90 protein-coding genes are annotated in these 101,049 nt (G+C 41.9%); 49 read left to right on the forward strand and 41 right to left on the reverse strand.

Annotated elements, in window-relative coordinates; translation table 11 throughout:
- The first annotated feature begins 295 nt into the window (after positions 1 to 295).
- A complete protein-coding gene (locus AAEY94_RS16785) occupies positions 296 to 841 on the forward strand; it encodes a gamma carbonic anhydrase family protein (RefSeq protein ID WP_101087390.1) in 546 nt (181 codons plus the stop codon).
- Positions 842 to 1,112: 271 nt separating this feature from the next.
- Complete coding sequence (locus AAEY94_RS16790) at positions 1,113 to 2,333, forward strand: sensor domain-containing diguanylate cyclase (protein WP_350979301.1); 1,221 nt, start codon at positions 1,113 to 1,115, stop codon at positions 2,331 to 2,333.
- Here the strand turns inward: AAEY94_RS16790 and AAEY94_RS16795 are convergent.
- Genes AAEY94_RS16795 through AAEY94_RS16810 form a run of 4 tightly spaced genes read right to left on the reverse strand, consistent with a single transcriptional unit; the run spans position 2,330 to position 6,130 of the window.
- Positions 2,330 to 2,587 (reverse strand): DUF1488 family protein, encoded by a 258-nt coding sequence (locus AAEY94_RS16795; RefSeq protein ID WP_101087388.1) that lies wholly within the window; start codon positions 2,585 to 2,587, stop codon positions 2,330 to 2,332. The two genes, AAEY94_RS16790 and AAEY94_RS16795, sit on opposite strands and share 4 nt — an antisense overlap.
- Positions 2,587 to 3,420 (reverse strand): shikimate dehydrogenase, encoded by an 834-nt coding sequence (aroE, locus tag AAEY94_RS16800; RefSeq protein ID WP_101087387.1) that lies wholly within the window; start codon positions 3,418 to 3,420, stop codon positions 2,587 to 2,589. The genes AAEY94_RS16795 and aroE overlap by 1 nt, the downstream gene beginning before the upstream one ends.
- Before the next feature lie 56 nt (positions 3,421 to 3,476).
- Positions 3,477 to 4,736: an amidohydrolase family protein gene (locus AAEY94_RS16805; protein WP_101087386.1), complete on the reverse strand. Its 1,260-nt coding sequence runs from the start codon at positions 4,734 to 4,736 to the stop codon at positions 3,477 to 3,479.
- 11 nt (positions 4,737 to 4,747) lie between these two features.
- A complete protein-coding gene (locus AAEY94_RS16810; RefSeq protein WP_101087385.1) occupies positions 4,748 to 6,130 on the reverse strand; it encodes an amidohydrolase in 1,383 nt (460 codons plus the stop codon).
- A gap of 171 nt (positions 6,131 to 6,301) precedes the next feature.
- Between AAEY94_RS16810 and AAEY94_RS16815 the strand changes: the two genes are divergently transcribed.
- On the forward strand, positions 6,302 to 6,736 hold the full coding sequence (locus AAEY94_RS16815; protein WP_101087384.1) for a group II truncated hemoglobin: 435 nt from the start codon (positions 6,302 to 6,304) through the stop codon (positions 6,734 to 6,736).
- On the opposite strand, the gene hemF is transcribed toward AAEY94_RS16815, so the two are convergent.
- The 6 genes from hemF to AAEY94_RS16845 all read right to left on the reverse strand — a co-directional run bounded on the left by hemF (position 6,733) and on the right by AAEY94_RS16845 (position 11,567).
- A complete protein-coding gene (gene hemF / locus AAEY94_RS16820; protein ID WP_011635522.1) occupies positions 6,733 to 7,665 on the reverse strand; it encodes an oxygen-dependent coproporphyrinogen oxidase in 933 nt (310 codons plus the stop codon). The two genes, AAEY94_RS16815 and hemF, sit on opposite strands and share 4 nt — an antisense overlap.
- A 4-nt stretch (positions 7,666 to 7,669) precedes the next feature.
- A complete protein-coding gene (tsaC, locus tag AAEY94_RS16825; RefSeq protein ID WP_059746088.1) occupies positions 7,670 to 8,236 on the reverse strand; it encodes an L-threonylcarbamoyladenylate synthase type 1 TsaC in 567 nt (188 codons plus the stop codon).
- Between the two features lie 25 nt (positions 8,237 to 8,261).
- Positions 8,262 to 8,825 carry a DNA topoisomerase family protein gene (locus AAEY94_RS16830; protein ID WP_101087383.1) on the reverse strand — a complete coding sequence of 188 codons (564 nt, stop codon included), beginning with the start codon at positions 8,823 to 8,825 and terminating at the stop codon, positions 8,262 to 8,264.
- Positions 8,826 to 8,884: 59 nt separating this feature from the next.
- Positions 8,885 to 9,358 (reverse strand): DUF494 family protein, encoded by a 474-nt coding sequence (locus AAEY94_RS16835; protein WP_011635519.1) that lies wholly within the window; start codon positions 9,356 to 9,358, stop codon positions 8,885 to 8,887.
- A gap of 2 nt (positions 9,359 to 9,360) precedes the next feature.
- Positions 9,361 to 10,389 (reverse strand): DNA-processing protein DprA, encoded by a 1,029-nt coding sequence (gene dprA / locus AAEY94_RS16840; RefSeq protein ID WP_502959408.1) that lies wholly within the window; start codon positions 10,387 to 10,389, stop codon positions 9,361 to 9,363.
- Positions 10,390 to 10,460: 71 nt separating this feature from the next.
- Positions 10,461 to 11,567 carry a LysM peptidoglycan-binding domain-containing protein gene (locus AAEY94_RS16845; RefSeq protein ID WP_101087381.1) on the reverse strand — a complete coding sequence of 369 codons (1,107 nt, stop codon included), beginning with the start codon at positions 11,565 to 11,567 and terminating at the stop codon, positions 10,461 to 10,463.
- A 126-nt stretch (positions 11,568 to 11,693) separates the two neighbouring features.
- Between AAEY94_RS16845 and def the strand changes: the two genes are divergently transcribed.
- Genes def through AAEY94_RS16870 form a run of 5 tightly spaced genes read left to right on the forward strand, consistent with a single transcriptional unit; the run spans position 11,694 to position 17,331 of the window.
- Positions 11,694 to 12,206, forward strand: coding sequence for a peptide deformylase (gene def / locus AAEY94_RS16850; protein ID WP_101087380.1), 513 nt, complete (start codon positions 11,694 to 11,696; stop codon positions 12,204 to 12,206).
- 8 nt (positions 12,207 to 12,214) lie between these two features.
- Positions 12,215 to 13,171: a methionyl-tRNA formyltransferase gene (gene fmt / locus AAEY94_RS16855; RefSeq protein WP_101087379.1), complete on the forward strand. Its 957-nt coding sequence runs from the start codon at positions 12,215 to 12,217 to the stop codon at positions 13,169 to 13,171.
- A gap of 1 nt (position 13,172) precedes the next feature.
- On the forward strand, positions 13,173 to 14,456 hold the full coding sequence (gene rsmB / locus AAEY94_RS16860) for a 16S rRNA (cytosine(967)-C(5))-methyltransferase RsmB (RefSeq protein ID WP_101087378.1): 1,284 nt from the start codon (positions 13,173 to 13,175) through the stop codon (positions 14,454 to 14,456).
- 16 nt (positions 14,457 to 14,472) lie between these two features.
- Positions 14,473 to 15,882 carry a Trk system potassium transporter TrkA gene (gene trkA, locus AAEY94_RS16865; RefSeq protein ID WP_101087377.1) on the forward strand — a complete coding sequence of 470 codons (1,410 nt, stop codon included), beginning with the start codon at positions 14,473 to 14,475 and terminating at the stop codon, positions 15,880 to 15,882.
- A gap of 6 nt (positions 15,883 to 15,888) precedes the next feature.
- Positions 15,889 to 17,331, forward strand: coding sequence for a TrkH family potassium uptake protein (locus tag AAEY94_RS16870; protein WP_101087376.1), 1,443 nt, complete (start codon positions 15,889 to 15,891; stop codon positions 17,329 to 17,331).
- A gap of 68 nt (positions 17,332 to 17,399) precedes the next feature.
- Here the strand turns inward: AAEY94_RS16870 and hemG (AAEY94_RS16875) are convergent, their stop codons facing one another.
- Entirely contained in the window at positions 17,400 to 17,945 is a 546-nt protein-coding gene (gene hemG / locus AAEY94_RS16875; RefSeq protein ID WP_101087375.1) for a menaquinone-dependent protoporphyrinogen IX dehydrogenase, read from the reverse strand.
- A 198-nt stretch (positions 17,946 to 18,143) separates the two neighbouring features.
- Here hemG (AAEY94_RS16875) and AAEY94_RS16880 point away from each other — a divergent pair, with 198 nt between their 5' ends.
- Entirely contained in the window at positions 18,144 to 18,449 is a 306-nt protein-coding gene (locus AAEY94_RS16880; RefSeq protein WP_011635510.1) for an ArsR/SmtB family transcription factor, read from the forward strand.
- Positions 18,450 to 18,580: 131 nt separating this feature from the next.
- Here AAEY94_RS16880 and hemG (AAEY94_RS16885) read toward each other — a convergent pair whose 3' ends face one another.
- The 4 genes from hemG (AAEY94_RS16885) to pepQ all read right to left on the reverse strand — a co-directional run bounded on the left by hemG (AAEY94_RS16885) (position 18,581) and on the right by pepQ (position 22,568).
- Positions 18,581 to 19,111, reverse strand: coding sequence for a menaquinone-dependent protoporphyrinogen IX dehydrogenase (gene hemG, locus AAEY94_RS16885; protein WP_101087374.1), 531 nt, complete (start codon positions 19,109 to 19,111; stop codon positions 18,581 to 18,583).
- The gene (locus AAEY94_RS16890; RefSeq protein WP_059746096.1) at positions 19,111 to 20,568 is read right to left on the reverse strand and encodes a TrkH family potassium uptake protein; all 1,458 of its coding nucleotides are present in this window, start codon (positions 20,566 to 20,568) and stop codon (positions 19,111 to 19,113) included. Before AAEY94_RS16890 ends, hemG (AAEY94_RS16885) begins: the two co-directional genes overlap by 1 nt.
- Positions 20,569 to 20,641: 73 nt before the next feature.
- On the reverse strand, positions 20,642 to 21,256 hold the full coding sequence (locus AAEY94_RS16895) for a YigZ family protein (RefSeq protein ID WP_101087373.1): 615 nt from the start codon (positions 21,254 to 21,256) through the stop codon (positions 20,642 to 20,644).
- Positions 21,249 to 22,568: a Xaa-Pro dipeptidase gene (gene pepQ, locus AAEY94_RS16900; RefSeq protein WP_101087372.1), complete on the reverse strand. Its 1,320-nt coding sequence runs from the start codon at positions 22,566 to 22,568 to the stop codon at positions 21,249 to 21,251. The genes AAEY94_RS16895 and pepQ overlap by 8 nt, the downstream gene beginning before the upstream one ends.
- A gap of 235 nt (positions 22,569 to 22,803) precedes the next feature.
- Here pepQ and fadB point away from each other — a divergent pair, with 235 nt between their 5' ends.
- The 5 genes from fadB (at position 22,804) to AAEY94_RS16925 (ending at position 30,556) form a co-directional block, all read left to right on the forward strand.
- Positions 22,804 to 24,954 (forward strand): fatty acid oxidation complex subunit alpha FadB, encoded by a 2,151-nt coding sequence (gene fadB / locus AAEY94_RS16905; RefSeq protein WP_350979311.1) that lies wholly within the window; start codon positions 22,804 to 22,806, stop codon positions 24,952 to 24,954.
- 22 nt (positions 24,955 to 24,976) lie between these two features.
- Entirely contained in the window at positions 24,977 to 26,140 is a 1,164-nt protein-coding gene (gene fadA, locus AAEY94_RS16910) for an acetyl-CoA C-acyltransferase FadA (RefSeq protein ID WP_101087370.1), read from the forward strand.
- A gap of 247 nt (positions 26,141 to 26,387) precedes the next feature.
- The gene (gene tusA, locus AAEY94_RS16915) at positions 26,388 to 26,633 is read left to right on the forward strand and encodes a sulfurtransferase TusA (protein WP_011635503.1); all 246 of its coding nucleotides are present in this window, start codon (positions 26,388 to 26,390) and stop codon (positions 26,631 to 26,633) included.
- 3 nt (positions 26,634 to 26,636) lie between these two features.
- Positions 26,637 to 27,080, forward strand: a complete 444-nt coding sequence (locus AAEY94_RS16920) for an MOSC domain-containing protein (protein ID WP_059746101.1) — start codon at positions 26,637 to 26,639, stop codon at positions 27,078 to 27,080.
- 293 nt (positions 27,081 to 27,373) lie between these two features.
- A complete protein-coding gene (locus AAEY94_RS16925; RefSeq protein WP_101087369.1) occupies positions 27,374 to 30,556 on the forward strand; it encodes an amidohydrolase family protein in 3,183 nt (1,060 codons plus the stop codon).
- Positions 30,557 to 30,622: 66 nt separating this feature from the next.
- Here AAEY94_RS16925 and AAEY94_RS16930 read toward each other — a convergent pair whose 3' ends face one another.
- Entirely contained in the window at positions 30,623 to 31,186 is a 564-nt protein-coding gene (locus tag AAEY94_RS16930; protein ID WP_101087368.1) for a DNA-3-methyladenine glycosylase I, read from the reverse strand.
- Positions 31,187 to 31,298: 112 nt separating this feature from the next.
- Between AAEY94_RS16930 and glyQ the strand changes: the two genes are divergently transcribed.
- Both glyQ and glyS read left to right on the forward strand, forming a co-directional pair.
- Positions 31,299 to 32,204, forward strand: coding sequence for a glycine--tRNA ligase subunit alpha (gene glyQ, locus AAEY94_RS16935; RefSeq protein ID WP_011635499.1), 906 nt, complete (start codon positions 31,299 to 31,301; stop codon positions 32,202 to 32,204).
- Between the two features lie 9 nt (positions 32,205 to 32,213).
- Positions 32,214 to 34,298 (forward strand): glycine--tRNA ligase subunit beta, encoded by a 2,085-nt coding sequence (gene glyS / locus AAEY94_RS16940; protein ID WP_101087367.1) that lies wholly within the window; start codon positions 32,214 to 32,216, stop codon positions 34,296 to 34,298.
- A 151-nt stretch (positions 34,299 to 34,449) separates the two neighbouring features.
- On the opposite strand, the gene AAEY94_RS16945 is transcribed toward glyS, so the two are convergent.
- From AAEY94_RS16945 to dnaA, 5 genes are all read right to left on the reverse strand, one after another.
- Entirely contained in the window at positions 34,450 to 35,502 is a 1,053-nt protein-coding gene (locus AAEY94_RS16945; protein ID WP_101087366.1) for an HDOD domain-containing protein, read from the reverse strand.
- Positions 35,503 to 35,602: 100 nt separating this feature from the next.
- Positions 35,603 to 38,020, reverse strand: coding sequence for a DNA topoisomerase (ATP-hydrolyzing) subunit B (gene gyrB / locus AAEY94_RS16950; protein ID WP_101087365.1), 2,418 nt, complete (start codon positions 38,018 to 38,020; stop codon positions 35,603 to 35,605).
- Between the two features lie 15 nt (positions 38,021 to 38,035).
- Positions 38,036 to 39,118: a DNA replication/repair protein RecF gene (recF, locus tag AAEY94_RS16955; RefSeq protein ID WP_162021954.1), complete on the reverse strand. Its 1,083-nt coding sequence runs from the start codon at positions 39,116 to 39,118 to the stop codon at positions 38,036 to 38,038.
- Positions 39,119 to 39,206: 88 nt separating this feature from the next.
- Positions 39,207 to 40,307, reverse strand: coding sequence for a DNA polymerase III subunit beta (gene dnaN / locus AAEY94_RS16960; RefSeq protein WP_101087363.1), 1,101 nt, complete (start codon positions 40,305 to 40,307; stop codon positions 39,207 to 39,209).
- A 19-nt stretch (positions 40,308 to 40,326) separates the two neighbouring features.
- Complete coding sequence (gene dnaA, locus AAEY94_RS16965; protein ID WP_011635493.1) at positions 40,327 to 41,712, reverse strand: chromosomal replication initiator protein DnaA; 1,386 nt, start codon at positions 41,710 to 41,712, stop codon at positions 40,327 to 40,329.
- Positions 41,713 to 42,157: 445 nt separating this feature from the next.
- Here dnaA and rpmH point away from each other — a divergent pair, with 445 nt between their 5' ends.
- From rpmH to AAEY94_RS16995, 6 genes are all read left to right on the forward strand, one after another.
- The gene (rpmH, locus tag AAEY94_RS16970; protein WP_006083827.1) at positions 42,158 to 42,295 is read left to right on the forward strand and encodes a 50S ribosomal protein L34; all 138 of its coding nucleotides are present in this window, start codon (positions 42,158 to 42,160) and stop codon (positions 42,293 to 42,295) included.
- A gap of 12 nt (positions 42,296 to 42,307) precedes the next feature.
- The gene (rnpA, locus tag AAEY94_RS16975) at positions 42,308 to 42,664 is read left to right on the forward strand and encodes a ribonuclease P protein component (protein WP_011639470.1); all 357 of its coding nucleotides are present in this window, start codon (positions 42,308 to 42,310) and stop codon (positions 42,662 to 42,664) included.
- On the forward strand, positions 42,631 to 42,885 hold the full coding sequence (yidD, locus tag AAEY94_RS16980; RefSeq protein ID WP_011639469.1) for a membrane protein insertion efficiency factor YidD: 255 nt from the start codon (positions 42,631 to 42,633) through the stop codon (positions 42,883 to 42,885). Before rnpA ends, yidD begins: the two co-directional genes overlap by 34 nt.
- 3 nt (positions 42,886 to 42,888) lie before the next feature.
- A complete protein-coding gene (gene yidC / locus AAEY94_RS16985; protein ID WP_101087362.1) occupies positions 42,889 to 44,517 on the forward strand; it encodes a membrane protein insertase YidC in 1,629 nt (542 codons plus the stop codon).
- A gap of 81 nt (positions 44,518 to 44,598) precedes the next feature.
- Positions 44,599 to 45,960, forward strand: coding sequence for a tRNA uridine-5-carboxymethylaminomethyl(34) synthesis GTPase MnmE (mnmE, locus tag AAEY94_RS16990; protein ID WP_335692785.1), 1,362 nt, complete (start codon positions 44,599 to 44,601; stop codon positions 45,958 to 45,960).
- A gap of 25 nt (positions 45,961 to 45,985) precedes the next feature.
- Positions 45,986 to 46,600 (forward strand): 3'-5' exonuclease, encoded by a 615-nt coding sequence (locus AAEY94_RS16995; protein ID WP_101087360.1) that lies wholly within the window; start codon positions 45,986 to 45,988, stop codon positions 46,598 to 46,600.
- Here AAEY94_RS16995 and AAEY94_RS17000 read toward each other — a convergent pair whose 3' ends face one another.
- The gene (locus AAEY94_RS17000) at positions 46,601 to 47,467 is read right to left on the reverse strand and encodes a LysR substrate-binding domain-containing protein (protein WP_350979320.1); all 867 of its coding nucleotides are present in this window, start codon (positions 47,465 to 47,467) and stop codon (positions 46,601 to 46,603) included.
- A 141-nt stretch (positions 47,468 to 47,608) separates the two neighbouring features.
- Here AAEY94_RS17000 and AAEY94_RS17005 point away from each other — a divergent pair, with 141 nt between their 5' ends.
- Positions 47,609 to 48,739, forward strand: a complete 1,131-nt coding sequence (locus AAEY94_RS17005) for an S-(hydroxymethyl)glutathione dehydrogenase/class III alcohol dehydrogenase (protein ID WP_011639464.1) — start codon at positions 47,609 to 47,611, stop codon at positions 48,737 to 48,739.
- A gap of 73 nt (positions 48,740 to 48,812) precedes the next feature.
- The gene (gene fghA / locus AAEY94_RS17010; protein WP_162024242.1) at positions 48,813 to 49,661 is read left to right on the forward strand and encodes an S-formylglutathione hydrolase; all 849 of its coding nucleotides are present in this window, start codon (positions 48,813 to 48,815) and stop codon (positions 49,659 to 49,661) included.
- Positions 49,662 to 49,743: 82 nt separating this feature from the next.
- Here fghA and AAEY94_RS17015 read toward each other — a convergent pair whose 3' ends face one another.
- Positions 49,744 to 51,111, reverse strand: a complete 1,368-nt coding sequence (locus tag AAEY94_RS17015) for an alanine/glycine:cation symporter family protein (protein ID WP_101087357.1) — start codon at positions 51,109 to 51,111, stop codon at positions 49,744 to 49,746.
- Between the two features lie 115 nt (positions 51,112 to 51,226).
- On the opposite strand from AAEY94_RS17015, the gene mioC reads away from it, so the two are divergent.
- The 17 genes from mioC to glmS all read left to right on the forward strand — a co-directional run bounded on the left by mioC (position 51,227) and on the right by glmS (position 67,961).
- Positions 51,227 to 51,667: an FMN-binding protein MioC gene (gene mioC, locus AAEY94_RS17020; RefSeq protein WP_101087356.1), complete on the forward strand. Its 441-nt coding sequence runs from the start codon at positions 51,227 to 51,229 to the stop codon at positions 51,665 to 51,667.
- Positions 51,668 to 52,138: 471 nt separating this feature from the next.
- Positions 52,139 to 54,028 (forward strand): tRNA uridine-5-carboxymethylaminomethyl(34) synthesis enzyme MnmG, encoded by a 1,890-nt coding sequence (gene mnmG / locus AAEY94_RS17025; protein ID WP_350979323.1) that lies wholly within the window; start codon positions 52,139 to 52,141, stop codon positions 54,026 to 54,028.
- Positions 54,029 to 54,140: 112 nt separating this feature from the next.
- Positions 54,141 to 54,761 carry a 16S rRNA (guanine(527)-N(7))-methyltransferase RsmG gene (rsmG, locus tag AAEY94_RS17030; protein WP_101087354.1) on the forward strand — a complete coding sequence of 207 codons (621 nt, stop codon included), beginning with the start codon at positions 54,141 to 54,143 and terminating at the stop codon, positions 54,759 to 54,761.
- A gap of 62 nt (positions 54,762 to 54,823) precedes the next feature.
- Positions 54,824 to 55,612 (forward strand): ParA family protein, encoded by a 789-nt coding sequence (locus AAEY94_RS17035; protein ID WP_101087353.1) that lies wholly within the window; start codon positions 54,824 to 54,826, stop codon positions 55,610 to 55,612.
- A gap of 9 nt (positions 55,613 to 55,621) precedes the next feature.
- Positions 55,622 to 56,503 carry a ParB/RepB/Spo0J family partition protein gene (locus AAEY94_RS17040; RefSeq protein WP_101087352.1) on the forward strand — a complete coding sequence of 294 codons (882 nt, stop codon included), beginning with the start codon at positions 55,622 to 55,624 and terminating at the stop codon, positions 56,501 to 56,503.
- A 225-nt stretch (positions 56,504 to 56,728) separates the two neighbouring features.
- Positions 56,729 to 57,112: an ATP synthase subunit I gene (locus AAEY94_RS17045; protein WP_101087392.1), complete on the forward strand. Its 384-nt coding sequence runs from the start codon at positions 56,729 to 56,731 to the stop codon at positions 57,110 to 57,112.
- 12 nt (positions 57,113 to 57,124) lie between these two features.
- Entirely contained in the window at positions 57,125 to 57,919 is a 795-nt protein-coding gene (atpB, locus tag AAEY94_RS17050) for a F0F1 ATP synthase subunit A (protein WP_101087351.1), read from the forward strand.
- Positions 57,920 to 57,984: 65 nt separating this feature from the next.
- Positions 57,985 to 58,236, forward strand: coding sequence for a F0F1 ATP synthase subunit C (gene atpE, locus AAEY94_RS17055; RefSeq protein ID WP_011639455.1), 252 nt, complete (start codon positions 57,985 to 57,987; stop codon positions 58,234 to 58,236).
- A 37-nt stretch (positions 58,237 to 58,273) separates the two neighbouring features.
- Positions 58,274 to 58,744, forward strand: coding sequence for a F0F1 ATP synthase subunit B (gene atpF / locus AAEY94_RS17060; protein ID WP_101087350.1), 471 nt, complete (start codon positions 58,274 to 58,276; stop codon positions 58,742 to 58,744).
- 16 nt (positions 58,745 to 58,760) lie between these two features.
- The gene (gene atpH / locus AAEY94_RS17065; protein ID WP_101087349.1) at positions 58,761 to 59,294 is read left to right on the forward strand and encodes a F0F1 ATP synthase subunit delta; all 534 of its coding nucleotides are present in this window, start codon (positions 58,761 to 58,763) and stop codon (positions 59,292 to 59,294) included.
- A 14-nt stretch (positions 59,295 to 59,308) separates the two neighbouring features.
- A complete protein-coding gene (gene atpA / locus AAEY94_RS17070; RefSeq protein ID WP_101087348.1) occupies positions 59,309 to 60,850 on the forward strand; it encodes a F0F1 ATP synthase subunit alpha in 1,542 nt (513 codons plus the stop codon).
- 53 nt (positions 60,851 to 60,903) lie between these two features.
- Positions 60,904 to 61,764, forward strand: a complete 861-nt coding sequence (gene atpG / locus AAEY94_RS17075; protein WP_101087347.1) for a F0F1 ATP synthase subunit gamma — start codon at positions 60,904 to 60,906, stop codon at positions 61,762 to 61,764.
- A gap of 35 nt (positions 61,765 to 61,799) precedes the next feature.
- Positions 61,800 to 63,191 (forward strand): F0F1 ATP synthase subunit beta, encoded by a 1,392-nt coding sequence (gene atpD / locus AAEY94_RS17080; RefSeq protein WP_101087346.1) that lies wholly within the window; start codon positions 61,800 to 61,802, stop codon positions 63,189 to 63,191.
- Positions 63,192 to 63,227: 36 nt separating this feature from the next.
- The gene (locus AAEY94_RS17085; RefSeq protein WP_101087345.1) at positions 63,228 to 63,656 is read left to right on the forward strand and encodes a F0F1 ATP synthase subunit epsilon; all 429 of its coding nucleotides are present in this window, start codon (positions 63,228 to 63,230) and stop codon (positions 63,654 to 63,656) included.
- A gap of 148 nt (positions 63,657 to 63,804) precedes the next feature.
- Positions 63,805 to 65,169 (forward strand): bifunctional UDP-N-acetylglucosamine diphosphorylase/glucosamine-1-phosphate N-acetyltransferase GlmU, encoded by a 1,365-nt coding sequence (gene glmU / locus AAEY94_RS17090; RefSeq protein ID WP_101087344.1) that lies wholly within the window; start codon positions 63,805 to 63,807, stop codon positions 65,167 to 65,169.
- A 154-nt stretch (positions 65,170 to 65,323) separates the two neighbouring features.
- Positions 65,324 to 66,094: a DeoR/GlpR family DNA-binding transcription regulator gene (locus AAEY94_RS17095; RefSeq protein ID WP_101087343.1), complete on the forward strand. Its 771-nt coding sequence runs from the start codon at positions 65,324 to 65,326 to the stop codon at positions 66,092 to 66,094.
- Positions 66,095 to 66,131: 37 nt separating this feature from the next.
- A complete protein-coding gene (glmS, locus tag AAEY94_RS17100) occupies positions 66,132 to 67,961 on the forward strand; it encodes a glutamine--fructose-6-phosphate transaminase (isomerizing) (protein ID WP_101087342.1) in 1,830 nt (609 codons plus the stop codon).
- A 404-nt stretch (positions 67,962 to 68,365) separates the two neighbouring features.
- On the opposite strand, the gene AAEY94_RS17105 is transcribed toward glmS, so the two are convergent.
- Positions 68,366 to 68,863: a fasciclin domain-containing protein gene (locus AAEY94_RS17105; protein ID WP_101087341.1), complete on the reverse strand. Its 498-nt coding sequence runs from the start codon at positions 68,861 to 68,863 to the stop codon at positions 68,366 to 68,368.
- A gap of 209 nt (positions 68,864 to 69,072) precedes the next feature.
- Here AAEY94_RS17105 and AAEY94_RS17110 point away from each other — a divergent pair, with 209 nt between their 5' ends.
- Positions 69,073 to 69,318: a DUF805 domain-containing protein gene (locus tag AAEY94_RS17110; protein ID WP_242445163.1), complete on the forward strand. Its 246-nt coding sequence runs from the start codon at positions 69,073 to 69,075 to the stop codon at positions 69,316 to 69,318.
- A 165-nt stretch (positions 69,319 to 69,483) separates the two neighbouring features.
- Here AAEY94_RS17110 and AAEY94_RS17115 read toward each other — a convergent pair whose 3' ends face one another.
- On the reverse strand, positions 69,484 to 70,677 hold the full coding sequence (locus AAEY94_RS17115) for a class I SAM-dependent rRNA methyltransferase (RefSeq protein WP_101087339.1): 1,194 nt from the start codon (positions 70,675 to 70,677) through the stop codon (positions 69,484 to 69,486).
- A gap of 499 nt (positions 70,678 to 71,176) precedes the next feature.
- The gene (locus AAEY94_RS17120; protein WP_101087338.1) at positions 71,177 to 71,842 is read right to left on the reverse strand and encodes a class I SAM-dependent methyltransferase; all 666 of its coding nucleotides are present in this window, start codon (positions 71,840 to 71,842) and stop codon (positions 71,177 to 71,179) included.
- A 538-nt stretch (positions 71,843 to 72,380) separates the two neighbouring features.
- Between AAEY94_RS17120 and AAEY94_RS17125 the strand changes: the two genes are divergently transcribed.
- From AAEY94_RS17125 to AAEY94_RS17135, 3 genes are all read left to right on the forward strand, one after another.
- Entirely contained in the window at positions 72,381 to 73,556 is a 1,176-nt protein-coding gene (locus AAEY94_RS17125) for a porin (protein WP_101087337.1), read from the forward strand.
- A 114-nt stretch (positions 73,557 to 73,670) separates the two neighbouring features.
- Complete coding sequence (locus tag AAEY94_RS17130) at positions 73,671 to 74,201, forward strand: FMN-binding protein (protein WP_101087336.1); 531 nt, start codon at positions 73,671 to 73,673, stop codon at positions 74,199 to 74,201.
- An 11-nt stretch (positions 74,202 to 74,212) separates the two neighbouring features.
- Entirely contained in the window at positions 74,213 to 75,001 is a 789-nt protein-coding gene (locus AAEY94_RS17135) for a PepSY-associated TM helix domain-containing protein (protein ID WP_242445162.1), read from the forward strand.
- A gap of 18 nt (positions 75,002 to 75,019) precedes the next feature.
- On the opposite strand, the gene AAEY94_RS17140 is transcribed toward AAEY94_RS17135, so the two are convergent.
- The 8 genes from AAEY94_RS17140 to AAEY94_RS17175 form a co-directional block, all read right to left on the reverse strand.
- Positions 75,020 to 76,621 (reverse strand): methyl-accepting chemotaxis protein, encoded by a 1,602-nt coding sequence (locus AAEY94_RS17140; RefSeq protein WP_101087334.1) that lies wholly within the window; start codon positions 76,619 to 76,621, stop codon positions 75,020 to 75,022.
- Between the two features lie 214 nt (positions 76,622 to 76,835).
- Positions 76,836 to 78,287 (reverse strand): SLC5 family protein, encoded by a 1,452-nt coding sequence (locus AAEY94_RS17145; protein WP_101087333.1) that lies wholly within the window; start codon positions 78,285 to 78,287, stop codon positions 76,836 to 76,838.
- A 35-nt stretch (positions 78,288 to 78,322) separates the two neighbouring features.
- The gene (locus tag AAEY94_RS17150; RefSeq protein WP_101087332.1) at positions 78,323 to 79,087 is read right to left on the reverse strand and encodes a SapC family protein; all 765 of its coding nucleotides are present in this window, start codon (positions 79,085 to 79,087) and stop codon (positions 78,323 to 78,325) included.
- 9 nt (positions 79,088 to 79,096) lie between these two features.
- Positions 79,097 to 80,620 carry a tryptophan halogenase family protein gene (locus tag AAEY94_RS17155; protein ID WP_101087331.1) on the reverse strand — a complete coding sequence of 508 codons (1,524 nt, stop codon included), beginning with the start codon at positions 80,618 to 80,620 and terminating at the stop codon, positions 79,097 to 79,099.
- A gap of 130 nt (positions 80,621 to 80,750) precedes the next feature.
- Positions 80,751 to 83,516: a TonB-dependent receptor gene (locus tag AAEY94_RS17160; protein WP_101087330.1), complete on the reverse strand. Its 2,766-nt coding sequence runs from the start codon at positions 83,514 to 83,516 to the stop codon at positions 80,751 to 80,753.
- Positions 83,517 to 83,885: 369 nt separating this feature from the next.
- Positions 83,886 to 85,247: an alpha/beta hydrolase family protein gene (locus tag AAEY94_RS17165; RefSeq protein ID WP_502959409.1), complete on the reverse strand. Its 1,362-nt coding sequence runs from the start codon at positions 85,245 to 85,247 to the stop codon at positions 83,886 to 83,888.
- Between the two features lie 127 nt (positions 85,248 to 85,374).
- Complete coding sequence (gene galK, locus AAEY94_RS17170; protein ID WP_101087328.1) at positions 85,375 to 86,529, reverse strand: galactokinase; 1,155 nt, start codon at positions 86,527 to 86,529, stop codon at positions 85,375 to 85,377.
- Positions 86,522 to 87,574 (reverse strand): UDP-glucose--hexose-1-phosphate uridylyltransferase, encoded by a 1,053-nt coding sequence (locus AAEY94_RS17175; RefSeq protein WP_101087327.1) that lies wholly within the window; start codon positions 87,572 to 87,574, stop codon positions 86,522 to 86,524. Before AAEY94_RS17175 ends, galK begins: the two co-directional genes overlap by 8 nt.
- A 252-nt stretch (positions 87,575 to 87,826) precedes the next feature.
- Here AAEY94_RS17175 and glpD point away from each other — a divergent pair, with 252 nt between their 5' ends.
- Positions 87,827 to 89,350 (forward strand): glycerol-3-phosphate dehydrogenase, encoded by a 1,524-nt coding sequence (gene glpD, locus AAEY94_RS17180; RefSeq protein ID WP_101087326.1) that lies wholly within the window; start codon positions 87,827 to 87,829, stop codon positions 89,348 to 89,350.
- Positions 89,351 to 89,423: 73 nt separating this feature from the next.
- Here the strand turns inward: glpD and AAEY94_RS17185 are convergent, their stop codons facing one another.
- The 3 genes from AAEY94_RS17185 to AAEY94_RS17195 are packed head-to-tail and all read right to left on the reverse strand — an operon-like array spanning position 89,424 to position 92,074.
- Complete coding sequence (locus AAEY94_RS17185) at positions 89,424 to 90,350, reverse strand: SMP-30/gluconolactonase/LRE family protein (RefSeq protein ID WP_101087325.1); 927 nt, start codon at positions 90,348 to 90,350, stop codon at positions 89,424 to 89,426.
- A complete protein-coding gene (locus tag AAEY94_RS17190; protein WP_101087324.1) occupies positions 90,343 to 91,305 on the reverse strand; it encodes a 2-dehydro-3-deoxygalactonokinase in 963 nt (320 codons plus the stop codon). The genes AAEY94_RS17185 and AAEY94_RS17190 overlap by 8 nt, the downstream gene beginning before the upstream one ends.
- A gap of 1 nt (position 91,306) precedes the next feature.
- Positions 91,307 to 92,074 carry an SDR family NAD(P)-dependent oxidoreductase gene (locus tag AAEY94_RS17195; RefSeq protein ID WP_242445160.1) on the reverse strand — a complete coding sequence of 256 codons (768 nt, stop codon included), beginning with the start codon at positions 92,072 to 92,074 and terminating at the stop codon, positions 91,307 to 91,309.
- A gap of 195 nt (positions 92,075 to 92,269) precedes the next feature.
- Between AAEY94_RS17195 and AAEY94_RS17200 the strand changes: the two genes are divergently transcribed.
- A complete protein-coding gene (locus tag AAEY94_RS17200) occupies positions 92,270 to 92,968 on the forward strand; it encodes a FadR/GntR family transcriptional regulator (RefSeq protein ID WP_101087323.1) in 699 nt (232 codons plus the stop codon).
- A gap of 95 nt (positions 92,969 to 93,063) precedes the next feature.
- Here AAEY94_RS17200 and AAEY94_RS17205 read toward each other — a convergent pair whose 3' ends face one another.
- The gene (locus AAEY94_RS17205) at positions 93,064 to 95,196 is read right to left on the reverse strand and encodes an alpha-galactosidase (RefSeq protein WP_101087322.1); all 2,133 of its coding nucleotides are present in this window, start codon (positions 95,194 to 95,196) and stop codon (positions 93,064 to 93,066) included.
- A 277-nt stretch (positions 95,197 to 95,473) separates the two neighbouring features.
- On the opposite strand from AAEY94_RS17205, the gene AAEY94_RS17210 reads away from it, so the two are divergent.
- Positions 95,474 to 97,438 (forward strand): beta-galactosidase, encoded by a 1,965-nt coding sequence (locus AAEY94_RS17210; protein ID WP_101087321.1) that lies wholly within the window; start codon positions 95,474 to 95,476, stop codon positions 97,436 to 97,438.
- Between the two features lie 53 nt (positions 97,439 to 97,491).
- Here the strand turns inward: AAEY94_RS17210 and AAEY94_RS17215 are convergent, their stop codons facing one another.
- The 3 genes from AAEY94_RS17215 to AAEY94_RS17225 all read right to left on the reverse strand — a co-directional run bounded on the left by AAEY94_RS17215 (position 97,492) and on the right by AAEY94_RS17225 (position 99,271).
- A complete protein-coding gene (locus tag AAEY94_RS17215) occupies positions 97,492 to 97,713 on the reverse strand; it encodes a DUF2061 domain-containing protein (RefSeq protein WP_101087320.1) in 222 nt (73 codons plus the stop codon).
- A gap of 196 nt (positions 97,714 to 97,909) precedes the next feature.
- Positions 97,910 to 98,824: a 1,4-dihydroxy-2-naphthoyl-CoA synthase gene (locus AAEY94_RS17220; protein ID WP_101087319.1), complete on the reverse strand. Its 915-nt coding sequence runs from the start codon at positions 98,822 to 98,824 to the stop codon at positions 97,910 to 97,912.
- 99 nt (positions 98,825 to 98,923) lie between these two features.
- Positions 98,924 to 99,271, reverse strand: coding sequence for a hypothetical protein (locus AAEY94_RS17225; protein ID WP_101087318.1), 348 nt, complete (start codon positions 99,269 to 99,271; stop codon positions 98,924 to 98,926).
- A 76-nt stretch (positions 99,272 to 99,347) separates the two neighbouring features.
- Between AAEY94_RS17225 and ccoG the strand changes: the two genes are divergently transcribed.
- Positions 99,348 to 100,775, forward strand: a complete 1,428-nt coding sequence (ccoG, locus tag AAEY94_RS17230; protein ID WP_101087317.1) for a cytochrome c oxidase accessory protein CcoG — start codon at positions 99,348 to 99,350, stop codon at positions 100,773 to 100,775.
- The last annotated feature ends 274 nt before the right edge of the window (positions 100,776 to 101,049 follow it).

Raw genomic sequence — 101,049 nt, forward strand, 5'->3', positions numbered from 1 at the left:
TAGGTCGTTGGCTTGGGGTGCGTATTCTACGCTTTCCCGGGTTGGCGTCAAGTGTTTTTTCAAACTTTCTTTTCGCCTTGAACTCAGTGTTTTGAAGCACTTAATTCAACCTGACTCAGTAACCGCTTGCGCTGTCTGCCGTGTCAGTGGATGCGCATTATAGGCACCACACGTTTTTGCGCAAGGCCTTTTTTAAGGTTATTTGTTATTTCCGGCTTGTTTGCGGATAATTTAGCCTGACCAGCTAGTTTTTAAGCATTATACTGTCACAAACCATGAATATATAAGGATTGTTATGCCGACTAATATAAGAACTTACCAAGGAATACACCCTGATTTAGCTGATAACGTCTATGTTGACGAGTCTGCAGTGCTGGTTGGTGACATTAAATTAGACCATGACGCGAGTGTTTGGCCATTAGTTGCTGCGCGCGGTGACGTAAATAAGATACGCATAGGTAAACGCAGTAATGTGCAGGACGGCAGCATATTACATGTAAGCCGTAAGTCTGCGGCAAATCCTGATGGGCATCCATTGATTATTGGTGATGATGTCACTATTGGTCACAAAGCAATGTTACATGGCTGCAAGATTGGTCATCGTGTACTTATCGGTATGGGTGCAATTTTACTTGATGGTGCAATAGTAGAAGATGATGTGATTGTGGGAGCGGGTTCATTAGTTCCTCCCAATAAGGTTTTGCAGAGTGGTTATTTATATGTTGGCAGTCCATGCAAGCAAGTGAGGCCCTTAACTGAAGCCGAACGTGCATTTTTGCCACAGTCTGCTGATAACTATGTTCGTTTAAAAAATGAATACTTAGTAGACCTACAACAATAAGCCTGTTCGTTTAATGTAATGGATCGATTTTTCTTGGTCCATTGCATGTCCCCACTAAAATACCTTACTCCACACATTTTTTTATACTATCTGTTGATAAACTAATGTGGTCTTATATGATAGTAACTCATTTAGTTATGCTGTACTGCGTGTTTGATTGTTGCAACTAAATTCTAAGAGTCACTATATTGAGCTTTATTGCTAGATAGAGTGACTACATACAGTTTTGAATGCTAACCAGTATCGCCGAATATTTAACAAGGATGGTTAAGTGAAAACCCAAAAACGCGTTTCCACCAAATATATCGGCTATCTTGATATTAAGCAGCACTTACTACTCTTGGTCATCCCTTTATTACTTATCAGTATTATTTCATTTACAGCATTTGATACAGGTAGTGCTTATCAATTCCTATCTCTTATTGGTTGTGGTTACACTACCTGTTATGCCATAACATATTTTGTCCATAGACAAAATATGTTACGCCTTTGGCAACATTTAGAGCAAGTTGTCCACATTAACGATACGACTTATGAATTAGTGAATTTATCCAGTCAATACGATTCTGAAAAAACCTTTTTAGACGCTCTATTGCAAAAAGCAGTAAGTGCTATCGATGATGCCGAAATGGGCAGTATCATTCTGGTTGATAAGAATACCACTAGATTACAATTTGAGTCGGTTGTGGGGTTGGATATAGATGCTCTTCGAAAAATAAACTTTACCTTAGAAGAAACCTTTCAGTTCCGACGGACGAATGGTCGTTGTGATAAGGCGGTTGTGATTAACAACATGAAGAACATCAATGCTAAAAGCACTCTCACAAATGAAGACCAACACGCACTATTACATGCTTCGATACAACCAATTTGTTCCACCTTGTCTAGCCCCATCCGTATTGACGGAGAGCTTTACGGAATGATGAATTTAGACAGTAGCAAGATGGAAGCCTTTGGTGATTACGATATAAATCTGGTGAATATTCTTACATCAGAAGCCGCGAACGCAATTTCACTGTACCAAAAGTCTAAAAAAATTGAGCTCCTGGCTGATTATGATGGATTAACAGGACTGTATAATCGCAAAAAATTTGATGCAACAATTCTACAATGGCAACACCACCCAGAGTTAGCAAGCTATATCATTATTTTGGATATGGATAACTTAAAGCCATTAAATGATCAGTACGGACATCAAGCCGGGGACGATGCATTAAAGGCTTTTGCGCAATCACTAAAATCAATGTGGCATCCACATTTTTTAGTCGCTCGATATGGCGGTGATGAATTTATTGCACTATGCCGTGGCCCCATCGATGTCTTAGAGCAGCAAATAACACAACTGCAGCATGACCTAACGCTGTTAAACCCCGCGATTCATTTTAGCTATGGACTTGCCCAGTATAATCAAGATTGGTCTAACGCGTTTAAACAGGCAGATAATAATATGTATAGCCAAAAGCGACTGAAGAAACAACTGTTGCAGCCTTAAGCTAGAATAATATCACCACTGTCACTAAAAGCTTCTTGTTCAATCAATGCTTCTGCTTGGTCTTCAAGGTCAAAACGACATTGCTCAAATAAACACACGGCATTACTTCCACTCACAATTTGCTTGTCGCAAAGCTCACTGATGGCCGAAAAACTGGCATAACAGTTGATATTAACCCCTTGCTGCTGAGCAACAAACTTCACTTGATTGGTTTCGAGGTAGACTTGATCGGTAAATATCACGCTTTGATTCATTAGTCAGCTGCCTTTTGTGCTAATGATTCACGCAGTTTTAGCATAACCGAACCTGTATCAGGAGTAACCCCACGCCACAAACTAAAGCTTTTTGCCGCTTGACCAACCAACATACCTAGCCCATCAGCGGTTTTACGAGCGTGTTGTTCTTGAGCCCATTGGTTAAAGACTGTGGTTTGTTGGCTGTAGGTCATGTCGTAACAATCTGTTGTTTCATCAACGATAACGCTAGGTAAGGAAATTAATTGTCCAGATAGACCAGCTGAAGTTGAGTTAATCACTAAATCAAATGGCGATATTAGCTCTTCAATGGGTTTAGCAAAAAAGTTACCATACTCATTGAATAAAGCTTGAAGTTGCTCTGCTTTTTCGTGGGTCCGATTACAGATAATCAACTGAGCCACATTGTGTTGTAATATCGGTAAAATGCAGCCTCTTGCCGCGCCACCAGCTCCCACCAATAACACTCGCTTACCTTTCAGCGAACCGAACAGCATTTCCAGGTCATTCACCAAACCAACACCATCGGTGTTGTCACCGCCAATTTTACCATCTGGCAAATTAAACAGGGTGTTTACTGAGCCTGCGAGTTTAGCCATCTCACTGAGTTCGTCACACATGGCAAATGCTTGCTCTTTAAAAGGTGCTGTAACGTTAGCGCCTTTACCACCATCAGCAAAGAATGCCGTTAACGAAGAGTCAAATTGATCGACCGGCGCGAGAATAGCTTCATAGCTTAAGTCTTGCTGAGTTTGCTTGGCAAACTCAGTATGTATAAATGGTGACTTACTTTGGGCTATTGGGTTACCAAATACAGCATACTTATCTGTCATTCGCTTTGTCTCTTCATTAACGATTTAGGGAAACGTCCCACGTAAATCGTGAGATGCTATCGGCTGTAGGCTTCAGGCATTGCCGTTTTTTGTAAATAGCGATCACGGAGCTTGTCTTGACGACTGTCTGTGCTTTGCTCTTCTCCTGCAATCCACATCTTTTGCACTTTACTACTGAACTCGAAAGGATCGCCGCTCCATAATACTAAATCGGCAGGCTTGCCGACCGCAATCCGCCCAGAGTCTAAATGAAAAATATCAGCCACATTTGCCGTCACAGAAGCCAGAGCATCATCATAATTCATCCCGTTAGCAACCGCATTACCAGCACTAAAGCGTAGTGCGTAAATACCATGACTATCACCAGGTAATGCAATGGCTACTTTGACACCCGCGTTTGCTAGTTTACCTGCATTTTCGAGTGAATTATGCAATGCATCAAAACTTTCTGGTAAGTTACGCATGCTATCAATAACCACAGGGATGTTTGCTTGCGCGAGCTTATCAGCCACTAATACAGCATCAGCAGCATTGACTAGGATAAGATCTATGCCTAAGTCTTGTTTAAGTTTAATTAAATGCAAAATATCGCTGGCACGGTCGACGTCGATAATTAATGGTTTTTCACCCGCGAGTACCGCGTGAATAATCTCATCTTCACGACTTGGCACTTCGCTATCATCTTCAGCTGTTTTTTTCGTTTTACTCTTTTTGGCTTGCGCTTTTTTAGCATCCTCAAGTTTATGGATCAATTGCTGCATTCCTGCTGCACGAGAGCCTTCTTCTTTGGCACCTAACGCAACCACTAATCCGGTGTTAGCGGCCAGTATACTGTCCCAATCACCACTTAAGTCTACGGTAAATGTTTGTCCTGCAAAAATGCCTTCGCCACCACCTGATGACACTACATTACGAGTTATCCCGCCTTTGCGAGCAAATGGCACTGTAGATGCCTTGGGGTTGTAAGCTAAACTAGGATCGAAAACAACATCGGCTTCTTTTTCGTAAGCATCACGTGAAGATGCTACCGCACCAATTTCCACTAAGCCTAAATCATTCATACTCGCGATAAAGCCTGGAGTTAATATTGCCCCTTTAGCATCTATCACGGTATCAGCAGTCGGTGATGCCGGATTAATGGCTACAATAGTGCCGTCTTCAATCACAACTGTGGCATCGGTTAATACGCCTTGTTCTGTGGCGGTATGCACTGTGGCATGGATAATTGCTACGCTTTCAGCTTGAACTACACCGCAACTTAACGCAAAGCTGATAGATAAACTCAAGGCAAGTACTGATTTATTAAATAATGTCATTGTCTTGCTCCTTATTGTTGACCTAACATAAAGTCACTTTGTGCCTGGTAGGCAGGGTCTTGGCGGTCATACACTTTAGCACCATCAATAAATACCTGTTCAGCTTGAGCGTATACGCTAAACGGATTGGTATTCCATACAACCACATCTGCATTTTTACCCTTTTCGAGTGAACCGGTCTTATCGCTAATACCCAATGATTTTGCGGCGTTAGCAGTAATCCAGCCAATCACGTGCTCAGCTTTTAAGTCAAAGCCGTTAGCATTCGCGTTGTTCATGATTTTTGCCGTTTCTTGATTAAGGCGCTGAATGGTTACGCCAGAGTCTGAATGCACGACAGCACAAGAGTTTTTAACGGCATCGACCATGGCAACATTTTCAAGCACCATGTCATAAGCTTCTAATTTAAAGCCCCACCAATCTGGCCACATAGCTGCACAGTTACCATTTTCAGCCAATAAATCGGCAATTTTGTATGCTTCAACAGCATGATGGAATGTACCTGCGTGATAACCGAACTCCTTACCTAGGTCGATCATCATTGCCATTTCTTCAGCTTTGTAACAATGGTTGTGAATTAAAATATCACCTTCAAGCACACCTTTAAGCGTGTCTTTCATTAAGTCGCGCTCTGGTGCTACAGGGTTCTTACCTGCGGCATAGTCAGCATCATATTTATCCCAAGCACGTTTGTATTCTGTTGCTTGAATAAACGCTGTACGGTAACCCGCCATATTACCCATACGAGTCATAGGTAATTCGTTACGGCTGCCATATAAAGATTTAGGATTTTCACCACAGGCCATTTTTAATCCATAAGGCGCGGCTGGGAACTTCATCGCTTGCATGGTCGTAGCGGGAACATTTTTGAGTGTCACCCCACGGCCACCAATCAGGTTGGCTGAACCAGGTAAAATTTGTAGCGTAGTGATGCCACCTTCTCGGGCACGATTAAACCCAGGGTCTTGTGGCCATACACTATGCTCTGCCCATACCTCAGCGGTTACTGGGTTGGTCATTTCATTACCGTCATTGTGTGACTCGGCATTGGGACTTGGATAAACCCCTAAGTGTGAATGCACATCAATAATACCAGGGGTAATCCACTTGCCTTTAGCGTCGATAACTACAGCATCTTCAGCGGAAAGCTGTTGACCAACTGCGCTAATTTTACCGTCTTTAATTAATACATCGGCATCATCAATACGTTCACCAGTGCCGGTTAACACAATGGCATTTTTTAACAGTGTGGTTGAATTAGGCAGTATTTGATAAGTACTTGGATACGGATTGGCATTGATTGTGATTTTAGGGTCTTGTTGTTCTGCTGGACTACAACCTGCAATTGCAGTTGATAGCGCCACAGCAACCAAAGAAGGCATTAATTTTGCCATTGGGATCTCCTGTCTTATTTTGCGACTAATCTAACCAAGTTAACTGCCGAAATACAGCCTAATCGTTAAATAATTGGTATCAAAACGTTAACAAAAAAATGATCCTGCCATGACATTGATTTAGATATAATAACCCCGACACTCTTAAACACTGACTTAAACACTGACAATATGAACTGGTTACGTAAATTATTCGCTAAGCCGCAAACCGCTGATGACAGAGATACAGCGAAGTCAAATGCCTACGACCTTATTGGTGGCGACAAGGTTATCCGCACAATTGCCCATGACTTTTATCAACAAATGCAAACACGTCCCGAAACCCAAGCGTTATTAGCGATGCATCGCTCGCCAATGCAAGAGTCTGAACAAAAACTGTATGAGTTCTTAAGTGGTTGGTTAGGTGGTCCGCAACTGTATCAACAAAAACATGGTCATCCGGCTTTACGTGCCAGACACATGCACTTCGCGATTGATGAATCAATGCGAGATCAATGGTTAATCTGTATGCGTGCAGCCATTCAAAACAACATAAAAAAGCCTGAACATCAGCAAGTGATTATTCAGGCTATTTCTGCGCTAGCAGATAATATGCGTAATCGTTAGACTGCAGCTAACCAGTCTTGTGGCTTTAGGTAGATGTCATACAGCTCTGCTTCTGCAGTCCCTTCTTCTGGGGTGAATGCATATTCCCAGCGAACCAATGGTGGCATCGACATTAAAATGGATTCCGTTCGGCCACCAGTTTGCAGGCCAAATAAAGTGCCACGATCATAGACCAAGTTAAACTCAACATAGCGACCACGGCGATAAAGCTGGAACTGGCGTTCGTCATCGCCATATTCTAACTCTTTGTTGCGTTCGACTATCGGCGCATAAGCTTCAATAAAACCGTTGCCTACCGCTTGCATAAACTCAAAGCTTCGCTCAAAACCAGGTTCGTTAAGATCATCAAAAAACAATCCACCGACACCACGGGTTTCATTACGATGCGGTAAGAAGAAGTACTCATCACACCATTTTTTATACTTTGGATAAACATCTTCACCAAATGGATCGCAAATATCTTTAGCCGTTTGATGCCAGCTAACGACATCTTCTTTAAATGGATAGTAAGGCGTTAAATCAAATCCACCACCAAACCACCATACTGGGTCGGCACCTTCTTTACGGGCGATAAAAAAACGCACGTTAGCATGAGTCGTTGGAATAAACGGATTATTAGGGTGAATAACCAATGACACCCCCATAGCTTCAAAACTTCGGCCAGCTAATTCTGGACGATGTGCCGTGGCCGATGCGGGCATAGCGGCGCCCATCACATGAGAAAAGTTAACGCCGGCTTGCTCAAATACTTGGCCTTGAGTTAATACTCGACTCGTACCACCGCCACCTTCTTCACGTTCCCACGAATCTGCTTTAAACGTCGCTTTACCATCGAGCAGCTCTAAACGCTGACAAATATTTTGCTGTAATCCCAACAAAAACGATTTTACTTGTTGTGCGTCTGGCACATGGGAAGAGGTGTTTGACATAGTATTAGCTTCCATTACGAAGAATTTGACCACTGCGAGCATCGATAATGGTTGATGGCTGACGTTGTTCGCCCAGCTTACCTAAAATCAATGCATCAATTTTATCGCTAAAATCAGTGATGATATGTTGTGCATCGACTACCGGTTGCTCACCGGCTAAATTGGCACTTGTCGATACTAAGGGTTTATTGAGGGTGTCGCATAACTCTCGAACTACTGGGTGAGCAGATACCCGTACGGCAATTGAATCAAACTCGCCGCATAATAATTTTGATACGTGTGACTGAATAGGCATAACAAATGTAAATGGCCCAGGCCACTTTGATTGAGCAAACTGCAGTTGTTGCTCAGTTAACTGAGTGATATCAAGATAAGGTAATAGTTGCTCAAATGAACTGGCCACCAAAATTAAGCCTTTTTGCCAAGGACGCTGTTTTACTGCCAACAGTTTCTCGATAGCACTGTCATTATCAGGATCGCATCCTAAACCAAATACAGCTTCTGTTGGGTAAGCTATCACGCCACCTTGTTGTATGGTGGTGGCGACAGCCGATGGCTGCAGTTGTAACATTGGATTTCCTTTCATGGTATAGAAACTATAAAGCACGCTTATATTTACAGGATTTTTGCGGACACTCGACTCGGCTACCAGCCGCACCTTTACGTTCGACTAAAATTCCGAAGCCACAGTCTGGGCACGCTTCATTATGGGGAGGATAGTTTACGATAAACTTACATTTTGGGTAGGCACTGCATGCAAAAAAAGTTTTACCATACCGGCTAGTACGAGATTCTAGATGGCCTTTTTTGCACAATGGGCAAGTTATCTGCTCAGCTTCATTGGTGTGGTCATGCTTTTCAATATGGGTACATTCAGGATAATGCGTACAACCGATAAAAATACCAAATCGACCAGACTTAACAGCCAACTCATTACCACATTTAGGGCACTCAGAACCGCTAATAATTTGGGTTTCGATCGACTCGTGTTGCACTAGCGGACGGGTATAGTCGCAGGTTGGATAGTTATTACAGCCAACAAAACTGCCATGTTTACTGTGTTTAACCGACAACTCAGCGCCACAAACAGGACAAAGTTCAAACTCTTTCTCCAATGCATGTTCGTGGACAGTAAATAGCTGCTGATCAATTTTCGACATGGGTTTCTCTATGAGTAATATTCTATAGACCTAAAAAAGGAGGCTAAGCCTCCTTTCTGTTATGAGTGTAAGCGCCCTTCTGGCTGCTCGAAGATTAAATCTTCCATTTGCTCATAGGCTGACTCATTTCCTGGCACATTAAATAGTACCATTAATACCACCCATTTGAGATCTTCTAACTCTAATGTTGGTTCATCTAACTCCATAACACGGTCAATAACCATTTCACGAGTTTCGACACTGAGCACTTGAATCTGTTCTAAAAACAGTAAAAAACCACGACACTCAACATCTAATTTGGCCATTTCCGCTTTAGTATAAATACGGAATGAATGTTGTGCATGATTACACAAGTACGGTTTATCACTCTCTTGTAGATCAGCTAAGTGCTCTAACCAAGAAAGTGCTTTGATAATATCAACTTGATGAAAACCCGCACGGGTTAACTCTTTAGTGAGTTCATCTTCATCAACTAATAACTCAATCTCACTATGAACATAATTTTCAAATAAATACATGAGGATATCGAACATGGCTAACTCCTCTTTAGTCTGACGTAACCACCGGGCACAGCTGCAACCCACCCTTGTAACTCAAGTTCAAGCATTTGTATTAACACCAGATCTATCGGTTTCCCACTATCCTCAACCACCGAGTCTATCGCGGTTGTTTCATATCCTACACTAGCTAACAGCGGAGGAAATGGCAAATCACTAATATCATTATCCTGTATATGGTGCCGTAGATGCAATTGTTCAAGGTGATAATCTGATAAACAGCCTAATTCTTCTATTATATCGGCAGCAGACTCGACAAGTTTTGCACCATTTTTAATTAAATCATGACAACCTTGGCTATATCCTCCTAATACCGATCCAGGTACAGCAAACACTTCACGATTTTGCTCCATTGCCAACCGAGCACTGATTAATGAACCACTTTTACGGCTTGCCTCAACCACCACAGTACCTAAGCTTAAACCACTGACAATACGGTTACGCCGAGGAAAGTTACCAGCAAAAGGCCCTATACTTGGCCAGTATTCACTGATGACGCAACCAGTATTGATAATGTCATGATACAAGTGTTGATGACGCTTAGGATAAATACACTCTACCCCACAACCCAACACGGCCATGGTCGTTCCATTAACCGCCAAAGTCGCTTTATGGGCTGCACCATCAATACCCGTCGCCATGCCGCTAGTGATCGAAAAACCTTGATTAGCTAAATGACCAGCGAGATCTGCTGCCATATCTAAGCCGCCTCGAGAGGCATTACGGCTACCAACAATCGCAATACTCGGTAATAAAAGGGATTCTATCGAGCCTTTAATAAATAATACCTGCGGTGGATCTGATATTTGCGCAAGTAATGGGGGGTAAAGTGGATCAGAGAGGGTCACAATGTAGTGATTAGGCTGCGAATCGAGCCAGGTTAGAGCTTGCTCTACTTTATTAAAGTCGATATGGCATTTAGCCAACAGGCTTGCCGATAAAGGTAAGGCCTGTGGCTCAAACTCTAGACGTTGACGAATCTCTTCAACGTCCATTTGAGTTAACAATTGTTGAATCCGAGCAGGTCCTAGCCCAGATACTGCACAAACAACTAGCCAGTCGACCAGTTTATCTGAAATTATTCACCTTTAATCGTCAATGGATTTGGTTTGGTCAATTTATCACCCACTCGAACAGGATGGTCATTAAACATAATCAACCCTAAACTGGTTTTATCAAACACTTTAAAAACCATCAAATTACCATGGAAAATATCGGGCATTTTATACACGGTATCTTCTGAAAAATTCGCCAACACTTTATCGTAAGATGAACGGTCAAGAGGGCGAACAGGATTACCATCATTATCGATAATAATGTTTTCGCCATCACGGTACATTGAAAAAACATGTCCAGTCTCAACGCCATCATTGGCACCACGATCTATATAGACAACGTCTAATTTACCTGCTTCGCGAATATTACCTGTTGTACCAATAATAGAAGTAGCAACGCTTAAATCTGCCGCTTTAGGAATAAAATAAGCCGACATTAACGCTTCATCTTCTACAGGTGCAACATGAAATCCACCTTTGGTTTCACGTAAACTACTCAGTAATTCAACTTTCGAGACATCGCCAGACTCAATAACACGTCCACTAGAGGCTAAAATAAGTTCTTGGCCTAATAATTCACCGCTATCTGGAGCAAAAAACTCACGTCCAGTTTGATAAATTGCCACTTTAAGACCTTGCTCAAGCTTTGAGTTCACATAGACTACGTCATTGACCACATGATGAATTGATGAGCTTTCACCACTCATAACTATCGGTAATCCCGCCAACCAAGTTGGATCAACAACTCTGTTCTGCACTAGATAGGGCTTAATCAACGCAAGGTCAACAGGTGGGATAGGACCATCTTTCGATATCATCCGCCCTTCTGGACTCTTTTTAATGTGCTGCTTAACAACCAAACGGGGCTGACCATCAATAAAGACTAATGTCAGTCGATCCCCTGGATAAATTAAATGTGGGTTAGCAATTTGTGGGTTTTCCCCCCACAATTTAGGCCAACGCCATGGGTCATTTAAAAAATAACCAGAAATATCCCATAGAGTATCGCCTTTTTTAACGATATACGTATCTGGATGTCCAGCTTTCAAGGTTAATGTGTCAGCATTGACCCAATAAGAATTTAGACATAAAAAAACAAGTAAAAGTAAGCGTTTCATGGTGCAGTCCATGTTGTTTAGCTCTTTATTAGAGCTTTTTGCTGTTATTGATAGGCTGTAAGGATTAAAATTACCCTAATCGCAAAGGCCAGTATAGCTAACTGGCTGAAATTTGACAGACTTGCTAAGAGTTTATATATGCCATTACTTAATGTTTTACGCTTTCCAGATGAACGTTTACGCACTATCGCTCAACCTGTAACGGATTTCGGTCCACAATTACAGACACAAATAGATAACATGCTCGAAACCATGTACCTAGAGAAAGGTATCGGTTTAGCTGCTACTCAAGTGGATTTTCATCAACAATTGATTGTGATGGATCTACAAGATGAGGTTGAACGGCCAACTATTTTTATTAATCCTCAAATAGTGGCTAGCAGTGGTGACTTGGCTAATGAAGAAGGTTGCCTATCGGTACCCGGTATTTACGCCAAAGTTGACCGTGCAGAATTTGTCACCTTAAAAGCGCTAGATCGTCACGGTAAAGAGTTTACTGTTGAAGCTGATGAGTTGTTTGCTATTTGTATTCAACACGAAATGGATCACCTTAAAGGTAAGCTATTTGTCGATTATTTATCGCCTCTAAAACGTCAACGCATTAAAACTAAGCTTGAAAAAGAAGCTCGTTTAGATGCTAGAGAAGCATAGGAAAAAATTTGAAACCGTTAAAAATTATCTTTGCCGGTACTCCGGATTTCGCAGCTCGACACTTACAAGCACTCATCGACTCTGAACACGATGTTATTGCGACTTATACTCAACCCGATAGGCCTGCTGGTCGAGGTAAGAAACTCACCGCAAGCCCAGTAAAAGCGTTGGCTTTAGAGCATGCTATTCCGGTATTTCAGCCTGCATCATTACGTAATGAAGAGGCACAAGCGGCATTAGCAGCTCTTAATGCAGATATTATGATTGTTGTGGCTTACGGGTTGATTTTGCCAAAGGTAGTGCTTGATACCCCACGTTTAGGTTGTATCAATGTGCACGGTTCAATTTTACCTCGCTGGCGCGGAGCCGCTCCAATACAGCGGGCTTTATGGGCAGGTGATACCGAAACCGGTGTCACCATTATGCAGATGGATATTGGCCTAGATACTGGCGACATGCTGCTCAAAACGCACTTACCGATAGAGGCTACGGATACCTCGGCTAGCCTTTATGAAAAGCTAGCCGAACAAGGGCCAAAAGCCCTAGTACAAGCGCTGATTGGTTTAAGTGATGGAAGCCTCAAAGCACAAAAGCAAGATGAAACTCTGGCTAACTACGCTGAAAAACTGTCCAAAGAAGAGGCTCGTCTTGATTGGAATAAAAGCGCGAAACAGCTTTGGCAAGACATTCGCGCATTCAATCCATGGCCAGTAAGTTATTTTGAACACCAACAAAGCGTGATTAAAGTGTGGCAAGCCGATTACAGCGCAGAACTCTGCTCACAAGCGCCAGGGACCATTATTGCCGCGACCAAGCAAGGTATTGAAATTGCCACCGCCGACGGCAAGTTAATGATTAAAACCATGCAACTGCCCAACAAAAAGCCGCTTGATGTGGCCGATATTCTCAATGCTCGTGGTGATTGGTTTACCGCAGGTGTGTGTTTAAACCAAGAGGCTAACTAGCATGAATGTTCGCGCACTGGCAGCTAAAGCGATTTATGAAGTCCTTGAAAAAGGCATTTCGTTATCGGTGGCTCTACCCGATCAACAGCAACACTTACAAAATGGCAAAGACAAAGCCCTATTAGCTGAATTATGTTACGGCGTTATGCGTCAATTACCACAACTAGACAAGTGCGTGAGTGACTGCTTAGCGAAACCGTTTAAAGGTAAACAGCGTATATTGCATCAATTGCTGATCGTAGGTTGTTACCAACTCTACTTTACTCGTATTCCAGCGCATGCGGCGATTTCAGAAACGGCAGAAGCTTGCAGACAATTACGTTTTGATGGTTTGGTGAAAGTGGTCAATGGCGTATTGCGTAATATTCAGCGCCAAGACAGTGCATTAAATACTGACTCAGACACGCTACGTTTTAATACTCCAGCTTGGTTTATTAAGCGTTTACAACAAGCGTATCCAGATAACTGGCAAGACATTATTGAGCAGAGCCACCAGCGTCCGCCAATGTGGCTACGCAATAATCAGCAATCACAGACATGTGATGCTTATTTAGCGGCACTAGCTCAACACGATATTCCAGCCCAAGCCGGTTCAAGTCAAGATGCTATATTGCTCGAAAGCGCAAAAGATGTCGCAGCATTACCCAACTTTATGGAAGGAGCTGCATCGGTGCAAGATGGCGCGGCGCAATGGGCTGCTACCTTACTTGCTCCTGCAGCAGATGAACTCGTTTTAGACGCTTGCGCCGCTCCTGGCGGAAAAAGTTGCCATTTACTAGAGCTTGCTCCCACTATCAACTTAGTCGCTGTCGACTTTGATCAAAAACGCCTTGCTCGAGTACAACAAAATCTGGACAGGTTACATTTAAAAGCGCAACTTATTCACGGCGATGCGGCAGATATTCCATCATGGTGGCAAGGACAACAATTTGATCGAATCTTGCTTGATGCGCCTTGTTCTGCAACTGGGGTCATTCGCCGTCATCCAGACATAAAATGGTTACGCAAAAATAGCGATATTGAAGAGTTAGCCAACTTACAAAAACAAATATTGGATCATTGTTGGCAATGGCTTAAACCGGGTGGCACCTTATTATATGCAACCTGCTCTATTTTACCGCAGGAAAACAGCCAACAAGTTGAACAGTTTCTAGCACGGACACCCGATGCGAGTTTAGTACCGATAGAGCAACAAGCTCATATCAGTGATATCGGTTGGCAAATTTTGCCTGGGCAAGACAACATGGACGGCTTCTATTACGCGCGCCTAGTTAAAGCAATTTAAGGATGTACCTCAAGCCATGAAAATTATTATTTTAGGGGCTGGGCAAGTAGGCGGCACGTTAGCTGAAAACTTAGTCGGTGAAAATAACGACATCACACTCGTCGACAGTGATCGCGCTCGGCTAAGGCTATTGCAAGACAAGTTTGACTTACGTGTTGTTGTCGGTCATGGCGCTCATCCGAGTGTATTAAAAGAAGCGGGTGCAGAAGATGCTGACATGCTCATTGCGGTAACCAATAGCGATGAATGTAACATGGCAGCTTGTCAAATTGCTTACAGCTTATTTGGTACACCAACAAAAATTGCTCGTATTCGCTCAGAAGCTTATTTGGAGCTGCAAGATAAACTGTTTATCAGTAGTGAAATTAAAAGCGGTGACGCTAAGCCTCGCGGCGGTTTTATTATTGATGAGCTGATTGCACCAGAGCAGTTAGTGACCGCTTACATACAAAGATTAGTAGAATACCCAGGCGCACTGCAAGTACTTGAATTTGCTAAAGGTAAACTAAGCCTCGTTGCGGTTAAAGCTTATTATGGCGGCCCATTAGTGGGTAACGCATTAGCCACATTACGTGAGCACATGCCCAATATTGATACCCGCGTTGCCGCTATTTTTAGGCAAGGCCGGCCTATCATGCCGCGCGGCACGACCATTATTGAAGCCGATGATGAGGTGTTTTTCGTCGCCGATAGTCGTCATATTCGTGCAGTAATGAGTGAGATGCAAAAACTGGATAATTCGTACCGCAATATCATGATTGCGGGTGGCGGTAATATTGGTTTTGGTCTTGCGCAAAAGTTGCAACGTACTCATTCGGTTAAGTTGATTGAACACCGTCAAGAACGCGCGGAATTACTTTCAGAAAAACTGGAAAAAACCACTGTTTTTTGTGGCGATGCTTCAGACCAAGAATTATTGTTGGAAGAAAACATCGATCAAACCGATGTGTTTATCGCTGTCACCAATGATGACGAAGCCAATATTATGTCTGCCCTACTTGCCAAACGCATGGGGGCGAAAAAGGTCATGGTACTTATTCAGCGTGAAGCCTATGTTGATATTGTACAAGAAGCTAACATTGATATTGCCATATCTCCGCAGCAAGCCACTATTTCGGCGTTACTGACTCATATTCGCCAAGGTGATATATGTAATGTTTACTCATTACGCCGTGGTGCAGCAGAAGCTATTGAAGCGATTGCCCATGGCGACTCAAGCACGTCAAAAGTTGTCGGTAAACAGATTGGCAACATTAAACTCCCGCCAGGCACGACTATTGGCGCCATTGTACGTAATGATGAAGTGTTAATGGGCCACGATAAAACGGTAATCGAACAGGGTGACCATGTTATTTTATTCTTAGTGAATAAGAAGTTCATCGGTGACGTAGAGAAATTGTTTCAACCAAGTGCTTTTTTCTTTTAATTTTCTATGTTTAACGTCAAACAAATCATTTTTATCCTCGGTATTTTTCTCTCAATACTGACAGGATTTATGTTAGTTCCAATGGCTTTTGCGCTATTTTATGGCGAAGAAACCATTGGTGACTTTATGATGTCCGGTTTATTTACCGGCTTTATTGCTATTTTGTGCATTCAAAATGGTCGCAACCATCATTTTAGTCTTAATATTCGCGATATGTTTATGCTGACCAGTATCACTTGGTTTGTCGTGAGCTTATTCGCCGCGCTGCCCTTCACTCTTTATCACGGTATTAATTATACCGACGCTTTTTTTGAAACCATGTCAGGCATAACCACCACCGGTTCAACGGTATTATCCGGATTAGACAATATGGACCATAGCATTTTAGTCTGGCGTTCATTATTGCAATGGCTTGGCGGCATTGGTTTCATTGTGATGGCAGTAGCAATCCTGCCATTTTTGAACGTGGGGGGAATGCGCTTATTTAGAACTGAATCATCAGACTGGAGCGACAAAACGATTCCTCGCACTCAGCACATGGCCAAACATTTATTCCTGATTTATGTAGTCTTAACACTACTGTGCACATTGTCCTATCACCTTGCGGGCATGCATTGGTTTGAAGCTATCAACCATGCCATGACCACATTATCAACGGGTGGATATTCCACTTCAGACAGTTCAATGGCGGCCTTTTCACACGAGGCACATTGGGTTGGTATTGTGTTTATGTTAGCGGGTGGATTACCGTTACTGATGTTTGTGCAAACCATACAACAACGCAGCTTACGCTTATGGAATGATCAACAAGTGATAGGCTTTTTACGCTTTGTGTTACTGGTGTCATTCTCATTAGCCTTTTGGCTGTGGCAACATCAGCAAATAGACTTTTTAGATGCATTAAGACTTGCTAGCTTCAATGTTATTTCTGTCATCACCACAACCGGTTACGGTCTAACAGATTATCAATCTTGGGGCTCTGTCGCCAGTGTCGTATTTCTGTTTTTAATGTTTATTGGTAGCTGTTCTGGGTCAACGTCTGGTGGTATAAAAATATTTCGTTTTCAAATCGCATTCTCAATTATGCGTCAGCAGATTAAACAGCAATTCCATCCCAATGGCGTGTTTAAAGACAAATACAATGGCCACCGCATTCAAGATGACATTGTCCGTTCAATAATGGCTTTTTTTATGCTGATGATAGTGGTGATATTATTACTGTCGCTCACACTTGTACTAACCGGATTAGATCCAATGACCAGCTTTACCGGAGCAATAACCGCAGTGGCAAACGTAGGGCCAGGCCTTGGTCCTATTATTGGTCCTGCAGGAAACTTTTCCTCACTTCCCGACGTCGCTAAGTGGGCTTTGGCAATAGGAATGTTATTAGGGCGTTTAGAAATACTGACAGTCGCAGTGTTGTTTCACCCTAAATTTTGGCGTTTTTAATACAGGCTGAGTCGATGGTTAACATAGCGCTGATTAACCTTAGCTTAACCATCTGTTGGGTATAATCACTACGCAGGCACGACAGTCGCTAGTTTGGCAATATGATCAGCATAAACCTTCACATCATTCCAATCGGTATAATCAATAATGGCTGTTGGGTCGGTGGGGCCATCGGTCATTTTCATGATAAGGCGGATCATCAAGCTGTCATACCAAGGCCAAGAAGGGTAATCGACTTTACCGGCAATAATTTTCACATCTTGCGGTTGCCACTCAGATAAAGTTAAAAACTTCTGTAGATATTTATTGTTTTCAGGAATGCGTTTTTCAGGATTGCGAGCCACAACGTTGACGCAAAAAAAACTGTTTGGCAGTTGCGATAAATGCTGCTGATTTTCACGCACAAACTCAAACACCGATTTATGATACGAGCCATATAATACACAAGCCCCTAACGCAACAGCTTGGTATTTAGACCATTCAATTGGCGCTTTATCTTGAAGATTAACCACATCACAATGATCGCCTTTAGATTGAATTTGTTCTGCTATTGCACGGCTAATATGTGCAGTATGGCCACCTCGGGAATAATATAACACTAAAATATTGGCCATTTTGCGATTCTCATTGTTGGATTATTTGCCTCAGTTTGGCAAAAAAAGCCTTTTTAAACCTCTGCAATGATCACAAATTAGAAATAGCTCATATATTTAATAGTTAAAATTGAGATCTCCATGATGCGGAAGTATGATAATGAACAAAACACAGCAAAATCCAACCAGATCGTAATTTAAGGTTATATAAGGACACTCATGAAGCAAGATATCGATGTCGCAACCATGCTTAATAATGCAGAAACGGCAGCACAATGGCTAAAAGCCATTGCGAATCCTTACCGCTTAATGATTTTATGTTTATTGTTAGAACAAGAACTAAGTGTCACAGAGCTAAATGAGACTGTGCCTTTGAGCCAATCAGCTTTGTCACAGCATTTAGCGGTACTGCGCACCCAAGATTTGGTCAACACTCGTAAGAGCTCACAAGTGGTTTACTACACGCTTAAAAATGAGCAAGTCACCGAAGTGATCTCAATACTACATCGACGCTATTGTGCCTAAACAGCTATTATGGCTAAGCAACAACTATGACTAAACAACATCGGATTTAAACATCATAGACGCTTAAGTCACACTGAGAATAAATGGCGTTTCCAATAAGGTATATTAGGCACGCTATTGGGTTTATGAGGCTATTTTTGCGCTGCTATTTGTTTAGCATAGTCATCTACTTTACCCCAATCAGTAAACTCAAACGTTCCCTGAGTATCTGTCGGTCCCTTAGTCATCCACATGATAAATCGGATCATGAACTTATCGAAAAATCGGTAACGAGGGTAATCAATCTTACCGGCAAAAACGCCTAATAACTGAGGTTTCCAGGCAGATAAATTTGAAAATTTCTGCATATATGGGTTGGTTTCAGGGGTGTTTTTTTCAGGCTTTCTTGCCACTACGTTTACGCTAAAAAAACTATTGAGTTTGGTGTCGAGCAGTGCTTGGTGTTGCTCAACAAACTTGAATAATTCTGGTCGATGTTTGCCATATCGAATACTGGCACCAATAACGACTTTATCAACACTCGCTAAATCTTCAGCCTGAGCTTCAGCAAGATTAACCACACTAACTTGCTCACCCTGTTCAAGTAATATTTGCTTAATTTTCTGACAAATTGCCAGTGTTTGCCCATCGACCGTTGAATATAAAATCACAGTATTTAACATTAATTCTTCCAAAATGTGGGGGTAAATAGCACCAATAAGGTGAACACTTCTAACCGACCAAATAGCATTGCCATCACGAGTACCCACTTAGCACCGTCTGAAATACTGGCATAATTTGATGCCACATCGCCCAAACCTGGGCCTAAGTTATTTAAACTGGCTGCCGTTGCACTAAATGCGGTAATAGCGTCCATGTCCATTGCCATTAAAATCACCATACACACCACAAACACTAAAGCATAAGCAGAGAAGAATCCCCATACCGCATCAATAATTCTGTCGGGTAATGCCGTAGAGCCAATTCTAATGGAATACATAGCTTTAGGATGAACAAGTCGTTTCAGTTCACGCGACCCTTGTAGTACTAATAGTATTAAACGAATCACCTTCATGCCGCCGCCTGTCGAGCCTGCACAACCACCAATAAAGCTTGAGAATATTAATAGAATAGGTAAAAACAGCGGCCAAGAATGGAAGCTTTCTGTACCGAAACCTGCCGTTGTTGAAATCGAGACCACTTGAAAGAAGGCGTAATCGAGTGTTTTCTCTGGAGAGTCGTATATTCCAGATTGATACAAGGTAGCGAAACAAATTGCGGTCAATACTACCTGTACAGCGATAAGCACCTTAAATTCTGCGTCTTTTAAATATACTTTGACGTTAATGCCACGACGAGTAAATGCGGCAAAGTGTAAGCTAAAATTGACTGCCGCAATCAACAAGAAAAATGCACAAATCACATTAATCAGCGGGCTTTGAAAGTAACCAATACTGGCATCATGAGTCGAAAAACCACCAATAGCAATAGTCGAAAACGAATGGCAAATAGCATCAAATGCATCCATACCGGCAAAGTAAAATGCCAATGCACAAGCAGTAGTAAGTAAAAAGTAAATGTACCATAAGGCTTTGGCCGTTTCGGCTATACGAGGAGTCACTTTAGTGTCTTTAACCGGACCAGGCACTTCAGCTTTGTATAGCTGCATACCACCAATACCGAGTAGAGGTAAAATGGCCACTGCGAGTACGATGATACCCATACCGCCCATCCACTGCAGTAAATGGCGATAAAACAATATGGACTTAGGCAAGTCATCTAGCCCGACTATCACGGTCGCACCTGTAGTCGTTAAGGCCGAAAACGATTCAAAAAAACTATCGGTCCAACTTAAATCAGGGTTATTAGAAAAAATAAATGGCAGTGCACCTATCGATCCAAGCACCGTCCAGAACAACACCACAATCAAAAAGCCTTCACGCGTTCGTAGATCACCTTTTTGATGACGGTTGGGATACCATAATAAAAAGCCTAGAAAAATACTGACAAAAAAGGCCTGAATAAATGCAGTACCACCACCATCTTTATACAAGATAGCCACCAATGCTGACGGCAGCATGGTGATTGAAAATAATCCCATCAGCAAACCGGTGATTCTAATAATTGTTTTATATTGCATTAAGGGTTCTGTTTAAGTTGTGCTGCGTCGAATTTAACAATTGAGTGACATTTTGGCATAAGTTCGTCATAGCTCAAACAGTAAACTTTACTTGTAGCTGACCCTGCGTCTGGGTAGCTAATGCTTGATTAAAAGCCTGATGGTGCGATTTAGCCAGTTCAAAGTGTATTTCAACTTTTTCGGTAAACTCTTTATCCATCACCACACCATCATATTGAGCAATTAAATACTCAACATCGGTGAGTTGAGCATAATGACATACCAAGCGTGCAGGATACCTTAAATGCTTAACCTGAGTCTGTATTTGCGTTAACCCTTGCTTTATACCCGAAGTATAAGCACGCACTAAACCGCCCACACCCAATTTAGTGCCACCAAAATAACGCACTACAATAACCCCTAGCTCACCAATGTTTGCGCCTTGTAAGCATGCTAGCATGGGTTTGCCGGCGCTACCTGACGGTTCGCCATCATCGCTAGCGCCCATATCAATGGTATTTTCTGGGCTGCCGGCTACAAATGCATAGCAATAATGGTTGGCTCCTGGATATTGCTGCTTTACGTCAGTAAGCGCTAACTTCATATTATTAGGATGTGGGCAATGAAATAACAAAGAGATAAAGCGGCTATGCTTTATCTCTTCTTCTATCAGTACGTTAGCTTGCGGTATTAAATATGACTCAATCAACTAGACCAAACTCTCTCGTCATATTTTCTACTCGGTCTTGATGCACAATGACGTTATCTTCAATGCGAATGCCTCCAAATGGACGCATCTCATCAACCGTAGTCCAATTAATAGCTTGCTTAGCGGTAGCAGATAACTGATTAAGTAAGGTATCGATAATATAAAGGCCTGGCTCAATAGTCAGTACCTGACTAGCGGCTAATACTCTTGTACAGCGTAAAAAAGGATGCGCCTCAGGTGCAGCAATATGGGTTCCACGCTCATCGTGGGAATAACCGCCCATATCATGAACTTGTAACCCCAACATATGCCCTAACCCATGCGGGAAAAAGGCACTCGTTACGCCTTGGGCAACTAACTGTTCAGCAGTGCCATTAGCCAAGCCAAAATCAATCAGTAACTGACCTATATAATGGTGTGTCGCGATGTGCAGGTCGACGTACTTAACCCCTGGCTTCATCTGCTCAATAATGGCTAATTGCACTTTATCCAATGCGACGATTAATTCGTAAAAACGATTTTTCTCGAATGAGTAAGTACGGGTAATATCTGCGGCATAGCCATGATAACTGGCCCCAGCATCAATCAAAAAAGATAAACGCTGCGCAGGCTTAACATGTTCTAAAGCGGTGTAATGTAAAATAGCGGCATTTTGATTTAATGCCACGATATTGCCGTAAGGCACTTCATTTTCGCCTTGGCCAATTTCGAGCAAATAACGTTGCTGAATTTCAAACTCACTGGCACCATCATAAAACGCATTTTTGGCAGCCAAATGTCCTTTTACCGCAATTTGGTTGGCTCTGCGCATGCACTCAAGTTCATACTGAGTTTTGTCTGCACGATGATAATGTAGATAGTTCATTACTGCATCAGGGTTACGAGCCGCAAAGCCCAATACATCAGCCACATCTAAGTGCTCACCAATATACGCCCACGAGGCTAAGTCTTTAGGTAAAAAATCAGCAATTCGATCTGGCTTGGTCAGTAATTGAATATCGAAATGCTCAGTCCAGAAGGCTTGCGGTACATCATTCACCTTATGCCAAAAATCAACTGGGCGATAAAACACTAAAGTAGGCTTATCTTGACCATTAGCGATAACCCAACAATTTGGCGTATCTAAAATAGGTAACCACGCTTTAAATTGCGGGTTCACTTTAAAGGGATAGTTAAGGTCATCTAAAAACTGTCGATGAGGTTGTCCCGAGTGAATCACTAAACCCGAAAGATTTTCACGCTGACAAATTTCGCCTACTCGGCGATTTAATTCCGCCATGTGCGCATGATACAGATGTGCTAACTGATCCATTGACTATCCCTTTGCATGAGTTTTAACCCAATAAGTCTATCACAAACAGAAAAAGACCTCGCTAGATGATAAAAAATTAAACGGCCGTTTAAATTGGGTGTTGTAATTTATCTCATTTAGTCGCACACTGAGAATTAGCTGGTCAATAGATGGCCGAAACTGCTGTGATTCAAGCTTGATAACTGCACAGTAAATAAGATGTGGAAGTCGCTTTTAAGCAATAAGGAAGCAAGCAATGATCTACCAAAGCCCTACCATTCAGGTTGAGTTACTTGAAGATAATATTGCCAAACTGTGTTTTAACGCACAAGGTTCGGTAAATAAATTCGACAGAGAAACAATAGCCTCTCTTGATGCCGCCCTAGACAGCATCAAACAAAATACCAATATTAAAGCCTTGCTGCTGACATCAGCAAAAAGCACCTTTATTGTTGGCGCAGACATTACCGAATTCTTAACGCTATTTCAGCAAGACGATGCCACGTTGCTAGCTTGGGTTGAACAAGCCAACGCAGTATTCAATAAGCTAGAAGACTTACCGTTTCCGACAGCATCAGCGATTAACGGTTTTGCGTTAGGCGGTGGTTGCGAAACCATTTTAGCGACTGACTTACGCGTTGCTGATACCAATGCTCGCATCGGTTTACCAGAAACCAAATTAGGTCTTATTCCTGGTTTTGGTGGCACTGTGCGTTTACCTCGAGTAATCGGTGCAGATAATGCACTTGAGTGGATCACCACAGCTAAAGACCAACGCCCAGAAGATGCGTTAAAAGTAGGCGCTATTGATGCCGTTGTCGCACCAGAAAACCTAGAAGCTGCTGCGATTCAAATGTTACATGATGCCCTTAATGGTAATCTTGATTGGCAAGCTCGTCGCACCAAAAAGCAATCACCATTACAGTTACCAAAACTTGAAGCCATGATGTCTTTTGCAACCGCAAAAGGGATGGTGTTCTCAGTTGCAGGCAAGCATTATCCAGCGCCAATGGCCGCTGTGAATGTTGTTGAACAAGCAGCTGGTTTGGATCGTGATGGCGCATTAAAAATAGAAGCACAAGCTTTCATTAAATTAGCTAAAACAGATGTCGCACAAGCGCTAATTGGTATTTTCTTAAATGACCAGTTCGTTAAAGGTAAAGCAAAGAAAGCCGGTAAACTCGCTAAAGATGTTAACCAAGCAGCAGTATTGGGTGCAGGTATTATGGGCGGCGGCATTGCTTACCAAAGCGCCAGCAAAGGCACACCAATTATAATGAAAGACATCGCTCAGCCAGCATTAGAGTTAGGCTTGAACGAAGCGGCTAAAATTCTGACAACACAAGTTGCGCGCGGTCGCGCTACGCCAGAAAAAATGGCTAAAATATTAAACAACATCACCCCTTCTCTAGATTATGCCGCTATCAAAAATAGCGACATCGTTGTAGAAGCGGTTGTTGAACATCCAAAAGTTAAGGCCACTGTACTAGCTGAAGTAGAAGGTTACGTATCAGAAGATGCCATTATTGCATCAAATACCTCGACTATCTCAATCAACTTACTGGCTAAAAGCCTTAAGAAACCTGAACGTTTCTGCGGTATGCACTTCTTTAACCCTGTGCACAAAATGCCATTAGTTGAAATTATCCGTGGTGAGCACAGCTCTGAAGAAACCATCGCAACGGTAGTGGCTTACGCCAGCAAAATGGGTAAAACCCCAATCGTAGTGAATGATTGCCCAGGCTTCTTTGTTAACCGTGTATTGTTTCCATACTTTGCTGGCTTCAGTGGTCTACTTGCTGAAGGTGCTGACTTTGCAGCTGTCGATAAAGTCATGGAAAAGCAGTTCGGTTGGCCAATGGGCCCAGCCTACTTACTTGACGTAGTCGGTTTAGATACCGGTCATCACGCTCAAGCAGTAATGGCTGAAGGCTTCCCAGACCGCATGGGTAAAAATGGCAAAGACGCTATCGACATTATGTTTGAAAACAAACGTCTAGGTCAGAAGAACACTAAAGGATTCTATGCCTATTCAGTTGACCGTCGTGGTAAGCCGAAAAAAGACATTGATCCAACTAGCTATGAATTATTAAGCGCTGAGTTTGGTGAATTAAAGGCATTCGAGTCTGATGACATCATCGCTCGCTGTATGATCCCGATGATCATCGAAACGGTTCGTTGTTTAGAAGAAGGCATTATTGCATCACCTGCTGAAGGCGACATGGGTCTAGTTTACGGTATTGGTTTCCCTCCATTCCGTGGCGGTGTATTCCGTTACTTAGACACCATGGGCGTAGCAAACTTTGTTGCCCTAGCAGACAAATACGCACATCTTGGTGGCTTATATCAAGTTACTGATGCAATGCGTGCACTTGCAGCCAACAACGGTAGTTACTACCAAGCCTAATTAGTGGGAAAGGAATTAAATCATGAAACAAGCTGTTATCGTAGACTGCATTCGTACCCCTATGGGCCGTTCTAAGGCAGGGGTATTTAGAAATGTACGTGCAGAAACATTGTCTGCAGAATTAATGAAAGCACTGATGTTGCGCAATCCACAATTAGACCCTAACGACATTGAAGATGTGATTTGGGGTTGTGTGCAGCAAACACTAGAGCAAGGTTTTAACATTGCCCGTAATGCATCATTGTTAGCTGGCATTCCTAAATCGGCTGGCGCAGTAACGGTAAACCGTTTATGTGGTTCGTCAATGGACGCCCTTCATCAAGCGGCTCGTGCCATTATGACTGGCCAAGGCGACACCTTTATTATTGGTGGTGTTGAGCACATGGGTCACGTACCAATGAACCATGGGGTTGATTTTCACCCTGGCTTGGCAAACCGCGTAGCTAAAGCATCTGGCATGATGGGCTTAACCGCTGAAATGTTAGGTAAAATGCACGGTATTACTCGCGAACAACAAGATGCGTTTGCTGTACGTTCTCATCAACGTGCACATGCAGCCACTATCGAAGGTCGTTTTGCCAAAGAGATTTGGGGCATTGAAGGCCACGATGTAAATGGCGCACTGATCAAAGTGATGACTGACGAAGTTATCCGTCCAGAAACAACACTAGAGTCACTTGCCGGTTTACGTCCAGCATTCGACCCAGTTAACGGTACTGTGACTGCCGGTACATCATCTGCATTATCAGACGGTGCTTCTGCAATGTTGGTGATGGAAGAATCTAAAGCTCGCGCTTTAGGTTTAACCATCCGCGCACGTATTCGTTCAATGGCCGTTGCCGGTTGTGATCCTGCAATTATGGGTTATGGTCCAGTACCAGCAACCAAAAAAGCATTAGCACGCGCTGGCTTATCTGTTGCCGATTTAGATCTTATCGAATTAAACGAAGCGTTCGCGGCACAATCATTACCTTGTGTTAAAGATCTTGGCTTACAAGATGTTGTCGATGAAAAGATTAACCTTAACGGTGGTGCAATTGCATTGGGTCACCCACTAGGTTGTTCTGGCGCACGTATCTCGACAACATTGATCAACTTGATGGAAGAAAAAGATGCAACGCTTGGTCTTGCCACTATGTGTATCGGTTTAGGTCAAGGTATCGCAACTGTATTCGAACGCGTTTAATCGTTCTCATACCAAGCTGATACTTTTCAGTTGTATCAAGTGAGTTGTAAAAACGAGCCAAATTGGCTCGTTTTTTTTATTTTAAAATTTTCCTACTTTGGCTAATGTTCCACGTGAAACATGTTTTATGAAAATTAAAAAATAATAAAAAAACTCAATATAACTTTAAAACCACGCAAACTTGGCAAGCTTAAATGACAAGAGTAACATTAGCGCTAATTCGATAGGTAAACATAGACAGCATTTCATGAACGATATTTATACCCAAGCACAACACCAACTCGATGCTCTTGGTCTTCGATGTCCAGAACCTGTAATGATGATTCGAAAAACAGTACGCAAAATGGCAGAAGGTGAAACTTTATTAGTCATTGCAGATGATCCTGCCACCACTCGTGATATTCCTAGTTTTTGTGAATTTATGGATCACACGTTAATTGCCAGTGATATCAGCAAGACTCCTTACCACTATTTACTCAAAAAAGGACTGTAATGAATGACCATCACATTGGAAGCTATCGCGTATAAAACAGCAAAACGCGGCATAATGAAGTCAGCCTTTTGTGCCAATGTGACCTTAGAGCGAGGCGTCGAAAACGATATTTTTGGCAGACCAGGAAAACGTCAAGTAACCGTCATGTCTAAACAGCAGTGGCACACAGCCTGCCAAAAAATTAATGCCGATTTAGACTGGTTAACTCGAAGAGCTAATTTATTGATCAGCGGCTATGAATTTAGCGCAGCAGATGTCGGTAAAACGATCACCATAGGTACTGAGCTTAAACTACAAATCACAGGTGAAACCGATCCATGTAAGAAAATGCAACAAGCTTATTCCGGTCTAGAGCAGGCATTAACGCCCGACTGGCGTGGCGGAGTCACCTGCCGCGTGATTCAAACTGGATTAATACAACTAGATGACTCAGTAAAAATAGATTAGTAAAACCGATAAATCATTTTCGTTTAAGCCTTTCATAATAAAATCTAACGCTATAGCACTCATTGTCTATTAATCGATAACAGACATACGTGTTAACGTCTGTCATTAATTGATACAGATTTGTTGTACACCTTATCGGTAATTTATGCGATAAAGGAACTATTCAAACCGACAAACGCAGTAAAGCCAAATACTCTTTAGGTCATCTAATCATGCAAAATGACATTTCCTAAACGGGTATTAGGCTTGATTAAATCCACTGAAAATAAAAACGACAACGGATAATCTACTCTATGTTGACTCAAAAACTCACTCCACTTTACACCGCAATGGCACTTACTCTAGGTATGTCTAGCTTTGCCTATGCCGAAGATGACAAAGTAAAATGGCACGTAAATGCTCCAGAAAATGCGCCATTAAGTAAAATTGATATCAATGTAACCGAAGGCACATGGATGAACGTCAATGTATCGCCAGATGGTGAACACATTGTATTTGATTTATTAGGTGATATTTATCAAATACCGATAGCAGGAGGCGAAGCCAAACCACTGGCACAAGGTATCGCTTGGCAAATGCAGCCAGTATATAGCCCTGACGGTAAGTATATCGCTTTCACCTCTGATGAAGATGGTGGCGACAATATCTGGATAATGAATGCCGATGGTACCAATCCACACGCTATCACTACTGAAACATTTCGTTTACTCAACAGCCCGGCCTGGAGTCCTGATTCACAATACCTAGTAGCACGTAAACATTTTACCGGCACCCGCAGCCTCGGAGCGGGTGAAGTGTGGATGTTTCACGTTGCTGGTGGCGAAGGCGTTAAACTAACAGAGCGCCCTAACGAACAAAAAGATTTGGGTGAACCGGCCTACTCGCCAGATGGACGCTATATCTACTTTAGCCAAGATGCGACCCCAGGCAAGACCTTTCATTACTCAAAAGATTCGGTCAAAGGTATTTATAAAATTAAGCGCTATGACACCCAAACGGGAGATATCGAAGTATTAATTGAAGGAACTGGTGGTGCTATCCGCCCAACACCAAGCCCTGATGGCAAAACGCTTGCTTACATCAAACGCGATGGATTCCAATCGACACTATATTCACTGGATTTAAAGTCTGGTGAAGAAACTAAGCTGTATGACAAACTCGATCGTGATATGCAAGAAACCTGGGCAATTCATGGCGTGTATCCAACAATGTCTTGGACCAAAGACAATAAGCACATCGTATTTTGGGCTAAAGGTAAAATTAATAAACTTGATGTCGACAGTAAAAAAATATCTGACATTCCATTCAGTGTTAAATCTCAAAGAGATATTCAGCCATCGGTCCGCTTTACTCAAAACTTAGATCAAGATGAATTTGATGTAAAAATGCTGCGTATGGCACAAGTGTCACCTGACGGCGAAAAAGTGGTATTTGAAGCCTTAGGTAAAATTTGGATTCGTGATATTAAAGATGGTAAACATAAACGATTAACCCGTTTAGATGATGACATCAATGAGCTGTTTCCACAGTGGTCACGTGACGGTAAAGACATCGTATTCACCACTTGGAACGACCAACAACAAGGCACCGTCAGTGTGGTTAGCGCCAGAGGTGGTAAAGCCAAGGTGTTGACCAACGAGCCTGGCAAATATGTCGAGCCAACCTTTTCGCCTGATGGCGAATATGTTGTTTATCGAAAGGCTCGCGGCGGTTACATGACACCACGAACTTGGTCACAAGAACCGGGTTTATATAAAGTCGATATCAAAGGAAAGCAAAGCACTAAACTAACCGCTAGTGGCCATCAGCCACAATTCGGTGACGACTCAGACCGAGTTTACTTTATGGATTCAGGAGAGACACCAGAGTTTGCATCAATCGGTATGAACGGTTTTGAAAAGCGTACCCATTACACTAGCGACCATGCTACCGAGTTTCGTTTATCACCAAACGGTGAGCACTTGGCTTTTGCTGAGCGTTTTAGAGTGTACGTCACTCCTTTTGCTAAACACGGTGAAACCATTGCGATTGGTCCTAAAGCAACCAACTTACCCATTACTCAACTGAGTGCTCGTGCAGGTGAAAGCATTAGCTGGAACGGTAAAAATAACCAACTGTATTGGACATTGGGCCCTGATTTATATCAAGCCGATGTAGACACTCAATATGTAAAAGCAGAAACCAAGGTCGATCCAAAAATAACCTCTATTGGCTTTAAAGATAAAGCCGATGTTCCACGTGGAACAGTAGTGTTTACTGGCGGTAAAGTGATCACCATGGAAAATGATCAGGTGATAGATAATGGTGTTGTTATCGTTAAAGACAATAAAATTGTCACTGTCGGTGATGCCAATACGGTGATCCCAAAAAATGCCCAGATTATCGATATTAGTGGTAAAAGCATTATGCCGGGCTTATTTGATGCTCACGCCCACGGCGGACAAGCGGATGATGAAATTATTCCACAACAAAACTGGGCCTTATATTCTGGGCTGTCACTTGGGGTAACGGCTATTCACGACCCATCGAATGACACTACCGAAATTTTTGCTGCTTCTGAACAACAAAAAGCAGGCAATATTGTTGGCCCTCGTATTTTCTCAACGGGGACTATTTTATACGGAGCCAACTTACCAGGCTATACCTCGCATGTAGATTCACTTGATGATGCAAAGTTCCACTTAGAGCGTCTTAAAAAAGTCGGTGCATTTAGTGTTAAGAGTTACAACCAACCTCGCCGGGATCAACGCCAGCAAATTATTGCTGCTGCACGAGAGCTCGAAATGATGGTAGTACCTGAAGGTGGCAGTTTGCTGCAACACAATTTATCGATGATAGCGGATGGCCACACCACGGTAGAACATTCGTTACCAGCAGCGTCTATATACAATGACATCAAACAATTCTGGAGCCAAACTGAAGTACACTACACACCGACCTTAGTTGTCGCTTATGGTGGTATTTCTGGCGAGCATTACTGGTATGACAAAACAGACGTTTGGGCTCACCCTCGTCTAAGCATGTATGTCCCGCATGATATTCTTGATGCCCGTTCAATGCGCCGCACTACCGCGCCAGATGAACATTACAACCACTTTAATGTTGCCCGCGTAGCCAATGAGTTAAACAACATCGGCGTTAAACCTAATATTGGTGCTCATGGTCAACGAGAAGGATTAGCTGCACATTGGGAAATGTGGATGTTTGCTCAAGGCGGCATGAGTAATATGGAAGTATTAAAAACCGCAACAATCAATCCGGCGACAACCTTTGGTATGGACCATCAACTAGGTTCTATTAAAGTGGGTAAATTGGCTGACTTAATAGTGATTGATGGCGATCCATTAGCCGATATCAGAACGACGGATAAAGTCACTTACACTATGGTTAATGGTAAGCTGTTTAATTCAGAAACCATGAATCAACTCAATGGTGATAAACATAAACGTAAGCCTTTTTTCTTTGAAAAAATCTAACGATTAAATTAATCCAATAAAAAGGGTGTTCCACGTGGAACACCCTTTTTTTTATAAATATCAAAATCAATACTGGCCGTAACAATGACAGTCAGTCGTGTGGTCATTCACCATACCTACCGCTTGCATAAAGGCATAACAAATTGTTGGGCCAACAAAGTTAAAACCAAGCTTTTTTAACGCTTTAGACATCGCTTCAGATTCTGGTGTTTGTGCAGGAACTTGGCTTGATGAACTGAAGTTGTTTTCTCTCGGTTCACCGCCGACAAAACTCCATAAAAACTTAGAGAAATCATCACCCTGCTCCACAAATGCTAAATAAGCTTTAGCATTTCTGATGATCGAGTTTATTTTAAGACGATTACGTACAATACCTGGTTCAAGCATTAACGCTTCCACTTTAGCTTGATCGTACTGAGCAATAATACTCGGCTCAAAATTAGCAAACAGTTGTTGGTAGTTTTGTTGCTTTTTAAGAATCGTAATCCAAGATAATCCAGCTTGTTGACCATCAAGACAAAGCTTAGCAAAAAGCTGTTTGGCATCAAACTCAGGACGTCCCCATACTGTATCGTGGTAATGCTGATATAAAGGGTCTTCACTTACCCAGCCACATCGGTTAACTTGCATGGTATGGTTCCATTAACGTTTTTAGTAGTACGTTAAAAAATAACCTACATCTGCCTTGCTCTACAAGGTATAATCATTAACATTTTCTATTAATAGCCTGACAGTAGTAGACATGACGACGAAACACGACGTAAAGACATTTCAGGGTTTCATCCTAACCCTTCAGGAATATTGGGCGCAGCAAGGTTGCGCAATTGTTCAACCTCTAGATATGGAAGTTGGCGCTGGTACTTTCCACCCGCAGACGTTCTTACGTTCATTAGGCCCGGAGCCAATGAGCAGTGCATACGTGCAACCGTCTCGCCGTCCTACTGATGGACGTTATGGTGAAAACCCAAACCGCCTGCAACATTACTACCAATTTCAAGTAGTGCTAAAGCCATCTCCAGATAATATTCAAGAGCTATATTTGGGCTCACTTGAAGCACTTGGCATCGACACCAAAGTACATGACATTCGTTTTGTTGAAGATAACTGGGAGTCGCCAACATTAGGTGCTTGGGGTTTGGGTTGGGAAATTTGGCTTAATGGTATGGAAGTGACTCAGTTCACCTACTTCCAACAAGTTGGCGGAATTGAATGTAGCCCTGTTACAGGTGAAATCACTTACGGGCTTGAGCGTTTAGCCATGTACATTCAAGAAGTTGATAGCGTATACGATCTTGTTTGGACTGACGGACCACTTGGTCGTGTCACTTATGGTGACATTTTCCATCAGAACGAAGTAGAACAGTCTACCTATAACTTCGAACATGCCGATGTCGATTTTATGTTCACCCTATTCGATCAATGTGAAAAGATGTGCATGCACTTATTATCACTAGAAAAGCCATTACCACTACCTGCTTACGAGCAAGTAATGAAAGCATCTCACGCTTTTAACTTACTTGATGCTCGCCATGCTATATCAGTCACTGAACGTCAGCGTTATATCCTTCGCGTTCGTACTATGGCAAAAGGTGTTGCAGAATCTTATTATCAAGCACGTGAAGCTCTTGGCTTCCCAATGTGTAAGTAGAGGTAACGAATGAATTTTGAAAACTTACTCATTGAAGTTGGTACCGAAGAATTACCACCAAAAGCGCTGCGCACGTTAGCTGAATCATTTTTAACGAGCTTTACAGATGAATTAACTAAAGCTGATTTACCTTTTGAGTCTGCAGTTTGGTATGCCGCCCCTCGCCGTTTAGCGATTAATGTGTTGGGTCTTGCATTAGCACAAGCTGATAAAGTCGTTGAAAAACGCGGCCCCGCGATTAGCTCGGCATTTGATGCCGACGGTAACCCAACTAAAGCAGCACAAGGCTGGGCTCGTGGTAACGGTATTACGGTTGAGCAAGCAGAGCGATTAGTCACCGATAAAGGTGAATGGTTAGTCCATCAAGCTAAAGTGGTTGGCGTTGAAACTAAAAGCTTAATAGCTGACATGGCACAACGCGCACTAGATAAATTACCGATCCCTAAACCAATGCGTTGGGGTAACAACAAAACTCAGTTTATTCGCCCGGTTCACACGGTGACTATGCTATTAGGTAGCGAATTAGTTGCAGGTGAATTGCTTGGTATTAAATCTGACCGCATTATTCGTGGCCACCGCTTTATGGGTAAAGCCAGCTTTGAGTTAGATCATGCTGACAATTATTTAGCCGCGCTAAAAGAGCAAGGTAAAGTCCTAGCAGATTATGAATTACGTAAATCGCTAATCAAAGCTGATGCTGAAGCAGCTGCAGCAAAATTAGGTGGTATTGCCGATATTCAAGATGGACTACTTGAAGAAGTGGCTTCACTGGTTGAATGGCCAATAGTGCTAACTGCTAGCTTTGAAGAAAAGTTTTTAAATGTGCCTTCAGAAGCCTTAGTTTACACCATGAAAGGTGATCAAAAATACTTCCCAGTATTTGATAAAGCCGGCAAATTATTGCCTAACTTTATCTTTGTTACTAATATCGAATCTAAAGATCCGCAGCAGATTATTTCAGGCAACGAAAAAGTGGTTCGCCCACGCCTTGCTGATGCGGAGTTTTTCTTTAACACCGATAAAAAGCAAACATTAGCATCTCGTATTGCCAGCTTAGAAACCGTGGTGTTTCAAAAACAATTAGGCACATTGAAAGCGCGTGTTGAACGTATTTCGGAACTTGCAGGTTTCATTGCGACGCAAATGAACAACAACGGTGTTGAGACCAACAATGTAGATGCTAGTCGCGCCGGTTTATTGTCTAAAGCAGACCTTATGACCAACATGGTCATGGAATTTACTGATACTCAAGGCACTATGGGCATGCACTACGCCCGCTTAGATGGCGAAACAGAAGCTGTTGCTATCGCACTTGAAGAGCAGTACAAACCTAAATTCTCGGGTGATACAGTACCAACGGCTACAGTATCGTGTGCGGTTGCACTAGCTGAAAAGTTAGATACGCTAGTGGGTATTTTTGGCATTGGCCAAGCACCAAAAGGTGCGGCCGACCCATTTGCACTTCGCCGTGCAGCCATTGGTATTTTGCGCGTTATCGTAGAAAACAAACTGCCTCTGGACTTGGTAGAGTTAATTGCTAAAGCACAAGCTTTACATGCGACTAATATCACTAACACTAATACTAGTGAAGATGTACTTGAGTTTCTTCTCGCTCGTTTCCGCGCTTGGTACCAAGATAAAGGCATTCAAGTTGACGTTATTTTAGCTGTACTAGCTCGTCGTCCAACCAAACCTGCTGATTTTGACAGTCGTGTTAAAGCTGTATCGCATTTCCGTAGCTTAGAAGCTTCTACAGCGCTAGCAGCGGCAAATAAACGTGTTTCTAATATATTGGCTAAAGTTGAAGGCGAATTACCCGCAACCATCAATTCAGCTCTATTAACAGAACTAGCAGAAAAAGCGCTCGCTGATAAGCTTGTACAATTACAACCACAGTTAGCCCCGCTGTTTGCTGATGGCGATTACCAACAAGCATTAACGCTATTGGCTGACTTACGCGAAAACGTCGATCAGTTCTTTGAAGATGTGATGGTAATGGCAGATGATGAAGCATTGAAAAATAACCGTTTAGCGTTATTAACCAATCTTCGTGAGCAGTTCTTGCACGTTGCAGACATTTCGTTGCTGCAATAATGTAAATTAGCTGTAGTTGAAATAAAAGCGCCGTAAGGCGCTTTTTTTATTGATTACTTCTTATGACTTACTTTTTATGGCTTAAGAGTATCAGCCACAACGTTGGGCTATAAAAGGTTAAGGCAGACACCTTACCCGCATTGATATCAATTTAAAACTGGATAAGCTTTTGATGCAAAACGATAAAATCTTCTTCACTACACTCAACCTGAGCTAACAACACGGCTAGTGCTGGTTGAGGCAATTTGTCGACTTGCTGCAGCATTGAACACTCACTAATAATATTGGCTTTCCAAATAAGCAGTGTCATGCCATCAGTAGGTTTAATATTGGTATTGGCCAATAACGTTAACGGTGTTTCAAAGTGCAGTGGTAATTGCCAACAGCGCGCTAACAGTGCACTTAAGGTCAACGATTTTGTGGTCATCACCTGCTTAAATAGTATTGAATTAGGCTGCTCTCCAGGTTCTGCTTGATAAAAAGCATCCACCAGCATTTTAAAAATCGCAATTTTACCTACATCATGCAGTAAGCCCACTAAAAAAGCGCTGTCTCGTTGCTCGGGGCTCGCTAACTCGCTGGCCAAAAAAGCAACTTGCATAGAATGACGCCAGATTTCAGCCCCAAAGCGTCTAAAATAAATAGGCTTTATATCAATTAACTCACGGGCTAAACTCGCGGTAATAAATTGCCTTAATTGTTGTCGCCCCACTTGTACTAGCGCTTGTTGAATACTGCTAACATCATTCTCAGCTCGTTTAAAAGCAGGCGAATTACATAACTTAAGTACTTCAACACACAACAGAGGGTCTTGTTCAATAAGTTGTATTAGTTCTTGGGTTTCAATACTGTCGTCGGCTAGTTTTTTATCTAGCTCGAGTATTTTGCTGGGCAGCTTTAATACATTTTCCGCAATCGACTGAGGTGAGCTTAATGCCAGTTCAATATTGTGCATCACGCTTCGCTCTAAATTATTCGCTATTCCTGTTGTTGTAGTTTGTTGGTTTGCAAATAATAAACTGTAAAATAAAGCCGACAGATCTAACTGCGATTCAACTGCTTGATGTTGCGTAACCTCTATTGCAGGTACTGGTGCTTTGGATTTGGTTTGCTGACGTTTCTCTGCAGTGCTAATGCCAGTGAATTTGGCCTGTTCATTGCGGTCTCGAACATTAAACAATTTTTTAAAGAAACCAATAACCACTGTAAATAGCCTTATTAAATGTTAAATAAATACTATTATAACCATAGCACTAAAAACAAAAATGGGTGCCAAAGGCACCCATTTATACACTAAAATTTTGTTATACGTCTAAGTTGGCCACATTAAGCGCGTTAGTTTCAATAAACTCACGACGCGGCTCAACTTGGTCACCCATCAAACATGTAAATAGCTGATCAGCAGCAACTGCATCTTCAATAGTAACGCGTAACATACGACGAGATTCTGGATCCATTGTAGTTTCCCACAATTGTTCAGGGTTCATTTCACCCAATCCTTTATAACGTTGAATATATAGGCCGCGTTTAGCTTCACTAATAGTCCAATCTAATGCTTCTAAGAAGCTTTCAACTTCTTTAACACGTTCGCCACGTTGTACATAACCACCCTCTTCAATCATCCCCTCTAATGCAGCACCTAGCTTAGCGATACGCTGATAATCAGATGATGTGAAGAAGTCATAACCAAATAGATAGTTAGTATCAATACCGTGCTTGCGGATTGTCACGCTAGGAGTGTAAACCTTGCGCTCAGGGTCAAGCATTACATTAGCTGTAAAAATAATACCGCTACTTTCACGTTCAACTAGATCTGCAATGAAGCCATTACACCATGCAGTCATTTGCGCTTCGTCACTTAACACTGCTGTAGTCACTTCTGGGTGATACAACATACGGTCAAGTAGGTTGGTTGGGTAGCGTTTTTCTAAGCGCTTAATAATGCGCTCAACTTCACGATACTGTGCCACTAAACGCTCTAATGGCTCACCAGACATACCAAAAGCACCTGGGCTTGGATAAATATTGGTGCCATCGAGTGCTTGAGTGGTTAAATACTCAGTTAATGCTGGCTCATCTTTCAAATACTGTTCTTGCTTACCTTTTTTCACTTTGAAAAGTGGTGGTTGAGCAATATAAATATAGCCACGTTGGATCAATTCAGGCATTTGACGGAAGAAGAAGGTCAACAGCAAAGTACGAATGTGTGAGCCGTCGACGTCAGCATCGGTCATGATGATGATGTTGTGATAACGAGTCTTATCTGGGTTGTATTCATCGCGGCCAATACCACAACCTAATGCAGTAATCAGCGTTGCCACTTCTTGTGAAGATAACATCTTGTCAAAACGCGCTTTTTCTACGTTTAAGATCTTACCTTTTAGTGGAAGAATTGCTTGGTTTTTACGATTACGTCCCTGTTTGGCTGATCCGCCAGCAGAGTCCCCTTCCACTATGTATATTTCAGAAAGACCAGGATCTTTCTCTTGGCAGTCAGCTAACTTACCTGGCAAACCACCTAAATCTAGTGCGCCTTTACGACGAGTCATTTCACGGGCTTTACGCGCCGCTTCACGAGCACGTGCTGCATCAACAATTTTACCCACAATTAATTTAGCATCTGCTGGGTTTTCTAATAGATAATCGTTTAACTGCTCACCCATTGTTTGTTCAACAGCGCTTTTCACTTCACTAGACACAAGTTTGTCTTTAGTTTGCGAGCTAAACTTTGGATCAGGTACTTTTACTGAAATAACCGCAGTTAAGCCTTCGCGCGCGTCGTCACCTGTCGCGTTAGTTTTGCCTTTTTTGTTAAAACCTTCACGTTCCATGTAGTTGTTCAAGTTACGTGTTAAAGCGCCACGGAAACCGGCTAAGTGAGTACCACCATCACGCTGAGGAATATTATTAGTAAAACAGAAAATATTCTCTTGATAACCATCGTTCCACTGCATCGCAACTTCAACGGTGATACCATCTTCGCGCTCATGAGAAAAATGGAAAACATCTTTGTTAATCGGCGTTTTATTACGGTTTAAGTAATCAACAAAAGCACTAATACCGCCTTCATACTTAAAGAACTCATCTTTACCGTCGCGCTCGTCAACTAAACGAATGCCGACACCTGAGTTTAAGAATGATAGTTCACGTACGCGTTTGGCTAAAATTTCAAAATGAAACTCAACATTGGTAAACGTGTCACCACTTGGCCAAAAGCGGAGTTCGGTACCGGTTTTAACCGCATCACCAATTTCTTTGATAGGCGCATCGGGTACACCATGAGTATAAAACTGCTCATAGACTTTACCTGCTCTACGAATGGTTAACTGTAGTTTTTTCGATAACGCATTAACGACCGAAACACCCACACCGTGCAGACCACCAGAGACTTTATAAGAGTTATCATCAAACTTACCGCCAGCATGAAGTACGGTCATAATAACTTCAGCGGCAGAGATACCCTCTTCTTCATGTATCGAAACAGGAATACCACGACCATCGTCTTTTACTGAGACTGAACCATCTGAATGAATGCTAATGGTGATATCACTACAATGGCCTGCTAAAGCTTCATCGATAGAGTTATCGACCACTTCGAATACCATGTGATGAAGACCTGTGCCATCATCAGTATCACCAATGTACATACCAGGTCTCTTACGGACTGCATCAAGGCCTTTTAATACCTTGATACTCGAAGAATCGTAACTATTCTCTGACATATTTATCTCTCGTTGTTATTCAATAACCGTTACCAACCCTTGTTCCACATGAAACATCCTGTTTGGAGGGCTAGATAACGAATCGACTATTGCTTGCGGTTCGATCGCAGTGACAAAAATTTGTGCACCGGTTTCGGTTAACTGCTGTAGCAATAGCTGCCTATGCTGTGCATCCAACTCCGACGGTAAATCGTCGACTAGATAAATACTATTTTTATCTAGTTGTTGTTTGAGCAACTTTCCCTGTGCAATACGCAGTGCACAGACTAATAATTTTAATTGTCCACGGGACAACGCATCCTGCGCCGGTAAATTACCCACGCGCAAACGTAAATCTGCTTTGTGGGGGCCGCTGCCCGTATTTCCAGCGGCTAAATCTCTTGAGTATTGGTTTTCAAGTAATTGGGCAAAATCCGTTTTACTATCCCATCCTCGAGTAAAAGAAACCTTAATATCAATCTGAGGTAAAAACACTCCGATTATACCCTTTAGTAGCACATTTAACGAGTCTACATATTGATTTCGTATATCGGTAACCTGTTCAGCATACCGCACCAACTCCTTATCCCAAAACTGTATTTGGTTATAGGGAGAGTGATTTCTAAGTAATTGGTTTCGTTGCTTTAATACCTTTCTAGTATTCACCCAAGCTTGATAAAAATGTGGGTCAGAATGAAATGCACCCCAATCAATAAATTGACGGCGGGCTTTAGGTCCCTCGAACAACAAAGAAAAACTTTCGGGAGTAATAACTTGAATGGGTAACGTTTCGGCCAGGGTTGATAAACGCTTTACTTTCTCGCCATCAATTTTTACTTCGATCTCACCGCTTCGATGACGACGTAAGCCAATTTTACAATCTCTGTCAGCATCAATTAAATGCGCAAACAAAGTCAGTTTATCGTCATCATGGTTGATCACACGTTGGGATAAATGGCTTCTAAACGAACGGCCCATACCCAAAAAATAAATAGCTTCGAGAATACTGGTTTTGCCACTGCCATTTTGACCGTAAATCAAATTTAAGCCATCACCCGGTTGTAATGATGCTGAGGTAATATTACGAAATGAACCTATGGTAATACGCGATAAACTCATGAAGACCTATTGTGATAACCCAATAAAACGGTAGAAACAAAGAAGGTGCTTTGCAGCACCTTTCATATAGCAATAACACAATAACGCATTACAGACGCATTGGCATCACGACATACATAGAATCTTCTTCTTTGTGGTTCTCAATCAAGGCACTTGAATTGCCATCAATTAAAGTAATTCGTACTTCATCACTGGCTAAGTTATTTAACACATCAAGTAGATAACTGACGTTAAAACCAATTTCTAGCTTATCAGAGTCATATTCAACATCAATGATCTCTTCAGCTTCTTCTTGTTCAGGATTATTGGCAGTTATTTTCAATAAGCCAGATTCAAGCTGAATACGTACTCCACGGAATTTCTCATTCGAAAGAATAGACGCACGAGTTAACGCTTGTTTTAATTGGTTACGACTGGCGATAACCACCTTATTGCCACCCTTAGGTAACACTCGGCGGTAATCAGGGAAACGGCCATCGACAAGCTTACTGGTAAATACCGCGGAACTGGTAATCGCTCTAATGGCATTATCACCAATGGCAATGGTAATGTCCTGGTCGTCACTGTCGAGCAAGCGCGCCATTTCAACCACCCCTTTACGAGGCACAATCACTTGTTTTTCGGGTAATGAAACATCAAGCGTACGATGACTTAAGGCTAAACGGTGTCCGTCGGTGGCAATAGCACGTAATACATTACCTTCAGTTTCAAATAACAAACCATTGAGGTAGTAACGTACATCTTGGTTAGCCATTGAAAACTGAGTTGAATCAATAATCGACTTCAACACGCCTTGCTTTAAGCTAAATTCGATATCCGCTTGGAATTCTTCAACGTTGGGATAATCTTCGGCGGGTAATGTTGCCAATGAAAAACGGCTGCGACCTGAACGCAATAACCATTTATTATCTTGTTGCTCGACCTTTAATTCACTCTGCTCTGGTAATGACTTAACAATATCCAGTAACTTTTTAGCCGGAACCGTCGTACGACCGATATCAATGTCACCATGAATAGCCGCTTGGCCCACCAACTCAACCTCTAAATCAGTGCCTGTTAGCTTAAGTGATGACTCACTAACTTCAACTAATAAGTTGGCTAAAATAGGTAAGTTGTGTCTGCGTTCTACCGCGCCGCACACTAGCTGCAACGGCTTTAATAGGGCGTCCCTATCAATTGAAAATTTCATCGTGTCAACATTCCCTGAATTAAGAAGACAAAGTTCTAATCAAGTTAGCATAATCTTCTTTAATATCATGACTTTCTTCGCGCAATTGGGCGATTTTACGACAAGCATGTAACACTGTCGTATGGTCACGACCACCAAAAGCATCACCAATTTCCGGTAAACTTTGGTTAGTAAGTTCTTTAGATAGCGCCATCGCCACTTGTCTAGGCCTTGCCACACTGCGAGAACGGCGTTTAGACAGCATATCTGCCATTTTTATTTTGTAGTATTCAGCAACAGTCTTCTGAATATTATCTATAGTGACTAATTTTTCTTGTAGTGCCAAGAGATCTCTTAATGCTTCACGCACAAAGTCGATAGTGATTGGGCGGCCAGTAAAGTTAGCATTAGCAATCACGCGGTTTAGTGCACCTTCTAATTCACGTACGTTTGAACGTAAACGCTTGGCAATAAAGAATGCCACTTCATCAGGTAGGTTTATTCCGCTCTCTTGTGCTTTACGCATTAAAATCGCTACGCGGGTTTCTAATTCAGGTGGCTCAATAGCAACCGTTAAGCCCCAACCAAAGCGAGATTTTAAGCGATCCTCTACCCCATCGATCTCTTTCGGATAACGGTCTGAGGTTAAAATAATTTGATGATTACCTTCTAACAATGCATTAAAGGTATGGAAAAACTCTTCTTGTGAACGATCTTTATTGGCAAAAAATTGAATGTCATCAATAAATAGCGCATCAACACTACGGTAATAACGCTTAAATTCTTCGATCGCGTTATTTTGCAGCGCTTTAACCATGTCCTGAACAAAACGCTCAGAATGCATATACACCACTTTGGCATTGGGATTATTTTTAATAATGCCATTACCTACAGCGTGTAAAAGGTGAGTTTTACCTAAACCAGTGCCGCCATATAAAAATAACGGATTATAAGCACCACCAGGATTTTCAGAAACTTGCAATGCAGCAGCTTTACCTAACTGGTTCGATTTACCTTCAACGAAGTTATCAAATTGGTAAGTAGGATTAATATTGCTGCGATGATTAGGGTTAATAATCGGTTCAGCCTGGGTATTAAAGGACGTGGTTCCTACCTGGGCTTTAGTTTGGCGATTAACAGGCTTAGCCGCTACAGGAGCTGGCGCAACCGGACGAGCTGAAGGACGGCTACCAATATCAAAACGTAACTTAGGTGCATTACTGCCCATTTGTTCAGTAAAAAATTGATTAATGATATTGATGTATTTATCGCGTACCCAATCCAGCACAAAACGATTTGGCGCATACAAAACCAAAGTATCACCATCCATTTCAGCCTGTAACGGACGGATCCACATACTGAACTGCTGTGCTGATAACTCGTCTTGCAGTCTGCCGATACATTGTTGCCAAAGTGAAACCGCCACTTATTTATCCCCAAATATCTTTAATCAAAGGAGGTGTATTCTATAGGGAGATCACAATGATCGCTATCCTTTAAAGAAGAATTATCCCCAGCGGGATCATTCTGTGTATATATCTGAGATCAGCGAAGATCAAAATCGATCCATTAATTGCAAGATTCAAGCAAATCCAGCTTTATTAACCGATCCACCTTGATCTATAATAGCATTTCTTTGATCTACTGAAACAACGAAAGATCCACAAGATATAGTGTCTGTACACAGACTTATCCACATCTTCTGGTGCTTAATCGATAGTAGCTTCAAATAAAGATTGGCAGAAATTTGTCATATAAGTACTTTCGTTATTGACGAGGCTACTTAAAGTGATTACAATTCGGCCTCTTTTTTGCCCTTACCTCTAATGTTGGAGATAAGGTAAATTCACTAACAAAGACGGATTGCCATCATGAGTAAACGTACTTTTCAACCTAGCAACCTGAAGCGCAAGCGTTCTCACGGCTTCCGCGCTCGTATGGCTACTGTAGGCGGCCGTAAGGTCCTTGCACGTCGCCGTGCGAAAGGTCGCGCTCGTTTATCTGCGTAAGTAGATAACTAGGTGACTAGCTATACCTTTTCGCGGGAGTTACGTTTGTTAACTCCCGCGCAATTTAAATCTGTATTCTCCAATCCAATCAAAGCATCCTCTGCTGAAATAACTCTGCTCGCAATTCCAAATTCAGAGCAACATCCTCGTTTAGGATTAACTGTGGCCAAACGTTTTGTTAAACGTGCAAACCAACGTAATCGTATTAAACGTGTGATAAGAGATAGTTTTCGTTTACATCAACACGACATCCCAGATATAGATATCGTTGTATTAGTCAGAAATGGCGTGATGGAAATGGAAAATGCAGAACTACACAAATTAATAGAAAAGCTATGGCGCAAACTCAGTCGCCGTTACAATGGCTAGCAACTACGGTTATCCGTGGTTACCAAATTCTTATCAGCCCTTTATTGGGACCGCGGTGTCGGTTCAATCCAACTTGTTCTTATTATGCTATCGAAGCAATAAAAACACATGGAACAGTGAAAGGTAGTTGGTTTGCAATGAAACGCATATTAAAATGTCACCCTTTACATCCCGGCGGTAGTGATCCCGTCCCCCCTAAAAATGACAGGTGTAATAAATAGGCTATGGAATCTCAACGCAATATATTGCTAATCGGTCTGCTGTTTGTCAGCTTTTTAATGTGGCAACAATGGCAAACAGATAAAGCACCAAAACCGGCAACAGCTCAAACTGTTACCCAAACTAACGCCGCCTCACAACACAGTGCTGACGTTCCAGAAGCAGATATCTCTGGGGAACCAATAGAATTACCTGCAAATAAAAACCTTATTAGCGTTAAAACTGATCAGCTTGATATTAAAATCAGCCCGATTGGTGGTGACATAGTTTATGCCGCATTAGTGGAACATAAACGCGAAATTGACAGTAGTGACCCATTTGTCATTTTAGAACAAAAGAACAATTTCACTTATATCGCCCAAAGCGGACTTATTGGTCGTGATGGTATTGATAGTAGTGCCAATGGTCGAGCTGCTTATAGTGTTCAAACCAATTCATATTCTTTAGCTGAAGGTAAAGACACATTAACCGTGCCATTTACTTATACAGCAGACAACGGTGTCACCTACGTAAAAACCTTTACGTTCACCCGTGGTCAATATGATGTCGGCGTAGATTACAGCATCAACAATACTTCGGCTGCACCGTTACAAGTGCAAATGTATGGTCAAATTAAGCAAACGATTAAAGAATCTGAAAGCAGCATGATGATGCCAACCTATCGTGGTGGTGCTTTCTCGGCTCAAGATACTCGTTATGAGAAATATAACTTTGACGATATGGCTGACAAAAATCTTGCTAAAGTAACACAGGGTGGTTGGGCAGCAATGCTACAACATTACTTTGTGTCAGCTTGGGTGCCGCCAGCAACAGATTCAAACACCATTTTCTCAAGTATGAGTGCTGGTGGAATGGCTAATATTGGTTTCCGTGGTGCGGTATATGATATTGCTCCTGGCGCAACTCAAGAAATTAGCTCACAGTTTTATGTTGGCCCTAAAAACCAAAAAGAGCTTTCAGCTATTTCTGAAACCTTAAACTTGGTTGTTGATTACGGTTTCTTATGGTGGTTAGCGATTCCAATCCATTGGTTATTGATGTTCTATCAATCATTTGTGGGCAATTGGGGTGTGGCTATTATTTTGATCACTCTCACCGTCCGTGGTGGTCTATATCCGCTGACTAAAAAGCAATATACCTCTATGGCCAAAATGCGTAATCTACAGCCTAAATTGGCAGAGATGAAAGAACGCTTTGGTGATGACCGTCAAAAGATGGGTCAAGCTATGATGGAGCTGTATAAGAAAGAGAAAGTAAACCCTATGGGCGGTTGCTTACCTATTCTATTACAAATGCCAATCTTCATTGCACTATATTGGGTGCTACTAGAAAGCTATGAATTACGCCACGCGCCATTCATGCTTTGGATTAATGATTTATCGGTCCAAGATCCATACTATGTATTGCCATTGTTAATGGGCTTATCAATGTTCTTGATGCAGAAAATGCAACCGGTAGCGCCAACAATGGATCCAATGCAAGTAAAAATGATGCAGTGGATGCCAGTAATCTTTACCGTATTCTTCTTATGGTTCCCAGCAGGTCTAGTACTTTACTGGCTAGTGGGTAACTTAGTTGCAATCACACAGCAGAAAATTATTTATGCTGGCCTTGAGAAAAATGGCATAAAATAAGCCTAAGCTCAATGTTGTATAACTGATTAAAAAGGCGGCTGATTAGCCGCCTTTTCCTTTATCAATTTTATAGGTAATACCGTGACAACAGACACTATTGTGGCACAAGCCACCGCCCCTGGACGAGGTGGCGTAGGCATCATTCGTATTTCTGGTGATTTAGCCACTAATGTCGCGACAGCGATTATTGGCCACATACCCAAAACGCGTTACGCAGAATATTGTGACTTTAACAATGCTGACGGTCAGGTGATTGATCAAGGGATTGCACTATTTTTTAAAGGACCAAATTCATTTACCGGCGAAGATGTCCTAGAACTGCAAGGCCATGGCGGTCAAATAGTACTCGACATGCTAATTAAGCGAGTGATGGAAATAGACGGTATTCGTATTGCTAGACCAGGTGAATTTAGCGAACAAGCCTTTATGAACGATAAACTCGACTTAACTCAAGCAGAAGCGATTGCTGACTTAATTGACGCCACCAGTGAACAAGCAGCAAAAAGTGCCTTGCAATCACTACAAGGTGAATTCTCAAAAGAAGTTCATGAGCTTGTCGACCAAGTCACCAACCTGCGTTTATATGTGGAAGCCGCGATTGATTTCCCCGATGAGGAAGTCGACTTTCTATCCGATGGTAAAATTGCCAACGCCTTATATAAAATCATCGATAAGCTAGACACAGTGCAAGCCAGCGCCAAACAAGGTTCAATCATCCGTGAAGGAATGAAAGTTGTGATTGCCGGCCGTCCTAATGCTGGTAAATCAAGCTTACTCAATGCATTAGCCGGTAAAGAATCGGCAATTGTGACTGAAATAGCAGGCACAACTCGTGACGTATTGCGCGAGCACATCCACTTAGACGGTATGCCGCTGCACATTATCGATACGGCAGGGTTACGAGACACTCTAGACACTGTTGAACAAATCGGCATAGAACGCGCATGGGCAGAAATAGCCAGTGCCGATAGAGTCTTGTTTATGGTCGATGGCACCACAACTGACGCCATAGATCCGCACGAAATTTGGCCTGACTTTATCGACCGTCTACCAGCAAAGCTGGGAGTGACAGTGATACGTAATAAAGCTGACCTAACCGGTGAAACCTTAAATAACACCGAAGAGCAAGGTTACAGCGTTTATAGCATATCAGCTAAAACAGGTTTAGGGGTTGATGAGTTAAAGCAACACCTCAAATCATTAATGGGTTACCAAAGTAACTTAGAAGGTGGTTTTATTGCCCGCCGCCGCCATTTAGAAGCACTCGATCTTGCTGCAAATCACTTACAACTGGGTAAAGAACAACTTGAAGTGTATTTAGCTGGAGAGTTACTGGCAGAAGAACTGCGCATGACACAAATGGCCTTATCTGAGATCACCGGTAAATTCACCTCAGATGATCTATTGGGCAAGATTTTTGGCTCATTCTGTATTGGTAAATAGTGTATCGGTAAATAGGTGTAAATTGATGAAACTCGCCAATCACGTCGTGATACTCGACTTTGAAACCACAGGATTATCACCAGATAACGGTGACCGAGCCATAGAAATTGGTGCGGTTAAGTTAGTTAATGGTCAAATAGTCGATACTTTTCAGGAATTGATTAATCCTGGTCGGCGAGTCAATAGTTTTATTGAGCAATACACTGGTATTAGTAACGATATGCTTAAACATGCCCCTGCGTCCAAACAAGTCATGGGGCAGTTTGCTAAGTTTATTGATGGTTTTAATTTGGTGGCACACAATGCCAGCTTTGATAAAAAGTTTCTCGATGCTGAGTTTAGCCATAGCAAACTGTATTACACTGGTCAGTTTGCTTGCTCGTTATTATTATCAAGGCGGATAAGCCAAGATGCCCCCAACCATAAGCTTGGCACGCTTGTAGATCATCACCAGTTACCTAACGATGGTGTGTTTCACCGCGCTTTAGCCGATGCCACCATGACCAGCCATTTATGGTTACATCAAATAGATCTATTACAACTACAGCTGCCCAAGCAAGCTATTACCATTGATATGATCAATAAAATATCCAGCCTACCAAAAGCGCAAATTGCGCGTTATTTGCGAACGATGAGCTAGTTACAACTCTTGCGATAACTTATCGACCAGCAATCTCACTTTGGGTGATAAATGGCGATTATGCGGATACAAAGCCCAAATACCTTCTTTAGGTTGTTGAAAAGGTGTCAGCAATACCACTAACTCCCCTTCAGTAATAGCATCATTGACGTAATATCCCGGTAACTGCACAATCCCCAAACCACAAATAGCCGCATTTAATAAACTCAAACCACTACTACAGGCTAAAGATCCATGCACTTTTACCGTCTTGGGTTTACCTTGCTCAACAAAATGCCAATGAGACTGACTACCGATTAAACAATTATGCTGACTTAACTCCGATAACGCATAAGGCGTACCGAATTTAGCGATATAACTCGGGGCTGCGCAAACATATTGGCTGCGACTCGTAAGTCGTTTTGCCATCATGGTTGAATTAGTTAACCGCCCTAACCTAATAGCCAAATCATACCCCCCATCCACCAAGTCCAGTTGCTGATTAGTCAGCTCACAAATCACTTCAATGTCAGGATATTGCTGCATAAAATCAATGACTATCGGCATGATAAACTTTTCACCGTAAGTCACTGGTGCAGTAATTCTAATCAGTCCTTGAGGCTTATCTTTTAAGCTTGAAATAGCACGTTCTGCTTCATCAAGACTGTTTAATACTTGGCGACAATGCTGATAATAAACCGTACCTTCTTCGGTTAACGATACTTTGCGGGTGGTGCGATAAAATAATTTGGTGTTTAAACGGTTTTCAAGCTGACTAATTTGTCGACTCACTTGCGCGGTAGAAATACTCAAACGCTTGCCAGCCACTGTAAAACTGTCAGTTTCGGCCACAGCCACAAATTCAAAAATGCCTTCCCACTTCATCATTATTACATTCTCGTAAAAGTCATTTGCAAAATAAGCTAATTATCATTCTATGATAAACAAATACAATGGCTAAATACACTACACTGTAGTAAAACCACTTAACCATGTTGACCATGGTCGTTAATGTTAAGGAAATCATTTATGTCAGCACAATTTATTAAATCCAAAGCCGCTATTGCTTGGGGACCTGGCCAACCACTATCGGTAGAAGAAGTCGACGTAATGTACCCAAAAGCGGGTGAAGTCATGGTACGTATTGTGGCATCTGGCGTTTGTCATACCGATGCTTTCACGCTTTCAGGTGATGATCCTGAAGGGGTATTCCCGGCGATTCTTGGTCATGAAGGCGGCGGTATTGTTCACATGGTCGGTGAAGGCGTTACTAGCGTACAAGTCGGCGATCATGTTATTCCGTTATACACAGCAGAATGTGGAGTATGTAAATTCTGTACTTCTGGTAAAACCAACCTTTGCAGCGCAGTGCGTGAAACTCAAGGTAAAGGGTTAATGCCAGACGGCACCACGCGTTTCTTTAAAGATGGAGAGCCAATTTTTCACTACATGGGTTGTTCAACATTTTCTGAGTACACAGTATTACCGGAAATATCATTAGCCAAAGTCAGTAAAGATGCACCATTAGAAGAAGTATGTCTATTAGGCTGTGGTGTGACTACCGGTATGGGCGCTGTCTTGAAAACAGCTAAAGTTCAAAAAGGTGATACTGTCGCTATTTTTGGTTTAGGCGGTATTGGTCTATCGGCAATTATTGGTGCCACCATGGCTGGCGCCAGCCGAATTATTGGTATTGACCTTAACGAATCTAAATTCGAACTTGCCAAAAAATTAGGGGCAACCGACTGCATTAACCCTAAAAACTTTGATAAGCCGATTCAAGAAGTGATTGTAGAAATGACCGACGGTGGTGTCGATTTCTCATTTGAATGTATTGGTAACGTCAATGTAATGCGCAGTGCATTAGAATGCTGTCATAAAGGTTGGGGCGAGTCCGTCATTATTGGTGTAGCCGGTGCAGGCCAAGAAATATCAACCCGTCCATTCCAATTAGTTACTGGTCGCGTATGGCGTGGCAGTGCATTTGGTGGCGTTAAAGGACGCAGTGAATTACCAGGTATTGTTGAGCAATACCTAGCTGGCGAATTTAAACTTGACCACTTTATAACTCACACCATGGGTATTGAAGGCATTAATGATGCATTTGATTTAATGCACAAAGGTGAAAGTATTCGCAGCGTGATCCACTTTGCCAAGTAACACTTAATTTATCATGACAGATGCAGTTAAGTGTAAAACGACTTAACTGCGGTTTGACAAATAAGGACACATCATGACCATTGAAAGTATCAGCAGTACCAAAGCATTTGGTGGTTGGCATAAGCAATACAGTCATCAATCAAGTACGCTTAATTGCACCATGCGGTTTGCTATTTACTTACCACCACAAGCCGAAAGCCAAAAAGTGCCGGTTTTATATTGGTTGTCAGGGCTCACCTGTACTGATGAAAACTTTATGCAAAAAGCAGGTGCACAACGCATAGCAGCAGAGTTAGGCATGGCTATTGTCGCACCCGATACCAGCCCTCGAGGTGAAGGTGTTGCAGATGATACCGACGGCGCTTATGACTTTGGTTTAGGTGCAGGCTTTTATCTAAACGCCACCAAACCACCCTTTAGTCAACATTACCAAATGTATGATTATGTGGTAAACGAATTGCCAGCACTAATTGAAGCCCATTTCCCAGTAACAGAGCAACGCAGTATTAGCGGCCACTCAATGGGTGGACATGGCGCGTTAACCATAGGATTAAAAAATCCGCACAGATATAACAGCCTGTCAGCATTTAGTCCGATTTGTCACCCAATGGACTGCCCATGGGGCATCAAAGCATTCCGTGGTTATTTAGGTGATGATCAGCAGCAATGGCAACAATACGATAGCTGCGAGTTAATGGCCAATAGCCAACAATTTGTGCCCACGCTGGTGGATCAAGGCAGTAATGACAACTTTTTAGACGAGCAGTTAAAACCACAAGCCTTAGTTCAAGTAGCTAAAGACAAAGGTTATCCGCTTGAACTAAGAATGCAGCCAGGTTATGACCACAGCTATTATTTTATCGCAACGTTTATTGAAGACCATCTGCGTTTTCATGCTAAACACTTAGCACTTAGCACTTAAATAAAATACAATATTTGATAGTTTTAATGAATCAATAAAAATGAAAACGAGCCATTTTGGCTCGTTTTTTTATACATTACAGTTAACGATTAGCATCTAACCGAGAGAAATAATCTTTTGCTGCAGCCCTAACTTTAGGAGCTAACAATAAAGCAGACGTCATCGTCGGTATCGCCATCAATGCATAAGCAGCATCAATAATATTAACAATTTCTTGCAAGCTGGCTGTCGCAGCAAACAAAATAGCTAATAAATAAAAGTACTGATAAAAACGAATACGTTTACGACCAAATAAAAAGGCAAAACATTGGCCACCATAAAATGCTTGAGTAAAAATGGTGCTAATACTAAAAAACACCACACATAAAATAAGCAAATATGGTCCAATACCTGGCATCGTAATTTCAAATGCCTGCGCCGATAAATTTACCCCTTCAGCATCAGTACCTTGCCACACACCCGAGATTAAAATAATCATCGCTGTTGCAGTGCAGACTAATAATGTATCAATAGCAGGGCCTAACATGGCCACTAAACCTTCTTTTACTGGTTCATTAGTTTTGGCACTGCCATGAGCCATAACCTCTGTACCAATTCCGGCCTCATTCGAAAATGCAGCTCGGCGAATACCAATTAACATTGTCCCTAAAATTCCGCCGCCAACCGAATTTAACGAAAATGCTTCACTGAAAATAAGACTAAAATAGCCAGGTACTTGCTCAATATTTGACACAATCACATAAGCGGCACAACTCATGTAAATTAAGATCATCATCGGCACAACTTTAGATGCTACGGTCGCAATACGCTTAATTCCACCAAGAATAACGCTTGCCACTATCACCATAACAACGATCCCTAAACTCAAATCAAGCCAAAAAGTCGATTGATCCGCCGGAAAATGACCCGGTTTAACAAATAACCACTCGCGGATTATCTGTACTAATTGATTTGAGTTAAACAGCGGGAAATTACCAATTAAGCCAACAACACAGAAAAATACCGCTAAAAAATGCCATTTTTTAGTTAACCCTTGAGTAATAATGTACATAGGGCCACCCTGTACATCACCATTTTCATCTTTACCACGATACATAATAGCCAAAGTACAAGTAAAAAACTTGGTCGCCATACCAACAATAGCGCTGATCCACATCCAGAAAATAGCTCCCGGACCACCGACCATAATAGCCACAGCAACACTACCAATATTTCCCATTCCCACGGTACCGGCCATAGCACTGGATAACGCCCCAGCATGGCTGATATGCCCTTCGGCGCCATCATCAGGATATTTACCTCTCACGACATTAATAGCGTGACCTATGTACCTAAAAGGCACAAAACGAGAATAAATAAGGAAGAATAAGCCACCGCCAACGAGTAAAATAAGCATGTGAGGACCCCATGCAAGGTCAGCTAGCTGTTTAGTAATATCAGCAAGATTCATTAAAACCTGTTGTTTTATTGTTAAATAGTAATTAAGAAAATACTGATATTACTCGCACAGCGCAATGAAAAATAAGCGTAAAATAGATGAATAAATTTAATAATTCGGAGTCAAGATGGCAAAAGTAGCATTATTAGTAGGCACAACATTAGGCGGTTCAGAATATGTTGCCGATGAAATGGCAGCTCAACTTGATGAGTTAAACCATCAAACAAAGGTATTTATTGAGCCTAATATAGATGAATTAGCAGATTTTTCAGTGTGGATCCTTGTATGTTCTACTCATGGAGCAGGCGATCTTCCCGACAACATAGTGCCATTTCATAAGCAATTAATGATCGAAGTGCCCGATCTTAACCATATAAAGTTCGCTTTATGTGCAATTGGTGACTCTAGTTACGATACTTTCTGCCAAGGGCCAGAAAAAATAACCGCACTACTTTTGCAAAATGGATCTAAAGCCATTGTGGATAAGATCCAAATCGATGTGCAACGAGACCCAATACCAGAAGAACCTGCTCTAGCGTGGTTATTGCAATGGCAACATCTTATCTAAGCATATAGATATCCGATCATTGTCTGCATAAATCGTGATCAACTCACAGATTAGATCATACTTATCCACAATATATTACTTATAAGTATAAGTTTGTGGATAAGCTATTATTTTTAGCGATCATAACTCTGTACTATTCACAGTCCGATCTGCTCAATGATCACCCTTGTGGATAACTACCCGATCTATCCCCATGTTATCTTGAGTTTGATCGCGATCAGATCACAGGTTAGTTTTAACTTTACCGTATGATTTTAAACAGAAATAAAAGTTATCAACAGAAAAGTCCGATCCTAATAATAAACATAATAAAAAGATCTATATAAAGATCTTAAGATCTATTAAGCAAACCGCATCTTGATCAATCAATGAAAAATGATCGTTCACGTTCAGACAAGCAAGTGCTAAAATGATCCAATCGAAAAAAGAATAAATTCGAATTTAACTTTCTTAGCTATCAAAGGTCAGATAATGCATTTTCATGAACGGTTTGATGTAATTGTTGTTGGTGGTGGTCATGCCGAAACTGAAGCAGCACTTGCAGCTGCAAGAATGGGCTCAAAAACATTATTGTTGACCCATAACATCGACACACTTGGCCAAATGTCTTGTAATCCTGCTATAGGCGGGATTGGTAAAGGCCACTTGGTAAAAGAAATTGACGCCTTAGGTGGAGCAATGGCAACCGCCACTGACTTTGCAGGTATTCAATTTAGAACATTAAATTCAAGCAAAGGTCCTGCCGTTCGTGCAACACGTGCCCAGGCAGACAGAGCGCTTTATCGTCAAAAAATCCAACATATATTACAAAACCAACCTAATTTACGTATATTCCAACAGGCTGTTGATGACCTAGTTGTTGAAAGCGATAAAGTTGTTGGTGTAGTAACACAAATGGGTTTAGCTTTCGAAGCACCAGCAATTGTGTTAACAACGGGTACATTCTTAAGTGGTAAAATCCATATTGGTATGCAGAATTACAGTGGTGGTCGCGCAGGTGATCCACCGGCAATTGCATTAGCGAATAGATTACGTGAATTAAATATCCGTGTTGGCCGTTTAAAAACTGGGACACCACCACGTATCGATGCTAATACCATTGATTTTACACAAATGACTGAGCAAAAAGGTGACACACCACTGCCAGTAATGTCATTTGTTGGTGATGTTAGTCAGCATCCAAGACAAGTTTCATGTTTTATCACTCATACCAATGAGAAAACCCACGACATTATTCGTGGAGGACTTGATCGTAGCCCTATGTATTCAGGTGTTATAGAAGGGATTGGACCGCGTTATTGTCCGTCTATCGAAGACAAGATCCACCGTTTTGCAGATAAATCATCACATCAGATATTTATTGAGCCTGAAGGCCTAAGCACGAATGAAATTTATCCAAACGGTATATCAACCAGTTTACCGTTTGACGTACAGTTAAATTTAGTCCGTTCAATTAAAGGCATGGAAAACGCTGAAATTATGCGTCCTGGCTATGCTATTGAATATGATTACTTTGATCCACGTGATCTTAAAAACTCATTAGAAACTAAAGCCATCGAAGGACTTTATTTCGCTGGTCAAATTAACGGTACTACTGGTTATGAAGAGGCCGGAGCTCAAGGTTTACTTGCTGGAATGAATGCATCACTGCAAGTTCAAGGCAAAGCAGCTTGGTGTCCTCGTCGTGATGAAGCTTATTTAGGTGTTTTAGTTGACGATTTATCAACCTTAGGTACAAAAGAACCATACCGCATGTTTACCAGCCGTGCGGAATATCGTTTATTACTTCGTGAAGATAATGCCGATTTACGTTTGACTGAAAAAGGCCGTGAATTAGGCTTAGTTGATGATAAGCGATGGGAATCATTTATTGCCAAAAGAGAATCGATCGAATTAGAACTTCAGCGCTTGCGCAGCCAATGGGTTCACCCAAATTCAGCTTTATTAGGGGTACTTAATCCACAATTAAACACCCCTATTTCACGTGAAGCATCATTTGAAGACTTGCTACGCCGTCCTGAAATGGATTATGCAAAGCTTATGTCATTAGAGGGTTTTGGTCCTGGACTTGAAGATCAACAAGCAGCTGAACAAGTACAAATTCAAGTTAAGTACTCTGGTTACATTCAGCGTCAGCAAGATGAAATTGATAAAGCTATCCGTCATGAAAACTCATTATTGCCACTTGATCTGGATTATCAAGAAGTGCCTGGTTTATCAAATGAAGTGATCGCAAAACTCAATAATCATAAACCTGACACTGTTGGACAAGCATCACGGATCTCAGGCATTACTCCTGCAGCGATCTCAATTTTGCTAGTACATTTGAAAAAACGAGGTTTATTGCGAAAAATCGCATAAATATAGTTATTTTTTCAACTCAATACCACAAGGGAAGCCATAAGGCTTCCCTTAGTGCTTTTACGGCTTCATAATAACTGCCGTCTTTATCATGCAACCTACGAGGCTTTCTGTGTTATCTGCCCAACTTAAAACCTATTTAGCTGAAATGAATATGTCGGCCACTGAATTACAACAAAAACAATTAATAGGTTTTGTTGAAATGCTTGATAAATGGAATAAGGCTTATAATCTCACCGCCGTTCGTGATCCTGAGCAAATGTTAATCCGTCATGTTATGGACAGTTTAACCGTTTCTCCTTATCTTGAAGGACAACGTTTTATCGATGTGGGAACTGGCCCTGGTTTACCCGGGATCCCATTAGCGATTATGAATCCAGATAAGCAGTTTGTGTTGTTAGACAGTTTAGGTAAACGGATCCGTTTTCAAAAACAGGTTCAATTTGAATTAAAAATTAATAATATTACCTCGGTAGAAAGCCGTGTTGAAGCTTATAACCCAGAGATTAAATTTGATGGTGTGTTAAGTCGAGCATTTGCATCTATTCAAGATATGCTCAGTTGGTGTCATCATTTACCGACTGAGAAAGGCACTTTTTATGCGTTAAAAGGCCAGTTAAATCAGCAAGAATTACAAGATATGCCAACAGGATTTTTGTTGGTAGAAACCATTGTATTGCATGTACCAACGTTAGATGAACAGCGACATTTATTAAAAATTGCTAAGCAATAACTCGCATTTCTTTCGCTAATTAAGCTAACCGGACATCAATAACTTTAAGACAGGATGACATTGTGGGTAAAATCATTGCCGTAGCCAACCAGAAAGGTGGCGTTGGAAAAACAACAACTTGCGTTAATTTAGCCGCATCACTTGCCGCCACAAAGCGTAAAGTGTTGTTGATCGATTTAGATCCTCAAGGTAATGCGACTATGGGCAGTGGTGTCGATAAATATGAAGTCGATAACACCGCTTATGAATTATTAGTTGAAGAAAAACCCTTTGCCGAAATAGTCATTAAAAATACCATAGGTAAATATGATTTGATCGCGGGTAATGGTGATGTCACTGCTGCTGAAATTAAATTAATGGAATTTTATGCGCGTGAGATCCGTTTACGCAACGCATTAGCACCGATCAAAGATGATTATGACTTTATCTTTATTGACTGCCCGCCATCACTCAATATGTTAACTGTAAATGCCATGTCGGCTGCTGATTCTGTACTTGTGCCAATGCAATGCGAATATTATGCCTTAGAAGGCTTAACGGCGTTAATTGACACTATTACCAAGCTAGGCGCCATGGTTAACCCTACATTAAGCATAGAAGGCATTTTGCGGACTATGTATGATCCGCGAAATCGTTTATCTAATGATGTATCTGATCAACTCAAACAGCATTTTGGTGAGAAAGTGTATCGCACTGTCATACCGCGAAATGTTCGTTTAGCTGAAGCACCTAGTTTTGGTGCACCTGCCATGTATTACGACAAATCAAGTGCCGGAGCTAAAGCCTATTTAGCCCTGGCAGGTGAAATAATCCGTCGTGCAGAACAGCAAACTCAACCAAAACAAGCGTAGGATACAAAAATGACCATAAAAAAACGCGGTTTAGGTAAAGGCTTGGATGCCTTATTAAGCCACAGTAATACTGCTAGTCGTAAAAATGATCAAGTAGAAGAGCAGCAATCTGCAACGTTAAATGACTTACTACACCTTGATCTTGATTTATTACAACCAGGTAAATATCAACCACGTAAAGATATGTCGCCAGAAGCACTAGAAGAGTTAGCTGAATCAATTCGTGCTCAAGGTGTTATACAACCTATTATTATTCGTAAAATATCTGCAACTAATTATGAAATTATTGCCGGTGAACGTCGTTGGCGTGCAGCTCAACTAGCCAAACTTGATAAAGTACCGTGTATTGTAAAGCAAGTGGCTGATGATGCTGCGGTCGCTATCGCGCTAATTGAGAATATTCAACGTGAAGATTTAAATGCAATGGAAGAAGCCATTGCCTTGCAACGATTATTAGAAGAATTTGAATTAACCCATCAACAAGTGGCTGATGCAGTTGGTAAATCCCGTGTTAGTGTGTCTAATTTATTGCGTTTAAATAGCCTTAATGAGCCTGTTAAACGTTTGTTGGAAAATGGTGATATCGACATGGGCCACGCGCGGGCTTTATTGGCGGTAGAAGGCGATGAACAGACTAATTTAGCTCGATTAGTGGCCTCAAAAGAAATGACTGTTCGAGAAACTGAACGATTAGTTAATAAAGCCCTAAATCCGGCTAAAGACGCCGAAACACCAGCTAAAGATCATGATGTTAGTCGTTTAGAACAAGAGTTAATTGAAAGACTCGGTGCCAAGGTTGCCATCAATCATGGCAGTAAAGGTAAAGGCAAAATTGTAATAAATTACCAGAATCTAGCTGAATTAGACGGAATTTTAAGTAAAATCCGCTGAAATGTGCAACAAACCAATTTCATTAGTAAGTTTGTGACATAGCTCTAATTTTAGTTTTTGATTATTTAGCGCTGAATCGTGCGTAAAATCGTTGTTTTACTATCATCAAAGTTGCAAACAAAGCGCGAAAAGGTATACTTTGCAGGCTTTTTGAATCTTAAGGCTAGTTTAATATATTAAATTTAACATTAGGACCGCGAAAGGCAATAATGCGGAGATATGAAGTTGGGTAATGTTTTAGCGCGTCGTGGCAGGTTAGCAGCCTATAAATTAGTGCTGGTACAAGCGACAGTCGCGTGTATTATTTCAACACTATTTTTCGTTATGTGGGGAGCACAGTATGGCCTATCTGCGCTAGCAGGTGGCGTAATTGCTGTACTTCCTAATTTTGTATTCGCAACCCTAGCTTTCTCACATAGTGGGGCAAGCTCTGCAGCAAAAGTGATTAAAAGCTTTTACTGGGGGGAAGCGGTAAAGATGCTATTAACCATTGCATTATTTTCGTTAGTGTTTATCAATATAAAAGTTGGATTTATGCCGCTTTTTACCTGTTACTCATTAGTGTTAGTTGTACATTGGATAGCACCTTTATATTTCAAGCAAAGTTAAGTGGGATGAATCATGTCTGCAACTGGTGAAGAAATGACACAGCAGAGCTATATCCAACATCACCTTACCAATCTAACAGTTGGTGAAGGATTTTGGACTTGGAACATTGATTCGTTGCTCTTTTCGGTTGGGCTTGGAATGTTGTTCTTATGGCTGTTTTACCGTGCCGGCAAAAAAGCGACCACAGGCGTTCCTGGCAAATTTCAATGTTTTGTCGAGATGATTGTTGAGTTCGTTGATAGCAGTGTGAAAGAAACTTTTCACGGCCGCAATCCTGTTATTGCGCCTTTAGCTCTGACAATTTTCGTCTGGATTTTCATGATGAACTTCATGGATATGATCCCAGTCGATTGGTTACCTTCACTGGCTTTATTAGCTGGTGTTCCATACCTAAAAGTTGTCCCGACTACAGACGTTAACATTACCTTCAGCTTAGCTCTTGGTGTGTTTGTGCTGATTATTTATTACAGCATTAAAGTCAAAGGTGTTTCAGGTTTTGTTAAAGAACTAACATTTCAGCCTTTTAACCATTGGGCAATGATACCAGTCAACTTATTATTAGAAACAGTAACTTTAGTTGCGAAGCCGATTTCATTGGCTCTACGACTATTTGGTAACTTGTACGCTGGTGAGTTGATATTTATCCTTATTGCATTGATGTACGGTTCTAACGTGGCGTTATCTGCTCTAGGTGTAGGATTACAACTAGGTTGGTTAATTTTCCATATTTTAGTTATTACTTTACAAGCATTTATTTTCATGATGTTGACCATTGTTTATTTAAGCATGGCGCATGAAGATCACTAAGGGTAACCGAAAATTTTTTTGACCTAAATCATTAATAACAACGATTTAGAATATTGGAGATAGATATGGAAACTGTATTAGGAATGACGGCAATTGCTGTTGCTCTACTCATTGGTATGGGTGCATTAGGAACAGCTATTGGTTTCGGCCTTTTAGGTGGAAAGTTTTTAGAAGGTGCAGCTCGTCAGCCAGAAATGGCGCCTATGTTACAAGTTAAAATGTTCATCGTAGCGGGTCTTCTAGATGCCGTAACTATGATTGGTGTAGGTATTGCGCTATTTATGCTATTTACTAACCCATTGGGTGCAATGCTTTAACTAACGCTTCTGTCTTTAATCTAACTAGGAGGCTGTTGTGAATTTCAACGCTACCCTATTCGGTCAGACGGTTGCCTTTATTCTCTTCGTGTGGTTTTGCATGAAGTTTGTATGGCCTCCGTTGATGAATGCCATCGAAGAACGCCAGAAGAAAATTGCTGATGGTCTGGCTGATGCCGGCCGTGCAGCAAAAGATCTAGAGTTAGCACAAATTAAAGCTACTGAGCAACTAAAAGAAGCAAAAGTAACTGCCAACGAAATTATTGAGCAAGCTAATAAGCGTAAGGCTCAAATCGTTGAAGAAGCTAAAGTTGAAGCGCAAACTGAGCGAGCTAAAATTATCGCTCAGGGTCAAGCAGAAATTGAAAACGAACGTAATCGCGTGAAAGATGATTTGCGTAAGCAAGTTGCTCTACTAGCTATCGCTGGTGCAGAGAAAATTCTTGAACGCGTGATAGATCCAGAAGCCCACAGTGACATAGTTAATAAACTTGTTGCTGAAATTTGATTAAGGGAGTTGAGTTATGGCTGAATTAAGCACCATCGCTCGCCCTTACGCAAAGGCAGCTTTTGATTTTGCTGTTGAGCATAAAGCAGTAGAAAGTTGGACAGAAATGTTAACTTTCGCTTCATTGGTAAGTGAAAACGAATCAATAAAGCCACTGCTTAATGGTACTCTCGCGAGTACACAACTTGCCTCACTTTTTATAAAAGTATGCGGTGAGCAAGTCAATGAGCAAGGTCAAAACCTGATAAAGGTAATGGCTGAAAACGGTCGTTTAGGGATACTGTCAACAGTATCGCTACTTTTTGCTGAATACCGTAATGAGTGGGCAAAAGAAGTTGAAGCCGATGTGGTTTCTGCTACTGAGCTAAGCTCTGAGCAACAGCAGCAAATTAGTGTTTCTTTAGAGAAACGTCTCGCACGCAAAGTTAAGCTGAATTGCAGCATCGACGCATCGCTTATTGGCGGTGTAATTATTAAATCAGGCGACCTAGTCATTGATGGCTCGGTAAGCGGTAAGTTATCGCGTTTGTCTGAAAAGCTGCAGTCGTAATTGGGAGTTTGAGCATGCAACTGAATTCCACTGAAATCAGCGATCTGATTAAGCAGCGGATCCAGCAGTTCGACGTCGTTAGTGAAGCTCGCAACGAAGGTACAATCGTTGCAGTAAGTGACGGCATCATTCGCATTAACGGCCTAGCCGATGTAATGCAAGGTGAAATGATCGAACTGCCTGGTGGCTGTTTTGCAATCGCGTTGAATTTAGAACGTGATTCTGTCGGCGCCGTAGTAATGGGGCCTTATGCTAATTTAGCAGAAGGCGATAAAGTAAGAACCACTGGTCGTATTCTTGAAGTACCGGTGGGTCGTGGTCTACTTGGCCGCGTTGTTAACACTCTAGGTGAGCCTATTGACGGAAAAGGACCTATCGACAACGATGGTTTCTCTCCTGTTGAAGTGATTGCCCCAGGTGTTATTGAACGTAAGTCAGTATCACAACCAATTCAAACTGGTTATAAAGCCGTTGATGCCATGATCCCTATTGGTCGTGGTCAACGTGAATTGATTATTGGTGACCGTCAGACTGGTAAAACAGCGATGGCAATCGATGCAATTATCAACCAGAAAGAGTCAGGCATTAAGTGTGTCTATGTAGCTATTGGTCAGAAAGCTTCTACCATCGCTAACGTAGTACGCAAGCTTGAAGAACATGGTGCATTAGCTAACACTATTGTTGTTGTTGCCTCAGCTTCTGAAGCTGCCGCACTACAATATTTAGCGCCATATTCTGGTTGTTCTATGGGTGAATACTTCCGTGACCGCGGTGAAGATTCTTTAATCGTATATGATGATTTGTCTAAGCAAGCAGTTGCTTATCGTCAAATTTCACTACTATTGAAGCGTCCACCAGGACGTGAAGCCTACCCAGGTGATGTTTTTTATCTACACTCTCGTTTATTAGAGCGTGCTTCACGCGTAAACGTGAATTATGTAGAAAAGTTCACTAAAGGTGCAGTAACAGGTAAAACCGGTTCGTTAACCGCTTTGCCTATTATTGAAACCCAAGCTGGTGATGTATCAGCGTTCGTACCGACTAACGTAATTTCTATTACAGATGGTCAAATCTTCCTTGAGACTGATTTGTTTAACTCTGGACTACGTCCAGCAGTTAACCCAGGTATTTCAGTATCTCGTGTTGGTGGTGCTGCGCAGACTAAAATCATCAAGAAACTGTCTGGCGGTATTCGTACTGCACTTGCACAGTATCGAGAGCTTGCTGCGTTCTCACAGTTTGCGTCTGATTTAGATGATGCAACTCGTGCTCAACTTGAGCATGGTGAGCGTGTAACCGAATTAATGAAGCAAAAGCAATATGCTCCTATGAGCGTTGCTGCCCAGTCTGTGTCTATTTTCGCAGCTGAAAAAGGCTACCTTAAAGGTGTTGCTTTAAATGAAATCGGTCGCTTCGAGGCCTCTCTGCTTTCATACATGAACAGTCAACATGCTGACCTAATGAACACCATCAATGCTACTGGCGATTATAACGCTGATATCGAAGGTGAGTTAAAGGCAGGCATGGACAAGTTCATTGAAACCCAAACCTGGTAATAATGAACACGGGGTGTCATTAGGCACCTCAGGTCCCAGATTGGAGAGTAGAGATGGCCAGCGCTAAAGAGATTAAAACCAAGATCGCGAGTGTTAAAAATACTCAGAAGATCACTTCTGCTATGGAAATGGTTGCCGCCAGCAAAATGCGCAGAGCGCAAGAACGCATGGCAGCTAGCCGTCCATATGCAGAAAATATGCGTAAGGTGATCGGTCACGTAGCGCAAGGTACTCTCGAGTATAAACACCCCTATTTAGAGGTGAGAGATGCCAAGCGGGTTGGTTACATTGTTGTAGCAACCGACCGTGGCCTTTGTGGTGGTTTGAACGTCAACCTCTTTAAAAAGGTTGTGTCAGACGTTAAAAAATGGAAAGAACAAGGTGCAGACGTTGAGTTTTGCCCAATTGGTGCCCGTTCTGTTCAGTTTTTTAAAAGCTTTGGTGGTGAAGTTTCCGCCCATGCATCAGGTTTAGGCGATGCGCCAAAACTTGTTGATTTGATTGGCACAGTACGTGTCATGTTAAAAGCTTACAACGAAGGTAAATTGGATCGTCTGTACATTGTGTTTAACAAGTTTGTTAATACAATGACCCAGACTCCGGTGATCGAACAGCTGCTACCTTTACCTAAGTCAGATGAAGAAGTAGCTAGTTATCCTTGGGATTATATTTACGAGCCAGATCCAAAAGAAGTTTTAGATCTATTGTTAACTCGTTATGTAGAGTCTCAAGTATATCAAGGTGTTGTTGAGAATATTGCCTCTGAACAAGCTGCCCGTATGGTAGCTATGAAGGCGGCAACAGACAACGCTGGCGAAATGATCGATGATTTGCAACTCGTCTATAACAAGGCCCGTCAGGCTGCGATTACGCAAGAACTGTCGGAAATTGTATCAGGCGCTGCAGCGGTTTAGGTTTAGGTAACGAAATCAAGTTTAGAGGATTAATCATGAGCACAGGTACTGTTGTCCAAGTAATTGGCGCGGTTGTGGACGTAGAGTTTCCACAAGATTCTGTACCTCGAGTATATGACGCTCTGAAGATCACTGGTGAAGGCGCCTGTAATGGTTTGGTGCTGGAAGTTCAGCAGCAACTAGGTGGTGGTGTTGTTCGTACCATCGCTATGGGTTCTTCTGATGGTCTGCGTCGTGGTCTAGAGGTAGCAAACTCAGGTTCACCAATTACTGTTCCGGTAGGGGTTGCAACCCTTGGCCGTATTATGAACGTATTGGGTGAGCCTATCGATGAAGCGGGTCCTATTGGTGAAGAAGAGCGTTATGTTATTCACCGTGCAGCCCCTTCATACGAAGATCAGTCAAATTCAACTGAGCTATTAGAGACGGGTATCAAGGTTATCGACCTTGTTTGTCCTTTCGCTAAAGGTGGTAAAGTCGGTCTGTTCGGTGGTGCTGGTGTTGGTAAAACAGTCAACATGATGGAACTGATTAACAACATCGCTAAAGCTCACTCTGGTCTTTCTGTTTTCGCTGGTGTTGGTGAGCGTACCCGTGAGGGTAACGACTTCTACTACGAGATGGAAGATTCAGGCGTATTAGACAAAGTAGCCATGGTTTATGGTCAGATGAACGAGCCTCCAGGTAACCGTTTACGCGTAGCGTTAACTGGCCTGAGTATCGCTGAAAAGTTCCGTGACGAAGGTCGTGACGTATTGTTGTTCGTGGACAACATTTACCGTTACACCTTAGCGGGTACTGAAGTATCTGCACTACTAGGTCGTATGCCTTCTGCAGTAGGTTATCAGCCAACACTAGCTGAAGAGATGGGTGTTCTTCAAGAACGTATCACTTCAACTAAGTCTGGTTCGATTACTTCTGTACAAGCAGTATATGTACCTGCGGATGACTTAACTGATCCGTCACCAGCAACAACCTTCGCTCACTTAGATGCGACTGTTGTATTGTCTCGTCAAATTGCATCTTTGGGTATTTACCCAGCGGTTGACCCATTGGATTCGACTTCACGTCAGTTAGATCCACAGGTTGTTGGCCAAGAGCATTATGATGTTGCAAACGGTGTACAAACTGTATTACAGCGTTATAAAGAGCTGAAAGACATTATTGCTATCTTGGGTATGGATGAATTGTCAGATGATGACAAAACCATGGTATTCCGAGCACGTAAGATTGAGCGTTTCTTATCTCAACCTTTCTTCGTAGCAGAAGTCTTCACTGGTTCTCCAGGTAAGTACGTTTCTCTTAAAGACACAATTCGTGGCTTCAAGGGTATCTTGGAAGGTGAGTTCGATCACATCCCAGAGCAAGCGTTCTACATGGTTGGCTCAATCGATGAAGCTGTCGAAAAAGCTAACAAAAAGAAATAACTAGGCCGTAAAGCTTAGTTCTTTAAGGAGAACTTGATGGCAGCCAAAACAGTCCAACTTGATATTGTTAGTGCCGAAAACAGCATCTTCCATGGCCAAGTTAGCTTTTTAGAAGTTAATGGTGCTGAAGGTGAGTTAGGTATTATGCCTAACCATGTTGCGTTACTGACAAAAATCAAGCCTGGTATGGCGCGCTTTATCAAGCAAGATGGCAGTGAAGAAGTGTTGTATTTATCAGGTGGTTTACTTGAAGTACAACCTACTGCAATTTCAGTGCTTGCTGATGTAGCATTACGTGCCGATGATATTGATGAGAAAGCTGCTTTAGAAGCCAAAGAACGTGCAGAGCAAGCAATTGCTAATGCCGGCACTGACTTCAATTATGAAGCTGCTGCAATCGAATTAGCCAAATCTATGGCTCAATTACGTGTTGTTGAATGCATCAAGAAAAATATCACCAGATAATCTGATTATTTGACGCTTAAAAGGCGACTCTTACGAGTCGCCTTTTTTATTGCCTATTACTGGCTAACTTAGCGCCTTTATTTTCACTTTGGTTCGTATTCCGCTAAAATGTCTGCAAATCTCTATCTGTTCATTAAAGGAATGCTCAATGTCGTTAAATGTTGTGATCTTAGCTGCAGGAAAAGGAACTCGGATGCGCTCAGATCTGCCTAAAGTGCTGCATCCCATTGCCCATAAAAGTATGGTGCAACACGTTATTGATACTGCCAATTCATTAGGCTCATCGGCTATTCAATTAGTATATGGCTATGGTGCAGATAAATTACAAGCGGCTTTAGGTGAGCAAGCATTAAATTGGGTATTGCAAGCAGAACAACTAGGTACTGGCCATGCCGTTGCCCAAGCTAATCCAAATATTAACGACGACGACACGGTATTAATTCTTTATGGTGATGTGCCGCTAATTCAACAATCGACCTTAGAAGCTTTATTGGCTGTTCGTCCTACTAATGGTCTTGCTATTTTGACTGTCAATTTACCTAACCCTACCGGTTATGGTCGTATCGTTCGTGAACAGGGTAAAGTAGTCGGAATTATTGAACAAAAAGATGCTAACGCTGAGCAGTTAGCTATTAACGAAGTGAACACCGGCATTATGGCGGTACCAGGTAAGCAGTTAAAAGCATGGTTAAATCGTTTATCTAATAATAATGCTCAAGGCGAATACTATTTAACTGACATTATCGCCATGGCTAATGCCGATGGTGTTGAAATTACTACCTCACAACCACAATCAGCTATTGAAGTTGAAGGTGCTAATAACCGCGTACAACTTGCGCAGTTAGAGCGAGCTTACCAAGCTCGAGCTGCTGAAAAAATGATGCTTGAAGGCGCTAATTTACGCGACCCTGCCCGTATTGATATTCGCGGTAACGTGACTGTTGGTATGGATGTGATGATTGATGTTAACGTTATTTTTCAAGGTCAAGTGACCTTAGGTAATAACGTCACAATTGGTGCTGGTGCTATTTTGATTGATTGCGACATTGCCGATAATGCCGAAATTAAACCTTATACTATCGTTGAAGGCGCTAAGCTTGGACAAGCTGCGAGCGCAGGACCTTTTGCTCGCTTACGCCCAGGGGCAGAGCTTAAAGAAGATGCTCATATAGGCAACTTTGTTGAAATTAAAAAGAGTGTATTAGGTAAAGGTTCAAAAGCAGGCCACTTGGCTTATTTAGGCGATGCACAAATTGGCGCAGGCGTTAATATCGGTGCTGGTACGATTACCTGTAACTATGACGGTGCCAATAAGTTTATTACTACTATTGAGGATGGTGTATTCGTCGGTAGTGATACCCAGTTAGTTGCGCCTGTTACCATAGGCAAAAATGCCACGTTAGGTGCCGGCTCAACTATAACCAAAGATGTTGCTGAAAATGAACTGGTGATTACACGCGTTAAACAGCGTCATATTACCGGTTGGCAACGTCCAGTTAAAATAAAAAAATAAGCTTTAATATTCTAAAATCTAAAAGCCTCTGCATATGTCAGAGGCTTTTTTTGTACTTTTATTTCAATTTTTGAGCGATAAGATCTAGATAAAGTTTCATTTGGTGCTAAAATATCTTTCGTTTCGAAACTTATATGAAAGATAGTTAATTTAAATGACTAAACGTAACACCCAGCAACGTCGCCATTCGATTATTAAATTGGTTAATGAACAAGGCGAAGTCAGTGTCGATGAGCTAGCAAATCTATTTGCCACTTCAGAAGTCACTATTCGCAAAGACTTAGCCATGCTTGAAACTCATGGGCTATTGTTACGACGTTATGGTGGGGCGGTGCCTGTACCTCAAGAAATGACTCAAATTACCAATGAAAAACTGTCTTTAAACAAGCAAGCTATTGCAGCTAAAGCCGCTGAGCTTATTCGTGATCATAACCGAATTATTATTGACAGCGGCAGTACGACTTCAGGTCTTGTGCAACAGCTAAATGACAAGCGCGGCTTGGTGGTGATGACTAATTCATTGCAATTGGCAAACGCCATTCATGAACTTGAAAATGAGCCGACATTATTGATGACCGGTGGCACCTGGGACCCTCACTCAGAGTCTTTTCAGGGCCAAGTGGCAGAGCAAGTATTACGTTCATATAACTTTGACCAACTTTTTATCGGTGCCGACGGCATCGATCTCGATCGTGGCACCACCACATTTAACGAACTAACCGGCTTAAGTAAAGTAATGGCTGAAATGTCTCGTGAAGTCGTGGTGTTATTAGAGTCGACTAAAATTGGCCGACGGATCCCTAATCTAGAATTACCTTGGGATGTGGTTAATGTCTTAGTTACCGACGACAACATCACCCAAGAAGCCGTTAACACTATTTCAGCGCATGGCGTCAGAGTCATACTCGCGCCATACACTAAGTAAAAAAAATTAAATTGAAACAGTAAAGGAAACAACAAACATGTGTGGAATCGTAGGCGCAGTGGCGCAAAGGGATGTTGCAGAAATTTTAGTAGAAGGCTTACGTCGTCTAGAATACCGTGGTTATGACTCAGCTGGCATTGCTGTTATCCATCAAGGTGAGTTAAGCCGTACTCGCCGCGTTGGTAAAGTACAAGAGTTGTCGTCCGCACTTGATGCCGCACCGTTAAGCGGCGGCACCGGTATTGCCCATACTCGTTGGGCAACTCATGGTGAGCCAAGCGAACGCAATGCACACCCACATTTATCTGAAGGTGATATTGCCGTTGTTCATAACGGTATTATTGAAAATCACGGTAAATTGCGCCAGATGTTAAAAGGTTTAGGTTATGTATTTTCATCAGACACCGATACCGAAGTTATTTGTCACCTTGTTCATCATGAACTAAAGACAGCAGCGACATTATTAGTGGCAGTGCAAGCGACAGTAAAACAGCTTGAAGGTGCCTATGGTACAGTTGTTATCGACCGTCGTGATAGCGAACGTATGGTTGTTGCCCGTAGCGGAAGCCCATTAGTGATTGGTTACGGCTTAGGTGAAAACTTTGTTGCCTCAGATCAATTAGCATTACTACCTGTAACACGTTCATTTGCCTTTTTAGAAGAAGGTGACGTTGCTGAAATTACGCGTCGTGAAGTTAACATTTTTGACGTTAATGGCAATGCCGTTCAGCGCGAAATGAAAGAATCGGAAGTGACTCATGATGCCGGTGACAAAGGTGAATACCGTCACTACATGCTGAAAGAGATTTACGAGCAACCAACCGCCATTGCACATACTCTAGAAGGTCGTATTGCGGGGGGTAAGGTTTTAGATTCAGCTTTTGGTGAAAATGCTGCTGAATTTTTAAAAGACATTAAACACGTGCAAATTATTGCCTGCGGTACCAGTTATCATGCAGGTATGGCCGCGCGTTACTGGTTAGAAGATTGGGCTGGCGTATCATGTAATGTCGAAATTGCATCTGAGTTCCGCTACCGCAAATCGCACCTGTTCCCAAATAGCTTGTTAGTGACTATTTCACAGTCTGGTGAAACAGCTGATACGTTAGCGGCAATGCGCCTAGCAAAAGAAATGGGCTACAAAGCCACCTTAACTATTTGTAACTCAGCTGGTTCATCGTTAGTACGTGAATCTGACATGGCTTACATGATGAAAGCTGGCGTAGAAATTGGTGTTGCATCAACTAAAGCCTTTACCGTTCAACTAGCTGGCTTGTTAATGTTAACAACGGTTATTGGCCGTCATAATGGCATGTCTAGCGACATGGAAGCGGCTATTACTCAAAGCTTGTTATCAATGCCAGCTAAAGTGGAACAAGCGCTTGGCTTAAATGATGCAATTGCAGAATTAGCAGAAGACTTTGCCGACAAGCAACATGCATTATTCTTAGGTCGTGGTGATCAATACCCAATCGCGATGGAAGGTGCATTAAAGCTAAAAGAGATTTCATATATTCACGCCGAAGCTTATGCATCTGGTGAGTTAAAGCACGGTCCATTAGCTTTGATTGATGCCGATATGCCAGTTATCGTGGTTGCGCCAAACAATGAATTACTCGAAAAGCTTAAATCAAACGTTGAAGAAGTGCGTGCTCGTGGCGGACTAATGTATGTGTTTGCCGATGTTGATGCTGAGTTTGAATCAGACGACACCATGAAAGTTATCCAGGTACCACATTGTGATCAGTTCATGGCACCGTTAATTTACACTATTCCATTACAGTTATTGTCATATCATGTGGCATTAATTAAAGGTACTGATGTAGACCAACCACGAAATTTGGCTAAATCAGTTACAGTTGAATAAGGTTTTGATTTAATTGTTAATTTTAATAAAAACGGTTTCTTAGGAAGCCGTTTTTATTGGGTGAAATAATATTATAGCGTAATGGGATAATTGACCATTAATAGTCTGGTTGTTAAATCTGTCTATTTCGATAGGGGCATTTTATTCCCGACGAAGATTACCGCCGCCCCAGTTTAAAATGGGGTTTAGCTAATTAAAGATACTATTGGAGTCGTTGAAGGCTATTGAGGATTGTTTAAATATGGTTATTAAGCTGTCTTGGCAGCCAGTTAACTAATTCATAAGTAAGGTATTATCAGTTACTCTTGTGTGCTGGCTTAAATCGTTCAGCACAACAGAATCGGGGGCGTGGAATGTATCCTATGCCCCCGACAGTAATTAATTGCTTAGTAATTGCTTAGTAATTAGTTAGGTAGTAGCACTGTGTCAATCACGTGGATGACGCCGTTGCTAGCGTTAACATCTGTCATGATAACTTTTGCATTGTTTACCATCACATTACCGTCTTTTACTTCAATGGTAACTGTTTGTCCTTCAACTGTTGTTGCGCTATCTAGCTTAACTACATCAGCAGCTAACACTTTGCCAGCTACAACATGATAAGTTAATACCGCGACAAGCTTATCTTTGTTCTCTGGTTTTAGTAGCATTTCTACAGTGCCTTCAGGCAACTTTGCAAATGCATCATCTGTTGGTGCAAATACCGTAAATGGACCTTCACCTTTCAGCGTTTCAACAAGTCCTGCCGCTTTAACTGCAGCTACGAGAGTGGTAAACGAGCCATTTTCAACCGCTACATCAACAATGTCTTTTTTCATACCATGATGTTCGGCATAAGAAACAGATGAGAACGCTAAACTAGCCACTACAAGAGTCAGTATCGTAGATATTTTCTTTAACATTTTATCTTCCTTTTAGGTGTGTACCATTTTGAGTTCAGCATTAGTTACGCAGTAGTTAATCAACTAGATCAATTTTGTTTCAATGAACTTGTGAGATGACGTTGTGTGCACTTAGGGGGTCAATATCACTAAAATAAGTCTAATTGCATAAAGCTGACAGGAAGATATAACGATGGTGATATTTATCATGGATTTTTTTACGGGTCGACATTCTGAATATTGTCTTAGCTGTACTTGGTTTAGATACCATTTCAGCGATAGTGAGTCTTGCGCTATTAGTTCCAAGTCTTAGTATTGCAGCTAGAAGGTTACATGACACTGGCCGCTCTGGCTGGTGGCAATTAATACAATTAATCCCAATTATTGGTTTAATTGTTCTGATTGTTTTCTTAGCTCAAGACAGCCATGATGTAAATGATTACGGTGTTAACCTTAAGTTGGGTGTTCCAACATAAAACCGATCAAGATATCGTGAGGCGGCTAATACTCATGTTGACTTAAACGCGTTTTGATTGCGTGACTGATATTATCGGCATAAGACTTCGTAGAGCTTACAGTGATTTTACCCAACAAAAAGGGAACAGATACTGTTCCCTTTTTGATTTGGTCAAACTTAGCTATTACCAAACACGAGCGACGAGTCCTTTCAGGTAATAACCTTCAGGGAATGCGCTGCTAATTGGGTGATCGCTGGCTTGGTGCATGCGTTCAATAAATTGCACTTCACGCTTAGCATCAAGTGCGGCATCGGCAACCACTTTTTGGAATAGGTCTGACTGCATTAAGCCTGAACACGAGAACGTCAGTAATATTCCACCTGGATTAAGTAATTGCATAGCAATCATATTGATGTCTTTATAACCGCGACATGCGCCATCGAGTTGCGACTTATTGTCGGCAAACTTAGGCGGGTCTAAAACAATAACATCAAAGGTTTTACCTTCATCTCGGTACTGGCGTAGTAATTTGAATACGTCAGCTTCGTTATAGCTTACATGGTCATCATTAAGGTTATTAATGGCCATATTATCGCGAGCAGTTTGTAGGGCTAAGGTTGATACATCGACGTTTTCAATACTCGCAGCGCCTGCTTTGGCGGCATATAAGCCAAAAGTACCGGTGTAACAGAAACAGTTAAGTACTGACTTACCTTTGACGAAACGAGCCGCCATAGCACGGTTGTCACGCTGATCCAGATAGAAACCTGTTTTATGACCTTTAACAACATCGACGGCAATCTTAATACCGTTTTCTTCGATGATGACGGGCATAGCAGGTAACTCCCCGTGTAGTAATCCTACAACCGGAGTCAGGCCTTCTTTCTTTCTAGAGTCGACATCTGAGCGCTCATAGACAGCGCAGTCCGGATATTGAAGAACCAGTTGCTCAACGATAGTGTCGCGCCATTTTTCAGCACCAGTGCTTAACAGTTGGCAAACCAATACGTTGGCATAACGGTCTATGGTAATACCGGGTAAACCGTCCGATTCAGCGGCGATTAAGCGATAACCCGTTAGACCTTGTTCGCGAATCAAATCATCACGTCCTGCTTGGGCTCTTTTTATGCGTCGGGCGAAGAAGTCGGCATCGATAGTTTCGTCTTTGTCGAAAGTCCATATCCGCACTTGGATTTGAGATTCTGGCGACCAGGCACCGCGTCCGAGCCAATGCCCGTCGTGCGCCACTACTTCAACAGTGTCACCAGCTTGCGGTTTTCCGCCATTGACGTTGTGAATTCCATTGGAAAATATCCAAGGGTGGCGACGCTCTAATGAACGTTCGCGGCCAGGTTTAAGTTTAATTCTGATAGCCATGGTATTGCCTAATGTAAAGTATAAAAGGGGTAAAAAGAGTTATCGCGCATCTAATAACGATGCCATATAAGCCTAATCGAAATTGAATATAGGCTTGGGGTAATGCCTCAATAATTGAGTGCATTAGCCAGGGGGCGACAAAATGGGATCATAGCCTGTTTTGAGCCTAAAAACCTGACAAATAATTAAATGGTTGGCTTAGTATGGTGTGGTTAATGTCTATTCTGGCGGTTGAGTCGGTAATTATTGCTTATTCCATCCAGCATTAAAGGTATTTTGTTGCGTTATAGCGAGGTTAAACGGTGCTGGTGGTTGATGCACAATCAAATATGCCTACAGACTTGTGATGATGTTTTTAGATCGAGTGATTAACGTGATGCTTTTGCTAACCGTCAAACACAACGCCACAAGCATTCGGTAGCAATTATACCAAGCGTTGCTGAATCGCAGTATTTGAACACACTGATTACTCGTACTCGATAATGGCAATAATACTTGATTAGGTAACGATATTACCACGTGAAAAAACCAGAATGTAGCCTTTAAAGGGTAGAGCTAAATAGTCGGTGTGTATTGGTTTAAAATGGCTGCTGATGAAACCGAACTCAGCTAATTTTACACTGAGTTTATTCTTTCTACCTCTACCGGGGTCTACAATGATGACGTCACATTTTTTACTGGCATGGTTTTTAATAAAATAAGCCAATAACTGCACATGCTCATCTTCATAGAGTAAATCGCTGCCAATGATGACGTCAAAAAGTCCCAGCTTACTGGTGTCATTGGCCCAATCTACTTGCTCAAAAGCAATGTTTTTACCATTGTTGAGTTTTGTATTTCGGTTAAGGAACTGCTCAACTTCTGGGTGATAGTCGGTTGCGGTAATATCGGCATGTTTTTCGTTGAGGAGTAAGCTTGATAATGCGATTCCACAGCCTATTTCTAGAATTCTTTTACCTTCGGTTTTGTAATCCAACATATAGTTTGCCAGCACTAAGCTTGATGGCCATACAATGCCAAAAATAGGCCAGCTTGCAGAGGATATTCCGAGTTTTTCAGCAACACCTGTAGGGTCATAAAATTCTTGATTATTACGTAAGGTGCATAGATGAACATCTATGTCACCAAATTCAACGGTTTGGTAGCTTAAGCGAAGAGCTGTCATTGCGCCGTCTCAAAAATTGAGCGCTCAGCCAGCTATCGAGGACAAATAAATGACAAAACGAAGAGGTTTTAGTTAGGTTATAGCAGTTCGTTAGAAAGGCAATGTATTTAACTAACTGTTAGGTTTTGTTAGACTTAGATCTTTGTTAAAAGTATTATAGTATTGTATTTTTACCTGCTCGATGGAACTCAGTTGGATTAATGTTCTGTGCAGATATTAACTCATCTATAACTGATAATGTCGGCGCGAAAAGTTGGTTTTTACTCACTCCGGCACCAGATTAGCACCTCTATTTGTATTTCAATAAAACCCCGTTTCTACCAATTTATAACATCATTCTGGCCCGTCATCAGTGTTAACTCTTTTTATCAATATTTGTATCTGTTGTGACATTTCACTGTTATTTGTGATTGTTAATAATGTGACATGCGTATCACAAACTTAATGATAATGGTTTGCATTAACATGTTCGTTATGTATAATTCACATTGGTTTACACAACACAGTAGTTGTTTACATTGTCTAATCGGGATGAGATATGAAAAAAACGTTAATTGCTGCAACACTATTTAGTCTTTTGGCTAGCAATCAAGCTATGGCTTCTGACGAAACGACTGAACTACGTCAGATTATTGAGCAGCAGCAGAAAGTGCTTAAAGATCTTGAAAAGCGTCTTGAGCAAACTGAAAAGCGTGTAGAAACTACTGCAGATGTAGTAGAAGCGAGCGCATCAAGTAAGTCGGCTACCACTATTGGTGGTTATGGTGAATTACACTATAACAATATTAGCAATAACCAAACCGGTACCGACAAAAAAGAATTCGATTTTCACCGTTTTGTATTGTTTGTGGGTCATGAGTTTAACAGCACCACTCGTTTTTTCTCTGAACTAGAAGTTGAGCACTCAATTGCCGGTGAGAGTCAAAATGGCGAAGTTGAGCTAGAGCAAGCTTATATCGAGCACGATTTTAATGAGATGCTTACCGCTAAAGCAGGTTTATTCTTAATGCCAGTAGGTATTATCAACGAAACTCACGAACCAACGGTATTTTACGGTGTTGAGCGTAACCCGGTAGAAAAAGATATTATTCCTGCGACATGGTGGGAAGGTGGTTTAAACCTTAATATTAAAGCCGCTCCAGGTTTAGCTTTTGACACTGCAGTGACTTCTGGTTTGTATTTGGACGAAAGCTCAGGCTATAAAATCCGTAACGGTCGTCAAAAAGTATCTGAAGCGAAAGGCGAAGATTTAGCTTATACCGGCCGCGTAAAATATACTGCAGTACCGGGTTTAGAATTAGCTGCCACGGTTCAGTATCAGTCTGACTTAACTCAGGGGACTGCTGGTGTTGATAGCGCTTCTGCTACATTGTTAACAGCACACGCTATTTACAGCATTGAAAATTTCACTGTTAAGGCATTATTCGCCCAGTGGGATATTGATGGTAAAGAAGCTGAAGCATTAGGTCGCGATAAGCAAAATGGTTTCTATATTGAGCCTTCTTACCGCATTAATGAACAGTTTGGTGTGTTTGCTCGTTATAACGAGTGGGACAACAATGCGGGTGATAGTGCCGATACTAAGAAAAAACAAACCAACGTGGGTGTTAACTACTGGTTACACGAAAACGTAGTGTTTAAAGCTGATTACGAAAACATTGGTGGCGCTGCAGATTCAGACGGTTTCAACCTAGGTGTTGGTTACCAGTTCTAATTGCTGAGCATTCAGTAAAAGCACGCATCGATGAAACAGATTATCGGTAAAATTTTGGGTGCCAACAGTGTATATTGTCGGCACCCTTATTTTTGTTCTTGGCTAAGGATTGATATGCAGGCAATATTACGATCATATTTGATGTTATTTATGATGGGGTTAGCTGTTTATTTTTCGGCATTTAGCGCTGTAGCAACACAGTATCAGTCAAATGACGCCTTTATTAGCCAAGCATTTAATGGCAATGCTGGCGAGTCTAAAGTGTTGTGGTTAGATGATGATCTCAAACAAGCCGTAGAAGCTATTTTAGCCCATCGTTTTAATAAAATGCGTATGCGTTACTGGCTACACAATGATGAAACCGTTTGGATAATGGACGAAATAGGCAAGGAATCGCCGATTACGGTGGCTATTCATATTAAAGACCATCAAATTATGCGGACTAAAGTGCTAATTTATCGTGAAAGTCGCGGTGACGAGGTTCGTCATGATTTTTTTACAGACCAATTTAAGCTGGCCAAGTTAGATGACCAACATCAGCTTGATAAGCATATAGACGGGATTACTGGTGCAACATTATCAGTAAGAGCGTTAACTAAGTTATCGCGCATTGCATTGTTACTTCATGCGCATGTGGTGCAATAAACCACGTTTCAATTCTAGCGGATCATTTCAAGCAGGTTAGTGTGACAAAAACATCTCGACGTAACCGTTTTAGACTTAAGATTTTGCGAGCCCTTCGTCCTTGGCACCGTCGCTTAGGATTAGCGAGTGCGTTATTTATCTTATTGTTAGTGCTGACTGGCGTAGCGATAAATCACAGTGATGATTTTGGTTTAGACCAAGCACCGGTTACCCAGTCGTGGTTGCTTGATTATTATGGTATTGCTCCTCCTTCTCATGTTGCTCAGTTTGGTGTTGCACCTACTGCATTATATATTACCGATAATCTATTGTGGCAAAACCAACATATGATTTTAGAGTCCAATGCGACCTTAATTAGTGCCAGCTATGTCGGTAACATGCTGGTGGCCATAGATGCACAGCAACTGTATTTATTTAATGATCTTGGTCAGTTACAAGAAACTCAAAATGCCAGCACTGGACTTCCGTCTGGTTTGTTAGCGCTAGCGATTGTTGATGGCCGGGTGTGGTTAAATACTGAAAATGGTGTATTTCAAGCAGATGAGCAACTCATCGATTGGCAAGCTATTGCGCCGTTAACAGTACCTGTTTGGCTGAGTGAAAGTAAATTTGTGGATAAAGAGGTTGTTAATCTTGCGCGCAGCGCTAACTTACATTGGCAACGCGTAATGCTAGATCTGCATAGTGGTCGCTTATTTGGATCATTAACGGTTTGGCTGTGGGACTTATTCGCGCTAGCATTACTAATGGTATCTCTCAGCGGCTTTTGGATTTGGTTAAAACAAAAACCACCGAGATAATCTATTCAATTACCATTTTTAGCGTTCAAACTGATCGACTGTGTCGGTTAGCTTATCGGCTAAATTACTCAACTTATTACCTGCCTCGCTAATTTGATGATTCCCCTCAGATACAGATTCACCTAATAGCGTAAAGTCTTGTACTTTAAGCTTAACTGTATGAGCCTGCTGCTGTGATGCTTGTGCTAGCATGGCTGATTCTTGGCTTACTGTGGCAAGAGACAAAATAAGTTGGCGGCTCTGTTCAAGTGTTACTACTAACTGATTTGCTAATGATACTGAGTGTTGTGCTTTTTGTTGGTTGGATGCCATATTGTCGACCGCAGATTGAATTGAATCAACGATATTAGCGAGCATTTTATTTATTTCTACAGTTGAATTATGTGTGCGTAAGGCTAACGTTCTAACCTCATCTGCAACTACCGCAAAACCTCTTCCTGTTTCACCGGCTCTAGCCGCTTCAATAGCTGCGTTCAATGACAATAAATTAGTTTGTGAGGCGATATCGGCAATGGTTTTTACCACGGTAGCCACTTGTTTACCTGAATTTTGCAGTGTGAGTAGCATGCTGGCAGTCGTTTCAATGTCTTGAGCTAATACGCTAATGCTGTCAGCTGTTTGTTTAACTTCTTTTTGCCCTTCAACCATGCTCTGCGCACCCTGTTGAGCAGAATCTGATGCACTTTGTGAATGTTCGACACTTTGCTCCATTTGCTGCTCAAGTTGCGACATCACATCTACTAAACTCACAATAGTGTGTTGAAGCTCATCCACAGAGGCTGATGATTTACCTGTTGTGTTACTTAACTGGGCAACGGTTTGGCTAATACTGGCGATGGCGTCATGTACTTCATTCATTCCTAAACGGAATACGTTAATTAAGCCATTAACACTGGTGGCCACATTACTAATTTCAACAATGCATTCATCAGACAGTTTGGCTTTTAAATTACGATTTTGCGCAATGCGGGTGAGGTCGTTTGACAGTTGCTGTATAGGAGTGGCTATTTGTTTTTGTGCTGCTAAGTAGGCCCCAACAGCAACAACCAACATGAGTCCAACTAATACAAAAATGAGCATAGTATTGTAGCCAAGTTCGCTTTGAATGTTCATTGCATTTTGGTTGGCTTGAGTCGAAATTTCTTCGGCGAGAATGTCTAGACGATCTTTTAGATCGTTAGCACTATCATTTAATGTACCTAAATGATTGCGGGCATTGTCCCAATCTACCGATGATTTACTCATGGTGTTTTCAAGTGCCGATAACGCCGCGTTAAGCGCGTCAATTTGCGGCATTAATTGGGTAGATGTTACGGTATTTAATTGTTGATACTGCTCGTTAAGACTTTTTTCTAGTTGAACTTTATTCTGGTTAAACTCTGTAACGTCGATGGTTGTACCGTATAAAGAATAACCCATTAATACCAGTTCTTTGGCAAGACTTTGTACCCGTGTAATGCTGTTAAGCGCAGGTAATGTGCCATCGACAAACCCGCCAACTTCTTGTTTTACGGTTTGGTTGCTGTTATTGAGTAAAACCGCCGCCACTAGAGTCATGAATAAAATAGCTGCATAGCCTAGTAGAATACGAGCTTTGATAGTATTAAAAGCGTTAAACATGGGTTAATACCTTAATCGGGTCATTTTTTGATCTCAGTGTAACTAAGACCGGAGACAAGAGAAGTTATATTCATTTTTTTCTAATGCTAATCATATCGGCACAGTACTAATATTCTTGATTAGTAAGGCCTAAATTATCATTAATTTAGATTTTTAGGGTAAAAAAAAAGAGCGAACATTTTGTCAATGTTCGCTCCGGTATCGATGTTACCTACTAAGCCGTTTCTATCTCGTCGCCTTTGGCAAATTGAATCGTGTTGCCAAACACAAAGCGGTTTGAGACTAACGCAAAGGTGATGCAGGCGGCTAATGTGACTGGCATTAAGTGAATGTAGTGCCAGCTTGAATAGAATGGGGAAAATTCAAATGTTAGTGAGGCATATAGCATTACTCCAAATATAACCGCACCGATCCCCGCTCTGGCATCTATATTTTTAAACACTAAGCCTACAATAAATATCGACAGAATAGGCATGCTGAGTAAACCATTTAACTGTTGTAATAAGTTGATGATACTTTCGGCTTGTTGATAAATAGGCACTAATGCAAGAGTTAAAATACTGAGTAATAATGTAACCCAACCGCTTAAGCGCACCACGTTAGGGTCTTTTTTAATATAGGCTTCGTGAATGTCACACACATACAGCGCCGTCGCTGAGTTTAGTAAACTGTTGTATGTCGATAATACTGCCGCAGCCATTGCGGCGGCAAATACACCCGTTAACCACGTTGGCATGAGGTCACCTACAATTCGCCCGTATGCAGCATCACCAATATCACCATACAGTTTGTATGAAACAATCCCAGGAATAACCACGATAGCCGGTACGATTAGAATACGAATACCTGCTGCAGCAAATACGCCTTTTTGAGCTTCTTTTAGTGTGGGTGCGGCCATGGCACGTTGAGTAATGGTTTGGTTGGTACCCCAATAGAACATTTGGATGAAAATCATTCCGGTTAGTAGGGTGTGCCAAGGTAAAGGCGAATCATCACCACCAATGAAGGTGAGTCGTTCTACCGGAATATCAGATAAGTCATAATTAATCGCATTTAGGGCTAGATACACCACAAAAATGGCCATGCCCAGTAATAATACTCCAGAGTAGGTGTCTGATACGGCTACCGCGCGTAACCCTCCGAAGAAAGCATAAACTGCGCCTAGTGTCGCAAATGCAACAGCAATATACATAAGTGGAATGTCGACATTAAACATGGTCTGCATAAACAGAGAGCCTGAATAAATCACTGCTGGCATGTAGATAAAAGCATTACCTAAAAAGAATATAGACCCAATAACGGCTCGTATATGCTTGTTATTGTATCTTTTTTCCAACAACTCAGTTGTGGTGGTACAGTTATACTTGTAATAAACGGGTAAGAATAATTTAGCCAGAATAATCAGGCCAATCACAGCAGAGAACTCCCACCATGCTAGCAGTGCCATTTGGTTACCGTTCATGCCCACCAGCTGATCAGTACTTAAATTTGTTAGGGTGATAGACCCTGCCACAAACACCCAACTTAAGCCGCCCCCAGCGAGAAAATATTCTTTATTTTGTGTGCTTTGTTGACGGTTGCTGCCACGACATTTTATGTACGTTAATAACCCAATCATTGCCGTTACAATGGTAAATACGGATATTTGAATAATATTTTCAGACATTATTGTTCCCTTTCCCAAGTTTTTATTGGGTATTGTTATGCCGCAGCTGAATTTTTACTGACTTCTAATTTGATGCTTTTTATTGGGTTCAAGCCTGGGGTTTTATTGTGCTTTTTGATCAGCGCATTGAGTTGAAATAATGACATTAGCATGGCTTGTAATGGCGCAAGATAACCTTTCTGGTGTAGCTCAAAGAGTGCTTCTTGGCTGAGGGCTTGTAGTTTGTCTTCATCAATAGTGAATAAACCCGACAAACTAGGTGTTGAGCCATCTTGATGCTGGATTAAAATACTAATTGGGCGTAGCAGGCCAAGTTGGCTAATATGCTGATTAAATGCTTGGGTCTGGAGATCATTGTTAATGTCAGATTCAAGCAAAGCTTTTACTCTAGATAAATGCAGCGATGCTTTGCCGTTGGTTTCAAAAATGGCTTGTCCTGTTGTGGCAGAAAACACCCCATGTTGTTCGTCAATACCAATGGTGTAACGTTGTGGGTCGTCAGGTGACATCATCAAAAAAAATGGAAAAGTTTGCATGTTAGTTGGCGTGTGTAGCGCGGTCCACTTACCTTGTTCGACAAATAGGTTGCTACCTTGCTCGAAGCTAGTAAATGCCGTTAATACCCATTGACCATTGTTACCATCACGGACATAAACAATTGGCATACTGCAAGCCGTTTGGCTGACTTCAGATACCCGCAGGTTCATGATGTTTTGTTGATGAGCAAATTGGATGGCGCTGTCGTTTGCTAATCGTAAGTTTTGGTGCTGTTGAGGCGTTAATTCTGTTAGTTTTTTCATATTTTTATTCTATTGTTGAGAATGAGTTAACCATTGTTCAATGAAGTCTCGATGAGGCGGCAATGTATTGAGCATCTGCTGCGTAAGCTGAACATTACGGTTAAGTATCTGAGTGGCTTGGGCCTGTTGTTGGTATAAGTGCGCATGTTGAGAATAGTCAGGGCTGAAACCCATACCATAAAGTACATATTGATAACTAGCGGCTGGAAATAACTCATTTGGGCCATTGAAGTCTTTGCTGGTGGGGCCTCGATAAGCCCAAATGCTTAAGTCTTCTTGTAAGCTCTGTGGAATAGAGTCGGGATGACAATGTGCTTGCCAATAGGGTTCGGGTCTTTTCGTCAGCATGTAATGTAGTTTTAAAAAATCAACAATACGTCCCCAGCGATATTCCATTTGTTGGTTAAACCGTTTGGCCGTTAATGCCATGATGGTATCGTTAACCGGTAGGTTGTCGGCAATGTAGCGTGCAGATATTTCGACTAGCATAATCGCAGTGGCTTCTAGTGGCTCAACAAATCCTGCTGCCATGCCAACAGCAACACAATTTTTTTGCCAATAGCGTTCACGATGACCACTTTGATAGCTGATTTTTTTTACGCTTAAACCTTCGGCTTGGGGGCCAATATAACGGCGTAAATTGGCTTCAGCCTGTTCGTCGGTCATATAACGGCTTGAATACACATGACCGACACCGCGGCGATGTGTTAAGCCAATATCCCAAATCCAACCTGAGTCCTGCGCTGTGGCGATGGTGTGCGATGCAATCGGGCTATGCTGATCTGTATAGGGCACTTGCATTGCAATGGCGCGGTCGTTAAATAGCACATGATCCAGTTTAACAAACGGCACATTAAGTGTTTTACCCAGTAATAAAGATGCAAAACCGCTGCAATCGATAAATAAATCACCGTCAATTGAACCTTGGTCAGCAAGTGAAATATGGCTGATGTTACCTTGGCTATCGACATGGGCTTGTTCTACTGTTCCGATGACATGCTCTACTGCTAGCTTGGCTTTACAATGCTGTTTTAATAAGTCGGCAAAGGCGCCAGCATCAAGATGGTAAGCATAATTGCAGCTGCCTTGATATTCGCCTTCTGCCATGCTGCGAGGAGCAAGGCCTGACTCACAAATAGCATGTTGGAAGTTGGTGTGTTTGGCATAGTCTTTGATGTTGTCGATATAAGGTGCTAAGTCGATACGACCATAACCTAATGGAACCGTAAATGGATGGTAGTAAAAGTCGCCATTTCCATGGACCCAGTTAACAAACTTGCCGCCTTGTTTAAACGTTGCGTGACAAGCCTTAAAGACTTCGCTTTCGCTTAAACCTATTTGTTGTAAGGTATTTTTCATGGTTGGCCAAGTGCCTTCACCAACACCGACCGTGGGAATGTCTGATGATTCCACTAAAATAATTGTTAAGTCATTACCTGTCTGGCTTTTATGATGCGATGCAATGATAGCTGCGGTTAACCAACCCGCTGTACCTCCACCCACAATGATTATTTTTTTAACTGCTTTTGCCATTGGGTTAACATCCTATTTGCAATGAAATGTGCTTAATTACCGGCGTAGTTAAACACTATCACAAGGTGTGTTTTATATATCATAAACAAAAAAGACAGGTGCTAAGCACCTGTCTTTTATTACTTATAATTTAAAACTTGCCTCTAACGCCTAGAGAATAGCGCGATCCGTTATCTTCAACCGAATAAATTTGGTTGGCGAAACGACCTGTTTGAACGAGCTCTTCTTCAGTGATGTTAATGCCTTCAACAAACACCGATACATGTTCAGTGATGTCATAGCTGGCGCTAATATCCCACTGGCCAAACGTTTCGGTATTGATTGGTTCACCATTAAAACCATTGTCTAGCTGACGTAAGAAGCCTTCGCGGTTGTTAAATGCAACACGGGCTTGGAAGTTATCTTGCTCATAGAACACGATTAGGTTTTGTGAATTACCTAAACCTTCAAGTGCGAAACTTTGAGTGCTGTTAGCATCTACTGTCACATTGCTATCAACCACAGTCGCGTTGGCGGTAACACCAAAGCCGTTGTCGAAGATATGAGTTAAGGCAACTTCATAACCAGTAATACGTGCTGATTCACCGTTACGAGGGCGGGTTACAGTGTACTGTTCTGACTGACCATTTAACTCTTCTGTTGTGCCAACAACTGGGTCAGAACATAAGTCTGAGTTAGCCGTGCTACAGTTAAAGTCTGGGCCAGTTCGGTCAGTCATTTGGTAAGTTTCATCACCCGTTAACGTCACGATAAAGTCGTCAACTTCTTTACTGAAAAATGCAAAGCTGAAGATGCTGGCGTCATCGTAATACCACTCGTAAGAGATATCCCAGTTTTCAGAACGGAACGGTTCAAGTGATGGATTACCACCGCTAGCTGTTAAGTTCTGACGACGTGGCTCGTTAAAGTTAGTCGCTGGAGATAGCTGTGACATGGTTGGACGGGTTAACGAGTCATACATGGCAAAACGTAGCACCATGTCGTCTTGTAGGTCTAACTTCACGTTTACGCTTGGCAACAAGTTTGAGTAAGTTGTGCCTTGAGTAATATTTGTCGCTGGACCGTATATGTTTTGGAACAATGTCGCATCACTGGTCGGTACTACGTCAGAAATATAACTCTGTACGGCACTGACTTCTACATCAGTCGTTGAGTAACGAGCCCCTAAATCAACCGTTAATGGCATATCACCTACGTCATACACAAACGTGAAGTTCATGTATAAGCTGCTGACATCTTCATTAATGGTATAGCGATTGTTTTGCAGTGTTGGGGTGATTGGATAACCTTCAGCGGCTAAATAATCGACCATAGCATCACCATCATAGGTGTAGAAGGTGTCGATTAAACCAGAGAAATAGTTATTCGCAGTATAGGGTCTGAAGTTAATGGCTTCATTGGGTGCAGGAGTACCATAACCACAGAATTGACACTGACTACCAAAAATCTGGTAACTGGATTTTTCACGCTCTTGACGGTATAGACCAAATTTCGCTTTCGTGAACACCAATGAATCAGGTGAATATTCGAAATCAGCTTTAAACTCAGTAATTTCATCTTCGTCAGTAAATTGATTACCTTTTTCGTTATAATGTAAACGAGAAAGGCCGGCATCAGGTAAGTTGCCATTTTCAAAACCACCATGGATAACGGTAGGGGTTCCACCCGTGCCATCAAATTCATAGCTGTTGGTCATACCGACAACGTTGAAACGGTCGCGGCCAGCACGATCGTTTTCAGCATTTGAGTTTGAAACATCAAAGTTAGCTTTTAATTGGTCTGTAATATCCCATTTAACATTTAAGCCGACACCGCTGTTTGTCACGTCGCGAGAGTTGCGAGTGTGCGACACAAAGTCAGTTGCTGGGTCGCCACTGCCTTGATGTAAACCCACATCTTGGCTAAAGGTTAATAAGGTGCCTGTTGCAGGGTCGATAGAGGCATTGCCAACGCGGTCTGGCTCAAACCATGATGCTAAATCGGTAACTTCAGAATCCACTTCAAATTTTGAAATAAAACCATCCAAGGTAATGCTGACGTCGTCAGACGGAGCATACTGGAATACTAAGCTACCGTTAGTACGAGTTCGGTCCTGTTGATCAACGATTTGGTCCCAGTTACGTGGAATATAAGCATTGGTAAACAACACGCCATCACGTGAATTGGAAATAGTTTGACCACCACGCCAACCGGCGGTGTTGATTTGGTTAATTTGAACTTGGCGCTCTTGATGGCTTACGGCAAGTAATACACCCATAGTTTCATCATTGAAGGTGTTACTGATCAAACCTGAGATAGAAGGTGAAATTTCTTCTGAAAGACTTTCATACATTCCTTTCACAGAACCGACAAGTTGGAAGCCTGAATAATCAAACGGACGCGCGGTAGTGACGTCGACCGTACCGCCTATACCACCTTCTTGCATGCTGGCACTGCTGGTTTTATAGACGTTAGCACCCGTAATTTGGTCAGCGGCTAAGATGTCGAAATTAAACTCACGACCAGCGCTATCTGTCGCTAATTGACGACCGTTAACCAATACTGTATTGAATTGTGGGCCAAAGCCACGAACCGTTACTGCCTGACCTTCACCACCACTTCGGTCAATCGATACACCAGTAATACGTTGTAATGATTCGGCTACGTTTAAATCTGGAAACTTACCTAAATCTTCGGCTGAAATACCATCCGACACAACCGAAGCAGATTTCTTATCGGCCATTGAATTTTTTAAACTGCTGCGTATCCCCTTTACAGCAATAACTTCTATTGTTTGTTCATTAGCTTGAGTTTCTGCTTCTGCTGCAGAGACGCCGTTAACACTTCCTAATGCCCCAGCAATGGCAAGTGCTATCGTTGTCCTCTTACCAAAAGTTGTGATTCCTTTTGTCGACATTTTTCTTCCCCCAGTTGATGTTGTTGCTTTTTTATAAAATCTTTATTTTTAATTAAAGCTTATTTATCTTATAAATATATTAATTGAGCTTAAATATCAACCTTTTCTTAACCAGTATGGTGTAATTTAATGATGAATTTTTAGACTAATCACTGACATCATGGTGATATACATTGCAATAAATAGTACCAAAACCTAAGGTTGTAAATGAATTTAGTCTTTGTAATTTAAAGATATTGCTGTCATCGCTCAATGTTTATTCAGACAGTAATCAGACTGTATTTTTTGTGTTTATTACACTTTGGTATAGTTCATTTCTTGTAAAAAAAAACAGTCTGATAACAATCAAAACAATTTCAAAATGGTTATTTATTGCGGTGCAGATTTCATATCCCATGACATGCCTGTGGCATAGCGGTGGGCAAAACCTTTCCAGGCTGTCGTTGGATTGCCTTGTTGATCTTGCTCATTAGACTGAGCGCTTAATTGTAGGTATGAACACTTATCTTGTTGATTTTTAACATGGCAATCCATCATAGCTAATGCAAAGTGTTTATTGATGGTATTAAGCTGTGTCGTATTCCAGGCGGGTTCAAAATAGTGGCCTAAATCTATTTCATTTTGGTAAGCCACTTTAGGTGCTGGATGTGGGGCAATATTATGGCGAGCATTATGATAGGTGAGCATATAGGTATGTTCACCGCCAGTTTGCTGGTATAGCGATTGAATGCTTTTATAACCAGAAATATCATCAAGATCGCCAGCAACATACAGTGTTGGGACGGTTATTTTTGCTAATGCTACTGGGTCAAATAGTTGATGATTGCCTCCCCAGGGGGCCATAGCAATCATGGCTTTCCATTTAGGATCTACCGTTACAGGGGCTGTTTGGCCACCAGCACAGGTGTTGAGTAAAGTAATGGCACCATTGATAACATTTTGGTCTTTGCTGCCGGTAAAGGTAGCGGCAGTTTGTGGGTTAAATTGATAACAGCCGCCCACAGTGTTGACCGCACCATAGCCGCCCATTGAATAGCCAATCAAGCCTGATCGTTTCGTGTCGATAATGCGACTGACAAAATTGTCGCTGCCGGTAAAATAATCAAGGGCAAATTGTTGATCACGCGAACGATTTAATAATGTGCTAAAAAAACCGCTAAACGGAGCATTAACCATATCGACATCAGCATTAGTAGAGTCGGTGTGATCCAGTGCCGCAACAATATATCCGTGTGACGCTAGATGCTCAGCTAAGTAAAACATAATGGTGCGATAGCCAGTATAACCATGGGATAACACGATGAGTGGAAATGGCTGATCCGTTAATGAGGCCACTTCTGCGTCACGAGTGGCATTGCCTTGCAGTGAAAATGGTAATCCTAAACGGGTTTCATCATTATAAACGGCATTTAATACTGCCGGTTGGTTTTGCTTGGTCGCGGCAGTTTTGTTACTTGGGTACCACACCTCAATGTTGAGTTTTCGGTCTTCAGCTATTTGGGTTTTGGGATTAAATTGATTTTTATGAATCAAGTTAACAGTTTTAACACCGACTTGATAAAGCCCTGTTTGCGCTAGCTCTGGCAACGCTTCCTTTGGCAGTGTGTTGGGGTAAAGCTGTTCGGCGACTAGAATGGTATTTTTTGTGTCACTGTCTGTTGCGTTTGCGGCAATGGCGCTTGAGTGGGTGCCTAAACATAACAACGCGATAGAAATAAGTGATTTGGTCATCATTAATGCTGTCCTTTTCAGTAATGCATGCTCTTCAGCATGGGCTGTAGTACTTGGTCATTTTTATTATGTAATGTGGGCGGGTCCTCAACCCACATCATTTTTTGTTATCGGCTCATTTACAGAGTTACTGCTGAAACGTTTCTACGGTTAATCCTTTGCCTGCGGTGCAAACATAAATGTCCGCTTGCAAATTAAACTGCGCAAAATAGTGTTGCTCAACCGCTTGCTGAATAGCGGCTACGTCTTCATTACGGCATAAACACACTATCGCGCCGCCAAATCCACCACCGGTCATGCGTACGGCGCCTCTGTCTGCTAAAGCTTGTTGGCAAATTTGCACTAAACCATCGGTGGCAGGTACGGTCACTTCAAAGTCATGCTTTAACGATTGATGTGATGCGGTCATTAAAATGCGCAGTTGTTCGATGTTATTACTGGCTAAGGCTTGGGTTGCGGCAATGACGCGGGCATTTTCGGTGATCACATGGTGAGCTCGGGAGAATTCATTCGCGCTCATTTGTGGCTTAGTTTGCATTAACAACGCTAAGTCAGCATCGCGCAGGGTGGTTAAGCCCATTTTACTGGCGGCTTGCTCGCAGTCGATACGGCGTTGGTTGTATTCGCTGTCGACTAACTTTCTAGGGTAGTTAGAGTTAACAATAACAATCGATAAGTCTGTTGGAATGGTCACCGATTTTGTGTGTAAATTTTGGCAATCGATTAATAACGCTTGGTCTTGTTGACCTTTAGCTGAAATTAACTGGTCCATTATGCCGCACTGGCAATCCATAAAATCATTCTCGGCTTGTTGACCGAATAAGGCGATTTGCTCTTCGGTTAAATTTAGGCCGCAAACATGATTAAACATCCCTGCAATCGCCACTTCTAGTGCCGCCGAAGATGACAAACCACTGCCTTGCGGCACATTACTTTCAATCAATAAATCAACACCTTGTAGCTGGTGGCCAGCACGGTTAAGCACAAATGCAACCGCACGGATGTAGTTGCCCCATTGTGACTGACCAGCACTAATTGGTTGATTAACGTCAAAGCTTTCTTGTTCATTCGGATACATGGTTGATAGTACATTAACCGTGTTGTCATTTCGTATATGGTAAAAAACTTGAGTGCGGAAAGTGAGTGCGCAAGGTAATACGAAACCTTGATTGTAGTCGGTGAATTCACCAATTAAATTAACCCTACCAGGAGCACTAACTACCCCTTGTGGTAATGATGAAAACTGCTGCTGATAGAATGCCTGTAGCGCGTCGTTATTCATTATTGTTTCCTTGAGAGTAATGGATGTCGCTGGCATTTTGTAAAATTTTTGCAGCTGTTTCTGGGCTTAAATCGCGTTGACTTTCGGCGAGCATCTCGTAGCCGACCATGTGTTTTTTTACGGTGGCTGAGCGTAATAGTGGTGGATAAAAATGGCCATGTAAGCGCCAGTGGCTATTGTCGTCAAGTTTGCTTGGTGCACTGTGCCAACCCATTGAGTACGGGAAGCTACAATTAAACACATTGTCGTATCGGGTGGTGAGTATCTTAATCGCTTGGGCTAAAGCAGTTGATTGCACATCGGTTAGCTCACCAAAATGGCGTACATCATCTTTGCATACGAGTAAGGTTTCAAAAGGCCATGCAGCCCAAAATGGTACAACCACAAGCCAGTGGTCATTTTGATAAACAACTCGCTCACCGTCGGCAATTTCATGTTTAACATAATCGCCGAGCAAATTGCCGCCATGATGTTGTTGGTAGTTACGCTGGTTGTCTTCTTCTAATTGTATTTCGGTCGATAAATGATTGTGGGCCCATACTTGTCCGTGGGGATGAGGTTGTGAACACCCCATGACTTCACCTTTGTTTTCAAAAATGTGTACACATGCATACTGAGCAGATAATTCGATGTAGTTCAGTTTCCAGGTATTAACTACATCATTGATCTCAGCCACGGATAATTCTGGTAAGGTTTTATTGTGCTTAGGTGAGAAACAAATCACTCGGCATTCACCCGTAGCCTGCTCTATTTCAAATAATGGATTGTCATGATTGAGCGCGGCGGAATGTTCGGTCACTTGTGACGTTAGTGCGCCAAAGTCGTTAGTAAACACAAAGGTTTTATCATAAGCAGGATTGATACTGTCGTTTGCACGATGATTGCCGGGGCATAAAGGGCATGTGTTATCGTACTCTGGTAAATTCGAAGGGGCATTTTTTTCTGTCGCACCTAACCAAGGACGATTATTTCGATGTGGCGACACTAGCACCCAATTACCTGTTAACGGATTTTTTCGTCTGTGGGTAAATTCAAACTGACTCATGGCAATCCCTTTCATCTATATGTGTCTGGAGCAATAACCAGAAAATGCATATTATTATCTCAATTGTACTGTTGATAAATGCTGCAAATTTAATTTATATGATAAATACTACTATTAAGTATTTTATTTAACAAGATGTAATCAATTTCGACAAGATCTTTCTAATTCAGCTTGTCAATTGACCGTCTGTCACTCTATGATGTTGCTAATATATATTATTTATCATATTTATTTTAGTGGTGGGATACGTAAATGGAAGCCGATAGAGAAATTGTTGATGTTGTCGTGATTGGTGGCGGCATAAACGGTGTTGGAATAGCGGCCGATGCAGTGGGGCGTGGTTTACGTGTCTTGCTGTGTGAACAGAATGACTTAGCGTCTGCAACCTCATCAAATAGCAGTAAACTGATCCATGGTGGACTTCGGTATTTAGAACATTATGAGTTCCGTTTGGTTAAAGAAGCATTAGCAGAGCGTGAAGTGTTGCTTAAAAAAGCCCCTCATTTGATCACTCCGTTGACATTTAGGCTTCCCCATCAGTCTCATTTACGTCCAGCGTGGATGATCCGTCTTGGGTTATTTTTATATGACAATTTAGCATCACGCGTCACTCTGAATGCGTCTAAAAAAATTAACTTCACACAAGATAGCCCATTAAAACCTGAAATTACTCAAGGGTTTGAATATTCTGATGCTTGGGTCGATGACTCTCGTTTAGTGGTATTAAATGCCCTTGCAGCGAAAGAGTTAGGGGCACAGATTTGTACTCAAACCCGCTGTATTACTGCCGAACGCGACAATGGTATCTGGAAACTCACCTTACAACATCAAGGGGACAAGTCATTACGTCAGGTGCATGCAAAAAGTATTGTTAACGCTTCTGGACCTTGGGTGTCGAGCTTATTTTCAAATGTATTAAAGCAGCCTTCACCACAAAAAATTCGTTTAGTAAAAGGTAGCCATATTGTGGTGCCTAAAATCCATCAACAGCCACACGCTTATATTTTGCAAAATGTCGATCAGCGGATTGTGTTTGTGATCCCATTTGAAGATGACTTTTCTCTGATTGGTACCACTGATGTTGATTTTACCGGCGACCCTAAAGATGTGCGTATCGACCAGCAAGAAATTGATTATCTGATTAGCATTACCAATCACTATTTTAAAAGCACTATTAGCGAACAAGATATTGTGCATACGTTCTCTGGGGTGAGACCATTAATGGATGACGAGTCAGATTCGGCGCAGTCGGTGACCCGTGATTACACCTTTATTGTCGACGCCCCTAAAGATAAGGCGCCGCTATTGTCAGTGTTTGGCGGCAAAATTACGACATATCGAAAACTGGCCGAAGCGGCAGTCAATCGATTAAAACCTTTCCATCCTCAAATGGGTAAACCTTGGACAGCAACTCAAACGCTACCTGGTGGTGATTTTACTGATTTAGGTGATCTTAACCGGATTTATCAGCAACAATATCCTTGGATAAATACACGATCTATTAATCGTTTATTACGAACTTACGGAACCCGTACCCAATCCATTTTAAATGATGCTGCGAGCCGCGAGGCATTGGGGATTGATTTTGGTCATGGTTTATATCAAGCGGAAGTCGATTATGTTATTGCCAATGAATGGGCCAGTTGCAGTGCAGATATTTTATGGCGACGGACTAAGCTAGGTTTGCATTTTACTGAGGAACAACAGCAAGTACTGAGTGATTATGTCGCCAGTAAACAGGAAGTTGCACCGGCGGTTGTTTCTGATGTGAGTTAACCTTAACGTGTTAACACTAGCACCCAAAATGATAAAAAGTTTTTGGGTGTGTTTTATCTGCCATTGCTGTGATTCATGCTTGGTTGATATTGATACTACAAGGTGTGTCGACGATCCCAGTAACGTGATGCAACTGATAAATAAACACGTTACCCGATAATGGATAATCAACGAGTTGCTGTTGAGTCAGTTCAATACGTGATGTTGTCACAATTAACCAATCTAAATTTGGGCCACCAATGGCGACACTAGAGGGTTGTACAGCAGGTAAGATTAACTTTTCGACGATATGACCATCTGGATGATAACGTACCACGCTATGATCGCCCCATTGGGCATTCCACATAAAGCCATGCGCATCAATAGTTGAACCATCAGGAAATACATGATCTTCGGTGGTCGCAAACAAGGTTTTATCCGTTAATGTTTTGTGTGTTGGGTTATAGCGATATTGATGGATGCAATGTTTTTCAGAGTCTGCGTGATACATAATGTTACCGTCAGGGCTCCAACACAAACCATTAGAGATCAAAATATCTTCAATGGTTTTATGGCATTCACCGTGGTTATCTATCCGGTACAAGTTGCCTTGTTGATGTTGATCATGACGGGTTTCAACCATGGTTCCCGCCCAAAAATGTCCACTGCGATCGGTGCGGCCATCATTAAAACGGTTACCTTTCTGTGCAACTTCAGGTTGGCTAAGCCATGTTAATGCATGTGTATCGAGATGATACAGTGCAAAACCTTGCTCAAAGGCGACAATTAACTGAAATGTTTGCTGTTCTGCTAAAAACGCAAAGCTGCCAATACGATAGGGTAAACTGTATTGATCGTGCAGCTGAGTCTCGACACTGTATTTGTGAATTTTTCCTTGTATGATATCGATCCAATAAATGGCTTGTTGTTGTGGGTGCCATAAAGCATTTTCACCCAAATCATTTTGTGATGGGATAACCTGTATAAGATCGCCGATGCTCTGGGTTAGTGTATTATTCATCTGTCGAATGATGTGCGTGTTGGTACACAACATTAAATCCTGCCAATGTCGCGTCTGTAACATCCCATAATGTTGTGTTGATATTACAGTGATGTAACACTTCAACAAAACATTGGCTTAAGTGAGGTGGACCAATAATCGCCACTGATTCTAATTCTGTTAATTGCCACTCTTGCGCGCTCATCGCTGCGCGAACATCACTTCCTATCAATAGTCCTGATAAATACGCATGTGCTTGTTTGGTTGAGAAATCCTCAAAAAGCTGTTTACTGCGGACGCTATATAATCCGTGATAAAAATTATCGTTAGTAGATGACAAGATAAAATCAGCACCGTCAATAAATGCGCCAAAATCAAATTCTAAATCTGATACTTTTTCTTGGATCAATACGCTGTTAGATGACAATAGGTCATACAGTTCACCGGTTAGCGCAGTTTTGAATAAAATGACTTTACCTTCTTCAATTAGCACCCATTTAGTATGGGTTCCAGGCAAGCATACAAGATGTCGACCAACTAGATGCTGTGGAGCCATCGCAAGCCAGCCCAGTAAATGAAATTCTTCTCCACGCATCGAGTCATGGAGTTGGTTATAAAGCTGGCAACTTAATCCTGGGAATATGGTGACTTGATGACCTTGACTGTCAAAGCGCGCCCCGGCAGAGATCACCTCTTGGGGCGAAATAGGACAAGCAAGATATTGGGTTTCTTTCCAGCCAATGCTTGAACCTATTTGACCTATCATCAATATAGGTAGTTTTCCAAAACGATTAGCCCAAGGCGCAATACTGTCCATTAGTGTGGTTTCAAAATCAGTTTGAATTTTCTTCACGCCGACATTATTGGCTTGTTCAAGCACGATTAATGGTTTACCGACTTCGGCTAAACATAGATAAGCACGTAAATGGCTTGTGCCCCAATCGACAGCAATAAAATGTTGATTTTTAGCAAGCAAGCTAAGCTCTCCCACCGTCAATATTGATACACTGACCGGTGATCAATTCACTATTGTTTGAGGCTAAAAACAGGGCGAGTTTGGCAACATCTTGAGGGGTGATTCGGCGTTTTAATGCCATCGCATCAGTCCATTTTTGCTCTTCTTGTTCTGTTAGCCAGCTGGCCAGCTGCTTTTCGGTGGCGACCCAACCGGGCAAAATGGCATTGACACGAATACCAGATTCTCCAAACTCACGCGACAATGAGCGTGTCATACCAATTAAGCCTGCTTTTGCTGTCACGTAGCCGGTCATTTGTTGTGAGCCTAATAACGCGGTGATTGAACTGAAATTAATAATGCTACCGGAATGCTGCAGCTTCATTAAAATATAAGCCGCTTGAGATGCAAAAAAAGCAGGGTCTAAATTAATTTGCATGCACTTATGCCAATCATGGGCTGAAATCGTTTCGACATCTTGGCGCGCATCATTAGCGACATTATTTATCAGTACGTCAAAGCGGCCAAAGTGTTGACCAACATCTCTAATGGCTTGTTGTAATGATTCGGAATCGGTGGCATCGACAGCGCGAAACCAAATTGATGAAGCATCAATTTTGGCCATTTTGCTAAGTAGATTGGCTGCTGTTTTATGATCGATATCAATAAAAGCCACTTTAGCTTGTTGATGTATGAAGGCTTCGACCATAGATGCGCCAATACCACTGGCGCCGCCGGTAATAAAGATGACTTTGTCTTTCAAGTCTTGATATTGGGTTAACAAACTCACTTATAACGCTCCAAACCTACTTTTTATGATTATGGTTAACTAGCGGTATTTATTGGATTTAATGATTAATCCGAAAAATAATGATGATTATTATGTCTATTTCTAACATTAACACCACTGAAAACAAAGTTATATCGTAATTGCGTTTAAATATGATATAACAGATTTATGTACTGAATATTGGACAGTAAAAGCATGAATAATTCTCCACGTCAAAATTTAACACATCAATTAACTCACGATTTGGGCATTGCCATTGTAAAAGGGGTTTACCCTGTTGGCGAAGGTTTACCCTCTGAAGCTGATTTGTGTATTGAATACGATGTTAGCCGTAGCTCAACGCGTGAAGCGGTAAAAATGCTGTCTGCAAAAGGCCTTATTTCATCTCGGCCTAAACAAGGTATTCGGGTGTTGCCTGAAAGCAATTGGAACATGTTTGATACCGACGTATTAAAATGGATTTTAAGCAGTAAACCGTCATTGTCTTTACTGAAAGAGTTTACTCAAGTGAGGGTTGCGCTAGAACCGCAAGCGGCGGCACTTGCAGCAATGAACGCATCTGATGAGCAATTAGCGTCTATCGAGAAGGCACTCGAACGTATGGTTGAAGCTGAACAAGGTTTAGATGACCCGTTAGAAGCTGATATTGCATTTCATACCAGCATCCTAATCGCCAGTGGTAACCGTTTTTTTGTGCAATTAACCGAGTTTATTGGTACCGCACTCAGGGTGAGCATTCGTTACACCAACAAGATAAAAGGCGTGCCGGGTGCGGATGTGAAAAAGCATGCCGAAATTTTTAATGCGATTAAAGCGCGCAATCCTGAATTATCTAAAGCAGCTGTTTCAATGATTTTAGATGAAGCACTTGAGCTGATTGAGTTGAAGTTGTAGTCGGTCGAAACAATCATAAAAAGAGCACCTAAAGGGTGCTCTTTTGCTTAATGGGGATAAATAATGTGCGCTATAAAGAGGCGCGCGATAAAGTATTATTTCACTTCATTTAACTCAAAAATCAACGACGTTTGTGGGAAAGTAATCGGCAACTGCATGCCAAAGGTCATTAATGCTTCACCACTAAAGGTTTGATTGTCTGTCATGGCTAATACAGACGGTGAGTAGAATGAAAATCCGGCCGGCCAAATTAGTGATAGTTGATAATCTCTGTCGGCATCTAATCCTGCAAAATGATATTTTGGCGGATTAGTTCGTTGGGTCTCTTTGACGCTGTTGTAAGCAAACAAAGCTTGGGTTTGGTTTGTATTAACAATACCAAAGTTGATTGAGTCGCCATCGCTGTTTAATCGTACCAACTTGCCACTGTGAATTAACTGACGATGCTGTTTGTGCAGTTTGATTATTTGCTGTAACTGCTCACGTTCATCATGGGTTAACTCTCGAGGATCCATTTCAATCCCCATGTGACCAAAGAAAGCGACCGCGGCTCGCATGGCAATATTGATGTGTCGCCCGGTAATGTGACAATCGCGCGGGCCAACATGCGCCCCCATCACTTCTGCTGGGAAAAAGAATGAACAACCACGTTGAATGGTGAGTCGATCTAATGCGTCATTTGAATCTGAAGTCCATACTCGATCAGTGTGTTGTAATACACCGTAATCAACTCGCGCACCACCAGATGAACAACTTTCAATTTCAATGTGTGGATGACTATCTTTAAGGCGCTTGATTAAAGCATAAGCGGCTTTAGTTTGTTGATGTACTGCCGGCTTACCCAATAAATTACCTGCATGATTGAGATCGCGGTTCATGTCCCATTTGAGGTAGAGAATTTGTGGGTATTCAACCAAGATATCGTTAATCGCATTAAACAGATAGTCAGTCACGTCTGGGTTCGTCATGTCTAGCACTAGCTGTTTTCTAAATTGCAGCTGCTCGTTACCTTGGGTTTGCAGCGCCCATTCAGGGTGGTTGCGATATAAATCGCTGTCTGGATTAACCATTTCAGGTTCAAACCATAAACCAAATTCCATGCCCACGTTATTAACATGATCAATCAGTGGTTGCAGTCCGTCTGGGTAAATTTCACGATCAACAGTCCAGTCACCTAAACCGGCAAAGTCACCACGGCGACCTTTAAACCAGCCGTCATCGAGTACAAATCGTTCTGCGCCAATGTCAGCCGCTTGGGTCGCTAATGATTGTAAAACAGCAACATCATGGTCAAAGTAAATTCCTTCCCAAGTGTTGTAGTGCACTGGGCGTGGCTTTAGGCGTACCTTTTCAGTGATAAGTGATTGACGAACATACTGATGGAAGCAATGAGATAAGCCACTAAAACCGTCATTAGAATAGGCTGTATATAACGTTGGGCTGACATAAGACTCGTTAGGCGCGAGTATCATTTCACCAGGCATTAATAATTCACCTAATTGGGCATAACTGCGGCCTTCTGCAAGTAACTCCGCTCGCATTTTATGGTTGCCACTCCAACCTAAATGAAAACCATAACACTCACCGCCTTGTTCATGGGTGAGTTTGTTGTGCATTACCATGCCTGGGAAATTGTCGTGTGAGGTTTTACCTTTACGGTTTTCACGCACAAAGCTGCCTAAGAAGGTATCAAAAGACTTGCGTTGGAATTCGTTCGACCAACGGCCTTCAAACGACATTACTTGGTCAATATGCAGAGGCATCGGAATGGTTGGCGCTGCACACCAATTCACATTAACTGAGGTTTGGCCTAAATTGGTTAATTCTGTTGTCGCACTGAGTACGTCACTGCGTGGGTTAAGCTGTAAGTGATGCTTAACGCTTAGCTGACGTAGTGTATCAACTGACTCGAAATACACTTCGTTTTCATTCGGTTGGTTCACTTGTGTTAGTGCACCACCAATTGACCATGCAATGTTGTTATCAAAAATTTCAATGCCAGGTGCACCGGTAAAACCTTCACCCATTAACGGCGATAATGAAATAGGCGCTTCAACAACAACTGAGCATTTAGCTTCTTGTCTGGTGCTTAACCGTTTCATCATGTCAAAGCTGGTCTTTTCAGATAACTTTTTACCAAAATACAAAATGGCAGGAGTCTTGTTTAAGCAATCAACGATCAAGCTAGTATGTTGGCCATTAAGCAAAACGAACTGGGGATGTGACATGATATTGTCCTTGATTGACGTTTTTGTGTTTATACACACTGATTAAGCATACATATTCGAATGTGTTGGATTGAGCCAGCAACATTCTGCAGTGTGTTAATGATGTATTCGGATTATTTTAAAATACTATATATCATATAAATACTAGGTTAGTATATTGATCGTCATTAAAAATTGGTTAAATAACCCCGTAATTTTGCTTGTGACGGTAGGGTATAACCTTAACTATATCCTAGTATGAGCCAACGGTTTTACGCACTATATATTGGAGATTAACATGTTAGGAGTTTGCTACTACCCTGAGCATTGGCCTGAATCTATGTGGCAACAAGACGCAAAAGAAATGCGTCAGCTTGGATTACAGTATGTGCGTATTGGCGAGTTTGCGTGGTCTAGAATTGAGACCGGTGATGGTGAGTATTCTTTTGAGTGGCTGGATCGTGCCATTGAAACGTTAGCTAACGAAGGGCTGCAAGTGATTATGTGCACGCCAACGGCTACGCCTCCTAAATGGTTAATCGACAAATACCCAGACATTTTACCTGTCGATATTAAAACAGGTACTACCCGTGGCTTTGGTTCGCGCCGTCATTATGATTTTTCAAGTGATAACTACTTTCGTGAAGCAATGCGTATCTCTAGCGTTATTGCACAACGCTATGGTCAACATCCTGGCATCTGTGGCTGGCAAACGGACAACGAGATTGCTTGTCACGATACTACTCATAGTGGCTCATTGGTGGCTAAGTCAGCATTTCAACAGTGGTGCAAAGCCTATTATCACAACGATATTGAAAAGCTCAATACTGCCTGGGGTAATGTTTTCTGGTCGATGGAATATCAAGATTTTGAACAAATCGAATTACCTATTCTAGCGGTAACTGAAACCAATCCTGCTCATCAACTGGCTTACCGTCGTTTTAGTTCTGACCAAGTGGTGAAATTTCATGATGCAATGGTTGAGATCATTCGTGCTCATGCGCCAAATCGTTTTGTAACCCATAACTTTATCCCGTTAGTCGATACTCAAGCCGATAACTTTGCATTAGCCAAAAACCTCGATTTTGTCAGTTACGACAATTACCCGCTCGGTCGTTCAGATATGTTTTTTAAACATATGCCAGCAGAACAATTTAAACCGTACATGCGTACCGGACACCCTGACTTTTCAAGTTACTCGTTTGACCAAAGCCGTGGTGTGAGTAATAAAAACTTTTGGGTAATGGAGCAGCAACCTGGTCCAGTAAATTGGGCGCATCACAACCCTCGTCCTGAAAAAGGCATGGTTAGACTGTGGTCATGGCAGGCGTTTGCCCACGGTGCAGATTGCGTGTGTTACTTCCGTTGGCGCCAAGTGCCATTTGCGCAAGAGCAAATGCATGCAGGCATTAAACGTAACGATAATTCGAAAGCTGCAGCTTGGGCTGAAGTTGAGCAAATGCGTGACGAGTTGGCCAAAGTCGATTTTACCATTAGCGATCCAGTACAAGCGAAAGTGGCTATCGTGACAGGTGCTAACAGTCAGTGGGTGACCGAGATTGAACGCCAAGGTGACAGTTACAATCATCAACGCGTTGAGTTTGCTTATTACTCGGCATTACGTCAGTTAGGGTTAGCTGTAGATTTTGTCTCTGTAGATCATGATTTGACACAGTATGCTTTAGTTGTCGCACCGTGTTTACCGATTGTGCCGCAAGCCTTTGTTGATAAATGTCAGCAAGCCAACGTACATTTGGTTATCGGTCCTCGCTCAGGCAGCAAAACGGATGAATTGTCATTAGTGTCTACGTTAGCACCGGGAGCATTCCAAGTTTTAGTTCCTGTAAGAGTATTATCAACTGAAACCATTCGTCCAGACTGCAGTGAAGTATTGCATTTTAATGGGGTTGAGTTTGAAAGCCAGTGCTGGCGAGAAGAGCTAGAACTCGGCGATGGTGTTGATGTGGTGGCGACGTATCATGATGGTAGTCCTGCTGTGGCTCGTCATCAAAATACTAGCTATGTAGCGACATTGACCTGTGATGGATTCTTACTCGAGTACTTTAAAATACTAGCAGTAGAGTTAGGGTTAACCATATTAGCGTTACCTAATGATATGCGTGTGGTTAAGCGTGGTCAGTATGCTTACTTGTTTAACTATGCCGGTTATCCGCAAACTGTGCCTAGTGAGTTACAAGGGCAATACGTTTTAGGCAGTGCAAACCTTGCTGCTTACGATGTTGCTATCATGAAACTCGCATAGTGTAGCAACAAGTATATGTTAGTAAGATTATGGCCATCAATCTGGCCATAATCTTAGCTCACAAGCTGAATTGACTCTGTTGTTATCTCAGCTTGTTGCATCTTTTTCAACTCAATGTTTTTCCACACCTTGTCATGAAAGTAGAACACAACTGTATTAACGGCAGGTTCAAGCAGGGCAATGGTACCACCGATAATAATGCTACCGGTTAATAGGTAGGTAATCGTAAAAGCGACACTGAAGTGTAAAATGGCAAAGCTAATAGTCTTTTTCATGATGAATCCCCTGTTTGATTTGTTTAAATGATAACAGTTATCATTATCAAGTAAAGAGGGTTAATTCGATTATTGCAAATGAAAATTTCGATTACGTTTATTATTTTTAATCTTGAAAAAAATAAAGACCCTAAGTAGGGTCTTTCATAAAGTTAATCACATGAATAAATGCAGTCTATAACATCAGGTGTTGAGATTAGTAATGCCAAGGAAAACGTGAAAAGTCTTGATCTCGTTTTTCTAAAAAGGCATCGCGACCTTCTTGAGCTTCTTCACTCGCATAGGCTAAGCGTGTTGCTTCACCAGCAAACAGTTGTTGGCCTACTAAACCATCATCAGCCATATTGAAGCCATATTTAAGCATACGCATTGCAGTGGGGGATTTAGAGTTAATCTCTTTGGCCCAAGCTAAGGCTTCAGTTTCTAGTTCGGCATGTGGAATGGCACGATTTACCATACCCATGTTAAATGCCTCTTCTGCAGAGTAATTAAACCCAAGAAAGAAGATTTCGCGGGCTCGCTTCTGACCAATCATCTTGGCTAAATAAGCACTGCCATATCCGGAGTCAAAGCTACCTACATCAGGGTCGGTTTGCTTAAAAACAGCGTGTTCTTTTGACGCCAATGTTAAATCACAAACCACATGTAAACTATGTCCACCACCCACAGCCCAGCCAGGTACAACCGCAATGACCACTTTAGGCATGAAGCGGATCATTCGCTGCACTTCTAATATATGTAGGCGCCCCATTCGAGCTACATCAGGAGTACCTTCTTCAGCACCTTCATATTTATAGCCATCTTTACCACGAATACGCTGATCGCCACCTGCGCAAAATGAGTATTGACCTTTTGCTGATGGTCCATTTCCTGTAATAAGTACACAACCTACATCGGACCATTGTCTAGCGTGGTCTAGAGCCATATAGAGTTCATCTACTGTTTTAGGACGAAATGAGTTAAGGCAATCAGGCCTGTTTATTGCGATACGCACCGTGCCTTGGGATTTTGCCCGGTGGTAAGTGATGTCTTCAAAATTGAATCCTTCGACAAGATTCCATAACTCAGGGTCAAAGATGTCAGATACTGATTCAGTTTGTGATGGTGTCATAAAAAAACCTAGCCCCTATTGCAGATATTACACAAAGGCTAGGCTTATTTGATACTTAGGTCAATTCGTTAGCATAAAATCGTTAACGAGCACAAGTTATTAGATTTTATCGCAAATAAATTGCAAATTTTCTGTTGAAAAAACAGGGTGGCGAGCACTACTATGGCAGTATTCGATTTTAAACTCACTAATGGCTTCGTTACTGGTAAATACACCATCTAATTCACGAATTTCAATTGTCGATAAACGCTTATAAATTTCCTCTTTAACTTGTGGAATGTGCTTATCGATTTTAATGATTTTTGTACCCGTCATCGAATCAAGCTTTTTATCTGCCTTAGTAAACATCGTTTTAATGTCATTAATTGGCTTATCAAGCTTGTCTGTTTCTGTCGCGAAATAATAAATAATCCCCGCGATTATTGCTAATCCTATCCAGCCTCTCATCTTTTTATCCAATAATGTGTTATTACCTATATAATAAGCTAGTTATCGTTCAATATTAAAGCAGTAAGGCTGTAACATGACGACAGAATCCAACTCCAAGGACTTTTCCAAACAACAACGTATTCAAATCCATCAACCTGATGCTAGTAAAGCAGACAGCTTCAATCCGCGCAACCGTATTTACGTAAGAGCTGTCGATGGCTTATGGACAACCTTACGACGTTATATGGGTTGGATAGCCATGTTATTTTTCTTACTTCTGCCTTGGTTACCCTGGGGAGACCGTCAAGCCGTTTGGTTTAATCTTGCTGAGCAAAAATTTCACGTCTTTGGTTTAACTATTTGGCCACAAGATCTCACCTTGCTTGCCGCACTCTTTATGATAGCCGCATTTGGGCTGTTTTTCGTTACCACTTATCTCGGTCGAGTGTGGTGTGGCTATACTTGCCCACAAACCGTGTGGACCTTCATCTTTATCTGGTTTGAAGAAAAATTTGAAGGCGCGCGTAATAAACGTATCAAGCTTGACCAAATGCCGTGGAGTGTCAATAAACTCTGGCGTAAAACAGCAAAACATACTTCTTGGTTATTAATATCACTATTAACAGCCACTACGTTTGTATCCTATTTTGTTCCAAGTCGTGAACTCTATATTGACTTCTTTACCCTTAATGCTGGTGGCGGGATATATTTTTGGGTGGTTTTCTTCACTATTGCTACTTACGGTAATGCCGGATGGATGCGTGAGATCATGTGTATTCACATGTGTCCCTATGCCCGCTTCCAAGCTGCCATGTTTGATAAGAATACCTATATAGTAGGCTACGACACCCAACGCGGTGAAACCCGTGGTCCTCGTACACGTAAACAAGATCCTAAAGAGATGGGTTTAGGCGACTGTATTGACTGTGACTTGTGTGTACAAGTGTGCCCAACTGGAATCGATATTCGTAATGGTCTGCAATATGAATGTATTAACTGTGGTGCTTGTATCGATGCATGCGATAACACAATGGAACGCATGGGATACGACAAAGGGTTAATCAGTTACACAACAGAAAACAAACTTGATGGTGTGCAAGAAAAGGTATTGCGACCTAAGTTAGTGGGTTACGGTGTGGTACTCACGGTGATGATATTAATATTCATATATGCCAGCGCAACGATTGCACCTGTTCGTATGGATGTTATTAGAGATAGAAACTCACTTTATCGAGAAAACAACCAAGGCAATACAGAGAATACCTTTACGATTAAAATTCTCAATAAAACAGAACAGCCGCAAGAATATGAGCTAAGCGTCGAAGGATTGCCTAATGCCAGATGGATTGGCCCACAGCATGTATCGATAGAAGCGGGTGAAGTATTAACCTTACCAATTAGTATTGCTGTTGATCCTATTGAGTTGAAGAGAAGTATCACCAAAATCGATATCAAAATAACTGCGCAAATAGATGGCAGCCCAATAGAAATAAAACAGGAAACTCGATTCTTTGGTGATTAGAACTGAGTGAAATAGCCGAAAAAGGGACGGATAGTCCCTTTTTTGTTCTTTTCGATTGAAAAAGCACCTCTCGGTCATGTTTTTGCAATATTTAGCCTATTTATGCTTGCACAAATAATTAAGCTCCCTATAATGCGCAACCACTGACACGGCATACGTCGCTGGCAGGTTGTAAGGTTCAAATTGAAGTTTACAACGGCGAAAAGAAAGTTTGAAAAAACACTTGACGCCAACCCGGGAAAGCGTAGAATACGCACCCCAAGCCAACGACCTA

Origin of the sequence: Shewanella sp. AC34-MNA-CIBAN-0136 (genome assembly GCF_040309945.1) — a bacterium.
Lineage (GTDB): Bacteria > Pseudomonadota > Gammaproteobacteria > Enterobacterales > Shewanellaceae > Shewanella.

Excerpts from the sequence above, each read along its gene's own strand:
- AAEY94_RS17150 (WP_101087332.1), bottom strand. The coding sequence starts at position 79,087 with ATGAAAAAACTAACAGAATTAACGCCTCAACAGCACCAAAACTTACGA.
- AAEY94_RS17205 (WP_101087322.1), bottom strand. The coding sequence starts at position 95,196 with ATGTCACATCCCCAGTTCGTTTTGCTTAATGGCCAACATACTAGCTTG.
- AAEY94_RS17040 (WP_101087352.1), top strand. The coding sequence starts at position 55,622 with ATGACCATAAAAAAACGCGGTTTAGGTAAAGGCTTGGATGCCTTATTA.
- AAEY94_RS17220 (WP_101087319.1), bottom strand. The coding sequence starts at position 98,824 with ATGACACCATCACAAACTGAATCAGTATCTGACATCTTTGACCCTGAG.
- hemG (WP_101087374.1), bottom strand. The coding sequence starts at position 19,111 with ATGTTAAATACTGTGATTTTATATTCAACGGTCGATGGGCAAACACTG.
- fadA (WP_101087370.1), top strand. The coding sequence starts at position 24,977 with ATGAAACAAGCTGTTATCGTAGACTGCATTCGTACCCCTATGGGCCGT.
- AAEY94_RS17130 (WP_101087336.1), top strand. The coding sequence starts at position 73,671 with ATGCAGGCAATATTACGATCATATTTGATGTTATTTATGATGGGGTTA.
- pepQ (WP_101087372.1), bottom strand. The coding sequence starts at position 22,568 with ATGGATCAGTTAGCACATCTGTATCATGCGCACATGGCGGAATTAAAT.
- hemF (WP_011635522.1), bottom strand. The coding sequence starts at position 7,665 with ATGTCAAACACCTCTTCCCATGTGCCAGACGCACAACAAGTAAAATCG.
- tsaC (WP_059746088.1), bottom strand. The coding sequence starts at position 8,236 with ATGTTACAACTGCAGCCATCGGCTGTCGCCACCACCATACAACAAGGT.
- atpE (WP_011639455.1), top strand. The coding sequence starts at position 57,985 with ATGGAAACTGTATTAGGAATGACGGCAATTGCTGTTGCTCTACTCATT.
- AAEY94_RS16845 (WP_101087381.1), bottom strand. The coding sequence starts at position 11,567 with ATGGACTGCACCATGAAACGCTTACTTTTACTTGTTTTTTTATGTCTA.
- AAEY94_RS17095 (WP_101087343.1), top strand. The coding sequence starts at position 65,324 with ATGACTAAACGTAACACCCAGCAACGTCGCCATTCGATTATTAAATTG.
- AAEY94_RS17210 (WP_101087321.1), top strand. The coding sequence starts at position 95,474 with ATGTTAGGAGTTTGCTACTACCCTGAGCATTGGCCTGAATCTATGTGG.
- AAEY94_RS17225 (WP_101087318.1), bottom strand. The coding sequence starts at position 99,271 with ATGAGAGGCTGGATAGGATTAGCAATAATCGCGGGGATTATTTATTAT.
- AAEY94_RS16925 (WP_101087369.1), top strand. The coding sequence starts at position 27,374 with ATGTTGACTCAAAAACTCACTCCACTTTACACCGCAATGGCACTTACT.
- def (WP_101087380.1), top strand. The coding sequence starts at position 11,694 with ATGCCATTACTTAATGTTTTACGCTTTCCAGATGAACGTTTACGCACT.
- gyrB (WP_101087365.1), bottom strand. The coding sequence starts at position 38,020 with ATGTCAGAGAATAGTTACGATTCTTCGAGTATCAAGGTATTAAAAGGC.
- glyQ (WP_011635499.1), top strand. The coding sequence starts at position 31,299 with ATGACGACGAAACACGACGTAAAGACATTTCAGGGTTTCATCCTAACC.
- AAEY94_RS16870 (WP_101087376.1), top strand. The coding sequence starts at position 15,889 with ATGTTTAACGTCAAACAAATCATTTTTATCCTCGGTATTTTTCTCTCA.
- AAEY94_RS16830 (WP_101087383.1), bottom strand. The coding sequence starts at position 8,825 with ATGTCGAAAATTGATCAGCAGCTATTTACTGTCCACGAACATGCATTG.
- atpG (WP_101087347.1), top strand. The coding sequence starts at position 60,904 with ATGGCCAGCGCTAAAGAGATTAAAACCAAGATCGCGAGTGTTAAAAAT.
- atpB (WP_101087351.1), top strand. The coding sequence starts at position 57,125 with ATGTCTGCAACTGGTGAAGAAATGACACAGCAGAGCTATATCCAACAT.
- AAEY94_RS16920 (WP_059746101.1), top strand. The coding sequence starts at position 26,637 with ATGACCATCACATTGGAAGCTATCGCGTATAAAACAGCAAAACGCGGC.
- atpD (WP_101087346.1), top strand. The coding sequence starts at position 61,800 with ATGAGCACAGGTACTGTTGTCCAAGTAATTGGCGCGGTTGTGGACGTA.
- AAEY94_RS17145 (WP_101087333.1), bottom strand. The coding sequence starts at position 78,287 with ATGTCTGAAAATATTATTCAAATATCCGTATTTACCATTGTAACGGCA.
- AAEY94_RS17005 (WP_011639464.1), top strand. The coding sequence starts at position 47,609 with ATGTCAGCACAATTTATTAAATCCAAAGCCGCTATTGCTTGGGGACCT.
- AAEY94_RS17125 (WP_101087337.1), top strand. The coding sequence starts at position 72,381 with ATGAAAAAAACGTTAATTGCTGCAACACTATTTAGTCTTTTGGCTAGC.
- AAEY94_RS17105 (WP_101087341.1), bottom strand. The coding sequence starts at position 68,863 with ATGTTAAAGAAAATATCTACGATACTGACTCTTGTAGTGGCTAGTTTA.
- AAEY94_RS17140 (WP_101087334.1), bottom strand. The coding sequence starts at position 76,621 with ATGTTTAACGCTTTTAATACTATCAAAGCTCGTATTCTACTAGGCTAT.
- AAEY94_RS17155 (WP_101087331.1), bottom strand. The coding sequence starts at position 80,620 with ATGGCAAAAGCAGTTAAAAAAATAATCATTGTGGGTGGAGGTACAGCG.
- fadB (WP_350979311.1), top strand. The coding sequence starts at position 22,804 with ATGATCTACCAAAGCCCTACCATTCAGGTTGAGTTACTTGAAGATAAT.
- hemG (WP_101087375.1), bottom strand. The coding sequence starts at position 17,945 with ATGGCCAATATTTTAGTGTTATATTATTCCCGAGGTGGCCATACTGCA.
- mioC (WP_101087356.1), top strand. The coding sequence starts at position 51,227 with ATGGCAAAAGTAGCATTATTAGTAGGCACAACATTAGGCGGTTCAGAA.
- AAEY94_RS16995 (WP_101087360.1), top strand. The coding sequence starts at position 45,986 with ATGAAACTCGCCAATCACGTCGTGATACTCGACTTTGAAACCACAGGA.
- AAEY94_RS17185 (WP_101087325.1), bottom strand. The coding sequence starts at position 90,350 with ATGAATAATACACTAACCCAGAGCATCGGCGATCTTATACAGGTTATC.
- rpmH (WP_006083827.1), top strand. The coding sequence starts at position 42,158 with ATGAGTAAACGTACTTTTCAACCTAGCAACCTGAAGCGCAAGCGTTCT.
- recF (WP_162021954.1), bottom strand. The coding sequence starts at position 39,118 with ATGAGTTTATCGCGTATTACCATAGGTTCATTTCGTAATATTACCTCA.
- aroE (WP_101087387.1), bottom strand. The coding sequence starts at position 3,420 with ATGACAGATAAGTATGCTGTATTTGGTAACCCAATAGCCCAAAGTAAG.
- AAEY94_RS17015 (WP_101087357.1), bottom strand. The coding sequence starts at position 51,111 with ATGAATCTTGCTGATATTACTAAACAGCTAGCTGACCTTGCATGGGGT.
- ccoG (WP_101087317.1), top strand. The coding sequence starts at position 99,348 with ATGACGACAGAATCCAACTCCAAGGACTTTTCCAAACAACAACGTATT.
- AAEY94_RS17175 (WP_101087327.1), bottom strand. The coding sequence starts at position 87,574 with ATGAGTCAGTTTGAATTTACCCACAGACGAAAAAATCCGTTAACAGGT.
- AAEY94_RS17215 (WP_101087320.1), bottom strand. The coding sequence starts at position 97,713 with ATGAAAAAGACTATTAGCTTTGCCATTTTACACTTCAGTGTCGCTTTT.
- atpA (WP_101087348.1), top strand. The coding sequence starts at position 59,309 with ATGCAACTGAATTCCACTGAAATCAGCGATCTGATTAAGCAGCGGATC.
- AAEY94_RS16815 (WP_101087384.1), top strand. The coding sequence starts at position 6,302 with ATGAACTGGTTACGTAAATTATTCGCTAAGCCGCAAACCGCTGATGAC.
- galK (WP_101087328.1), bottom strand. The coding sequence starts at position 86,529 with ATGAATAACGACGCGCTACAGGCATTCTATCAGCAGCAGTTTTCATCA.
- AAEY94_RS16890 (WP_059746096.1), bottom strand. The coding sequence starts at position 20,568 with ATGCAATATAAAACAATTATTAGAATCACCGGTTTGCTGATGGGATTA.
- AAEY94_RS17085 (WP_101087345.1), top strand. The coding sequence starts at position 63,228 with ATGGCAGCCAAAACAGTCCAACTTGATATTGTTAGTGCCGAAAACAGC.
- AAEY94_RS16810 (WP_101087385.1), bottom strand. The coding sequence starts at position 6,130 with ATGGCAAAATTAATGCCTTCTTTGGTTGCTGTGGCGCTATCAACTGCA.
- AAEY94_RS16930 (WP_101087368.1), bottom strand. The coding sequence starts at position 31,186 with ATGCAAGTTAACCGATGTGGCTGGGTAAGTGAAGACCCTTTATATCAG.
- AAEY94_RS17200 (WP_101087323.1), top strand. The coding sequence starts at position 92,270 with ATGAATAATTCTCCACGTCAAAATTTAACACATCAATTAACTCACGAT.
- AAEY94_RS16805 (WP_101087386.1), bottom strand. The coding sequence starts at position 4,736 with ATGACATTATTTAATAAATCAGTACTTGCCTTGAGTTTATCTATCAGC.
- atpH (WP_101087349.1), top strand. The coding sequence starts at position 58,761 with ATGGCTGAATTAAGCACCATCGCTCGCCCTTACGCAAAGGCAGCTTTT.
- AAEY94_RS17160 (WP_101087330.1), bottom strand. The coding sequence starts at position 83,516 with ATGTCGACAAAAGGAATCACAACTTTTGGTAAGAGGACAACGATAGCA.
- glmS (WP_101087342.1), top strand. The coding sequence starts at position 66,132 with ATGTGTGGAATCGTAGGCGCAGTGGCGCAAAGGGATGTTGCAGAAATT.
- AAEY94_RS16835 (WP_011635519.1), bottom strand. The coding sequence starts at position 9,358 with ATGTTCGATATCCTCATGTATTTATTTGAAAATTATGTTCATAGTGAG.
- glmU (WP_101087344.1), top strand. The coding sequence starts at position 63,805 with ATGTCGTTAAATGTTGTGATCTTAGCTGCAGGAAAAGGAACTCGGATG.
- AAEY94_RS16795 (WP_101087388.1), bottom strand. The coding sequence starts at position 2,587 with ATGAATCAAAGCGTGATATTTACCGATCAAGTCTACCTCGAAACCAAT.
- trkA (WP_101087377.1), top strand. The coding sequence starts at position 14,473 with ATGAAAATTATTATTTTAGGGGCTGGGCAAGTAGGCGGCACGTTAGCT.
- AAEY94_RS17165 (WP_502959409.1), bottom strand. The coding sequence starts at position 85,247 with ATGACCAAATCACTTATTTCTATCGCGTTGTTATGTTTAGGCACCCAC.
- AAEY94_RS17115 (WP_101087339.1), bottom strand. The coding sequence starts at position 70,677 with ATGGCTATCAGAATTAAACTTAAACCTGGCCGCGAACGTTCATTAGAG.
- AAEY94_RS16880 (WP_011635510.1), top strand. The coding sequence starts at position 18,144 with ATGAAGCAAGATATCGATGTCGCAACCATGCTTAATAATGCAGAAACG.
- glpD (WP_101087326.1), top strand. The coding sequence starts at position 87,827 with ATGGAAGCCGATAGAGAAATTGTTGATGTTGTCGTGATTGGTGGCGGC.
- rsmB (WP_101087378.1), top strand. The coding sequence starts at position 13,173 with ATGAATGTTCGCGCACTGGCAGCTAAAGCGATTTATGAAGTCCTTGAA.
- tusA (WP_011635503.1), top strand. The coding sequence starts at position 26,388 with ATGAACGATATTTATACCCAAGCACAACACCAACTCGATGCTCTTGGT.
- yidC (WP_101087362.1), top strand. The coding sequence starts at position 42,889 with ATGGAATCTCAACGCAATATATTGCTAATCGGTCTGCTGTTTGTCAGC.
- glyS (WP_101087367.1), top strand. The coding sequence starts at position 32,214 with ATGAATTTTGAAAACTTACTCATTGAAGTTGGTACCGAAGAATTACCA.
- fghA (WP_162024242.1), top strand. The coding sequence starts at position 48,813 with ATGACCATTGAAAGTATCAGCAGTACCAAAGCATTTGGTGGTTGGCAT.
- mnmG (WP_350979323.1), top strand. The coding sequence starts at position 52,139 with ATGCATTTTCATGAACGGTTTGATGTAATTGTTGTTGGTGGTGGTCAT.
- AAEY94_RS16785 (WP_101087390.1), top strand. The coding sequence starts at position 296 with ATGCCGACTAATATAAGAACTTACCAAGGAATACACCCTGATTTAGCT.
- AAEY94_RS17120 (WP_101087338.1), bottom strand. The coding sequence starts at position 71,842 with ATGACAGCTCTTCGCTTAAGCTACCAAACCGTTGAATTTGGTGACATA.
- dnaN (WP_101087363.1), bottom strand. The coding sequence starts at position 40,307 with ATGAAATTTTCAATTGATAGGGACGCCCTATTAAAGCCGTTGCAGCTA.
- yidD (WP_011639469.1), top strand. The coding sequence starts at position 42,631 with ATGGCGCAAACTCAGTCGCCGTTACAATGGCTAGCAACTACGGTTATC.
- AAEY94_RS17000 (WP_350979320.1), bottom strand. The coding sequence starts at position 47,467 with ATGATGAAGTGGGAAGGCATTTTTGAATTTGTGGCTGTGGCCGAAACT.